Origin of the sequence: Rhizobium sp. HT1-10 (genome assembly GCF_049472505.1) — a bacterium.
Classification (GTDB): domain Bacteria; phylum Pseudomonadota; class Alphaproteobacteria; order Rhizobiales; family Rhizobiaceae; genus Rhizobium.
Map to the genome: position 1 here is coordinate 1 of NZ_JBCEBQ010000012.1, position 91,390 is coordinate 91,390.

A 91,390-nucleotide genomic window follows, 5' to 3' on the forward strand; every position below is an offset into this window, starting at 1 on the left:
TCTTCCATGACGGCAGGAAGATATCCTGCTGGGCGCGGTTGAAGCGATGGATCTCGTCGACGAAGAGCAAAGTCTGGCGACCGTCCATGCGGCGCATGCGCGCGGTCTCGAACATCTTCTTCAGATCGGCGACGCCGGAGAAAATCGCCGANCGGCCGCCTGCCGGCGACCGCCTCCGGGATGCGGGGCGCAAACAGGTCGTTGCTCATCGGAAGAATTGCCGGATGCGCTGACCATCGCGCTCGATTTCCACCCGCCAGATATCCGGATTGCTCGAGGCGACCGCCTCGAGATTCTGCGTATTGGTGATCACGGCGCCGTTGACCGAGATGATGACATCCTTCGGCGCGAAGCCGAGGCGGGCGGCGGGCGAGCCGTCCTTCAGCTTCTCCACGACGACGCCGGCGGCGGTATCGGTCGGCATATGGAGTTCGTCGGCAACCCTCGGCGAGAGATTGGCGACAGTGGCGCCGGCAAAGGGGTTGTTACCGGCAATCAGCTTTTCCTCGCGCGGCTTGGTCTCCGGCGCGCCGGCGAGCGTCATCGACGCCTGGCGCTCCTTGCCGTTGTCGAGCACCGTCAGCGAGACCGTCGCGCCGAGACCCGCCGTCGTCAGGCGGTAGCCGAGCGCATCGGGATGCTCGACCGGGACGCCGTTCAGCGCGGTGACCACCTCGCCCGCCTTGAGACCGGCCTTGCCGGCAGGTCCGCCGTCCACGACCTTGGTGATCAACGCGCCGCGCACCAGCTTCAGTCCCAGCGCGTCGGCGACTTCGGAGGTCACCGGCTCGAATGTCGCGCCGATATAGGGACGTTCAAAGCTCTTGTCGCCGCGATCGGCGGCATCGAGGAAGACGCGGACCAGATTGGCGGGGATGGCAAAGCCGATGCCATTCGAGCCGCCGCTCTGCGAGAAGATCGCCGTGTTGAGGCCGATCAACTGGCCTTTCATGTTCATCAGCGCGCCGCCGGAGTTGCCCGGGTTGATGGCGGCATCGGTCTGGATGAAGAAGCCGACCTCGTTCTTCACCTGGTTACGGGCAAGCGCCGAGACGATGCCGCTGGTCACCGTCTGGCCGATCCCAAAGGGATTGCCGATGGCAAGAACCAGATCCCCGACCTCGAGCGAATCGGAGTTGCCGATCGGCAGCACGGGAAGCTGTTCCTTGGTGTCGATGCGGAGCACGGCGAGGTCGACGCGCTCGTCCTTCAGCACCACCTTGCACGGAAACTCACGGCCGTCGGAAAGCGCGATCTTGATGTCATCGGCGCCCTCGATCACGTGGTTGTTGGTGATGATCGTGCCATTGGCCTCGACGATGACACCGGAGCCGAGCGAAGACTGCTTTTCGGTGCGGTTCGGCATGCGCTGGCCAAAGAACTGCTCGAAGAACGGATCGCCGGAAAACGGCGACTGCTGATGCACAAGGCGCTCGGCATAAACGTTGACGACCGAGCCGGCCGTCTGCTTGACCAGCGGCGCGAAGGACAGCTGCATTTCCATCTGGCTCTGCGGCAGGGCTTTGGCCGTCTCGGCCAAGACCGGCCCCGGAAGCGTAAGAAGAAGCGCGAGGATCGGGAGCGAGGCGCGTTTGAGCGAGGCTGGCATGCATGAACCCTTTGTGAAGTATCCGTGGGAGCAACGTTGTAGCGTCGAACGCTAGAAAGGAAAGAGGGCGCAATCATGGAAGATCAAGGCATCAGAGGGAATGCACCCGGCGGAGGTTGAACAAACCGGCTTCGAATGAATTATGGATGCACGAGGCGCGCTTCGCTAGCGATTCTCGTTTAAGGCGCCGCGCAAGCGGATCGTAACAAAGCTATGAAATTGGAGTCAAAAGATGGGTTACCTGCAACCGAAGACTGCTCGCCGTTCTGCCAGCTCGATGCTGGGACTGGCGCTTCTCGGCTTCGTGCCGCTGACGGCGCCCGTTGGCGCAGCCCATGCCGCCAGCTTCGATTGCGATAGCAAGACGCTGCTGCCGGATGAAAAGTTGATCTGCGACACCCGCTCGCTGAACGATGCCGACGTCAAGATGGCGACGACCTTCGAGTTGCTCACCGGTCTCATGGCGATGGGTTCGCGCGGCACCCTGCAGGACGAGCAGACTGCATGGCTGAAAAGACGCCAGGCCTGCGGCGCCGATGCGGCCTGCCTGAAGACGTCCTACGACGAACGCCAGAAGCAGCTGGAAACTTCGGCCAAGACGCTACCGAAACCGCTCTGACAGGGTCAGTCCCAAGCGAAGCCCTTGTCTTTCATGTAGATGTTGCTGACGCCCTTGCACCAGTCGATCTTGAAATCTTCGGCGCCATAGTTGTCCCAACTGACACGGAAGGGAACAACGCAACTGCCTTCGTTGCTGAACCAATCCATGTCGACTTTCTGGCCGGGTCTGATGCGACCGCGCAGCCAGTTGTCGCTCCAGCGTCCATTCTGGAAGGTGTAGAAACCGTTGATTGTGTAACCTTCAGCACGATTGTAAAGACGAAATGCATAGTTGCTCGCGGAAGCAACGTTAACCAGCGCCAGCATGAGAATAGTCGACAGAATAGTAGCACGTTTCATCTTCACCCCCGTGTTACGGATCAAATGGTTATGAATTCCTAACTGCTCTACCTAGAGTAAGGCAAGAAACTCGAAGTTGTCGGGAGGTCATAATCTTCGTCGATGCTATTCTTAGCTGTTGCTTGTAGCGTTTACACGAATGCAGGTACATACCGCGCACGCCCCTTTCCAATGCTCCAACCGCTGTAGACAGCGCCCAAAACGCCAAAAGGCGGCACGAATGCCGCCTTTTCGCTCGCGATAGCGAGAGCCGCCTATTCGGGCAGGATACGAACAGCACCCTTGTCGGCGCTGGAGGCAAATGCAGCGTAGGCCTTGAGCGCGGTGGTGACGTTGCGCTTGCGATGTTCCGCCGGCTTCCAGCCGATCTTGTCCTGCTCGGTCCGACGAGCGGCCAGTTCCGCGTCCGTGACCTTCAGGTTGATCGTGCGGTTCGGGATGTCGATCTCGATCAGGTCGCCTTCGCGCACCAGACCGATCGCGCCGCCATTGGCCGCTTCGGGTGAGGCATGGCCGATCGACAGGCCCGAGGTGCCGCCAGAAAAGCGGCCATCGGTGATCAGTGCACAGGCCTTGCCGAGGCCCTTCGACTTCAGGTAGCTCGTCGGATACAACATCTCCTGCATGCCGGGCCCGCCTTTCGGGCCTTCATAACGGATGACCACGACATCGCCGGCCTTCACCTCATTGCTGAGGATGGCCTTGACGGAAGAATCCTGGCTCTCGAAGACACGGGCCGGACCGCTGAACTTCAGGATCGATTCGTCGACACCGGCCGTCTTCACGATGCAGCCGTCGAGCGCGATGTTGCCGTAGAGAACCGCCAGACCGCCATCCTTGGAGAAGGGCTTTTCGACCGAACGGATGACACCGCTTTCGCTGTCGGTATCGAGATCGTCCCAGCGCGAAGACTGCGAGAAAGCGACCTGCGTGGGCACGCCACCCGGTGCCGCCTTGAAAAAGGTCCGCACAGTCTCGGAATTGGTGCGGGTGATATCCCAGCGGTTGATGGCATCGCCGAGCGTTGCCTCATGCACGGTCTTGCATTCGGTGTTGAGCAGCCCACCGCGCTCCAGTTCGCCGAGAATTCGCATGATGCCGCCGGCCCGGTGCACGTCTTCCATGTGCACGTCCTGCTTGGCAGGCGCCACCTTGGAGAGGCAGGGCACGCGACGCGACAGCCGGTCGATGTCGTCCAGGGTGAAATCCACGCCGCCTTCATAGGCAGCTGCCAGGATGTGCAGAACTGTGTTGGTCGAACCGCCCATGGCAATATCGAGCGTCATGGCGTTTTCGAAAGCTTCCTTGGTGGCGATGTTGCGCGGCAAGACGCCCTCGTCCTCCTGCTCATAGTAGCGGCGGGCGAGATCGACGATCAGGTGTCCGGCTTCGACGAACAGCCGCTTGCGGTCAGAATGTGTGGCAAGCGTGGAGCCATTTCCGGGCAAAGAAAGGCCCAGAGCCTCGGTCAGGCAGTTCATCGAATTGGCGGTAAACATGCCAGAGCAGGAGCCGCAGGTCGGACAGGCGGAACGCTCGATGACCTTGACGTCCTCGTCGGAATATTTCTCGTCGGCGGCGGCAACCATCGCGTCGACCAGATCGAGCGCGACGGTCTTTCCGTGCATGACCACCTTGCCGGCTTCCATCGGACCACCGGAGACGAAGACAACCGGAATGTTGAGCCGCATGGCGGCATTCAGCATGCCGGGCGTGATCTTGTCGCAGTTGGAGATGCAGACCATGGCGTCTGCGCAATGGGCGTTGACCATGTACTCGACGGAATCGGCGATGATCTCGCGCGAGGGCAGCGAATAGAGCATGCCGTCATGGCCCATGGCGATGCCGTCGTCGACGGCGATCGTGTTGAATTCCTTGGCGACGCCGCCGGCTGCCTCGATTTCGCGAGCCACCAGCTGGCCCAGATCCTTAAGGTGCACATGGCCCGGAACGAACTGCGTGAAGGAATTGACCACGGCAATGATGGGCTTGCCGAAATCGCTGTCCTTCATACCGGTGGCGCGCCATAGGCCGCGGGCACCGGCCATGTTGCGGCCGTGGGTGGTGGTTCTCGAACGGTAGGCTGGCATGGTGTTATCCTCGACGTCCTGCAGCTATGGAAAATGCCTGCGGCGGACCCATTCCGCCAGGGACGGGCAAATGCCCCTGCTTTTTGGAATTGTCCTAAATCAATCGCTGCGAGCTGTCACTATCAGGTAAGCCGAATCCGGTACGGCGCAAGGGCTAGAGCCAGCCGCGTCGCAAACCGCGAGGAACTTGGCGCGTAAAATGGCGAGGCACGAGGCCTGGTACGAGGATTGGACCGGCGTTCACGGTAGAACACAAAAATTTGCCTTCTTGGCCCGAAAATTCGTGATTTACTTGTAACTAAAAGGCGATCCGCTGCGTATGACGAGTAGCAACGCCTACATCAGAGCGAGGAATTCATCATGGCCGCTTACCAGCCCCCAAAGATCGCCAGTTCGGAGATCACGCCCCGGTCGATCTACCTCGGACGCCGCGCCTTCCTGACGGCTGCTGCCGGCGCCGGCCTGGCAATGACTGCCGGACAGAGCGCCATGGCGGAAGCACTGTCTGCGACGAAAACGGACTACAAGGTAGACGAAAAGCTGACGCCGCTGAAGGATGTCACGACCTACAACAACTTCTACGAATTCGGCCTCGACAAGGCCGACCCTGCCGCCAACTCGGGGCAATTCAAGCCCAGGCCCTGGACAATCAAGGTCGACGGCATGGTCGGCAAGCCACAGACCTTCGACATCGACGCGCTGATCAAGGCCTTTCCGCCGGAAGAGCGCGTTTACCGCATGCGCTGCGTCGAGGCCTGGTCGATGGTCATCCCCTGGGACGGTTTCCAGCTGTCGAAGCTGCTCGATATGGTCGAGCCGCTGGGTAGCGCCAAATACGTCGCTTTCGAGACCGTCGTCCGCCCCTCCGAAATGCCTGGGCAATCCGGCAGCTTCCAGTCGCTGAACTGGCCCTATGTCGAAGGCCTCAGGCTGGACGAGGCACGCAATCCTCTAACCCTGCTTGCCGTCGGCCTCTATGGCGAAACGCTGCCCAACCAGAACGGCGCCCCGATCCGCCTGGTGGTCCCTTGGAAATACGGCTTCAAGGGCATCAAGTCGATCGTTCGCATCACCCTGACCGACAAGCAGCCGGAGAATACCTGGAGGGTGGCCAATTCGGGCGAATACGGCTTCTACGCCAACGTCAACCCGGCCGTCGACCATCCCCGCTGGAGCCAGGCGACCGAACGGAGAATCGGCGAAGGTGGCTTCTTCTCCTCGAGCCGCCRCCCCACCCTGCCCTTCAACGGCTATGCCGATCAGGTGGCGAGCCTYTACACCGGCATGGATCTGAAGGCGAACTACTGATGGCAATGTCGYTGGCGCTGCCGAAACGCTTCCAGCCAGCTTCCGTCTGGCTGCTCTATATCGTGGGCCTCGCTCCCGCCGCCTATACCTTCTACCTCGGCGCCACWGGCAATCTYGGCGCCGATCCAACCAAGACATTCGAGCTTTTCCTSGGGCTGTGGGCCWTCCGCTTCCTGCTGCTGTCGCTCGCCATCACGCCTCTSCGCGACCTCGTCGGCTGGAACTGGCTGCGCTATCGCCGCGCCCTGGGGCTGCTCTGTTTCTACTATGTGCTGATGCATTTCYTGGTTTACGCCATCCTCGACCAGGCGCTGATGCTCGACGCCATCCTTGGCGACATCCTGAAGCGACCCTTCATCATGTTCGGCRTGGCAGGGCTGGTGATGCTGACCGCCCTCGCCGTCACCTCGAACMGRTACTCGATCCGYCAGATGGGCAAGAACTGGATCTGGCTGCAYCGKCTCGTCTACATCGTYGCCGCCTGCGSCGCCCTGCAYTTCGCCCTGTCGACCAAGGTGCTGTCGCTCGAGCAGTATATCTATATTGGGCTGCTGATCACGATGATCCTCTATCGCTCCTATCGGCCGATCATGATGCAGCGGCAGCGCGTTAAAAGGGGCGACGCAAAGTTAATGAATATACTCGCAAAAAAAAGCGATTCCGTATCTCGACCGACGGCTTAACCTGCTTTCGAGAGTTTACTTGCTATCCTTTTGCCCACATGAGCTCTCAACGAGGTTGGTCGTGGTAAAGGTTAATCCCTGCCAACTCGGGCTAAAATTCCTTGGTTGCGCTTGATGCAATCTGAATTGTTAGCCCCGCATGTCTCGAAAATGATTTTCCAAGCGAGATAACGGATGATGTGTAACGCAATTTAGATCAAGTATCGACGGATCCGAGGACGTCCAGTCTCACAGAATCTTGGTCACGAGTCGATAAAGGCCCGCACTTTGGGCGCAAGGCTCCTGCTTGATGGAAAAAGCACCGATATCGGAGGACCATCTGCGGCAAATGCTGGTAACACCTCGACGAGAGCGCCGGACTTAATGTGAGGTTCAGCCATATAAGTATGGAGCTGCAACAAGGCCTGCACCGGACAGTCCGGTGTCAACCATCGCATCGGACTATCGAAGCTCAAGGTTCCCTGCACAGAACGTTCAAACGGCTCCCCTGTCTCCGGTCGAGAAAAACGCCAGGGCGCAAATTCAGGGCCGTAGTGCGAAGCTCGTCTCGCGCACTTGTGGTTATCGAGGTCTTCGATGGTTGTCGGCTTTCCGTAAGCTGCGAGATATGAAGGGGAGGCGCACACGATGTATCGAACGGTTCAGACACACTTTGCGATCAATCGTTCGTCGCGCGGTTCTCCAATACGCACGACGGCGTCAATCGCAGCCGCAATCGGGTCGGTGACAGTGTCAGCGAAGGTCGCAGCGATGCTCAGTCGGGATAGATCGATGTGAGTTGCCCCAAGGCAGGAAAAATTTTGAGCGCTTCCAAGCGCCGTCGGCATTTCAATACGCAGGATGCCAATTGGACGAGCGGCCCGTACGCGCATGTCGTCTTCAGCCCCGATCGAGATCCGTCAAAATCGTGCTGAACCGCTCGAAAAAGAGCTTCCCATCTTCGATCATTGTAAGAGATCGCGTGGTCCGGTGAAAAAGCCGAAGTTGCAGCCGTTCCTCGAGCCTCGCGACGCTCTTGCTGACTGCTGATGGAGAAACATTTAGCAGGGCGGAAATAGGGCTAATTTTTCCACCGATCCTCGCTAGACGGCTCGAAGACGAGCCGTGATGAGGCTTTTTTACCGGCGTTTTTGGCTATTTTGTCGTAATCCGCCTTATTTCGGCAGATTCCGAGCGCGATTATGCCGTCTTCAGCAGCTTTGGAAGTCTCACCAGATTATAAGCGGTGGCTGTCAGGGTAAACATCCAGCCGTCGCGGTCCTTTCCGCGATGGCGGGTCTTGCGCATTCCGCCGCTGGTCTTGGTCCAGCCGAATACCTCTTCGATGCGTTTGCGGATGCGCTGACTGACGGCGTAGCCGGAGTAATGGGTGGTGCGACCGTAGATGGCAGAGCGTCGGTTCGTCGTGTTCTGGGCGATGTGTGGTGTCACTTTGATGTCCCGCAAGGCGGCGGCAAAGTCGGCCGTATCGTAAGCTTTGTCTGCAGCCAATGTGATTCGATGGCGCCCATCCATGCGGCCCAGCATATCCAGTCCTGCCTCGCGCTCCGCGGTTCCGGTCGCATGTGTCAGGGTGGCGTCTACCACTAGGCCGTTGCGGTTTCCATTGTGACGTCGCCCATATGGCAAAGCTTGGCCGCCTGACCACGGGCCTTCTTGTAAAGCCTGGCAGCCGGGTCGGTGGTCGAGGCGTGGGTTGCGTTGCTCCGCTTCTCACCGTGGAAATCGCGCTCGGGGTTGCGTCCCGTGGCCTTTGGCGGCTGTTTCCCTTCAGCGCCAGAGCCGCTGCCGTCAGTGTCGCCACCATCTGCGTCGTCCTTGGGCTTGAAGCTCTTCATGCTCGCCCAGGCTTCGATCAAGGTTCCGTCCACCGAGAAGTGCTCGTCTGACAAGAGAGCCTTAACCCGCGGCTGACGCAGCAAGGCGGCCAGGACCTTGGCTGCTATGTCGCCTGCCAAGAGACGCTCACGGTTCTTGGTGAACACGGTGACGTCCCAGATCGGCGCGTCCATCGACAAGCCGACGAACCAGCGGAATAGCAGATTATAGTCCATTTGCTCCACGAGCTGGCGCTCCGAGAGGATTGTGTAAAAGGCCTGCAACAGCAGGGCGCGCAGGAGCTTCTCCGGCGGGATCGAAGGGCGGCCGATCGCTGAATACATCGCCTCAAAATCCGGAGACAGAACTTCCAGCGCCTCGTCCACGATGGCACGGATCGCCCGCAGTGGATGGCCTGTCGGAACGCGGGCATCTCAGCTCACATAAGAAAACAGACCTGCCGTCTGGATATCACTGCCGCGCATGTCATGCTCCTGCCGACCAATCCCACAGGCATGGAATCACGGCAATACGCTCGGAGCAAGGGCCTTTTTCCGCACACTGTTAGATCTCGACCAGCAGCGGCAAAGCCGCCGAGCTCAGCGACACGCACAAGTGCGACAATACTCCCGAGACGATCCGATGCCAAATTACTCTCCTGGCCCCCTCCATTAGAGACTTACCGGAACGACTGCAAGGACTGTTGGACGTCTACTGCCTGGTGTCGTGCCATCATATCTTCAGCCGTATCGAATAGACGACAACAGGAGATGCAAATGAAAATCGACCTATCTGGAAAACGCGCAATCGTTAGCGGCTCGACCGCAGGCATTGGTCTGGCAATCGCGACAGGACTTGCTGCGGCGGGCGCTGAAGTGGTTGTCAATGGCCGCACGGAAGAGCGCGTACAAAAAGCTATCCAAACCATCCGACAGGCAGTCCCAACGGCGATCCTGTCTGGCGTTGCCTCTGACATGTCAACTGCTGAAGGCGCCGCCAAGCTGGTTGCGGCGGCACCGGAAGCCGACATCCTTGTCAACAGCGTTGGGGCCGCCCTGTTCAAGTCCTTTAATGATCTGACAGACGAGGACTGGCTCTTCATGTATCAGGTCAATGTCATGAGCGGCGTGCGGCTTACCAAGCATTATCTGCCGGGCATGACTGAACGGGGATGGGGGCGCGTCGTCTTTATCAGCAGCGAGTCTGCACTGAACCCGCCGAAGGAAATGATCGATTACGGCATGACGAAGGCCGCCCAGCTCGCGGTATCGCGTGGTGTCGCGGAACTGGCAGCCAAGTCCGGCGTCACGGTCAACTCTGTTCTGCCAGGACCGACACGGTCTGAAGGTTTTGGTAGTGTTCTGGAAGGTATTGCCCAGCAGACCGGCCAGTCAATCGAAGCGGTTGAAAAAAGCTTTCTCGAGCAGAACCGGCCGACGTCGCTTCTGGGCCGCTTTTCCACGACCGAAGAAATCGCCAACATGGTCGTTTACGTCTGCTCGCAGCAGGCCTCGGCAACAAATGGCTCGGCGTTGCGCGTCGACGGCGGCGTCGTTCGGTCAATCGCGTAAGTGTTTTGGCGGCTGGTATTTGCCAGCCGCCGGCTCCAACGGCGATCGCAAGACAGGACAAACAAGGAAATAGAAATGTCATCCAAACTGGAATTGACTCGGCGTAACTTCGTTGGGGTTGCCGCAACAGGGGCACTCGTCTCGCAGGCACTTCCCGCTAAAGCCAAAACAGGCGGCGCAGCAGCAGCCGCGATCAATGCGCCAGATAGAAAGACCGGTCCCTTCTGGCCGAACGGCGCTAGATTGGCGGTCAGCATTTCCCTGATGTTTGAGGGGACTGGTCAGCCCATTTCCGGGGCGGGCGGCGCGCTGCCTGAACCGATCAAGCCTGGCGTTCCGGATCACGCGACGAACGCGTTTTTCGCCTATGGCGTCAATGAGGGCATCCCACGCGCGTTAGATCTGTTCGACAAGCACGACATCAAAGTGACATCGTTTATGATCGGCAAAGCGATCGAACAGAACCCGGATCTTGCGCGCGAGATCGTCAGACGGGGTCACGAGGCAGGTGCACATGGCCCGACCTGGACCGCATCCTATGATCTGCCACAAGAGCAGGAAAAGGCATTTATCAAGGAATCGGTCGATACCATCAAGCGTATTACGGGAGAGCAGCCTGTCGGCTGGAACGCATATTTCATGCGCAATTCCATCCACATATCGGAAACTTTGCAAGATCTCGGCTTTCTATATAGCATCGATGAGCCAAGCCGGGACGAACCGTTTATCATCCCGGTACGCGGTCGGGACTTTGCCATGGTGCCATATACGCTGCATATGAACGACATGAACTTCCCGTTCCAAGGCTACGACCCCCACGCGCACGAGCAGGCCCTGCAAGACGAGTTCGACCAGCTTTATGAAGAAGGTGCAACCAGACGCCGACTGATGGTGATAGGTATGCACGACCGACTGAGCGGTCATGCAAATCGAATCCGCGCGCTTGATCGCTTCCTCACCTACGCAAAAAGCCACGACGATGTGTGGTTTGCGCGAAAGGACGAGATTGCACGGTGGGCCCTTGATCAACGTCAGTATACGCCAGTCGTGCACCGCGGCCCCCCATCTGAAACCGGCTTACCGTGAACCAATTTTTCCGGCCGGCGCATCTCAACCGATGCCGCCTGCCGGAATGCACCATCTTCAGCTCTTGAAACCAAATGTGCGCTTAACGTTAAACACCCACTTCAAACGGGTGCGGCGGGTCTACTATCCGGTGGTTGACAGTTTGAACTGATGGGGTTGTCTAATCGCAGCTAGGGCGTCAAGCGTAAAGTCGTTGAGGCGCTGCTGCCGGGTGCATGGTTGTCTTCGCGGTCGACATCGGTCGCCGCATGATGGAGCTCCGCGGGACGAGCCTTCAATGTGGACGACGCATTCAGCTGAGACAGCGATGCAACCCCATCAGTTCAGTCTGTCGCTATAACCGGCCTTATGGTCGGCTAACTCGCCATGATTTGGGTACAGACAACAATTGGGCATCCAGTAGGCTCTCTGAAGCCGGTAACCCCTTCCAACTCAGAGCACAGACGACTTGGGATAGTTCCTTGTCCAAATGGCTTACAGCCCGCAAAAAACGACGTCCATAGATATGCTTGCATATCCGCCAGCTTCTACGTTTGAGCTACAGTTGAAACAACTGGCGGAAAACCTGTGGACTGCCCCATACAATGCTTTTTAGACATTTGGCAGCGCACCGAAGCGCCAAGCGCGCCCTTGCTACGCGGAGAATCGCCATCTGCTTAGCTGACAAACTTGTACTTTCCGCGCTTATTGAACTGCTGACGGATGAAACCGAGGATAAGCCGTGACCATTACTGTACGTAAAGCCGAAACCCAAGACACCAAAATTTTATCCGTTCTAGCAACCGAAGTATGGCTAGACACGTATGCAAAAGACGGCATCCTAAAAGCCTATGCCGATCACTTGCTCACGCGTTACTCACCGGCTGCATTTCGAAGGTATTTGGAGTGTAGCGCCACCGAAGTGTTGGTTTCGTGCGACGCCGATTTGATACTTGGTTACGCCAAGCTCACAAGCGGCTCATCCAATGTGGAGCAACGGTTTGGGCCTGCTGAGGTCGCTACCCTCTACGTGCGTAGGCATCATGCACGCAGAGGGATAGGCGGAAGACTTTTATCAGAAGCTTTGCGGCTCGCGACTGAAGCCGGCCACAAGAGCGTCTATGTTAGTGTTTATAGAGAAAACCACGCTGCTCTTGCATTTTACCAAGCGTGGGGTTTCCGTGAGATCGGAACAAAAGTGGCTCAACTTTCCAACAGTGAAGTTGAACTATGCATTCTATCAGTATCCACTGACAGGACATGTAGATAAATTAACTCGTGACTAAATTTGTCCACACGGGACTGTTGCCCACCGAACAGGGGAGGAAGTCCCCGCCCGCGCACGGTAATCGGCGATATCTGAATGGCATTCTGCAAGCTCTTCGGGTCAGAGCCCTTCGGCAAGGCTGGCAAGAGGGCTTGCACCTTAATCCTCGAGATGAGGTTCCCGCCGCAAATTCCTGGATGGTTGGCGGTAAATGCCAGATCGTTCTAGTCGTCAATCTGGCTTGAGACACGGCGAGACGAAAAGCTTGCGGTTCAAAGCACCCTCGATTGTCTTGCTGGCAACCAGCAGCCATAGGCAAGCGAGGGCAATGACAAGAACCGCACCAAAGACTGCGACAGACGACATCGGCACCATGGTGGAAAGGCGAAGAGTGGCGACGGCAAACACGCCAAGTGGGAAGGTGTAGCCCCACCAACCAATGTTGAACGGCAGGCCCTCACGGAGGTAACGCAGGGTGACCATGATCGCAGTCGCCAGCCACCAAATGCCATAGCCCCACAGGAGGATCCCACCGAGAAAGCTCGCACCGCCAAATGCTGGAGCAACGCCGCCGAGACCGTTGGCCGACAGAACGGCGGGCCCATTCTGGCTCATGACGAAAAGGCCGAGTGCACCAGTTCCTATTGGTCCAAGCGCCAACCAGGTTGAGGCGGCCATGTTGACATGCGGAAGCTTGTGAACGGCCATGCGTAAGAAAAGGATCACAAGGACGCTCATAGCGAGTGGGACCGAGCAGGCCCATAGAACAAGGCTGGCCATCAGTACCGTTAATTGCGTTTGAACTTCAGCGATATGGGGCAAAAGCAGACCACCGCTGACGGCAGCCACTCTTGCGACGATTGGCAACAGCCAGACTGCGGTCATCTGGTCGATAGAGTGAGACTGTCTCGTGAACATCATGAAGGGGATTACGAGGCCGCAGGCGAGTGACAATACAACGTCGAGCCACCAAAGCGCTGATGCGATGAAGACCGCTGTTTCACCAACATGCGGAACGCCGTAGATCAGAAAGCCGTTGATGATCGTGGCCAGTCCCATCGGGATGCAGCCGAAGAACATAGAAACAAGCGAATGCGAGAACACCCGCCTTGCCTCGTGGAAGTAAAGCCCCCAGCGCGCGGCGTAGAGTGCCGTGCAAGTGGCAAAGAGAATTATGTTGAACAGCCAGAGCGCCTGCCCGAGCGCAAATAGCCATGGATGGCTGGGAAACTGTGCCAAAGCCACCGACAGGATGCCCGTCCCCATCGTTGTCGCAAACCAATTGGGTGTAAAGTTACGGACAACGCTGCCTTGTACGGGAACTGTGGGCAGCGTGAGAGGCTTCTTGAAGGCGATAATCCGTTGCATGGCGTTTCTCCAAATCGTTGAAGAGAGGAAATACGCTTACCTGCCACCCGTCCAACACATAGTTCAGGACGTTTCATTCGCTGTTTTCGATTGAACGAAATGAAGGCGGCAGCTTGAAAGTTGCATGGAGGCAGGCACGTCACCTGAAGTGCGAAGAGGGCTTGAGTTATCCCTCCAGCTGCGCTTCAAACGCATTGGCCGCCTTAGAGCGATAGCGTTCCTTGTGGCGTAGGAGAAGGAACGGGCGTGGCAGAGGTGGATAGCTCGCCTCGACCAGCAGTCCACTGGCAAGCTGGGTCTGGGCGGCACTCCGAGAGGTCAGTGTGGCTCCCATTCCCGCTTCGACAGCGCCCAGTACAGCTTCATTGCCGGGGAGGACGATTGCTACGTTTAATGTCCAAAGCTTCAACCTCTCTTTCGCGATCATCGCTTCAAAAGCAAGACGCGTGCCTGATCCTGGCTCACGCAGCACCCATTCCGCCTCAACGAAATCTGCCTTTCCGAGATTCCTTCTTCCGACCCAAGGATGGGTAGGTGAGACAACAATGATCATCTCGTCCGTGGCAATGGTGCGTGAAGACAAAGCAGGGCGATCGACCGCGCCCTCGACGACGCCAAGCTCAACCCGTCCGGCCTCAACAGCATCGGCAACGGCTTCCGTAGACATTGGCCGGAACGATTTATTCCAGGAGACGCCGATAATTTCTCAGACTGGATCCTGCAGACCGAACGAGGCGACCAGACCGAGCGCGACAAAGCCGAGGAAGATCTCAGTCAGGCTCCCGTACAGCAGGCAGGTTCGCGCACGGGCGGCATCCCTGCCGAACATCGGCACGAAGACGTATCTGTTGACGATGGCGAGGATCACCATCAGACCGACAGCCAGCATCTTGAGGAGAAGCTCCCGGTCGTATCTCGAAGAGAGGTCTGGCCAAATCCGCCCGTGAACGAGCCAGACGTTAATCAGTCCGCTGACGAGGACAAGTGCGACCGCGACGTGCCCTGCCAGGGAAAACCGCTTCAAGGATTCGATGGCAGGTGTCTGAAGATCGAGGACGGAAGACAAACGAAGGACAATGACGAATGGAACCAGCGCCCCAAGCCATGCCGTTCCCGACAGCACATGCACGATGTCTGTTGCCTGATGGCCCAACCCCGCGAGGCCCGAGCCTTCCGTGGCATGCCCGCTTAGCGCGAGTTCGCTAAGCATGAGACCGGTCACGGCGACTGATGTCCGGTAGGCCTTCAAGAGCGTCGACACGACGAGAGCAACGGCGGTGACTGCCTGGATAGCAAAGGCCTGCCCGACGTCCGTTTCAGCCATGAGGTGAAGCGTCTCCGGATCAAAGACGGAACTCCACGCGTCGGTTGCATTCGCCGCCGAGATCAGAAAGCCTGAGGCGGTCGTGAGGACTGCTACCACGACGCAACCGGACATCATGGGGTCGAGCCGTTGCACGAGCCTGCCAGCGAGCGGACCCCTGGCGACAAACGACGCGTAGCCCAGCCCGCCCCACAACAGCCCGAGCGAACTGTCGTGCAGGAAGCGGTTGGCAGCCATGGCGCTCTCCGGCGTCATGGCGCAACCGTGAAGTCAAACTTGCCGGCAGTCCTGTGTCCGTCTTTGGAAAGAACACGCCATTCCACGTGATAGAGGCCCGCCTTGAGGGGCTTGGGCACGGTCGCAGAGAGCTGCCGCCCGCGCTCGCCGCCGACCTGCGGATCGCCGACCGTGACTGGCGCGCCTGTACTATCGGTGACCGAGATCGCGGAAAACGAGGGTTCGAGAGCTTCAGACATGTCGACAGACAAGACCGAGGGCGACGACACGGTCGTGCCGGAAGCCGGCAGCGATGTTTCAAGATGAGCGTGAGCCCAGGCAGGTGCCGAGATACCGGCCGCGCAAGCGGTGGCGAGAAGCAGTTTTGTCAGACGAAATGTCATGTCCGCGTTCCTTGTCAGCGAATTCCAAGCGTTCTTCCGGTGTAGACATCACGCAGCCGCGTTTATTCCAGGGAAACTGAAAAGTTCTCTCGTGTAGATCGCTTAGTGAGCGGATGCGGCAAGGCAAATCGCCGGAAGGCCGTTCGAGACGATGAAGATATCCGCGAATTACTTTGGCTCGCATATAAAGGCGCTAAACGCGTCCCCACTGTCGGTGATTCACGCCCGTGCAGCATATAAAACCTAACTGCATTTTGAGCGTCAGCCGTCCGCTCTGGTCGAAATGCAACCATCTCGCCAACAACGCATTCCGAGCTCACTAATCTAAATCGGATCGCTAAAACCGCACACGCACTGCGGATAAATGCTCAGTCATGTACCTTTCCGCATCGTCGGCGTTTCGGCCAGAAATAGCTTCAACGATACGGATATGATCATAAAACGAGTGGTGCGACTGCGGCGGACCGCTTGGATCAGAGCGTGTTCTCGCCCAGGTGACGGCGCGCCGTATCACCGACAATTCGTCAAACAGATGTAGAAGTACCGTGTTGCCGGCAGCCGTTGCGATCATCCGGTGCAAGTTCGCATCGAGACCCTCGAACGCCCGCCAGGACATATCGGGTGTCCAGCTTTGTTGAGTTAACCGGCTCATTGCGTCGATCTGAGCGGTTGTCGCGTTTTTGGCCGCCATACCCGCAAGAGTTGGCTCCAGTTTGATGCGAGCTTCCATCACAGCCGAGATGTCAGTCTGTTTTGCTATTTCCAGAACGGTGTCGACGGAAGCGACAGGCCGTGGGCCCAAGAACGTTCCTTTACCGACGTGTCGCCAGACTTGTCCTGTACCCTCCAGAACATCCAACGCTTTTCTGATTTCCGGACGCGAGACTGCGAGCGTTTCCGCTAGGACACGTTCAGCTGGCAGCCGGCCGTCCTGGGTAAGGTCTGCATTAGCCAGATACCCTTGCAACAAGGTGACCACGGCCATTGTTTTTTCGTCTCTTGCCATATTCGTTTCGTATCAGATCGCCGACAAAAGTCGACACTTCCGGGTTGACCAGTCGCGAGCGATGTCGTAACCAATTTGCAAATTGGTTAAGACAGGAGTTATCAGTGCAGTTCGCTATTCAGCCCTCCCCTCAGCCGGTCGTCAAAGTCCTCGGCGAGCAAAGCTTTTTCCCGGTCCGACGTATCTGGTGTGTCGGCAGAAACTACGCCGCCCACGCCAGGGAAATGGGCCACGACCCCGATCGGGAACCACCGTTCCTTTTCGCCAAGCCCGCCGATGCCGTGAACGAAGGCGGTGTGCTGCCCTTTCCTCCGGAGACAACCGACCTTCATCATGAGGTCGAACTGGTCGTGGCAATAGGAACTGGCGGGAGGAACATTCCCGCTGAAACCGCACTTGACCACGTCTTTGGATACGCGGTCGGATTCGATATGACCCGTCGCGATCTGCAAAGCCAAGCAAAAGCAGCCGGTCGGCCCTGGGAGTTCGGCAAAGCTTTCGACCAGTCCTGTCCCATCAGCGAAATTGCCCCATCTTCGGCGATTGGTCATCCCTCGCAAGGGCAAATCGAAGCCACTGTGAACGGCAAGGTGCAGCAGACAGGCGATCTGTCTCAAATGATCTGGCAAGTCCCCGAGGCGATCGCATACCTCTCCCGCTTCGTCACAATTGCGCCAGGCGACCTGATCATGACGGGCACGCCTGCTGGCGTCAGCGCTGTGAGACCGGGGGATAATCTAACCGGCTCGTGCGAAGGCATCGGATCGATCTCGGTAATGTACGCTCCTGCGTAGACGGCGAAAAATGCCAACCTGACAGGTGGACACAGGCAATGACAACTACACCCTCGGCTCATCTAGATCGCGCCCGCTCAGCAAGCCCCAGAGCCGCAACGGAAAACTTTAAGCAGCCACTGATACTCGGCACCTCCCCGCCCGGCGGAGGCTTTATACCCTACGGCGACGCGGTTGCGACGACCATACACGAGTTTTCTCCAAGCCTAACCGTGATACCAAAATTTACGCGGGGTAGCTTGGAAAACATACCGCTTCTCGAAGATGGCTCCATCCAGCTTGGTCTGGTCGGCGGCGAGGCAGCATTTGAAGCACTGACTGGCATCGGTCGTACGCCCGCGAGCCTTCGAGTGATTTCTGCAATGTACTCATCGGCCGGAATGTTCGTGGTCCCTGGACGCTCGCGAGCGAACACTGTGTCGGACTTGATCGGCAAGCCGGTTATCTTCGGTGCGCCGGGATCGAGCCTTGGGGTTCAGGCTCGCTATATCTTGGACGGTATGGGCCTCGACCTCAACCGGGATTTCGAAGCAATCTTCATCGCTCGAGACGATGAAGCGAGAGCTATGTTGGACAACGATCAAGCAGCAGCATTGTGGGGCGGCGGGTTGGGTTGGCCCGCGTTTACCGACCTTGCCCAATCCCCCGGAGGTGCTCGCTTCCTTGTCCCGTCTTCTGAAGAAATAGAAGGGATTGTCCGAAAGCACACCTTCCTGAAACAAATGGAGGTCCCGGCAAATACCTACCATGGTCAGTCGGTTCCCATCATCTCAGTGGGCAGTTGGTCGGTGATACTCGCTCACGCCGACATGGATGAAGACTTGGCTTACCTGCTGGCTAACGCTTTACACGAAGGGGAACGCAGGATGGCGGAACTGGTGCCCTCGGGCTGTGAGACCACTTCACTGAACTCATTACTTGCGATCCCGTCGCCTGAATACCTCCACGCAGGCGTCGTTCGCTTCTTGAGTGATATCGAACTGATGTGAAGCCTAAAAAGCAAGGCATACAGCAGGTGCAGGCTGTGGTGGGCAGCCGTCGGCGGAAGAGAAGGGGCCGGTAAGATCAAAGACGCTGAGAAAGTGTCGTCATGACCGCACCTTCCGACGTCGGAGCAAACAAGCGTTTGGTTTGGTGTCATCAGTGCTTACACGCGGTGGGTAATCTGGCTGAACGGTCCGCCTTGAAACAAAGCAAACTCAGTATCCGCGATGATCGGCCGCTGCCTTGATCCGAACCACGAAAGGGCGAGCATTTCCGTCTACGCCGCTCAACTCCAGCGCGGCGGAGCCCCAATATAAATTTTAAGTGCTTCCGTAAAGGCCCTGATCTTGGCCGATGGCGCTTGCAGCGCACGGAGAAGGAAAATTCCGGATGGTCTCTGGTTCCACCCCTCGTCCGGCAGCACAACTCGGACAAGTTCAGCCGCCTGGACGGAAGGCCCAGAGACCCAGCTCGGCAGGAACGCTATCCCCATGCCGGCGATCGCAGCTCCATTCAACGCTTCGAAATCGTCGGACCGGAATACAACACGCTCGCTCGACCCCCCTATCGGGGAACCCAGAATAGCTGACCAACCAAGGAGATCGTTGCCATGTAGCTTATCAAGGACGCGATGGTGGCGAAGGGCGTCAGCGCTTTCCGGGACGCCATATTGCTCAAGATATGCTTGGCTCGCCACGACGATGCGATCGAGAGGTGCCAATTTCGTTGCGATTAGCGAGCTGTCCTGCAGGTCTCCCATTCTTACCACCAAATCAAGGCGCTCTGCGACTGGGTCGGCCAGACGCTCAGTTAGATCCAGCTCGACGTTCAAGTTCGGATACTGTTGTGCAAGCAATGCCACCACAGGGATGACGTACCGCTTTCCGAAAGTCGGGTAGCAGGCGATACGCAACGTACCGCCGATCACATTGTCAAAGGCAGCGACCTCGGCATGCGTGTCAGCCAGATCGTCGAGCAAGCGCTGGGCGCGCTCAAACAGGTGACGACCGGCGTCCGTCAGTGACAGTGCCCGTGTCGATCGCACCAGAAGAGAAACACCGAGATCCTGCTCGAGCGCATCGATCTGTCGAACAACGGTCGAAGGGGTGACAGCCCGCCGCCGAGATGCCGCTGAAAAGCTTCCGGTGCGGACGACGTCGACGTAAACTGCGAGATGTTCGGCGAAGCGTGGGTCTCTCATCTTTGCCTACGACGCAAAACCGTTTCGACCATTGAGATCGTTATCATTTGCAGGCATTCGGAGCACTTTCCTTCTCGTCAACAGGCGTTCGCCAACAAACAGAAGGAACACTACAATGGTCAAGGTCCTCGATACAATTCTTTCTCAATCTGCCTATTCTGCGGAGATCGACGTTCCACTCGAAAGGATCGACATTGCCGACTGGCTCTTCAATCTGCCCGAAGCTGAATACCTTCGTTGCTGCCCACCGGATCACGTCGCTGCCGGTGTCACATGGACCGATGACGGTCGTCGCATGTCTATCAATGTCGAGCAGATTGGCTCAGGCCTCGTCGTGCAGCACTACGTGGCCGAGATTGCCGAGCCCGCCTACTGCCGCATGAACTCTATCTCAGATGTGTTTACGGCCAATGGCCGCACCCAGGTCAATGTCGTCTGGGAATTAACCGCCGAGAAGATTGATGGTGGCCGCACTCGTTACACCAACAAGGTGACCGCACATCCGACGGATGCCTTCATGGCCTTCCTCGAAGACCATAGTGTCAAGTTTGAGGATGCAGCGGGAGCCCGTCAAGCCGCAGGCGGCGACCACAACAGGCGGGAGACACCGCTATTTGCTGCCAGTATCGCCCGCCGGGCGCTTTCGAAATAAGGATTTGCGGTAATGAAAGCGATCATATTCGACGACTTCGGAAGCGCGGATGTTCTGCGGGTTGCCGAAGCCCCTCTACCTGAGATTCGTCCTGGCGACCTTTTGATCAAAGTGATGGCGGCTGGTGTTAACCGCGCCGACCTGCTTCAGCGCGAAGGCGTCTATGGCTCACAAACTTACGGCGATAGTCCCATTCTTGGACTTGAAGCCGCTGGCGAAATCATTGCCGTGGGGGACGCCGCGGCCGGTTTTTCAGTCGGTGAACGTGTCATGGGCATCGTGGGCGGAGGTGCTTATGCCCAATTCGCCCGGCTTGACAGCGGAATGGCTGCAGCCATTCCGACCGGTCTGTCCTTCATCGAGGCTGCCGCGGTCATGGAAAGCTTCGTTACGGGCTGGGAGGCACTTGCACATCTCGGAGAAGTCGCAAAGGGCGAAACTGTTCTTATACAAGCCGCTGCAGGGGGCATCGGAACGGCGGCCGTCCAGCTTGCGAAAGCGGCGGGAGCAACCGTGCTGGCTACTGCATCCGCAGATAATATCGAATACGTCCGCTCTCTGGGCGCCAATGCTGTTTATGATTATAAGCGGATGGACTTTGAGGCGGAGGTCGTCGATGCGACGGCATCGCGAGGTGTAGATTTAATCATCGATTTCGTGGGCGGGTCCTACCTTTCCCGAAACATCCGCAGTCTTGCGCCCGGCGGTAGGCTTGTCCAGGTCGGCCTGCTGGCAGGTGACGACAATGCCATCATTCCTCTCGACATCATTCTTCACAACCACCTGCGGCTGATTGGAACTGTCATGAAATCCAGGTCACGGCCAGAGAAGAGAGCGATGATCCGCCGGTTCAGAGAGCAAGTACTTCCGAGGCTTGGCCACGTGCTAAAGCCGGTTATTGGCGCGGTATATCCGATCGCGGCGACATCGGACGCCCATCGTCGGATGGAGGCCGGCGGATTATTTGGGAAGGTCGTCCTAACCGGCTTTCATGAATGAGGGCGCATACGGAGCTGAGGACTTCTCTGATGCGGCAGAACTCATTGCGCCGCGAAACGTCATAGAGTGCGCGAAAAAAGGGCCGGAGACAGTGTCTCGCGGCCCAGGTTTTTTATCGACGAAGGAGGGAGGAGAACCACGTCGAGATAATGAGATTGGCAGGTCATGGTTAACAAACAGTAACCCCTCAACGTGCAAGAGTGAGCCGAGCAGCAAAGCTCATCGAGCCCGGTGCAATCTGTCTATCCCTTTAGAACTGAAACCTGCCTCTCGAAATCGCCCAGATCGAAATAATCACGCCAGATAGTGATCACCCCATTCTCAACTGTAACCGTACCCATGACCGGCAACGTGATCGTCCCGCCACTTTTATGGGAAAAAACATCGATGCGCTCGTTGAGAACAACGTTTCCCGATGCTGCAATGTTCGTGACAGTCCAATCTACCTTGAAGGCCGTTCCCACTCCAAAGTCCTGATGGAACTTCTGCACATTGTCTCGGCCCGTGATTTTGGGCAGCGGCATGTTGTCGTATAGGACGTCATCTCACAGCATCGCAAGGGAGTCCTCTATGCGATTGGCCGTCCAGTGGCCGAAGAAAGTGGTAGCGATGTCGACAGGACTTTTAAACATACCCGCTGGCCGGTATGCCACCGACGACGATCCTCGGGTGTTCGACCGGAGAGGTCCGTCTGCTAGACTACGAGCAAGGTTCTGCCTTCCTTCGAGGTGGCCGCCTTGAAAGGATCGGAACCTTCGACCACTCACGCATCGAAGCGCCTGTTCAACGAAAGCAACCGGTATTGGGGCGTAACGCTTATTTATGGAACTTTCATATAGTACCTGGCCAATTTTTTCGGACGTTTGCCGAGGGCTGTTTCCGCGCCGGTCAAAAGCGATCGCAACTCGGGCTCCCTGATCTGCAGGGCCGCGTCAAGCGGCGACAGCCACATTGTGCCGCGTTGCCCGCGTTCCGGAAACTCGACAGCAACATCCGAGACCTCGAGCAGATGCACCTGCACGACCGACAGCACCTTCGCACCCGTGTCAAGCGTCTTCAGGTAGGTATAATATCCGTAGGCCTTTTTCTTCGCCTTCCCTCTGATGCCCGCCTCCTCCCAGGCCTCGCGTTCGGCGACCTGATGCGGTTGCTTGTTCGACATGGCCCATCCCTTCGGAATGACCCAACGGCCACTGCCGCGCGTCGAGATCAGGAGAACCTCGATCTCTCCAGTCCCCGGCATACGCCGATAGCAGATGGCGGCGTATTGCTCGATATTCCGACCTTGGAAGAGCGTGCCTGCTTCATCAGCAAGTTTTCGCAAAAAGGTGCGTGGCTCCTTCTTAGGCATTGGCGTCCGCCCGATGCTGTTCCTCAGATCGCGTGATGCGGCTCACAAGGAGCTCGCCCTTGCCCTTAAGGACCGGGTAACCCGCAAACGCTCGCTGGATACCAGTCTGCACCATGCGCGTCCTCCAAAGCAGGAGCGCGATATGCCTGGCAAGAGCAAGGAGACCGAAAAGAAATGCCATTCTAGTCCTCTTCCGAGAAACCCAAACAGGGAACATCCAAAGGCTTTCCCAATTGGCTTTCTATAGCCGCCTATGGTTTCTGACCCGCAGAGACAAAGCAAGCGCCGTTGTCACAAAACTGTCATATATTCAGATTTATCTCGCTTACACAGATAGTTGACCGCGCTCGATCGTTTGCCCGCCCAGTTTTTTAAGGGAGCGCCTGGACCCACTAACCCGCTCGGACTGATCCCCTCCACACTAATTCGGCATGCAGTCGCTTTGATGTCTGATCGAGGTCGCCTGATGGCTCCGCCGACAGCCATTGGACGGCCTCGTTCGCAATGGCCGCCACTGGCTGCGCAAATGTGGTCAGCTCGTAGGAAGACCAGGACGCCTGTTCGATATCGTCGAAGCCAACAATACTGAGGCTCTCAGGGACCGAGATCGAAAACTGATGACGGGCAGCATCCATGAACCCGCAGGCCAAAAGATCCGTCGCGCAAAACACGGCGTCGGGACGTTCGCTTCTGGTGAGCAATCGTTGAGCCAGCACCTTGCCGGACTCATATCCGGTGGAACCGTAGCGTTCCACGGTGACATCCGACCCCTGCGCCTTCGCTGCGGCAACGAAACCCATCTCACGCGCCATCAGACTTGGCGTGCCCGCGTCGGAATTGGCAAATGCAAGCCGTCGGCATCCCGCCCGCAAGAATGCGGTCACGACCCTTTGAGCCGCTTCGGTATCATCGAGATTGATCCGCAATGGGCCGGGCTGGTCGTCGTCGCGATTGATCAGCACAAGCCTTTGCCCGCTGCGCAGACAGAGTTGGGCTATCGACTTGTCGGGTAGACCGGACATGATGATCGAAGCATCGGCTCGATAACGGATGGCCTGTTGCAGGGCGCGATCGACGCTGCCGTCCGATCGGTCCGTATTGACGAGCATGGCCACCTTGCCTGCCGACTGGAGCTGTAACGTAAGCTCTCGCAAAAGTGCCGACCGATAGGGTGTCGCGACATCGGAGACGATGAGGCAAACAATCCCGCTTTCGTTGCGCATCAGGCCGCGGGCCAGATGATTGACATGATAGCCGAGTTCTTCGGCAGCCTGGACCACCTTTTGACGGGTCGATGCCGACACGGACGCGCCAGGTGTAAAGGCCCTCGACACGGCCGAGCGCGACACCCCTGCCCGCTTGGCGACCTCATCCGCGCTGACGAAGAGTTTTTGAGACACGCGCCCGGCTCCCTGTGCTTTGCTCAGATCCATGCGCCTTTTTGCAAACCCGTGCAAGGAGCACCTTGTCGAACTCAGTGACATTTTTATGACAAACGTATTGACAGGCTTACCATTCGCAGGCAGCATTTGCACACGCTTGCAAAAAGCGACCGGCGTGGAGGCGTCGTCTTAACGGAGGAAACTATGCGATCCATCAAATTGGCCGCGGCATTGCTTGCCGCGAGTGTGTCCCTTTGCGCCTATTCGGCCCATGCGGCAGGCGACCTCAACATGATCTGCTCGGCCGACCCCGAGGTTTGCGACGTCATGAAGAGCCTGTTCGAGAAGCAGTCAGACATCAAGGTAAACATGGTCCGCCTCTCCGCAGGCGAGACCTATGCGAAAATCCGCGCCGAAGCCCGTAATCCGAAGACTGATATCTGGTGGGCGGGGACAGGCGATCCGCATCTTCAGGCCGCCGCCGAAGGTTTGACGCAGGAATACAAATCACCACTGTTCGATCAACTTCAGGATTGGGCCAAGAAGCAGGCAGAAACCTCCAAGTTCCGTACGGTCGGCGTTTACGCCGGGGCACTTGGCTGGGGTTACAATACGGAACTCTTGAAGAAGAAAGGCCTGAAGGAACCGAAATGCTGGGCCGATCTTCTCGATCCCTCCTACAAGGGTGAAATCCAGATCGCCAATCCAAACTCGTCGGGGACATCGTACAACACCCTTGCCACGGTCGTGCAGATCATGGGCGAGGAAAAGGCCTTCGACTATCTCACCAAGCTGAACGCCAACATTTCCCAGTACACGAAATCCGGCTCGGCTCCCGTCAAGTCTGCCGCACGCGGTGAAGCGACGATTGGCATCGTATTTATGCACGATGCGGTAGCCCAAACGGTCGAAGGCTTTCCAATCAAGACGGTCGCGCCCTGCGAGGGCACGGGTTACGAAATCGGCTCGATGTCAATCGTAAAGGGCGCGAGGAACCTGGAAAATGCCAAGAAGTGGTATGACTGGGCGCTGTCGGCAGAAGCTCAATCGCACATGAAGGACGGCAAGTCCTATCAACTTCCATCCAACAAGTCTGCCGAGGTGCCGAAGGAAGCGCCGAAGTTCGAGGACATCAAGCTCATCGATTACGACTTCGCCAAATATGGCGATCCGACTGTCCGCAAGGCCTTGCTCTCCCGCTGGGACAAGGAGATCGGCGCCAAGGCTAACTGAGCCCTAGGGCCGTTGGCTGCCTAGTTATCTTTGGCAGCCTTCACAAAAATTGAGCGGAGATAAACAGACATGGCACAAGCCAATCGCAGGCAGGATGTCGCCTTCATCGTCGGCCTTGTAGCCATGATCGTGTTGCCCTGGTACCGGATCGAGGGCGGTTTCTACAGTTTCGGATGGCTCTCGAGCTATCCGAAGGATCCGGCAACAGCCCCGGCGGCTCTGGAAATCTTCGAGTTCGGGCGTTGGTGGCTGCTGGTTGCGGCTGCCCCGCTTCTGGTGGCAGGCGCTTCGCGCTTCATTCGCGCGCCTGAGCGTCAAGGGCTCGTCCTTGCCTGGGCGGGTGCAATCGGCGTCGCCTATCTGATATTGCAGGGCCTTGCGATCAACTTCTCCGGCTGGAGCTGGTCCGTCAGCGAAACTCTGTTTGGCCCCATGTCGGACGGGCAGCCCTCCATGGGCGCCGGCGCCATAGTCACAGCAATCGTCTTTGTCCTGCTGTTTTCCTTCGGCCTTGCGAAACAGGGCGTGATGAAGGGCGATGCGTTTGTCATAGGCTCGATCACGATGTTGATCTTCCTTGTGGCCATCTTTGTGTTCTATCCAGTCGGCAGCATGTTCGTCGGGGCCTTCCAGTCGATCGACGGCTCATTCGATGCGACCGGCTTCATCACCAATATTCAGGATCCTTCGGTTTGGAGCCTACGTTGCATTGTTGGCGGCGACAGTTGCGGCGTTGCATGGCGGACGCTTAGCCTCGCGATCCTGACTGCGACGGGAGCAACCTTGCTTGGGCTCTGTTTTGCCCTCGTCGCCACTCGCACCCGATTTCCGTTTAAGAAGGGTCTGCGGCTGCTGACCATCCTGCCGATCATCACGCCGCCCTTCGTCATCGGTCTGGCACTGATCCTGTTGTTCGGACGCTCAGGTGTCGTCACTGAATGGGTGGGCAGCTTGACTGGAGCGGAACCCAGCCGTTGGCTGTACGGCCTGACAGGGATTTGGATCGCCCAGGTGCTATCCTTTACCCCGATTTCGTTTCTGGTACTGATTGGAGTCGTCGAAGGTGTGAGTCCTTCGATGGAAGAGGCCTCGCAAACACTGCGCGCCAATCGCTGGCGGACATTCTGGCGGGTGTCGCTGCCACTGATGACGCCAGGGCTGGCGAATGCATTCCTGATCGCATTCATCGAAAGCATGGCGGATTTCGGCAATCCAATGGTGCTAGGCGGGAGCCACGGCGTGTTGTCGGCGGAAATCTTTTTCGCTGTGGTCGGCTCGCAGAACGATCCGTCAAGAGCAGCCGTGCTTGCGATGATCCTTCTAATGTTCACGATGACAGCCTTCATCGCGCAGCGCTTCTGGCTTTCCGGCAAGAGCTTTGCCACCGTGACCGGTAAAGGTGATTCCGGTGCGCACATTGCCCTGCCGAAAGGCCTGTCGATCGCCGTCCACGCCCTGGTTATTCCGTGGATCGCATTCACGCTCGTCGTTTACGGTATGATCCTGTTCGGTGGCTTCGTGAAGACATGGGGGCTGGATAACAGTCTGACAATCGAACACTACATAAAAGCGTTCTCCATAGGCTTCCGCAATGATGGCGGACTGGAGTGGTCCGGGGTTGCCTGGAACTCATTCTGGACGACAATGGAAATTGCCCTGATCTCCGCACCGTTGACGGCCGCTGTCGGCCTGCTGACCGCTTACATCATCGTTCGCCAGCGGTTCGTCGGCCGGAACCTGTTCGAGTTCGCGCTGATGATGAGCTTTGCTATTCCGGGCACCGTCATCGGCATCAGCTACATCATGGCATTCAACCTGCCGCCGCTGGAAATGACAGGTACTGCGTTGATCCTCGTTGCCTGCTTCGTCTTCCGCAACATGCCGGTCGGCGTCCGCGGTGGCGTTGCAGCCATGAGCCAGCTCGACAAGAGCCTCGATGAGGCATCCCTGACGCTCGGTGCCAACAGCTTCCGGACGATCCGCAAGGTCATCCTGCCCCTTCTTCGCCCGGCCATCACAGCGGCACTCGTCTATTCCTTTGTGCGCGCTATCACATCGATCAGCGCCGTGATCTTCCTCGTCAGCGCCCAGTATAACATGTCAACCGCTTTCATTGTCGGCCTGGTGGAGAATGGCGAATACGGCGTTGCCATTGCCTATTCCTCAGCGCTGATCGTCGTGATGATCGCCGTCATCACGGGCTTCCAGTTCATCGTCGGTGAACGCCGTCTGCGGCGCGAGAACCGCGTTGCGATCGCCGCACCCGTCGCAATTGCATCCACTCCGATCGGTCAGGAGAACCCAGCATGAGCATGATCAAACCCGGTTCCGTTGTTTTCCAGAATGTCAGGAAGACCTTTGGCGCCTTCACCGCCATTCCGGACTTGTCGCTGACCATTGCGCCTGGGATGCTGGTAACACTCCTCGGCCCCTCTGGCTGCGGCAAGACGACAACATTGCGGATGCTCGCGGGTCTGGAGCATCCGTCCTCGGGCCGTATCCTGATTGCCGGCAAGGATGTGACGATGCTGCCCGCCAACGAGCGCGATGTCTCCATGGTTTTCCAGAGCTATGCCCTGTTTCCCCATATGACTTCGCTAGAAAATGTCGCCTATGGTCTGGAGTCTTCTGGGTTGAAGAAGAAGGAAGCGCGTGAACGGGCCGAAGAGGGGCTGAAGTTGGTCGGGCTTGGCGGCATGGGCAAGCGATTGCCAGCGGAACTCTCCGGCGGCCAGCAGCAGCGTGTCGCTGTCGCCCGCGCTCTCGTTCTGGAGCCACAGGTTCTGCTCCTCGACGAGCCTCTCTCCAATCTCGATGCGCGACTGCGCAGACGGGTGCGGACGGAAATTCGAGAGTTGCAGCAACGTCTGGGCTTTACGGCCGTCTATGTTACCCACGACCAGGATGAGGCGCTGGCCGTGTCGGACCAGATTATCGTCATGAAGGATGGCGAGATCGCCCAGCAGGGCGCACCGCGCGATCTCTACGAAACACCTGCCTCGGCCTTCATTGCCGATTTCATGGGGGAGGCGAATGTCGTTCCCTGTGATGTGATCGCAATCGAGCCTGGGCATGCCGTGATCAACGTCGAGGGTCTGCTCCACCGGATGCCGACCTTGAAGGCAGCCAAGGGCCCAGCCCAGCTCGCCGTCAGGCCGAACGCCATAACACTTTCGCCGGGCGCCTCGCCTAGCGGCTTCAACGGCCACATCATCCACGCAGCATATCTGGGTGATCACGTTGAATATGAAGTCAAGACGCGGTCGTCGACGCTGTTCGTCGTCGACAATGCGGTCGAAAGGCCTTTTCCGACTTCGACCGAGGTGACGATCGGCTTTAGAGAGCGGGGCATCGCCATCATCAGCGCATGAAGCGTGCCTCGCCATTTCAATTTCATGCTGTATCCAGACAAGGAAAAATCGCAATGACCTCCCAAACCGTCTCCGGCCTTGAAGGGCGCTTCGCTCTAGCCCAGACCGTTGCCAGTGAAGCAGGCAAGCTCGCGTTCGACTATTTCAACCGCCGCGAGACACTTGTAATCGAAACGAAGCGCGATCCTCAGGACGTCGTGTCGATCGCCGATCGGGAGGTCGAGGAGCTGATCCGCGCCCGTTTCGGCGAGGCATACGACACGGATGGCGTGTTGGGAGAGGAATACGGCCTGCAGGCTGGAACCTCCGGTTATACCTGGGTCGTCGATCCTATTGATGGGACCAGCCCTTTCGTCAACGGCATGCCAAGCTGGTGCGTTTCCATCGCCCTTCTTCATGACGGCATCCCGGTAGTCGGCGTAATTTACGCTCCCTGCTTCGACGAACTGTATGCGGGCTGCCTCGGGAGGGGTGCGACACTGAATGGCAAGTCGCTGTCGCTCGACGCAAGCCGCACCATACAGAATGCCGTGACAGGTTTTGGTGCCAACAGCCACGTAACGCCCGCCTCCGTGGGCAAGATCGTCGAAGGCATCCTCGAAGCGGGGGGCAATTTCATCCGCAACGGCTCCGGCGCGCTCATGCTTGCCTACGTCGCGGCGGGTCGCCTTGTCGGTTACTATGAGCCGTATATGCACGCCTGGGATTGCCTGGCGGGCTATTGCCTCGTGAAGGAAGCCGGCGGCTGGTACCACCCCTTCCCGACCGAAGGCGAGCGTCTGACCAGGGGCTCCCAGGTCCTCGCCGCAGCACCGGGCGCGATTGACGATCTCAAAAAGATTGCTGGCCTGTAGATCACGTCCAGGCTGATTGGAGCACGATGTTCAGGAGATACCGATGATGTTGCAATCTCGACCACCTCGAGACACGAACGAACTGCTCGTCTGCCTGACGAAGACAGGGCTTTTCCTCGTTTCGCGACATGTTCCGCAATGACCTGAGACGCATCGCGAAATACCGGCATGTTGGCGCAGGTGCCCGGGATGGGCTAGGAACGATAGCTGGCTTATAAATATCTCCCTCCATCTGGACGGAGGACCATGCTGCTCTAAGTCCCGTGAACGCGTTTGCATCCAGGGCGGACTGACTAGGATTTTGGAGAGCGTACGGCAGTTGCAATGGTGATCTGGGAGGGTCGCCATTGCATTTGATTAAAGATGACAGGGAGGAAACATGACCAACCGTTTCATTATGACATGCTCCATCGCGGCAATGGCGTCGATGGCAGGCGCCACGCACACCTTTGCAGCAACAGAACTTCAATGGTGGCATGCGATGTCGGGCGCCAACAACGAAGTGGTCGACAAGCTCGCCAAGGAATTCAACGAGAGCCAGGAGGATTTCAAGGTCGTCCCTGTCTTCAAGGGGACCTATCCCGAAGCATTGAACGCCGGTATCGCGGCGTTCCGCGCCAAGCAATCGCCAGCAATCCTGCAGGTCTTCGATGCGGGTAGCGGCGTCATGATGGGAGCCGAAGGAGCGATTATGCCGGCGGTCGACGTCTTGAAGAAGGCGGGCTACGAGTTCAACAAGGCGGATTACCTTCCGGGGATCGTCTCCTATTATTCGAAGCCGGACGGCACCATGCTGTCCTTCCCATACAACTCCTCCTCGCCAATCCTCTACTACAACAAGGACATCTTCAAAAAAGCCGGCCTGGATGCGGAGAACCCGCCAAAGACATGGACGCAGGTGTTTGATGCCGCAAAAAAGATCAAGTCGAGTGGCGCCGCGAATTGCGGGCTGACATCGACTTGGCTCACCTGGATTCAGACGGAAAACTATGCCGCCTGGAACAACGTGCCCTATAGCACGAATGAAAATGGTCTTGGCGGCACCGACGTGAAGCTAGAGTTCAACTCGGCGCCGTTTGTGCAGCATTTCCAGGCAATCGCCGATTTGGCGAAGGATGGAACGTTCCGTTATGGCGGCCGCACTTCAGAGGCCAAGCAACTCTTTACATCGGGCGAATGCGGGATCCTGACGGAGTCTTCTGGCGGCCTTGGTGATATCGTCAAGGCCGGCATTGCCTATGGCATTGGCCAGCTTCCCTATGACGAGGGAGACGGCCGTCCGCAAAACACCATTCCCGGCGGTGCGAGCCTGTGGGTCTTCGCAGGCAAGACCGATCAGGAATACAAAGGCATCGGCGAGTTTTTCCACTTCCTGTCGCAGACCAAGATCCAAGCCCGCCTGCACCAGGTCTCTGGCTACCTGCCGGTGACGATGGCTGCGTATGAGGAGACGAAGAAGTCCGGCTTCTACCAGAAGAACCCCGGCATGGAGACGCCGATCCTGCAGATGATGGGCAAACCGCCGACGGCAAACTCCAAGGGTGTGCGCCTCGTCAATCTGCCACAGGTCCGCGACATCATGAACGAGGAATTCGAGGCGATGCTTGCCGGCAAGGAGGATGCCAAAACTGCCCTCGACAAGGCCGTGGAACGTGGCAATGCGGCGATCGCCGAGGCAAACGGCAACTGACAACGCGAAGTCATGGTCCGCGTACTGTCGCGGACCACCCTCCCCTTCAGAGGAGATCGTCGTGCAGAACGTCGTCTTTCCCAACAAGATCCTGCCCTACGTCTTGGTCACGCCACAGATCGTCCTGACGGTGGTGTTTTTCTTTTGGCCGGCCAGCCAAGCACTGTATCAGTCGCTGCAGCGTGAAGACCCGTTCGGCATGAAGAGCGGGTTCGTCGGGCTCGCAAACTTCCGGCAGGTCCTCGGCGATCCGAGCTACCTTCATTCGCTACAGGTGACAGTCATCTTCAGCATCGCGACGGCGGCACTCTCCATGATCGCAGCCCTTGCACTGGCGACAGCAGCCGACAAGGTGGTACGAGGCAAGACCCTCTACCGGACACTGCTGATCTGGCCTTATGCCGTGGCGCCAGCCGTCGCCGGCATGCTCTGGCTGTTCATGTTCAATCCCGCCATGGGCACGTTCGCATACCTGCTTCGTCGCAACGGGTTCGCTTGGGATCCATTGCTGAATGGCAACCAGGCAATCTCGCTTGTCGTCGTGGCGGCCGCCTGGAAACAGATCAGCTACAACTTCCTGTTCTTTGTCGCGGGCCTCCAGGCTATCCCGAAATCCTTGCTTGAGGCCGCGGCCATCGACGGCTCGCGTGGCGCGCGGCGCTTCTGGACCATCGTGTTCCCGTTGCTGGCCCCGACGACCTTCTTCCTGCTGGTCGTCAACACAGTGTACGCGTTCTTCGACACGTTCGGCATCATCGATTCCGTCACCAAGGGTGGCCCTGCCAAGGCGACCGAGACTCTGGTCTACAAGGTCTACAATGATGGCTTCGTGAACCTCAACCTTGGCTCGTCCGCTGCCCAATCAGTGATCCTGATGGCAATCGTGATCGGGTTGACAGCTTTCCAATTCCGCTTCGTCGAACGGCGGGTGCACTATGCGTGAGGCCCGACTATGATCGAAAAGCGTCCCATCGCCAATCTGGTCGGGCATCTTATGCTGATCCTCGGCATCATCATCGTCGCGTTTCCGATCTATTACACGTTCGTCGCATCGACGATGACATCTGCGGAAATCCTGAAGCCTCCGATCTCGCTGCTGCCCGGCGGTCACTTCCTGGAAAACTACGGCGACGCCCTTTCGGGCGGCGTCGAGAAAGTGGTTGGCGTCAGCCTGGAGCGGATGCTCTGGAACACCATCGTCGTCTCGGTCGTGATTGCCGCCGGCAAGATCGTCATCTCATTCCTGTCGGCCTACGCTATTGTGTTCTTTCGCTTCCCGCTTCGCATGGTGTTCTTCTGGATGATCTTCATCACGTTGATGTTGCCGGTCGAGGTGCGCATCCTGCCGACCTATAAAGTGGTTGTCGATCTCGGGATGATCGACAGCTATGCCGGCCTTACCTTGCCGTTGATGGCGTCGGCCACTGCGACCTTCCTGTTTCGCCAGTTCTTCCTGACGATCCCCGGCGAACTCCTGGAGGCCGCGCGGATCGACAATGCCGGGCCGTTCCGCTTCATGCGGGATATTCTGCTTCCGCTATCGACCACCAACATCGCGGCCCTCTTCGTCATCCTGTTCATCTATGGCTGGACGCAGTACCTCTGGCCGCTGCTGGTCACAAACGACGCCCAGATGACGACGATCATCATCGGGCTACGAAAGATGGTCGATTTCACCGACGCATCGACACCGTGGAACCTGGTCATGGTGACCGCGATTCTGGCAATCATTCCCCCCATACTCGTCGTGGTGCTGATGCAGCGCTGGTTCGTCAAAGGGCTCGTGGAGACTGAGAAATAATGGCTGCAATCACCCTCAAGAATGTCCGCAAGACCTATGGCAAGACCATCGAGGTCATCTCCGGCGTTTCGCTGGAGATCGAGGACGGCGAATTCGTTGTTCTAGTCGGCCCGTCCGGCTGCGGGAAATCTACGCTGCTCCGAATGATTGCCGGCCTGGAGAGCATATCCTCCGGCGAGATCTCTATCGGCGGCCGTATCGTCAACGAACTCGAGCCCTCCGAGCGCGACATCGCCATGGTCTTTCAGAATTACGCGCTTTATCCGCATATGACGGTGCGCCAGAACCTCGCCTATGGCTTGAAAAACCGCAACATGCCGATGGCCGAAATCGAAAGCCGCATCCAGAAGGCCGCATCATCGCTGGAGATTGAGACTTTTCTCGAAAGGAAGCCGCGGCAGTTATCCGGCGGCCAGCGTCAACGTGTTGCAATGGGCCGGGCAATCGTGAGAGAGCCGGCCGCCTTCCTTTTCGACGAGCCGCTATCAAACCTGGACGCAAAGCTGCGCGTCCAGATGCGTGTCGAGATCAAGAGGCTGCAGTTCTCGCTAAAAACGACGAGTGTCTATGTCACGCATGACCAGATGGAAGCGATGACGCTGGCAGATCGGCTGGTCGTGCTCAACGCCGGCCGGATAGAGCAGGTGGGTTCGCCAATCGAGCTTTACGAGAAGCCTGCCACGACCTTCGTTGCGACCTTCATAGGCTCCCCATCCATGAACCTCTTGAATTGCATGCCGGGAAATCCGGACTTCCGTCTGGGGGATAGGCTCGCAGCCAAGCAAGTCACAACGATTGGCATCAGGCCGGAAGATTTCTTGGTGACCGATACTGAAGGCCAAGGTGCGTTTCGTGCGAAGGTTCGCGTCCTTGCGGTCGAGCTGGTCGGGGCGGAAAGCTACGTTCATGCAGTCTTGCCAGACCGTCAGGCAATCACGTTCCGTGTGCCAGGACGCTCCGCCATCAGGATCAACGATGAAGTCGTGATCGCGGCCCCGGAGACGGCCCTTCACTTCTTCGACCAACAGGGAAAGCGTTGCCAGACGTCATCCTGACGCAACGCATTTGTGACAAGCGCGAACGACATCAGCGTTGACTTGGAGGAGTTGCAGCGAAAAGAATGGCATCAAAATTCCTCCCAACTTTCCTTAACGGCTGCATTGCCGGAGAATGCCCTTGCCACCTTGCCGGCCAGACGTTTGACGGGTGAAGCGACCGGGCGATGTATAGGACCCGCCGCCATGGCTGCTGACGTCTGGCGCAAGGCGCTGCCAAGCCTGAACTGCGAAATCAGTTCCCGCAATCTGCCGCTTTCACCAGCAAGCGACGCGCCCGCAGCGCTTGTCTCCTCGACCATGGCGGCATTCTGCTGTGTCACCTGATCCATCTGGTTAACCGCAGTGTTGACTTCGGCAAGCCCGACGGATTGCTCCTTTGCCGATGTCGCGATCGAGTTCATGTGCTGGTTGACAGCGACGATATAGCCTTCGATGGTCCGGAGTGCTTCGCCCGTTTCGCTGACCAGCTTGACACCACTTTGGACCTCGATCGAGGAACTGCGGATCAATTCCTTGATTTCCTTTGCCGCCTTTGCCGATCGCTGCGCCAGTTCGCGCACTTCCTGTGCCACAACTGCAAAGCCCTTGCCTGCTTCGCCAGCCCGCGCGGCTTCCACCCCGGCATTGAGCGCCAGTAGGTTGGTCTGGAAAGCAATCTCATCGATGACGCCGATGATATTGGAGATCTCGTTGGACGATTGCTCGATCTTCTGCATGGCATCGACCGCGTTGGCGACCACCCTGCCGGACTGTGCGGCACTTTCGTTTGCCAGAACCGCGACATTGCGGGCTTCGTCCGCACGCTTCGACGAATTGGCAACGTTGACAGTAATCTGGTCGAGGGCCGCAGCCGTTTCCTCGAGCGAGGCGGCCTGTTGCTCCGTGCGCTTGGACAGATCGTCGGCGCTGGAACTGACTTCGCGGCTTCCATTGTCGATCGCACCGGTTGCTTCGGCCACGGCTCGCATCGTTTCGGCAAGTTGGCCGACAGCGGCGTTGAAGTCGGCACGCAGCGTTTCGAAATCGGCGGCAAAGGGCTCGACCAGCTGGAAGGTCAAGTCACCATCAGCCAGATGTTTTAGGCCTTCACCGAGGCCAGAGGTCGCCTGCGACATAGCCTCAGCGCGAATTCTATCTGCTGTGGCCTTATGCTCGCGTTCTTCTTCCGTTAGACCCCGCTGAGCTTCTGCTTCCTTCTCCAGCTCAATTTTAGCGACAGCGGCTTTGCGGAACACCTCCAGAGCACTCGCCATCTCACCGACTTCATCCCCACGGCCGAACCCTGGTATCGTCAGCGATGTATCGCCGGAAGCCAGCTTCGCCATTGTTGAGTTGATAGCAGTCAGCGGACGCACAAGCCCAAAATTGAGAACCACAAGGCTGACAGCCGCCACGATCAATAGCCCGACGGCACCTGCAACTGACAACATCTGCGCCGTTGCAGCTGCATCATTTGCAGCTTTCGTTCTTGTTCCCAAAAGGCCTACTTCGACGTCAGTGACTTCCTTAACCTTTGACGACACTCCGTCCATATATTGCTTACCAGAACCTTCCGCTGCGTGTTTGAATGCCTTGTCGCGCGTGGCCGGATCAGCAGCCCAGGTTAGTCTTGGCTTGGCGACATTGTCCAACCAGCCCTGCACGAACCCGTCCAGCTCATCAAGACGTTTTTGCTGAGGGGGATTGTCGGATGTTAGGCTGCGTACACCAGCCAGAGCGCTCCGATAATCTTTTTCCGCCGCCGCTCGCGACTGGAGATAGGAGTCGTTGGGATAGATCAGGTAAGCGCGAACATTACTTTCCTGCTGAGCGACGGCAATCGTCAAATCGTCCATCATGCCCAGCACTTTATAGGTATGTTCGGTGATATCAGCCGACGCCTGCTGCCGCGAGAGTGATGACGATCCGATAAAGGCAACAGCCAAACCGATTGCTATGAGAAAAGCTAGTGACAGCGCAATCTTCTTCAAGATCCGCATATTGTCGAAAAACGTCATGATGAGGCGGCCCTGGGTATTAGAGAATGATCAACATGGTACAGAGGACGCCAAATCATTTGGGCCGAGAGTTACGAGGTATCGCTACATTAGGTAATGGCTAAAGATTAAATATTATCATAATTTGTTGTGGGGGGTTGACCGTTAACGGCCGCAAGCGAAGACCAGTATGAGGTGAGCCACAGGCTGTCGAGATCACTTGCGCTTTTGATCAACAGGTGAGGATTGTCATACTTTTTGATTCCGCGGACGACGTTGATCAAGCTGGATGACGACGGCAGCGCTGTAACAAGAGCTACCCTGCAGTCTCAATTGTATAGTGCCTTGTTCATCGTACACTTTCGATAATTTTCTCCGAACACAGCTAACTTTTAACCCCCTGTTAAGCGACGCAATTCAGCGTAATAGGCGCGCAGGTTGGTCACTTTGATCGCCGCATGAAGCTGCATCCCTGATGTCAAAGATTTTGGCACCAATTGAAACAGATCCTTCGCGGATGGAAACGCCATCGCTTATAGGAAAATTGAAAGCGCGCCGTGAAGAGGCTGGAAGTGAAGGAAACAACGAGATCTGTAGCATCTTAATGGCATGGAGAAAAATTCTCTTAGCCGGGCTGGAAGTTCACATCAACCTACCCCCGGGTTGTGTACAGGTCACGTAAATATACCGATTGCAGACAGAAGAGCTGATCGTCCCCCCGGAGCTTCTCGGCCCTCCTCATCACGCGCACCGGTGAGCGCAGGCGTTACCGCGATTCATGATGAGTCCCGTTTGGCCGATCTGAAAAAACTGTGCAGTCAACATCATGATTTAAGCGGGGAGCAAACCCGTGCGCAAAAGGGCATCAACATGCGATCCACAATTAAACTGAAACTAAGCCTGGTCTTTAGCGTAATCGTATTTCTGACGTGCGTCATGGCAGGCATTTCGATTTACAATCTGTCGTCGCTGAACAATGACATCAGCTACATGGTCGCAGGCCCCGTAACCGACATCCATACGTCCAGCGATCTTTCTGATGCTGTCCTCAACTCCGTCCGGGCTGAGAAGGATGCGATCATCAATACCGATGCCGGGAAAATAGGCGGATATATCGACGAAATCGCCAAGCAGCGAGACGCGATAAAGAGTGCAGCTGCCCTTCTTGCCGCCTCCCCGGATCCTGACATCAAGGCGGAGATGGCGGAGTTCAACAGCCTCTATTCCAATTGGATCATGATTCAAGATCGTATCGCGGGTCTTGCCCGTCAGAATACGGCGGATTCTAACAACAAGGCCGGAGAGATCTCCATGGGCGAAGGGCGTGCGATCACGACCAAGCTGCTCGCCACCCTCCAGAAACTCAACGATACGGTTACCGGCAACGTGCACGAAACCGATGTGGCCACCAATGAACAGTATGCCCAGTCACGCAACTTGCTGCTCACCATCACGGCAGGCGTCGCTCTCATCTCTGCGGCCTTCGCGATTTGGATCCTGCTTAATATCTCTCGAGGCCTTAGCCGCGCTGTAACGCTCGCTGACGCCGTCGCCCTGGGTGACCTTAACCAAGAGATAGAGCACAAGAGCAATGATGAAATCCGCGATCTCGTCAACGCGCTGAAGAGAATGACCGACAATTTGCGGAAGACCGCCGCGATTTCGGAGCAGGTAGCCAAGGGTGACCTCTCCTTGATGCCGCAACCGCTATCCGACAAGGACGCACTTGGCATGGCAATGCGAACAATGGTGGAAAACCTTCGGGTCACCTCCAACGTCGCCAACCAGATCTCAAACGGCGACCTGACGATCCGGCCGAAGCCACTATCCGACAGGGATACGTTGGGGATGGCGCTCGAACAGATGGTAGAACGCCTGCGCACGGTCGTTGCGGACGCCGTCTCTGCGTCGGACAACGTTTCGGGGGGCAGTCAGGAACTCTCTTCGAGTTCCGAACAGGTATCGCAGGGCGCAACCGAGCAGGCCGCCTCTGCGGAAGAGGCATCCGCGGCAATGGAAGAGATGGCTGCCAATATCAAGCAGAACGCCGACAACGCCGCCCAGACCGAGAAGATTGCCCGCCAATCGGCCAAAGACGCCGAGGCTTCCGGCGAAGCAGTGACCCGCGCCGTCAGCGCCATGCGGACGATCGCCGAGAAGATTGGCATTGTCCAAGAAATCGCGCGCCAGACCGATCTGCTTGCCTTGAACGCAGCGGTCGAGGCCGCTCGAGCTGGCGAACATGGCAAGGGCTTCGCGGTTGTCGCTTCCGAAGTCCGTAAGTTGGCCGAGCGCAGCCAGTCGGCAGCTGCCGAAATTGGCGCGATGTCGAGCGACACAGTCAAGGCCGCAGCCGAAGCTGGTGAAATGCTCGGTCGCCTGGTGCCGGATATCCGCAAGACTGCGGAACTGGTCTCGGAAATCAGTGCTGCCTGCCGCGAGCAGGATATCGGCGCCTCGCAGATCAACGAAGCGATCCAGCAGCTCGACAAAGTGACCCAGCAGAATGCCGGCGCCTCCGAGCAAATGTCGGCGACCTCGGAAGAGCTGGCCGCTCAAGCAGAAGAGCTGCAGGCATCGATCTCTTTCTTCAAGCTTGATCAGGTTGAAGACCACGCCGCCTCCCGCCCAATACCGGCAAGTGTCCGGACCCATACGGCCCAGCGCGGGCGACTTGCGCCTCGAGGTGCCAAGGCAGGCAATCACTCCGTAGCCAGCCAACCGGCCCGCGCGAAGGGTTTCGCGCTCGACCTCGCAATGGGCGGACCCGACGCCGCCGATGACGACTTTCGCAATATCGCGTGATTTAAGAGGATGCGGCGCGGAGGCGTCGCATCCTCCGATACTGTGTTGAAGTTCTTTGGAAGAGCTATATCGGCCCCGGCGTTAGGGGATGAAAGTTTCGAGAGCAGTCGACGCGTTGTTTGAATACGTATTTGTAGAAGCTTCCGGATCGCCCGCGGCGCGGGTGAGTGGTGCGTCCGACCACCATGTGTAAAAATTCCTTAGGCATTGGGAAATTCTCAAATCTGTCATATCGGCTACGTAAAAGCCCAGGATTGAATGCCCGGAAAGAGCCGGTGCCGCCTCTGCATTTTAAACGGAATGAGACTGATGCCAGAGAAATCAGCAGTAATCATCGAAGGCGCAACCGTGGTTTTAGGCGATCGCCTGGAGGCTGCTTCCGTGCGGCTGGAAGACGGTCAGATCACGGCGATCGACGGCCCCCGAGACGGGGCCACGTTGGTCGATGGTCGTGGTCATCTTCTCGGACCGGCTTTTGTGGATGTCCATGGCGACGCGTTCGAGCGCCAGCTCATGCCCCGGCCCGGCACCATGCTTCCGGTGGAAGCCGCACTTTTCGAAACAGATCGCCAGCTTGCGTCGAACGGGATAGCCACTGCCTTTCACGCCCTGACGCTGAGTTGGGAGCCGGGCTTGCGCTCAGTAGAAAATGGTCGGTCGGTCGTTTCAGCGCTTGAGGCGTTGGCCCCGCGTCTAACAGTCGATAACCGCGTGCAGCTCCGCTGGGAGACCTTCTGCTTCGAGGCAATCGGCCTCATACGCGAATCGCTCTCGGGGCCGCGCCGACCGTCCATTGCTTTCAACGACCACACGTCGATGCTGATGCTTGATCCGTCCGTGCCGTTGCAGGAACGGCCGTTCGACCTTGATCCGGACTTTCCGGTCGTCGATACCTCGACGGCCGCCTTTGCCGACAAGATGGGTGAGCGCGCTAAGCGGGCGAAGATATCCGCGACGGATATGGTTAGCCTGGCGAAGAGCATGTGGGAGCGCCGACCACAGGTCCTGGCCGCCATCGAGGAAGTCGCTGCTCTCGGTAGGACTGCCGGCGCCCCGATGCTGTCCCATGACGACAGCCAGATCAAGACACGCGATTTCTATCGCGAGTGTGGTGCGCGGATCTGCGAGTTCCCGATGAATCGCCGGGTGGCAAGGGCGGCTCGCGAGGCTGGCGACTACATCGTCTTCGGCGCGCCGAACGCAACACGCGGCGGCAGCCACCTGGCGTCCATTGCGGCCGCCGACATGATCCGCGAAGGCCTGTGCGACATCCTCGCGTCTGACTACTATTATCCGGCGATGCTTCTGGGTCTGGCGCGGCTGAAGGCCGATGGGGTTGCGCAGTTGCACGAACTCTGGCCTCTTGTGGCCGGCAATCCCGCGCGGGCATCCGGGCTTCTCGATCGCGGAACGATCGAGGTGGGCAAGCAGGCCGATCTCATACTCGTCGATTGGCCGGATGGAGCGACGCCGGCGGTGCGCCGAACCTGGGTCGCTGGGCGGGAAGCGTACAGGGCGCTGGCCGCAACTCACTGAGCGAGTATCCGCCGGTCCCTACATTGAATGCAATTTCTAACGATACAATGGACTTGCGCTGATTGTATATCGTAACGCGCATTTATGGAACATCGCATATCAGGTGGCATTCCTAACGGGCAAACGGGTAGGCCGGATTGCCGACCACCGTCGCTCAAAAAGCGATGGCAGTGATAGAGCGGATCAGGTCGTCATGGCCCGTCATTGCACAGCGAATTCCATATCCCGTTAAGTCGCCGATGACGTTGCCCTCCAAACGAGTGAACGACATGAGGAATTTGACGTTTCTCATGCCGTCGCGTCGGGACAGTATCCGCTCAGCAATTGCGCCATAATCGGCGCCATCCTGTGGATTCAACTTAAAACGTAAAACGTCTCGTTAGGGATAGTGTCCGAGGCCTGCAGGCAACTAATTAGGAGCCATCGGAATTTAATTTTTCCAGCTTTTCGCTAGGATGGCATTTACATGCCCCAGTCTCTTATCAGCCTCAAAGATGACGAAATCCAGGCGGTATTGGCGGCTGTGACCGCGTTTTGTGACGAACGGGGTGACAGCGTTGACAGCGCGATGGGACGTCAGGCGATGACCATAGCCGTCAGCATCGTAACCGGCAACCGCACTATAGTCGACCTGCTCCCCGAACTTCGGCTCCTGCTTTCGAACCAAGAAAAGGAAAGCCATCCTACTCAAGAGGCCTCGGATTGACTTCGTCACTTCCGGCGAAGCGTCCACACCAGTTCGGAGCAAAAAGCCAATTTACGAAACACGATGCGAGGCAAGCGGCAGTCGCTTGCAAGTCATACATATCCCCGGACAGAATTAGTGAGTGCTCAATAGGCCGATATTTTAGCATTCGGCCAGTCCTCACCTGCTACTTTAACTCAAGACTGGGAGGAGCTTTAAGACCTTCTGGATATTTTACGTAAATCTATTCGCTGGTCTTACCCATTGATTCCTGGATTGGGTCGAAATGTACAACCCTGTTTCTGCCCGATGCTTTTGCCAAGTAAAGCGCTCGGTCGGAGGCAATAAACAGCGACTGGAATGTGTCATGGGAGCCCCGTTCCGCGATGCCGGCGGAAACCGTCACTCGCAATTGCGCAACATCGTCGCCCACTTTGGATGCTTCGATCATCTGGCGGCAGCGTTCGACCAGAGCAAGTCGTTGGGTCGGGGTGAGTTCGACGATCAAGGCCGCAAACTCTTCACCACCAATTCGAGCCACGATATGCTTCTCGCTCAGGGCCGCTGCAAGTTGCTTTGAGACCATTACGATGGCTCGATCGCCAACATCATGTCCGTAATTGTCATTGATAAGCTTGAACCGATCTATATCGAATAGCACGAGCGACGCATCTTGAGGTGCTCTTGAAACCTCGTCGACAAAGGCTCTTCGGTTCAATAATCCGGAAAGCATGTCCGTCCTGCTCAACCGCTCGAACATCGCACGAGAAATCGTCAGGCGATGGATGGCCAAGCCAATGACATAGACGACCGAGAAGGTCAGCACGGAAGCGACCACAGTCGAAATGACCAGGCCGACGACCGCCGCGGGCACCAATGCATAGGGCAGCAGCCCCAGGGCATTGAGTGAGACGTGGGCGGCTAAGTTCAGTATGTCCGCCACGATAGTGACCACGGTGGCCATTTTGGCAGCGAAACGCAAGACCTGGTCTTTATGTTCGAACCTATTGATCTCGCAGGCCTGTCTCACACGTTGGTCGATAGCTGATCGTATTGTCATGAACTTTGCCCTCCGCTTTTCCCAGCTTGGAAAAGTGCCGCGTACAAAGTTATCTCAAAAGACCTTGGAAATCTCTGAATCCTCATTGCGAACGGTTGGCCTAACAGCGCGACTACTTAAATCCGGGTGGAATTTGCATGTGAATTATAATTAAGTGGACAAATCAAGCCAAAAAGTAACCACGGTGGGCAAATTCAGGTCATTCGAGTTTAAGTTATGGGAGGTACACCATGCGAAAATATGCTGGTTTAGCAGTTTTAAGTTTTAGCCTAGCCACCGCGGCGATTGCAGCGGACGGGGCAAAGGCACCGGAAGTGTCGGTCAATCCGAACGAGCGAGCATGCTTAATGGTAAAAGCTGCAGAAATGGAGAAATTTGTTGGTGCTCCTGCCCGCATACGGGAAACCAGTCGCGGCCTTTGTTCTTGGGAGGGCGGCATATCGGGTGTTTATATGGAGGTCATGTATTTCAAGGGCGAAAGCCTTGGGGTCCCAGCAGGAGCGGAGCGGGCTTATTTCGAGCAGGGTATCGAAGTCATGAAGACGGAAAACAAGCCCGAGGAGATATTGAAAATTCCTGATTTGGGCGAAAGTGCCTGGGGATTGAAGACGGCTGAAAACGCTACGAATTTCTACGCGGTATACCTGTTTAAGAACAAGGACAGCATGACTATAATGTCCAACGGCGTAGGTTATGATTCAACCGTCAAGGTTGCACGGCTTGCGGCGTCGCGCATGTGACGTATGCGTTCATCCTCACAGGTGGCCGCACCCACGTTAAACGCAAGAACAAAAGACAAGTTATCTAAGCAGCGAATATTGGCGTCGGTATCAGGCCTCAGCATACGGCCGGATCGCGGTGAATTTCGCCCCTGAGATAGCTCCTCATCAGTTGCATTTTCACCCACCTCGATCCATCATGATTTCGGGCAGCCACCGCTTCCGCCGGATCAGCGATAGCCTCGCGCCTTCAGGTGGTCCTTCTTGCCGAAGGGGCCATTCCGGGCAAAAATCCGGACACGCGACCCTTGGCTTAAGCCGTTGAACGCGACTATCGCTTAACGATGGCACGATGGGCTGCATCTGCTACGCTTAAGGGATTGGAAGGATGCGTATTCCAGTCAAGCCGGCCACCGTTCCGAATTCCTTCCGGCCACGATTACGGCGTGAAGGTGGTCATCTGCAAGCTGAACTCTGGGTCTTCGCAATGAATGGATCGTGATTGTCTCTATCCGTCAAGCCTGGGTTGTTTCCACGGCGAATCACTGTGTTTCCTCAAGTTGATAGGTTCATGTCTGTATGCTGTATCACAGCTGATGACCCAGCAAGATTATCGCGGCATTCTCGGCGCGCCACGAAGGGCTTGAAGGTCCGTGAGTTGCCTGAGTGCCCGGCGGCAAAGCTCAGAGACCGCCGCCTTGCTAATGGCGGCTTGTCGCGGTCGCAAACAATACAGCGCGTATAGTTCGGGCATTGCTCATGTTACGCGGAACGTAGGGGGATCAAGGAGAGGGCGCGAAGATGGGAACAGCGTGAGTTTAGAATTCGACCTCGACTGGTCGATGTGGTTGCGGGGATCAAGAGCGAGTGATGGCAAAGCGGGGCTAAACCGGGAATAAGCAGGGGCTGTTGGGCTGCTTCTGACATTCTAGTGGCGACGGGCTCGCATGTCCGAAAGAACTGCTTGTCGCCACGATTAATACGTTATAACATTACATGTAATCCTGTAACGTTCATATTTTTGGAGACATCCCATGCCAACCAAACTTCCTGTCACAGTCCTTTCCGGATTTCTTGGCGCCGGCAAGACGACCGTTCTCAATCATATCCTCAACAATCGGGAGGGTCGGCGCGTAGCGGTGATCGTCAATGATATGAGCGAGGTTAACATTGATGCGGCGCTAGTTCGTGATGGTGGGGCAAATCTATCGCGCACGGACGAACAACTGGTTGAGATGACCAATGGATGCATCTGCTGCACATTGCGAGATGATCTCTTGAAGGAGGTCCGAAATCTCGCCGAACAGGGCCGCTTCGATTATCTGCTGATAGAGTCCTCGGGAATATCCGAACCGCTACCGGTCGCCACGACGTTCGATTTCCGGGGTGAAGATGGCCAGAGCCTCGCGGACGTTTCCGTGCTCGACACAATGGTAACTGTTGTCGATGCGGCGAACCTACTTGCCGATTACGGTTCTTCGGACTTCCTTGCCGATCGCGGCCAGACGGCTGGGGAAGACGATAATCGAACGCTGGTCGATCTTCTTGTCGAGCAGATCGAATTTGCCGATGTGGTCATCCTTAACAAGGTTGGGACAGCGTCAGCCGATCGGCTCGATGCTGCGCGTAAAATCATCGTCGGCCTTAACCCGGACGCAAGGTTGATCGAAACCGATTTCGGCCGTGTGGAACTTAGCGAAATCATGGGAATCGGTCGCTTCGATCTGACGAAGGCCGAACAGCACCCGCTCTGGTACAAGGAGTTGCATGGTTTCAAGGACCATATCCCCGAAACCGAGGAATATGGCATCCGCTCCTTCGTCTACCGGGCCAAACGGCCCTTCGAGCCCGCAAAATTTCAGGCATTTCTGAATAAGCCCTGGGGCGGCGTCGTGCGCGCAAAGGGTTTTTTCTGGCTTGCAACGCGACCCCATTGGGTTGGCGAGTTGAGCCAGGCAGGCGCAATGGTGCGTACCGGTAAGATGGGCCTCTGGTGGGCAGCCGTGCCCAACGAGCAATGGCCGAAGGACCGTCAATCCTGTGAAATAATCTCGTCGTTCCTCGATCCCGTTTGGGGCGATCGACGTCAGGAGTTGGTGTTTATCGGTTGCGATCCGATGGAGGAATCTAAGATTACGGCCGAGCTTGACGAATGTCTCGTGAAGGAGAAGGAATTTGCCCCAGACCGTTGGCGTGATCTTCCCGACCCCTTTGCCAGCTGGAGCCGCCAGGTGGCGTGAGGTCGAGCGATGATGACCTGCGGGTTCGGGCCTGCATAGAGACAAGGGGCCGTCGCAATGGCCCCTTGAAACCTTTGCAGCAGCGTCAGACGGGACTTTTGATTTCGACGTCGTCCAGGCCTTTGGCTTTGTAGATCACGAACGAGAGTATCCAGGCGAGAAGGAAGACGCCGATGATCACGAACCCGAGATTGTTGAAGTTATCGTTCAATCCGGCGACGATGTCCCAGAGGCCACCTTCCAACCCCAGCTTGTCACTGATCAATCCCAGGGCCTCGATGCCGCCGATGAGCACGGCTACGATGATCGAAACCAGTGTGATCGTCATGTTGTAGTAAAGTTTCCGCATCGGCTTGACGAAGGCCCAATCATAGGCGCCGAGCATCATGACGCCGTCAGTGGTGTCGATCAACGACATGCCGGCAGCAAACAGCACCGGGAAGACCATGATCGCCTCGACCGAAACGCCCTTGGCCACTTGTGTCGCTGACACGCCGAACATAGCGACCTCGGTCGCCGTATCGAAGCCAAGGCCGAATAAAAAACCAAGTGGAAACATATGCCAACTCTTGGTGACCAGCTTGAACATCGGGCGCAATATGCGCGCGAGAAAGCCTCGATTGTTAAGGAGAAGGTCAAGATCTTCCTCGACATAGGTGCCCCCTGCCCGCACGCGGCGGTAGCTCTGATAGATCGACACGAAGATCACGATGTTCATCGTAGCGATGATCAGCAAAAACAATGCCGAAATGCTCGTGCTGATCGTGCCGCCAATACCCTCGAGGCTCTGGAACCCACCAAGCAGCGAGGATGCCGCCACCACAGCTCCAGCAACCAGTACGACCACCGTCGAATGCCCGATTGCGAAAAAGAAGCCGACGGAAACCGGCCGCTGTTTCATTTGCATGAGCTTTCGGGTGACATTGTCAATGGCGGCTATATGGTCGGCATCAACGGCATGGCGAAGGCCGAGCCCGTAGATTACGAGTGCCACGCCGAGTAGCGCAGGCTCGTCCCAGAAGGCGACAAGCGCCCATAGCCAGGCTCCAAAATTTAGAACGGCAAGAACCGTATAGATCGTCACGAGACGTGCCTTGAGATCAGGCGTGCTTTCGTCGAAAAGTCTGGTGATATTGGTAAACATGGGAAGTCCTTTGTGTGACGTCTGCTGTCATGGCAAAGGTGACGGAAATCCGCCGCGTCGAGACACCCCGCCCCACGCTTATGCCAATGACGTCCGATGATGGCAGGTCTCCTGACTTGCGGGTCGTTGCCGAATCCGCCTTCCCAGTCCCCATGTGGACCAGTGGCATCTTGGATGAAGCTCGTCGCTTACAGTTGCGGGGACAGTCCCGGTTTTGGCCCCTGATGGGTAATCCGCACCGTGTTCCCTTTTGATCCCATACGGGAACCATCGCGGAGACTATTACGAATACGAGGTGGCCACGTCAATCAGTGCAGCGTGCTGCCGGCCGAAATTCGGTCGAGCTTGATGACTTGGCATTTCTGCTGCCATCCAGTAAAGGCGGTTTCACGAATTCAGAGCGTGCGCTATCGCGTACAAAGCGTTCGTGCTGGAATATTGCTCCACCGACAAGGTTGCCAGATGAAGCTCATCCTCAGCATCACCATTATGACTTTTGTGGCCGTGATCTGGGCTGGGGCATTAGCCGCGGCCGGTTTGTGGATTGCTCGCCTCATAACATAGAGCGTGCATGCGTTCAGGCCGTGGGAGCGTTTCCGCCCCTCTGGGATTGGTCATAAGATGGGAGGCGTCCCGCTCCGATACAGACCGAAAACCCTTTAAAACAGCGGCCCAGATGAGTTAAATGATGATCCAGCACGTCCTAAAGCAAGTCTTGCTGATCCTTATGTGGGATGGCACCGAGCGCGTGACGACATGTCAGCTCCAGACGCTTTGTATAGCTGAATGCCTAGATCTTCGCAGTCTAGAAGACTCGGTACTGTTCGAAGGTGCCGATGGACTTAGACGGATAGAGAACGCCTCTCGCGTATTCGCGACAAAGTTAGCAAGACCGGGCGGGAGGGCGAATGGCTGGTTAGCAAGTCGGGCTCTTTGACTGTAAACACGTCCAAACAGAAACTTTCCGGATTGCTGTAAATGCCAGGCAAGATCCACCTTTACGAAAATCGATGTTGATCTCAGATTGCATGGGCGATACGACGTCAGCGCGACCCGCAGCGCCTGATATTGGTGACAGAATTGAGTACCATTTGCGCTCACAGTTGGGATTTTGACGAGCATTTAAAGCTTAACGCTAGATCGAGCAAATGCAGGGCTCAGGAATTTCTAAAAATGCTTTGGACATCAATTATCGCGATCTTTTTGGGGCTATTTCTCTCTGTTCAAGCGGCGCCTTCTCACGCGCGCTCCAGTCATTATGTTAAAAACGGCACCGCAGTCGCGATCGGCCAAACATGGAACATCTTGATCCCTGTGCCAAATCCCAAGGGGAGTCTTGTGATTGTTGTTGGAGGCGATGGCATTCTCGATGTGTCAAAGGACGCAAGTTTCACCAGAAATGCCGATAACGTGTTGATCCGCAACCGCGATGCCTTCGCCAGTGAGGGCCTCAATGTGCTTCTGATAGACAAAGGAACGAACCTTGCCGAAGCTGTCGGGTTCATGGCCGAAAAAGGGCGGCCTGTGACCGTCGTCGCGACCAGTGCAGGAACGCCGCGAGCGGCAGAAGGGATAGCAATGGGAGCTCGTCCTGATAGGCTTATACTCGCGTCCGGTTTTCTAACGCCCATATCAGGGCCAGGAAAGTCCGTTTCGAGTATCCTAAACTCGACATCATTGTTGCCGCCAACATTGGTAATCTATCATCGGAATGATGCTTGCCGTTTCACGAGTCCGTTAGGTGTCGCTCCATTCTTGAAATGGGCAGGCAGGCGTGTGGAGGCTAGTTGGTTGGATGGTGGCACCGCGGGAAAGAACCCCTGTAAATACGACTCTCATCACGGCTTCGCGGGCCTAGATCGTGAATTTGTTTCACGAATTGCGAGGTTTGCGAGCGCGCGAGAATAACCGATTTCGCCACTCGCTCTTGGAAACGGCTGCCTCTCCGTTGGCATGAACGGATAGCTTCGGTTCACAGCTTCGGTATTTGCTGGCCCAAACCGGACCGCTGCAGAGAGTTGACACATCGAGCGACGGCTACGGTTCGTAAACTTTTAGGTCTTCAAAGGAATTGAACTTTCGACTCCTTTACCAAAAATTATTTTGCTTGGAGATTTCGCACGTCAGCTTATTTAGGCGGCTGCGGCGGGGCGGTTATTTGCCGGCTCTTCTACAGTGTGTTCCGATAGATTGCCGGCAGGTTCGGGATCCTACTCGTTCGGAATGCGCAAACGCTCGATTTCTTCGATCGCCGTTTTAACGACGACGGCCTGCCTGGTTTCTGAAGCGACAGCCTCATGGACCAGATTCGCCAGAACAATTCGAAATTCGTCTCGCAAGCCATTGTTCATTTTGCTTCATCAGCTTGATCGATTTGTCGGAAAGATCGATGGACACCGGCGCGTAATCGCTTGTGCGCTCCCAGCCGCCCACGTGTCTGTCGACCTCAGCCTTTTTCAGGCGCCCGCGAGGGGGACTAAACACGAAAGGCATCTTATGTCTGGTCTTGATTGTGTGGGACCAAACCCACCAACGCGCGCAAACGCCAGATGTATTCATTCCTCCATCGATCCAGCGGGCCCTGCGCCTGGCTAAGCTGCATGTCGAACACCATCAAGCGCCGAACGTGCGATGAAGTCCATTCGGTTTCGCTGCCGGAGACCCCGCCATAAAGCTGCAGCATCGATAGGCTGGATACACCACGAATAGACGAGGTCTCGTCACGCAGCACAATCCAGCCAGGTGCATCGCTTCCGCTGCCTGGCATCGCAAACCACACCGGACGTCCGCAGACCGTTATCGTCCATCGCCCATCAGGACTGGTCTCAGTCAGGTAGGGATTGTCACAGGCGAGGTGGCCTGCTGGTGCAAAGACAAGCATCAGCAGTGGGGAAGTGACCGCAATTATTGCCGCCAGGGATAAACGGCGTTTTAGTCCGTCAATGGCTGCGGCTGGGCGTGCGGGTCCCATATCATGCTCATCGTGAAATCGTTCGCGCCTTTCTACACTTTTCGACAACCAGTGCTACCTATCCCTTCGCGGCATGCGAAGTAGCACTGAACAATTGTCGTGGCACGAAGAAAGAATACCAACGCCTTCTACACCTTCATTATGAGAACAATATGATTACAAGGGAAGACAGCAATATGAGAAGAACTCTGACCGCCTACACACTGACCGCTTTAGTTGCCTTCGCTTCGGTAGCAGAAGCGCAAACGTCGCCCAGTCTTGCCGAACGGCGTGCGATCGCGGTTTTCGAAAAGGACAGTTTTCCAGCGCTACACAAGAGCGTTCAAACTGCCGCCGGCTTCGAGGTGCCGATCAAAGTGGATTGGAACAGCCTTGCCCTGCCAGGTGACGACAAATATTACGGGCAGGACGACTATCTGGTCAAAACGGTTTTCACACCGCTTGAAAACGCGATGAAAGACATTGCCCGGGACGAGATGGGCAAACAGGCTCTTCGCGAAAAGCTTCAGGCGATCAGCATCCATTACACGGAGGCCGGCAGCCCCGCTTCCGCCTACAAGGATCGCGTCAAGTTCGAAGCCGGCATCCTGGACGTCAATTTCCGGCCGTTCACCAATTCCGCAGATGTAGATGATCGGACGAAGGCGATTGTCGATGCGCTGGAAGCGGCTCTCTAAAAGAGCCGTCGGGTGATTTGATCACCGCGGATGAAAGCCTCCCGAGCCGGCGCCGGGCTTCGGAAGGCTTTTGCCAGATAACTGGGAGAGGGAGGACGTATGACCAACGCACAAGCATCCATCGAGACAGCCAAGCGCCGGATTTCGCCGGGCATGGTGCTGGCCTTCTGGCTGATCCTGCTGCCGCTGGCCCTCGCCGGGCTCGGAATCTGGCAGCTTGATCGGTCTGTCGATGCCAGCCGCTCAGTCCAAGCCAACGGACAGGAGATGGCCCGCGCACTCGATGAAATCCGTCCCGTTGCCGCCAAAACACCTGGCACGATAATACAGTTCGAGGGCGGGCGATCCTATCCGGCCTCGATGGCTGTTGCGGAGTTGGAAAATGCCGTCGGTGAGAACGATCTTCTCCGAACGGTCGCCAAAATCCGGCATCCGTTTGCCTATGTCACGATTGCCGGTGGAGCGCTTGCCTTTCTCGGTGGCGCGGTCGGTCTGCTCGGGTCCAGCCTCGCCGGCCTTTCGGCCCGCCGGTCGCGCGACCAGTTGGTGCGCAGCTTCACCTGGCTGAGGATCACGCTGCCGTTTTTCCTGGCGGCCGTGATGCTCGGACTTGGCTTTGCCGGTGTCGGCGCCACCGTGTTCGAAACAATGACGCTGCCATTCTGGGGCGACATCTCGGGAAATGCCGTTAAATTGGCCCTCGCCGGCATCATCCTCGCTGGTGTCGCGCTTTACTGCGCCGTCACAGCCGTCCGCGGACTGCGCCGCGTCTTCGCGCTGGTCGAGCCAGAGCCGATCGTCGAACGGGCTCGCGTTGTGACCGAGAAGGACGCGCCGGCGCTTTGGACTTTCGTCCGCAACCTGGCGGTACGCATGCAGGCCGGCGCGCCGGACACGATTGTCGTTGGCTTGACTAGCGGTTTCTATGTGACCGAGAGCCGCCTCCTGCTGCTTCCCGAAGAGCGATTGGTCGAAGGCCGGACCCTCTACATGCCCGCACCGTTCCTCGAGCTTCTGGACGCCGCCGAGATCGCGGCGATCGTCGGACACGAGCTTGCGCATTTTGCCGGCGACGATACGCGATACTCGCAGAGGTTCGTGCCGATCTATTCCAGTCTGCAGCGCTCGCTGGGTGCGCTCTATCGAGCCGACATCAACGGTGATTTCGGCATCGCTGCCGGCCTTCGCCTCGGTTACCACGCGCTGTCGCGCTTCGATACTGCCGTTGCCCACTGGAGCCGGCTGCGAGAGTTCGAAGCGGATCGGCATGGCAGCACCGTCAGCGGCCCGGCCGGCGCCGCATCCGCGCTCGTTCGCGTTCACATTGCCGATCCGGGCGTGCACTTCGTTCTGAGCGATGCCTTTCGGGGAAACGACGGACTGGGCCCTGATCTTGTTGCGGCCATCGCGACGCAGTCAGCGGAACAAGGCTTCGACGATCCAGCCACGCATCTGGAAGACCGCCAGGCGCACCCCACCGACAGCCACCCGCCGACGATCCAGCGCATTCAGGCGCTCGGCGTTGCTATTGATGACAAGCTCATAGCGCATGCGACGCGTTTGCCGGACGCAGGCGTTGCATCCTTCGGCAGACGTGCATTTTCCGACTGGGATCAGGTTTGCCGCGAACTGTCGGCGGACTTCCTGCTCAATGCCAGCGCCGTTCGCACGGAATATCGTGAAGAACTGAAGACGGCCGCCGCCGGGGTTACCGAGCCAGAACTGGTGGTACATGAAAATACCGGGCCAATGGCAGGCGCGATGCTGTTCATCATCGCGCTGTTTGGCCTGTTTATCGCTTGCACCTATCTCTTCCCCTATCAGATGGGTTTTGGCGGGAACGAGGGCTCCAAGGCTATATTGGCGGCAGTGCTCGGCGCCGGCATGCTCCTATGCCTTTCCGCCTTCGTCTTCTATCGCCGCCGCGCCGCGCGTCCGTTGATGGTATTGACCCCGGAAACGCTGCAATCGCCCTGGCTGAGTGAGCCGGTGCGGTGGGACGCTGTCATCGGCTACCGGGTCTACGCCTCCACCCGTTTTGCTCTTCATCTTTATCTTGGCGAAAACGAGCCGCTGCCCAACCGCACACGATTCTCGTTTTACAATAAGGTCAAGCAGAAGCGTCGGATGATCGAGCTGGACGCCATCGGTATTCGCGGCATGAAGCCCGACGCGTTTTCCGAACTCGTCGGCCGCTATCTCGCTGCTGCCCATGCACAACGCGCACTAGCGGATGAGGGCTTGGATGCTCCGCCGATCGCTTTATCCGCTGGCGTATAAGGTCGATCTATCACTGCCGCGAGGAGATACCAACTCGAAGGACATTTCTATTTCAGCTTGATGGATCATTGCGGAGGCGTTGAATCATGGACCGGCTGCTTCCTCTTCGAAATATCTGGCAAGCGCTGCTTGCGCCCATGGCAATTGTATTGGCGGCGGGTAGCAATATCCATCTGCCGGGTCTCGATCCGGAATTCATCGCACGCCAGGCCTCCGGCGATACCGGCCGCGCAATGGAGCGTCTTTCTATTCTGGCGCTAGGGCTGACGCCGATCTTGAACGGTTTGGCGATCGGTGAGATTTGCCGACTTATATCTCAATGGTGCCCGGCACCGGATAATGCCACGCGATCGACACCGCCCAGGACAACTATTTTGACGCGGATAGTTGTCCTGGCCGTTGCCGCCTTGCAGGCTCATGGTCTCGCACAAGGTCTGGCGGCTTCGGGTGCTTTGAACGCCGGCGCGGCGGCGGCCAAGCCGGTGATCGTCTTAACCCTCGTCGCAAGCACAGCTGTTCTCCTTTGGCTCAGCGAGCGTGTTGGAATTCCAGGCTTTCGTCATGGCCTGTGGCTTCTTTGGAGCGCAACCTTCCTTGCCGCCGGCCAAACCGGGAATCAAAGCGAAGGGTTAGATAATGATTAGAGTGAACAAAGTCCGACGAAACCACGCAAGTAATTAAATGGGTTCCGAGCCAGCTCTGTCCTGTCACTGCCCGTTAATCCTGAGGACGCGCAGATATTGCTCGAGAAGAAGGGCGCGATCTTTTGTTAAAGTCGTCTCTGCGTCGGATTGCATAGGGGCGTACATGGTTCCTTGCATAACGTTGAACAGCGCGCTCCGTGCTTGGGCCTCCTGATCTCGGTAAAGGATCCAGGTTCGCTGTGCTGCCTTAAGATCATTTGCGGTTCCGGCTGGAAGACTTTTGAGCAACCTAGAATAGGCGTAATTCATCCTTTGGTCGTAGGATTTCAGCGCCGCCATCTCGCACTCATCCTGGTCAGCCGTTGAGGCGTGGTCCGGATCATTCAGACATTTTGTCAACTCTTGCTCAGTCGCATCTGCCAGCGAACCCGCGAATGCAAGATCCTTGAGGCAAAACACCATTAAAGTTGAGAGCAAAATACAAACTGATTGTCTCATCTCCAACATTCGGCCCCCACAATTTATGGCTATTTTTCCAACTTGGAAAATCGTACGATTTTTGTAACGGTAATGCACAAATCAGATTACAGCGGTTCCGCCTAGGTAGCCTGGATCTTAAATGCTTGATTGACCACTCGTGCCACAAAGCAAACGCTGCACTCCGTTAGTCGCCATAAGATGGTCAAGGGCTCCGACAGAGGCGGCTCTGTTTGTCTGAATTGTGATTCGGCATACCGAAATGACCCTGTCTAAGTGAAAAATTACACGGGATTATCAAGTGTACCGGTATTGGGACCCCGCGCCGGTTACATTAGTTGAAATAGAAAGCGTAGGCCGCGAAATTCCCCTCAAAGATATTGGTAATCTGGTTCCACTCGCCGCTGCTCATGGCTTTGCCATCCTGCAGGTAGGGTAACGCAGCCGGTCCCGTTACCCAGAGCACCAGGTCGAAAGGCTGAGGCTCGGTGAAAATTCTTGCAAGGTTTATGCCCTTGTTGAAGCGCCAGTGCGGGACAAGGATCTTACCATCGAGGGCGGCTTCAAACTGCGAGAGCACTGCGAGCCATGCTTGAATGCGTTCAGGCGTGACGTCAAAGGACGGCAGAACCCCACTCTTTTGTTTTGGCCCCGGCAACCATTCATGATCGTCATCGGTTTCCTTGTCGATGAGTGTCCAGGTTTCCCGGTTGAGAACAATGACCTTCTTCAGGTGATCTCGGACTTCGCCCCACATTGCCGTGTCAGTAACCGGCCAGCGGATCGTGTGAATAAGCGTTACGAAGTCTGCGATGTCATCGGCCTGCGCCTTATTGACGCCGAGCATCGTCATGTCCTCCTCGCCTTTGCCGTTGGCCGCCGACAGTGTCGATACGGCCCGCGGGAAGATCACACCGAAACTCCCGTTCCAGCTCTCGGAAAAATCATGAGACAGCCACGCCTTGGCAGCAGCCATCAGCAAATTGTCGTAGCCTTGCAGCCATTTCGCATCGGCAGTGTCAAAACCGACGATGAAAGGCAGCGCCCCACCTTTCTCGTCCAATTTGGAAAAGGCCCGCCCAATGTGATCTTCCGGCCCGACCCTGCCGTCGCCATTCCAGTCAAATCGCGCAACGGAAAGGTCGATCTTCAATTTTGCCGGCTTCTCACCAAGGGCTGCAAGAGCTTTGTCGGCGGCATCCAGATCGGCAATGAAGGCTGCAAGAATCGCGCGAAACTGGTCGTATGTGATTGGCTCGGGACTGCCGTTTCGGGCAACGTCGCCCAAACCTCGACCAAAAAACATCTCATAGCCGTCGGATTTAGAGCCAAAGCCGTACCGGTAAAGCGATTGAGATAGCTTTTCGAATGCGCGGGCCGATTTCACCAAGCCAAGCCCCAACTGAGCGTCAGCATTGTTAGGAGCCGCAGCAGCTAAGGACAATATCTGCTCGTCTGCCTCAGCAAGGCGTCCATTGGCCAGATATTTTTGAACCAGCTCACTTACAGCACCGTCTGCGCGGGCTGGAGCGCATAGTTCTAAACACGAGAAACTCGCCACAATTACAATAAAGATAAGTTTTTTCACGACAATTTTCCGTTTTTGTGACCTCTGAAGGTTGTGTTGTATCAGACTGGACAATTATTGAATTGATCCAAAGCTACTCAAATTTCAATCGACATCTCTAGGAAGCCATTTCCGCACCGTCGGGAGTTGTTTCGAGATGCTGCCGCCAGCCGCAAACCTTCACGAATGCCTGCGAGGCCAGTAACGTGGGCTTCCACATCGTCGCTGGCGGAGAGTGTCGCCGGTAACCGGGCGCTCCGTCATTGTCTTTCCGAATGAAATCGCCCCGCTTTCAAAGCGGGGCGTCGGCAATCAGGGCTTGGTCTCGTCGGAGGGCGCTATCTCATCCGAGGGAGCCGCCTCATCCGAGGGAGCCGCGTCGTCCGAGGGCGCTGCCTCCTCAGTGACCGATGCGTCCGGCCCCTTGATTTGCTGACCGTTGACGCTGACCGAGCCGTCGCCGGCAACCGCCACATCCCAGCGCTGCGCGCCATCGGGATCGACCTTGGCAAAGCCCTTGATCATCATCAGTCCGAAGGACGCCTGGCTCAGATCCGGATTTGTCTTCGCCAGTGCCTGCACTGCCGCGATCGTATTGTCGTAGTCGCGCGCCACGATCGATGCGTTCAGCTTGTAGTCCTTCTGCGTATCCACGCGACCTACCAGCTCCCCTGATACCTCGACGTCATAGACGCTGGACTTGGCGCTGACCTTTGGAAAATCCACCGTCAGGATACCGCCCGGAAAAAGCTTCTCGGCAGCCTGTTTCCCCGCCTTCCTGCTGTCGCCGGTCGACTTGGTGAAATCCAGCTTCATGAACTCGTCGCCTAGGGCTGCGAAATCCATACCTGGGACGCCGAACTGGATGTCGAGCGCCTGCGGCAAGAAGGCGGTGTAACTGCCATCAACCAGCGCGCTTTCGAGCGTCAGGTCGGCAGCATCCATCGCCACGCCGATGCGCGTCGCGTTGCTCGGCCCATCGACCGTGAAGTGATAGCCGAAGGACTTGGCGCCGCCGCTGCCGACGGCGCTGGTGACGGCGAGATTGTTGAGCCTGATGGTTTCCTCGAGCGAGTTCAGCAGCGGAAAGGCTTTAACGAGCATTTCCTTGAACTTGACCTCGCTCTCCTTGGTGAGATGCTCCTGCTCGACGTGATCGAGCACGAACAGGACCATTTCCTTCAAGTCCTTGGCTGCAACGCCGTTGACCTTGGCGTTGAAATCCAAGCTGTCTGCCGAAATATGGATCGGCGGCATTTCCTTGCCACTCACCTGCTCTGCAAAGGTGCTGAGCTTGCCGTTGGTAGCAAAATCCAAGCGACCAGCAGCGGTGCTTTCTGCGGAGCTCAACTTGTAGATCATGTCGCCGAAGCTGGCATTGATCACCTCGGTATCGGTGGACGAGGTGAATTTCAGTTCCTTGGCGCTGAAATCGCCGGAGCGAAAATAGCTGATTGCCGGGTCGAAGACCGAGTTGAACACCATATCGGCAACCGAATAGGTGAAGTCCGAGCGTTTCTTGTCATGTCCGATGAAATGGCCGGTGACGTTGAGGTTGTTGTTGCCTTCGAGATCCCAGAGCCCGCCGTCCTGCGGTTTCGCGAACACTTTAAAGGGCGTCATACCCTTGATGTCAAAGTCATCTTTCTTGATCTTTGCCAGCAGTGTGGCGAAGTCATAGACGATCTCGTAGCGGGATCCAGCCGGGGTGACCGTAACAGGCGCACTCTTGGCGATGTCCTTGGGCAGCAGGTGATTGAGAGTGTCACGAATGTCGTTGGCGGCGTCCTGGCTGATTTCCGCCGCTGACGCCCCTGTAGTCAAAGCGATGATAATGGCGCTCGTCGTCGTGATAAGCATGTGACGCATCTCGATAAATCCCCTTGGCCGAAAAGGCGCGCATGAGGGATTGCCGTAGCTCCGATGTCAAGCCTGCGAAGCGTTTGATGCGGAAGCTTCTGAAAGGGGATAGCGTTGTTGACGTATGATCACTGGCGAGCTGCGATCCTACGGTGCGCCAAGCGGGTCGAAAATTCCCAACCGATCCGAATCCGAGAGCGGATCATGAAGCGCTTCAATTCAGCGCAACAGCTTCAGCATTTCGTTTCCTTCGATGAGCCTATCGCAAAACTCTTTGTTTTTCGCCATGACATTCCATTCGTCTACCATTGTGAACTACGAGCAACGGGCATGCAGATGTGTAGCGATATCTCTCATCTCAAGCAGCCTCATGCCGTGCTTCCTGCCATCCTTTGACCACAGGCTGATAAGTTTACAGTACCCTGTGCCGGATCGGCATCGGCGAATGTAATGGCAAGATCAGCGTCTTATTGGGACAGCAATCATATCCCTGGCGAACCGCGGCTGTGGGCGGTAAAGATGAACGATCACAACCGGATTTGGATCAGACATGCGCCTGCCTCTTGCTGCTTTGATTGTCTTCTCCTTCGGAACCGGTGTTGCGCATTCGGCTGAGGCGGTTACCTACGCCGGCTCGATCGGGTCTCTGCCAGTCATCCTTGAATTGACGTCGCCGGGTGCCAATGGTTTGCGGGCCGGACGCTATGCCTATCTTGCCAAAGGCGGTGACATCCCTTTGCATGGCATGAAGGTTATGGATCCTGGCGCCTTGCTACTTTCCGAAGAAAAGCCTTGTACCGAAAAGCTCTGCAAAACCGTCGAAGGTGACGTCATCGATGTTGCGCCTATCGCTGCTGAATGGACCTTGAAAACCGAAGGCAGCGGCGAGCGACTTTCGGGGACATGGCGGGACAAAGAGAGTGACAAGACGCTGCAGGTCAAGCTCGACAAGAAGGGCACGCGGACGATTTCCGATAGCGAACCAGACCTGCTCGCTGCTCTCGACCCAAGCTACGCGCTCACCGGGACCGACCAGCCGATGGTGCTGAGTAAAGACAGCTTGCCCTACGATTTCCTGAAGATGGATCGCCCTTTCAAACAAGGCGTCGCGACCAATCTTGGCGACAGAAGCTACCGCATGGATGAAGACACCCGAACCGGACTTTCTTATCCGGTTGTCCTTTCGATTGGAAAAGTCGATCCGGCACCGATCAACCGCTACCTGGCGCAACAGCGCCTTCAGCTTGCCTTGTCCGCCTTTTCCTGCATGGCAAGAGCCTATCTTGGCTTCGGCTGGTCGGGACTGGATGCGGAAGGTACCAGCGGATATGACGGCGGTGGATCTGTAACGGTTGAACATCTGACTTCGCGCCTGGTCGGTCTTGCAGAGGGTGGCAGCTATTGGTGCGGTGGCGCTCATCCTAGTAATTTCGGGGATCATCGTCTCGCCGATACGCGAACGGGCAAGGCACTCGTGCCGGAAACTCTGCTGCGCGGCTGGACCGCAACCAATGGAGACGGAACTGTGGTCGATCCTTCTACGGTCGCGGATCCCTCGTTGCTAAGCTTTGGTCCGAGCGAGAGCCTGATTCAGTTCATTACCAAGAACCGCGAAAAATTCGATACAGAGACGGAAAAAGAGTGTGGGTACGAAGACCTCATCCGTACCAATCTCGCTGTCTACTTCACCGCCGATGATCTCGTTTTCACCTTGCAGGGCCTGCCATACGCCATATTCGCCTGTACTGACGATCTCCTAACGGTTCCACTCAAAGATGCTCGTCCGCTTCTCACCGAGGCGGGTGCCGGATATTTCGAGGTCCTGGATCGCTAAAGTTCCGTCATGAGGGCGACCTGATCATGTTACGAGACAGCAATATTCAGACAGTGTGTGCAGAAACCTGACCTGGAAATCGCTGGGCTTTGAGATGAACCCGGCGGTCTTGATGAGACTCGAACCGGCGACCCACAATTCTAAAGGCTTAGTCGACCCAAGGATTGATAACTCTCACTCCGGCTGCCTCAAATGGGCTTGTATCTCGCGTTGCGACCGCGAGATGGTTTTCTGCTGCCGTAGCAGCAATGTATCCATCAGCCTTCCCGATCGCCTTTCCTGATGTTTGGGCGCTAGCCATCAGCTTCGCGTAGAATTGCGCGGTGCCTACGTTAAAAGGCAGAACGCGCCCGTCAAAGATGGGAAGAACTTCACCTTCAAGGCGATCGTGGAGAATTGTCTGACGCTTTCCTGAGGGCATTGAGGCAATCCCGAAACGAAGTTCGGCAATTGAAATCGCAGAGATGAATAGCGTCTCGATGGCCTGTGCATCCAGCCAAGTCAGCACAGCAGTATCAGGAGCCGGCTTCCAAGGCTCCGATACTACATTAGTGTCTAGCAAGATCATTCGAAAATCATCGGTTCTGCCGGGGTCCTGTCGCGCTGTTGTTGCAGCGCTTCGACGTCACTGTCTGACAGTTTGGCATCACGACCAATGGCCGCGAGCAATGATCCGAGTTTCACGCGTCCAGATGGACGAACAGCGGCTTCAAGAATGTCACGAATTTCGGCCTCGGTACTACGGCCGTGGTGAGTTGCTCTTGCGCGTAATGCCCGATGCGTTTCATCAGAGATGTTTCGAATGGTCACAGCCGCCACTGGTTCAATCCTATCTATATTTGTCTTGATATCAAAATAGTAGAAACGATAGCATTTTTCAAGTCGTTCTGGGAGAAAGAAACGGATCCTAGTAAGCGCTCTTCGCCTTGATAGGATTTGAACCGCTGACCTCATCAGTGAACGCAGGTTTCTTTAACAATATCAGGGTTGGAGCGTAAGGCCAATTTATAGAACCTAAATAGTTGGCTTAGTCTGCTCGATGACTGCTTGGCCGGCCTCAGGAGCAGAATTAATGAATCAAGTCCTTAGCAGGGCATGTGAAAGCCCGCTTCAGGAAATGCCCGCTTCAGTCATGCACGACCGAAGATTCTCGAGTTGCTGCGCATTCATGGCGCGCTTGGGGATCGGATTAAACATCGGACCGATTCGCATCAGCACAATCACATCGTCATTCTCCCGCCAACCCTTGATGTCACGCCAGGGTAATTTCTGGAACGCGTCCGTCTGGCTGAACGCGATGTGCATCTTGTCCCAATCTGCGGATGTGTCGAGCGCCGAATTGCTGGCTTGCCGGAAATATCGAAGCGATTGCCATGTCGAAATCCGAGGCAGTACGTAGTGCATTCCCAAAATTGCGCAGAGGGAGACGAAAAAGTTCGTGACGATGGCTACAACGAGCGTTTCGCGACCGGTGAGACCCGAAAATAGGCACATTCCGATCCAGATTAGCAGGAATGCGGCGATGTAAGCATATGGCTTGATCCGATAGCGCCACCACAATCTGTTGCCTGAAATGATATCTTCGTCCGTCAATCGGTAAGTAACCATCCGTCTTGTCCCCGTAGCGCTGCCAATTGAACTAAGCCATATGTTTCATATTTGGCCCCTGCTCCATTGAAAATATCCTTTGCAAACGGCAAGAGGATATACATCGGTTTCGATGGACCGCTGGAATGAGCGAGCGGAAGTGCAAAGGGGAAGCTAGCAAGTGCCCGCAGTGGTCTGCTATCGGATGTACATGGTCAGGATCGCTAGCAGCTCAGTCGCTCAACGTTCCCCTGTCCTGTGCCAGTTGCTGGTAGATCGCATCGCCCTGCTCGGGGAATGTTCCGTTTGCGAGGTGCTCGGCATATTCCTCGAGGTCGACGAAGACGTTGATCGTGCCGCCGCTGATGAAGACGATGCAGGGTTCGGTATCGGCATCCGACTTCCACCAGTAGAAGCATAGTCCGAGGCCCCGGCCGCCATCTTTCAACGCCAGCAGTGCCATTCTTCGCCAGTCGGAGGGATCTGATGGGGGCAGCGGCTTGTAGTCCTCGGCCTTCAGGTCGATCGATTCTTTCACGTCCGGGTTGGAGTAGAGTTCTTCCAGCTTGTTCGGATCAACGACATCCAATCCCGTCAGCCCTCCGTCCAAGTCAGGGCGAAGCTATAGAAATCGCGCATCTGTGGCGAAAGCGGCTTGCGAGACACCCAGTCGATCATCAGGATCATTTCCGGCGGCTGTCCCTGCGATACGGTTTGAAAAAAGCCAAATTCCTCGTTTTTCTCGTAGATCTTTTTCAGCAGGTCTAGCATCCGGTTTCCTTTGCAACAGTCGCAGAGTGTCAATCATGTGTGGCATTATCGGCTACCGACAAGATCATCCGCAATCCAGTCGACCATCTTCCATCTTGCATGGAGGGTCCGACGTAGGAAGTCCGACGAGCAGGCATGGTGCTTTAAGAGTCCCGCTCCTCCTCGAGCCGAGATATAGATCGTATCGCCCTGTTCTGGAAACGTGCCATTTGCGAGATATTCGACCAGTTCCTTCAGATCGGCATAAACTCCACGGTGCCTGAACCCGTCATGTCCGCCCTCGGACACGGCGAGAATTGCCGTCCGCTGCCAGTGGGAAGGTTCGGACGGCGGGATCAAGGCCACGTATTGTGACATCAATTCCAGCGACCGTTTCGTTCTTGAAATGCCTGCCTTTGAAGTTATCACAGAATGATCTGCCAGGCGCACAAGATTGCACGTATCTTGGAAAACCGGGAGAAAAATTCTTGAGTGCGAAAGCTTCGCGTCTGGGGTCGAGGGCCAATGGTCAAGCTTGGCGAGGCATCTCCGCTACTCCAATAGTTCGAATGGTAAGTATGGCTCGGCATCGATGCAACGCCTCCCTGTCGAGCCGTCGTCTTTGGCCACGCAGACCATATCCACCTAAACACCCTCGGATCCATCTCCTGTCGCGGACTGCTAGGCGAAACAGATTGGCTGTTTTCACGGCGTAACAACGCCTTCAGATCATACGTCTTAAAGCGATATTTGAATGTAAGATTGCTGCGTCATGGTTGTAACCTTAGATTCAGCATGTCTCAAGATTGTCGGTCCGATTAACGCCGCAGGCATCAAGCGATGATACGTCTATCGGAGAAAGGAGCGGCCATGTTGATAGAAGTGCAAAACAGTATTCTGAAGATGGTCGCCCAAGGCGACGATCTCGAGGCAACACTTGCGACGCTATGCTGCGAGTTGGAAACATTATTGCCAGGTACACGCACGTCAATATTGATTCTGGATTCGCATGGCTTGCTACACCCATGCGTGGCTCCGAATCTGCCGAAGGACTACTCAGCTGCGCTGGATGGCATTGCAATCGGCCCGTCCGCAGGCTCATGTGGAACAGCCGCCTATCTGCGGCGCGTTGTCGTGGTAGACGATATCGAAATCGATCCTCGATGGTCGGCTTTCAAAGATCTGGCTCAGGCTGCCGGCCTAAGAGCATGCTTCTCAAGCCCAATCTTTGGAAGCAAAGGACAAGTCCTTGCGACATTTGCTCTCTATTTCGATGAGGCGCGAAAGCCAACCGCTTTCGAACAGAGCGTCATTGAAGGATGCTTGCCGCTATGTATGATCGCCCTTGAGCGTCATGAACGGGTCCAGGAGCGGGAGCGTCTCGCATACACTGATGCGTTGACAGGCCTCACCAACCGCGCCAAGTACAACAAGGACCTCGAAAATGTTCCGAAGTCCGGATGGTCACTGTTGTTGATCGATATCGACAACCTCAAGAGCGTCAACGACACATTCGGTCACAACGCTGGCGACGATTTGATTGCGGCTGTGGCGGCTCGCATTGCCGGCTCGGCCGCCACGCTACGAGCCTATCGCATCGGCGGCGACGAATTTGCCGTCATCCTGGATGATGCGGCTATCGACCCCAAGGCGTTAGCCGAGCGTATTGGTAGCAACGTAAGTGTCCCAGCCGTGTGCGGCGAGCACACGGCGTTCCCGACTATCACGATCGGTATTGCGCACTGGAGAGTGGGCTTAAGCGTGGCTGAGGTTCGGCAGAACGCCGACATCGCTCTCTATCACGCCAAGGAAGAGAGCCGCGGCGGCGTGCTCATCTTTAACGATACCCTGACCACCGCGATTTCAAGGCGTTTGGAAGCCATCCACAAGGTGGCTGCCGCTCTCAAGGACAGCAGGATTGAAGCCTGGTATCAGCCGATCGTACGGATAGATACCGGAGACATCGTAGGCGTGGAAGCTCTTGCCCGCATGCGTACGATCGATGGCGCCATCGTGCCGGCCGCCGAATTTTTTGAAGCCACAAAGGATGCCCAGATCGCGGCATCGCTCACACGACGGATGATTGAGTGCATCGCTCGGGATGTCGGTGGATGGCTAAGGCTCGGCATACCGTTCCAGCATGTGGGCATCAACCTGTCTGCCGCAGACTTCTCCTGCACGGACTTACCGGAAAGCCTCGAGGTCGCGTTCAGACAGGAGGGGGTACCACTGCACCATGCTGTGCTGGAAGTGACGGAATCCGTCTATCTTGGTGATCGTGATCGACGTGTCGCGAAGAAGATCGCGGCCTTACGTGCCGCGGGGTTGCTTATTGCCCTCGACGACTTTGGCACTGGCTTTGCATCACTCACCCATCTCATCACCGTGCCTGTGGATATCATCAAGATCGATAAATCCTTCACCGATCTCTTAGGCCCTGACGACCCCGGGACGAGCATAGTCGAGGGTATCCTCCATATTGCCAAACGCCTTGGCATCAAGGTGGTCGTAGAGGGCATAGAGACTACTGAGCAAGCCGAGCTTCTGCTTGAGCGGGGCTGCGTCCTCGGTCAGGGCTACCTATACTCGAAGGCTCTACCAGCCGATCAGATCTGCACGCTTCTACGCGAACGCGGACAAGCACGGGACAGCGTTTCAGAGCTGAATGCTACCCTCCACCGCATGCGTGGCGGGCCAAGTCCCCTCCCTGGCCGAGACACAGCTTGATTAAGCGGTTTTCGCTCGCAAAGCGTCGCCCCACACCTCTGCCCGACCTGATCGGCCGCCTTGAATGGAATCGAACCCGCGACCTACTCCTCTGATAATCAACCGAAAGCGCTAGTATCACTCGATTTGCGCATGTGGGTTGGCACTAGAATCCTACGCCGCTCTTCACAAGCCCGATTGAAGAAAGCTGACGTTTAATACCTTACCAAGAGCTACAAAGAAGTCTAATTTTCTGCTCGGCTCATACCGCGACGCGACAGACTCACACTCAACCAGACTGCCGAAACAAGAAAATAGAATGCTCCGAAGCCCGCATAACCGACGACCGTGGAGATCGAAGGTTCCAGCGGCATGTGCGCTTGATACATGAAGACAGCGCCTGCTAATGCCGATTGGCCGCCACTTAGAACCATAGCCCACTGACCTCCGCCCGTTCTCCAACGCCGGAGGGCAGTGCCAAGCTGCAGCAACCCTGAAAAAATCGCCCATAGTCCAAAGGCACCCAGGACCCAGTTCATATTCATCGTCAAAGCGATGATCACGGCGATTGTCATTATCGAGCTTGCAGTGACATTGATCGCCTGGCTGCGGTTGACCGCCAAGCCACCGCTCCTGGCCGCATCAACAACGTTCGCGGCGGCATCCCAAGCCGGATAGGCGATCAACAGTGCGGCCGCTACCGCAAATGATTGCTGCCCGATGGTCAAGGCAGCCGTGACCCACAACACCGAGAACGCCGCACGCGTAAAGTAATACTGCTTGAGCCACTGCTCGTTGGCGCTCGCGCCAAGGGAGGTCTGATTGTTTGCCATTGTTCTTTTCCACTTTCTTGAATGATGAGATTTATTAAAGCGAGTCGGTCAGAAGAAACCGACCTGTTTGCCAAATGCGGTATTTTCGTCCCGCTCATATCGGCCAATTCGGTCGCTTTCGCCGGAGAGTTTCGCAGCTGGCTTTTCTGAGAACTCGACGTTCTGTGAGCTATCGTGCGACGGAATTACTAAATCAATGCCGTGGTCTCTCTCCAAGCGAATGAGCTCCTCAAATGCCTCGTCGATCTCCCCCTGCCGCTTTGCGACCCATCGGCCGTCTGGATCAGAGAGGATCGAGTTGGTTTGGCCGATCTCAACCGGTGGCGAAGAAGCGGTCGCTGTGATGGGCATTACTTTTTGAACTTGGCGTCTGCTCATGAGCTGTGATCCTGTGGTTTGCTGTTTGACTGCCTCAGATGCCGGCGTACCATTCGTACCCGCGGTCTTCCCAATAGCCGCCGTTCCCGCCCCACAGGCCGGCGAAACTATCCACAAGTTCGATGCGCATGATGTATTTGGCCTGTTTGTACCCCAGTTGCCGCTCGATCCTGAGACGCAAGGGGGCGCCGTGGCCGACGCTGAGGTCCTTGCCGTTCATCTGGTAGGCAAGGATGGTTTGCGGGTGAACCGCATCGAGGAGATCGATGCTCTCGTAATAGCGGCCGCTACCATCGAGTGTCTTTTCGAGTTCGTCGGCACAATGCAGCACGACGTAACGCGCCGTTGGCTTCAGCCCGGTCAGCCGCAACAGGCTTCCGAGCGGAACGCCCGTCCATTTGCCGATGGCGCTCCATCCCTCCACGCAGTCATGGCGGGTAATCTGGGTGCGGGACGGGAGCGCCTTCAGATCGACAAGCGAAAACATCTGAGGCCGATCAACAAGACCGTCGATCTTCAGTCGCCAATTTGCAAATTTGTCTTCCAACAGTTCCGCATATTCCTCGCTGTCGGGCGCGCTCGTTCCATTGACACGGAAAGAGGGAGAAATGTCCTTTTCGTCAAACTCACGGGCCAGAGCATCACGCCCCTGAAGCAGTCTCTGCGCCTTCAACGTCAGGTGCTCGGTTGAACGGAGGACATTGGCGACGTTTGCGTTTTGGTCGAGCAGGTCACATCCGGAAAGGGTCAAGGCGCTAGCGCCAAGTGTGCCGCCAATCAGAAAGCGGCGTCGAGTAAAGAGCTTGCTCATGATTTCGGGCCTTTTTCCTGGATCGCAAAGCGTCCGGTGATCATCGAGCGGAGGTTGTTCCAGGTCCCGGAAAGGATCACCATTGCCACATGCACGATAACGAAGATCACAAGCGCCGACGCTGTGATGAAATGAATCGTGCGCGCGGACTGGCGTCCGCCGAAAACATCGACAAGGGACGGCAGAGCGGCATCGACGCCCGGCGACATGGTCAGGCCGGTCAAAACCATCAGAGGCAGGAGGACGACAATGACCGCCAAATAGGTGAGCTTTTGAAGCGTGTTGTAATGCCTGGCCTCCTCCCCTTTGGGGAAGCGAAGACGAGCGTGGTCGAGAACCTCGCGGCCGAGATGGCGAGGCGAGAGTTCGTGCACCTTCGGCGCCAAGTCTCGCCTGAAATGTCCGCTCAGCAGGCTGAATCCCAGGTAGAGAATACCATTGATCACAAACAGCCAGGCGAAGAAGAAATGCCAGCGACGTCCAGCCGCGAGATCCTGGAACGAGGGAATTGTCGCCCAGGACGGAAAAGCGCGCGCAGTCGGCTCCCCATCAACATTGGAAACACCCAAGACGCCGGTTGTAGGGATTTGTAGCCCTGCGACACGCAAGAAGCCGCTTGGCGTGCCTGCATCATCGTCGGAGCCGATTGTCAGGACGGCGGGGTCGCCGTTCGCGCCATAATGACCCCAATAAAGCTCCGGGTGGGCATTGAAGATCTGCAGCCCGCTCAAAAGAAGGAAGCTCAGGCAAAGCACGTTTAGCCAGTGCGTAAGCCGAGTCACTATGGAGTGGCGGCGGATGAAGATCGTCCGAGGATATTGAACATTGTCATTGGAAGCGTTTGCGCTCATCTCAACGTCTTTCATCTGTGGCATTTTACCGCTGAAGATCAAGCAGCGTCGATCTGTAGTCGCTGGCCGAAGCAGTAAGGCGGCTGCTCCGGCCAGTGACGGCGTGGCTTACATGGGGGGAACCACGCCATTCTTGCCGACGACCACCTGGTGGGCGATCGGGCCTGTTGCAGCCTTTTCGACGGTAATGAAGACAACGGCGCCGGGAACGAGATCATCCTTGGTGGCTCCAGCGATGGTTACGACAGGTGTCCCATCCGGAATGGCGATCTTCTTTTCCTTGCCATGATAGGTCACGGTGACAGTCCGGCCGTCGACGGCCTTGACTGCATCCGCGACCGTCGCATTGGTCATGCTGCTGTCGGGCTTCAGATCCCAACCGTAGCTACCCTCGCCTGTGCCCTTCATTGCCGGCGGGAAAATGAGGACCTCAAGCGCTCCATCGCCGCCATCGGCTTTTGGCAAGGATGCGATACCCACGAAATCGCCCGGCTTGATGTCGGTGACCTTCGCATCCGCGACGCCAGCCACCTTCCAGTCGTCAGCAAGCGCGACATCGATTGTCTCGCCTTCGCGCGTCTTCACTTTGAGCGTTGAACCCTGGTAGTCAACGATGCTGCCGCGGACATGGATCGGTGCGGCTTTCTTATCTTCGGCAGATGCGGGTGTCGAAAGGACGGTTACAGAAAAGACGCTGGCCAGCCCGAAGGCCAAAGCGGGGAAAGCATTTTTCATTTTTATCTTCCTACTAGTTGGTAGTTTCGATGAACGCGATTTACCTGAGCGGCCTTGGCCACTCAGGATTAGTGAGAGACATTCGGCGTAAGGCGGTTGAGAGCAGGTGCAAGTATTGTCGAAAACACCTCCGGTTCCCCGTAGGCTCTCGCCGAGAGCATCGCCCCATATACCGTCGCCAGGAACGCTTCGGCTTCGACATGCGGTTCGCTCGTGAGATTGAGCGCCCCGCTTTTGTAGCCACGCTCCATGACCGTCGTCAGCCACGATGAAATGAAGCGAAAGAAATTCGTCACCTCGGTTGCGACTTCCGGCGGAAGGGATGGCAGTTCACTGGCAAGCAAAGCACACACACAATAGGGCCTGCTCGCATCCTCGATGCATTTGGCCCAGTGGTTCGCATAGACTTTAAGGACGTCTAATGCGTCTGGAACATTCTGTTCGAGAGTGACAACGCTCGCCTGCCCGTCTTCCCGGTAACGCTTGACCAGCTCACGCACCAGATCGACCTTGCTGGGGAAGTGGTGGTGGATGCTGGCCTTGCTTATGCCGACCACTTCCGAGATATCTGCATAGCTGAACCCGTTGTAACCCCCACTCATGATGAGGTTGCGCGCAGAGGCCAGGATTTCGTCGGAAGTGTTCGAAAGATTGCTCATGGAATCTGTCTACCTTCTAGTAGGCAGATCGTCAATAGCAAAAGTTCTTTTTCTTGCTAGCCGTCCGTGGAGACCGTAAGAGCTTTCCACGATGCGAGTTCCTGCTGCAAACGCTCGATCCGCGCGGTCACGTGGCTAAGGGCATCACTGCCAAGAAGCAGCTGCGGCGGAGGATTGTCCAACCCGATGAGAGTAAGCACAGCGGCGGCCAGTTTTTGAGGATCACCGAGCTGCTTGCCGCTTACGGCCTGACGTGCCTCGCGGATCGGATCGAACAGGCTGTCGTAATCCGCAATCGACCTGTCAGTGCGGACCATGGAACGCCCAGCCCAGTCCGTCCGGAATGAGCCAGGGCAAAGCGTTGTCACCCGAACTCCAAACGGCGCCATTTCCGAGCGCATGACCTCGGAAATGCCCTGAAGCGCAAACTTGCTGCCGCAGTAATATGCGATGCCGGGCATGGTGATCATACCGCCCATCGATGTGACGTTGACAATAAAGCCCCGGCGGCGCTCACGGAACCTCGGAAGAAATGCCTTGGCCACGGCGACGGCGCCGAACACGTTCACATCAAACTGACGTCGCATCTCTTCAAGTGGCGATTCCTCGAGCACTCCCTCGTGACCGTATCCCGCATTGTTGATCAGCACGTCGACTTGCCCGTGTTCGTCCTCGGCTTGCAGGACGACGTCAGGGATGCGGTCGAAATCGGTGACGTCGCAAAGAACCGGGTGCAGTTCCGGGAGGGTCTTTGCAAGCGCTTCGCGCGAGGTTTCGGAGCGGACGGTCCCGATGACGGTGTAACCGGCTTTGATTGCGGCAGTGGCGATCGCCAATCCGAAGCCCGAGTTCGCACCTGTTATGAAAAACGTTTTGCTCGACATTTCTGAAACTCCTTGATTAACCGTGGATGACAGATAATCTGAAGGCCAGCTGAACTCGATTGCGAATTCTCTAATTGGCTTGACTAATCCTATGAATACTGAAGAACGGGCCGTCGCACATGATCGGCTTGTCGTCCTAGCCGGGCAAGCGGCTCCTCTCCTCGGCTACAATCAGACCGGGATCAGTTGTGTCCGTATCCTGCGCACCGAAGCGGTACTCGATGACGTTCCGGTTCTCTATAAGCCGGGGGCAGTTTTCGTATTACAGGGAAGCAAATGCGGAATCCTGGAAGGCGACGTCTACCTCTATGACGAGGACCATTATCTCGCGGTCTCAGTACCCGTTCCATTCCGGATGACTTCAAAAGCAAGTCCACAGCGGCCATTGCTTGCCGTCTATCTGGAGTTCGACATGCAGATGGCGGCCGAGATTGCTCTGCAGATGGAGCAAATCGCAGGTCCTTCAGACGCCAAACCGAGAGGGCTCCTCTCGAGCAGAATGGGTCACGATATCGAAGACATCCTGCTTCGCCTGCTGACTGTACTCGGCAACCCGGTAGAAATCGCCGTGCTCGGGAGCTCCATCCTGCGTGAACTGCATTATCGGATCATGTCAGGGCCGCAGGGTGACACGGTGATCGCGGCCCTCCAGCGCAAAGGAACATCAGGAAAACTGGTCGAGAGCGTGACGTGGCTGCGGGAGAATTACGCTGCCGAAATTGCCGTCGCGGATCTGGCAAAAGAGGTGGGCATGAGCGTTCCGTCCTATCACGTCCATTTCAAGAACCTGACCGGCTCAAGTCCGATGCAATATTTAAAGGCGATGCGGCTCCATGAGGCGCGACTTATGATCGCCCGCCAGAGCGGGACCATTGCAGACGTAGCTGCGTCGGTCGGCTATGTGAGCCCTGCCCAATTCAGCCGCGATTTCAGAAGGCATTTTGGACGCACCGCGTCGGAAGAGGCGAAGTGGGTCCACCATTATCTTGGCCAGCAGGGCTGACCGATGCTCTGGCATACTCCCTCAAATTAATCGCCAGAGCCGCAGCGTGTCACTGCAATGCAGCTCGAAGGGCTGCTTGACAGTGAACCAGGGTCGTATCGAAGACGGGGACGCCGACATTGTCCTGATTCAACAGCATCCCTACCTCGGTACAACCAAGGATCAGACAATCACTGCCTTGATCAATTAGTCGCTGCGCAATCCGTTCATACGTCAATCGACTTTCCTCACGAACCACATCGCGACACAACTCGTCATAGATGATGCGGTGGGTTTCCGCTCGATCATCGGCGTCAGGAATTATTGGTGACAGTCCTCGGGCGGTCAGGCGCTCGGTGTAGAAATTCTGTTCCATCGTGAAAGCGGTTGCCATTAGCCCCGGCCTACGGAAACCGCTGTCCAGGATCGCTGTCGCAGTTGCATCTGCGATGTGAACGAACGGGATAGACACCCCGCCCAGGATCTTGTCCGCCACCTTGTGCATGGTATTCGTCGCCATGATGAGCAAGTCGGCACCTCCGCGCTCCAGAGCAATGGCTTTTTCGTTAAGGATGTTTGCCGCTGCGGCCCAATCAGACGATGCCTGTAATTTCCCGATCTCATCGAAGTCGACAGACCTGATCAGAAGCTCAGGAGAATGAAGTCCTCCAAGGCTCTCGCGTGTCAGCCTGCAGAGTTCCCGATAATAAATCTGGGTCGAGGCTGCGGACATTCCGCCAAGTATACCGATTGTCTTCAAATGCTTTCTCCATATTCACATGTTTCCATTCTCTTGCGGCCAGGCCAGTCGAACCAACACCCTGTCATCAGGAAAACCCGACGACAGCGTGTGGAATGTAGTTGATCTCAAGAGCTTGTATTTCAGCGTCGGTAAGCCTGACTGAAAGCGCGGCGACAGCGTCGTCCAAGTGCTGCAACTTGGTTGCGCCGATGATGGGTGCGGTGATCTCGGATTTAGACAGAACCCATGCCAGCGCAATCTGTGCTCTGGGCACTTCCCTCTCCTGCGCAATCTTGGCAACCGCCTCCGCCACGCGTCTGTCGGCGTCCTCGGTGGTTCGGGTGTAAAGGCCCTTTCCGATCTCGTCGGTTTCGGAGCGATCGCTTTGCGCGCTCCAATCGCGGGTTAGCCGGCCACGTGCGAGCGGGCTCCACGGGATGACGCCAATACCCTCGGCTTTGCAAAGCGGGAGCATCTCTCTCTCCTCTTCACGATACAACAGGTTCAGGTGGTTTTGCATGGAGACGAACCGAGACCATCCGTTCGCCTGCGAGACAGCGAGCATTTTCGAGAACTGCCACGCATACATCGACGACGCACCGATGTAGCGGGCTTTGCCCGCCTTGACGACGTCATGCAGCGCTTCCAGAGTCTCCTCGATAGGTGTCTGATGGTCGAACCGATGGATTTGATAGAGATCGACATAGTCAGTCCCCAAACGTTTTAGGCTGGCATCGATCTCGGAAAGAATGGCTTTTCGCGACAGACCTGCCCCATTTGGTCCGGGCTTCATCCGACCATTGACCTTTGTGGCGATGACCACATCGTCTCTCGTCGAGTACTCTCTTACAGCGCGGCCGAGGATTTCTTCGCTCGTTCCATCCGAGTAGACGTTGGCGGTATCGAAGAAGTTGAAGCCCAATTCGATCGCTTTGCGGATAAAGGGGCGGCTTTGTTCTTCCGTTAGCGTCCAGGGGTGGCTTCCACGATCGGGCTCGCCATAGCTCATGCACCCAAGGCAGAGCCGGGAAAGCTCAAGGCCCGTATTTCCAAGGCGTGTATATTCCATGTCTATCTCCAATTTTCGCAAAGAGAACCCGCCTAGCCGATCGGCAGTTCCCGCCTTGCTTAATGTTCAAGCGCTTATGCCGCCATCGACGAGGATGCCCGAGCCGGTGATGTAGCCAGCGCCCGGGCCTGCAAGGAATGCAACGGCCTCTGCGACCTCTCGGGTCCGACCGTATCGGGCAATAGACAGACTCGGCAAGATCGCAGGTGCCAGAGCGCCATCGGCAGGGTTCATATCGGTGTCGATCGGGCCAGGCCGGACCAGATTGACGGTAATTTCCCGCGGACCCAGTTCGCGCGCTAGACCACGTGTAAAACTTTCCAGAGCGGACTTGGTCGCTGCATAGACCGCAATTCCTGCGAAAGGCACAGCCAGGCCTGCATTGCTGCCAGTACTGATGATGCGGCCTCCGTCCGGGATGTGCTTCAGCGCTGCCTGAGTGATCAGAAAGACGCCGCGCACATTAACGTTCAACTGAAGATCGATCTCGTCAAGTGGCTGTGTGGAGAAATCACCTGCAAACAGGACGCCGGCATTGTTGACCAGGATGTCGAGGCCGCCGAGGTCAGCGACAGTTCGCTCAACCGCGGCTTTAGCAGCGTCTGGGCTCGCGGCATCAGCTTGAATGGCAATGGCTTTGCGGCCCATCACTCGGATCTCCGCAGCGATAGCTTCGGCTTTCTCGGCCGACGTTTCATAGGTGATCGCAACGTCGGCACCATCTTCGGCCAGTTTTAACGCGATGGCTGCACCGATACCGCGTGCCGCACCGGTCACGAGAGCTCGCCTTCCCGCAAGCGGAGGAGTGGGAATGTTGTTCATGGAATTTTACCTCAAAATATTGCATGTTGATCGGCCGAGAAATGGATTGTCCGAGGGTGGCCGACTGGGATTGGGAATGGTCAAACCTTCAAAGGAAGAGCGGATGGCTCAACGTTCGCACTCATCGGTGGACTTCTTTGTCCGATGGCAGGCCAGCGGAAAGCCAACCTGCAATGAGGAGACAAAGACCAATCGCGACGGCTGCGATGCTGTAGGCATGGCCGATGGATCTCTCATCGGATGCTGGACCCAGGATTGAGAAAAACAATCCGCCGATAAGCGCTGTCGCCAAAGCGCCGCCTATCTGAAGCATCGAATTGACCAGGCCTGAAGCCAAACCTGACCGCGCCGGGTCAACCCGCTGAACGACAGTCTTCACCAGGTTTGGGAGCGCAATTCCCTGACCGGCGCCGACAAAGAACAGGGCAACGAATAGGAACTCTGGTGCCCCGAAAGAGATCAGGGCCGCGGTCCCGAACAATCCAGCCGCTTCTAGGGTCATGCCTGCGGCGGCAGAATACCTACCGAAGACGCGCAGGATGCTCCCGCTCGCGATTGGTCCTAAAACGAACCCGAGGGCCGCGGGAAGGATTGCAACTCCTGCCTCGAAAGGCGTACGGCCAAGGCCGCCCTGCTGATAGACCGAAAATGTCAGCCAGAAAGCCGCAAAGGCATAGAAGAACAGGGCTGAGAGCAGCCCGCGCTTCAGTCCAGGAACCTGGAGCAGTCGAGGTTCGACAATCGGATCTCCCCCCGCGGCCCCTACCTTTATTTCGTAGCGCCAAAATAACAGGAGAAGTGGCAGGGAAGCCGATAGCATCAAGATCGACCAGATCGGCCACCCTTGTTCACGGCCCTCAATGAGCGGCGAGATCAGGGCAAACAACGCAACTGCGATCAGGGTCGCTCCACCCATATCCAGCTTCCTCGCATGCTCCGATCGGGTCTCGCGCAACATGACCAGCGCGGCTGGCGCGGCTATTGCGATCACGGGAAGGTTGATAAGGAAAATGGCTCTCCAACCGAGGCCAAAGACATCCAGTGCAATCAGCGCCCCACCGAGAAACAGGCCAGCCATTGATGCCAACCCAAATGTCAGGGCATAAAAGCTGAGTGCCTTCGACTTTTCGTGATCGGGAAAAATCGCATTGATCGACGCCAAGGCTTGCGGTGCCATGATTGCTGCCGCAACCCCCTGGAGGATACGACCGGTGATCAGGACCGAAGGGGACCAGGCGAAGCCGCACAACGAAGAGGCGGCGGCAAATCCGACCATTCCAGCCAGAAAGACGTTTCGTCGACCATAAAGGTCGCCAAGCCTGCCACCGGTGATCAGCATGACTGCGTAAGTGGTGGCATAGCCTGAAATAATCAGCTGCATCGTCGAGGCGGAGGCCTGAAAGTCCTGCCGGATCGAGGGCAGCGCCACGTTGACGATGAAGAAATCCAGCGGTGGTAGAAAAGCCCCGGTCAACAAGATGGCCAGCGCAGTCCACCTGCGCGGATCGAGACCGTCCTTGGCATCATGGGATTGTATCAACTTTTTCTCCATATCGAGAAGCGAAACCGCTGAAGCGGGGTTGCAAAATGCGTGAATTCGGAACTAAATGGTTCCTAATTGAAGTCAGTCGAGTGGCTTTAGCGCGAAGTCAACCATCGCCCTGGTGTCGTCGCGATCCGCTCCTGTTTTCCCTAGAACTCTCATTCCTTGGATCTGACACACGAGGAACCTCGCCAGAGTTCGCTCGTCCAGCCCAGGATCAATCTCACCGAGGGCTTGGGCCCTTATGATGGCGGCCGCATAAAGATCCTGCAGTCGCCGGAACAGTCGTGCAATTCGAGCGGAAACCTCTTCGTCCTCGGGAAGCATTTCGACGGCCGACAATACGACAAAGCAACCGCGCAGGCCCTCTTTACCTGACGAATCCTCAACCTGCCGCGAAAAGGCTTCTCGAATTGCGGCTTTTGGCGACGGGTTGGCATGCAGGATTTCGCCAAGCTTACGAGTGGCATCTTCGATGTAGATATCCAGCGCGCGGAGATAGACGCCCCGCTTGTCCACGAACGCCTTGTAAAAACTACCTTTCGATAGTTCCATGCCTTCGAGCAGATCGGGCAAAGACGCATCGTGATATCCACGGTCCCAGAACACGCCCATTGCCTTTCGAACTGCGTCGTCAAGCTCGAACTCACGAGGGCGTCCAACGGACCGGGATGTCTGACTGCGTTTAACCATGGAAATAATATGGAACCATTCGGTTTCTATTGCAAGTCATATTTTCTGGGATTAGATAATCGCTCGTGATTTCGTGGCGGAGCCCTTCTCAACATGGACCGTCTATTCAACAAGCGAGGTTCAGACCAATGGATCGAGAAATCATTATTCCAGAGGAAATGCGCGAAATCGTCGCCCGTGCAGGATACGCCCCGGCGGTAAAGGTTGGCGATACGATCTACGTCGTCGGGCAAGTCGGCCGCACGAGGGACTTGCAGGTGATTAAGGACCCGCGAGAACAATTCAGGGCCATGTGGGAAAACCTCCGCATCGTCCTTGAGGCCGCAGACTGCACCTTCGACGACGTCGTGGAGATGACGAGCTATCATGTGGAGATGTCGAAGCACATGGATATTTTCCGGATGGCAAAGAACGAAGTCTTTCCAAAAGGAACCTACGCATGGACGCGCATCGGCGTATCCGAACTGGCACATCCTGGCTTGCTTGCGGAGGTAAAGTGCGTCGCGGTGAAGCGATAGCGGTTAGATTAACACCGATCGACGAGAGATACCGCGATGGGACGAGGTCCCAAAAATCTTGAGAGAAATCAAAATTCGTCCGCCAATCAACTAATTGGTGCCGTCACTAATCCTCCGTTTCAAAGCTTGAAAGCTATCCGATTGGCAGCAATCCAGCATCTCTGTAGCTCTGAATCATCGCATCAAAGAGCAAAATGTCAGCCCGACTGCGAGCAAGGAGGTGCGCTCCCGCAAATGCTGCGAAGACCGCCCGCGCCTTAGCATCGCTTATATTCTGATCAGCCATGCGATTTTGCTTGTCGGTCATCGTTGCAAGCTCGTTTGGCAGGTTATTAACTCGGCATCTGGCTTGACTAAAGCGACTGTCTTGTCCCGACCAGGGAAGACCGTGTAGCCTATTGCATCTGAAATCATCGGCAAAAGAGCGCCCGCATCTGAGGTGTGTCACATGGCAGAAATCATCGCCGTAAGACCAGAAGACAGTTTCGAATACTGGCACCATGTCACGTGCCGACAGTTTTCACGGACAGAATGCACAACGGCGGCTGATGATGACTTTCGGGCCCGGGTTTCGATCCGGAACTTCGGAGAGCTCTTCCTCGACGACATCTGGTCCGTCTCGAAGAGCATGGAGCCGGTTCAGGTCGAACGACGCCGTAGGGATATCCGGGGCGACCAACAGGACTGCTTCATGTTCTGGCTGATGCTCGGCGGATCGGCTGAATTACATCAGAATGGTCACTCCACGATGCTTCGCACGGGCGAAATGGTCCTGCAGGATCAGGCCCGGCCGTTCACCTTGCGCTTCGGCCAGAAATCCCATGCGATCATGGTCACTATTCCACGCCCCCTGCTTGAGGCCCGTTTGCACGGGGTCGAACGCATGGCTGCGCATAAGATTTCCCGTAGTGCACGCATGGCTCCGATGGCCAGTGCTATGGTGCTGCAGATGTTTGATCTGGCGGCGAAGCCCGTATCTACAAATGATCGGCGTATCGGCGCCTCTGCACTCGACATTTTGACGGCAACCCTGGACACCGAGATCGGCCAGGCATCGCTATCAACCCGATCCGAGAGGCGCCTCGACGAAGTCAAAGACTACATGCTGGCAAACTTGGGTAACTGCGAACTGGACGTCGACGCGATTGCGCGCGACAAGTCCATAACGCCCCGAACGCTCTACCGGCTGTTCTCCCGTTACGCGACAACCCCGATCCAATGGCTCTGGGATCAGCGGCTCGATGCCGCATACAAACTGCTCTCCGACGGAAGTGCGGCACGTGTCACCGATGTTGCTCTGCTTTGCGGGTTCAAGGACCTATCGCATTTCAGCAAGGCCTTTCGCGCTCGGTTCGGCAAATCTCCGTCATTTATGCGCGACGCGCGTGGTGAACGGGATATGTAAACGCCATCGACCTGCCGCCAAATTGGCAGGCAAGGACAAATCGTCTCCTTAAATTGTCACCTGCGGCAAAGCGGACCGGTCGTCTTGGGCCTAGTCTGACTTGGATCGCGTTCTGTCAGGCCCCAAGGGCAATGGCCGCAGATCGCCACACGCCACATGACGACCAAGGAGACCATCATGGCAATGCAGATCGACCAATTCGACCCCGAAACGACGGCCGTTATCGTCATCGACATGCAGAACGATTTCGTCGCAATCGGCGCCCCCATGGAAACCCCGATGGGTCGTGAGTTCCTGCCAGCGCTCGCCAAGCTCCTGGGTCATGCGCGCAAGACTGGAATGACGGTGATCTACACGACCCATGCACACCGGGCGAACGGTTGTGACATGGGCCCCTTTGCCGAGATCTATCCGCCGATCGCAGATCGCGTCGGCTTGATAGACAATACACCCGGGATCGAGATTTACCCCGATGTTGCGCCACAGGGCGAAGAAGTCGTTATCAAAAAACACCGCTATAGTGCCTTCTTTGGAACCGACCTCGACATCATCCTGCGTACCAAGGGAATCAAGACCGTCGTCGTGACAGGTGTGACCACCGAGAACTGCTGCCACGCCACTGCCCATGATGCCATGTTCAACGGCTACAAGGTGGGCTTCATTTCGGATGCAACGGGCACCTACGACTATCCCGATGTCGGCTTTGGCCCGATCCCCGCAAAGGAGGTGCATCGCGTCACGCTCGGCGTGCTCGCCGTCTCAACTGCGCATGTCATGAGCACTGACGAAATGATCGCAAAATCGACCAAAGCCTGAGTTGGGAAGAGAAGAATGCAGATGAACAATGAAACCCTGAGCGCTGCGCAGACCGCGCGGCTTGTTAAATCCGGCGAAATGTCCGCGCTTGAGGTGACCGATGCGGCCATTGAACGGATCGAGCAAAAGAACCCGCATTTGAACGCGGTGATATTCAAGGACTATGACGGCGCGCGGCAGAAGGCCCGGGAGCTGGATGCCCGGATCGCCCGGAAGGAGACCATCGGAGCGATGGCTGGGGTGCCGACGCTGATGAAAGACCTGTTTGACTTCAAGCCCGGTTGGCCGTCCACGATGGGAGGCGTGCCAGCTCTCAAGAATTTTGTCCCGAATTTCTGGAGCACCTACCCTAAACGGATCGAGGCAGCAGATGCCATCCTGATTGGCAAGACCAATGCCCCGGTGCTGGGGTTCAACGCTACAACCGACAACTGGCTCTTTGGCGCAACGCGCAATCCCTTCGACCTTGCGCGTAATCCCGGTGGCTCATCAGGCGGCAGCGCAGCCGCCGTAGCCGCAGGACTTGTTCCTGTGGCCGGTGGCTCTGACGCTGGCGGCTCCATTCGGATTCCCGCGTCTTGGTCCGGTGTAGCGGGCTTTCAGGGATCCCAGGGTCGCGTCCCCATGGTGATCCGGCCTGATGCCTTCTCCGGAACGTCGCCCTTTATTTACGAGGGGCCGATCGCCCGCACCGTGGAAGATCTTGCCTTGGCGATGTCCGTCCTTTCAGGACATGAGCCCAGCGATCCGTTCAGTAACCCGCAGGAGATCGACTTCCTGTCCGCCGCTCAAGCGACCTCCCTCGAAGGGATGCGCATCGGCTACACGCCCGATTTCGGCACCTATCCGGTGGAAAGCGGCGTCACCACGGTGACGGATTCAGCGGTGCAAGCCTTTGCGGATGCCGGAGCCGAACTTGTAGCACTCGACATCAAGCTGCCTTTCAGCCACCAGGCATTGACCGACATGTGGTGCCGGCTTATCTGCGCCGGTTCCTTCGGGATCATCCAGGGTCTGAAGACTGGCGGCATAGACCTCTTGAAGGATCATAGTGAGCAGGTTCCCGAGGCACTGAAGTACTGGATGGACATGGCCAGCAAGCAGTCTCTCATGGAAATGCAGGCTGATCAGGTCATGCGGACCGCCGTCTATGATACCTTTGCCCAAGCCTTTGCATCCGTCGACCTGATCGTCTCACCGACCACGACTGCACTACCGGTTCTGAATCGTGAGGCTGGAATGACAACCGGCCCTTCTTCGATCAACGGTGTCGAGATCAATCCGCTGATTGGATGGTGCCCGACCTACCTTACCAACCTGATCGGCCATCCGGCCGCGTCCGTTCCGGCGGGGTTGTCCGGCGGCCTTCCAGTAGGCCTGCATATCATGGGCCGGAGATACGCCGATTTGGATGTCACGCGCGCGGCGGCCTGCTTCGAGCGGGTGCGCCCGTGGGCCGAGCATTACATGTCGCTTTGACGACCATCAGATTTCCTGGAGCCTTCTGATCTCATTCGCCCGGGCTTTTAAGCCCGGGCGTTGCCCTGTCTTTTACGCAGACGAACACGACAAGACGCGCAAAATACGCATTGCCGTCCTAGATCACGGAAGGACGTGAGATAGTCCAGAGCAGCGGTTTACGCTCTTGAAAGGCATCGAACTCGAGATCAGCGCCACAAAAGGACTGAAGGGATTGCAAGTGCTATGACTTGTTATGCGAACGGCGTACTGTAGCGCGACGTAACTGCTCGATATGTGAGGAATAAAAATGGCCGAAAATGCTGGTGTGATAGCTGTGGACCACACGGGATTCTCGGTCGCCTCGTTGGAGGAGGCGATCCAGTTCTGGACTGAGGCGATGGGTTTCGACCTTGTTCGCCAAGGAGAGATGGGTGGAGAGTTCCTACGGGAGGCCACGGGGGTTGACGATCCGCGCTGCCGAATGGCGCTGGTGACTGCTCCAAATGGCTACCCTATCGAGCTTCTCGAGTATTCGACAGGCCTTAGGTTGGGCCAGACACCTCGTAGCGCGGGTGCGATCGGCGCTGCTCATATCGCCTTCACTGTTACAGATATCCGCACCGCAATCGCGCGGGTTGAGAGGGCGGGGTGGGCAGTGAAGGGCTCGCCGCAGCCGATACCAGCCGGACCCAGATGCGGAACAATGGTCGCATATATCTCTGGCCCGGATGGTATCACCATAGAGCTGATGCAGCCGCCCGTTCAACAATCTCTCGTCGTGTGACGCCTCTTCGGTACGGAAAAGCTGAACCTTGTGTAGGTTTTACGTTCCGTTGCCACTACCCCCTACGCCCACTGGGTCTTTTTCCCGGAAAGATCCATCCTGGCGAAGGATACCATCAATAGGGTCGTTGCGTTTAAAGCGACTATTACGGTTCGTCGGCATCTGGCTGGCGAACTTGTTTTTTCTCAGTGTTTCCTCATCCGCGATCAGAGTAACGATCTCGGAAGAAGGCATTATACACGCCTTGAAAGTAGTCGAACCGTCGGCTGCGCCGTTGGGTACGCGATATTCTCATCACACATCGACCAAGCGCCGTTCCCGATTCCTTTGTGAAAATTCGCGCGGCCCTCGAAATTACTCAAGGACTTCGAGCAATTTCAATTGGATAAGACTTTCAACACTGGCGACGATTGCTTCTTCACTTGTGCGTGGCTTCCACCCGAGCCTCTGCCTCGCCTTGTCACTGCTGGAGCGTCTATGGCTCGCGCTAGGTGAGGAAGAGGCGCCACGACTAGGAACTCTGGCGGCAAATTCTGGAAAGCGCTCGCGCAATATGGTGGCAACCGCCAACAGAGATACTGGCTCGCCGCTCACGGCAATAAAGCGCTTGCCCGCCGCGTACGGATCAATCATGGCCCGCAGRTGCAGGTCGGCSACGTCGCGCACATCGACCACACCRAACCAYATRTCCGGCAACTCAGGTGGRAASGCYCCGTCCAGCAGTCCYTTGAYGATCTGAATTGAYGTCGAAAGCTGAGGGCCGAGCACGGGTCCGAATATTCCGGTTGGGTTGACGACACTCAGYTCGGGYGTTCCACTGTCCYTSACGAARTCCCATGCAGCRCGCTCCGCGATGGCYTTCGACAGGATGTATGGCTGGTTTGGYSCATCGAYCGGCGTCCAGTCTTCCTCRGTAAAGACATGGCTYGKTGCTTCCGGGCCGTACCCAACRGCGGCAAAGGAKGATGTGAGRACAACGCGCCTSRCGCCGGCACGACTGGCYGCGCGAAGAACACGCAACGTTCCGTCACGCGCCGGCACRATCAGGTCRTTCGGATCGTCYGGCTGGGCTGAYGGAAACGGMGATGCMGTGTGCAGAACATAGTCGCAGCYCGCGACAGCGKCRCTCCARCCTTCGTCATTCYCCAGATCMGCTTCAWAAAATGCGACCTCKTGCTTCGGATCGACACCGGYTGCCGCGAGCATGGCGCGGACTTCKCCTGCTTTGTCGAGACTGCGCAGCGTCGTGCGAACCTCATGCCCCGCRGCGAGCGCCGYYACGATGCAATGGCTGCCAAGGAAMCCTGAACCACCCGTWATAAGAATCTTGCYCATATGAWTTTCCATACCTTCACTTGTCCTTGCGACCAGTCATTGCGAAGCATATGAAAATTGGCAAGTAGGATGAATTTCCAGAGGTAGTATGAAAAACCAGACCATAGAGCCGCGGATATATGGCGAAGATTGCGATGGCTGCACGGGACCTGAGCCGATCGACGTSATGCGCTTYCAGCGRGCGATCCGGGCGATCACCGGTAAGTGGAAGATCGAGATCGTCTGTAGCCTRGTTGCTGGSCCGATGCGTTTCGGCGAACTGCGYCGWGCGCTKCCGGGTATCACTCAGCATATGCTGACCGAGCARCTTCGCGACCTCGAKCGCAACGGCATTGTCATTCGCACCGCKTACGCSGAGATACCKCCACGGGTSGAATATGCGCTTTCGCAGGCCGGTATCGACCTCATGCCGACCTTTGCGACCTTGCGGGACTGGGCCTTGCGWTAYGARRASCAGTTGGCGGGYTAGCWACGCAGATRCACCGCGTCACGTGCGTTTACTGAGGGCRTCRCGCGGAAAGCCGGCAGCGAGATGGTCGATGAGCGCCCGGACGGCAGGTGACAGGCCGCGTCTCGTCGTAAACAYCAGATGCACGATACCCTGTARCCCACCCCAAGCTGGCAACACGCGCACAAGCTTTCCAGCCTCCAGCGCMTCGCGRCAGACATGATCSGGCARSAGCGCWAYACCYAGGCCATTGATTGCAGCATCGCGCACGGTTGCCATGTCCTCGCATCCCATGCGCGGCTGGACCCGAACGAYATGCTTGCGCCCAYCCTCCGCTTCCAGGTGCCATTCGARATCGTCCGACGCATGGTCAGTTGAYARTGCCGGGAAGKTGTTCAGATGCTCGATGCTGGCCACCTGACTGGCAAGTTGAGGACTGGCAACCAGAATGCGGATCGAGGCTCCCARCGACCGCATGGTCAGGGCTGCATCCGAGGTRAGRCTGGYGCGGACGCGAAGYGCGAGATCAATGCGTTCYTCGATCAGRTCCACSGMCCKGTCGGTTGCCAYCAGYTGGAGYCGSACTTTCGGAAAGCGTAACAGGAARGATGACATCARTKYCGAAATGGGCGCRACCATCCCKGTTGGGCAACTGAARCGGATGCGGCCATGCGGTTCMGCTTGCGCCTGCGCGACCAGCGCTTCCGCCTGTTCGGCTTCCGCAAGTATTGCTCTGCATCGCTCGTAAAATGCCTGGCCAGTGTCAGTCACCCGGAAACGGCGGCTCGACCGCTCGATCAATCGCAAGCCCAGCCGCTCCTCGAGGCCGGCGATCCTTCGGCTGAGTTTGGACTTCGGCTCACGCAGCGCCCGACCTGCGGCGGCAAAGCCGCCATGAGCGACGACCTCGGCGAAATAGACGTAATCGTTCAGATCAATCCGCATTCAGCGTTCCTCCTGTGGAACGGTACGTGTCAAACTCGCTGACTACAAGCCTCATCGTTCATCTTACATATTCGAAAGCAACGGCGCTTCGCCGGTTTTGAAGGAGAAAGACAATGACGAACAGGTTCAACAACAAGGTCGTGGTGGTTACGGGTGGATCCAGCGGTATCGGTCTCGCAGCGGCGAAAGCCTTTGCAGCCGAGGGTGCTTCGGTGTTTATCACCGGCCGCCGACAGGAAGCATTGGATTCAGCCGTGAAGCAGATCGGCGGCCGGGTCACTGCGGTGCGGGGCGACATGGCTGATCTCGCCGATATCGACCGGCTTTACGACGCCGTCCAGCAAAAGCATGCGCAGATCGACGTGCTGTTCGCCAATGCCGGCGGCGGCGAAATGGTCGCGCTCGGTGCGATCACCGAGGAAAATTATCAGCGTACGTTCGACACCAACGTCAAAGGCGTCCTGTTCACGGTGCAGAAGGCGCTGCCGCTGTTGAAGGACGCTGCCTCTGTGATCCTGACGAGTTCTACCACCAGCATTTCCGGCACGCCGGCTTTTAGCGTCTATTCGGCGACCAAGGCCGCGGTGCGCAACTTCGCCCGCAATTGGATTCTCGACCTGAAGGATCGCCACATCCGCGTCAACGCGATCAGCCCTGGCGTTACCGATACAGCCGGTTTGGACGAACTGTTTGGTGGGGGCAATCAGGCCCAGGGCACCAGAGACTATCTGGCGAGTCTGATCCCCGCAGGCCGCGTCGGTCGCCCCGAAGAGATCGCCCATGTCGTGCTGTTCCTGGCTTCCGATGAGGCGAGCTTCATCAACGGCATCGAACTCTTCGTCGATGGAGGTCAGGCCCAGATCTGAAGTCCCATGTGTCGCCAGAAACCTCGGCACAATACCGTGCCGAGGTCGGCGGCCTCTCACGGAAAGATGTCATGATACAGTCTAACGAATCCGCAGAGCGTATCCGCGAGTTGCTTGACCGGAACCTCCAGGAGGTCTTCGGCGAAGGCGACAACGACCGGCGGCGTGCCGCGATCGGCGAACTCTGGGCAGAGGACGGCGTCCTATACGTTCCTCCCGGTGCAATCATCGGCCACGATGCGATTGACAAGTTCGCTGGCGACCTAAGAGCCACGCATCCGCACTATGTCTATGCGCCGCACGGCAATCCGCAGGTGCTCCACAACGCCGGACGGTTGGCTTGGGGTTCGGGGCCGCGCGGTGAGCCGCCGGAATATACGGGCTGGGACGTGATCACCGTCCGCGATGGCAAGATCACGGCACTTTACGTCTTCCTCGACGAGACCTCGGATGAGTTTCGCCGGGCCAGCGGTAAAACCGCGAGTTGAGTTTCTCTTCTGAGCCGGCAGGCATACCGGGCAACGACTGCTGAGCGAGCGCGATCCTGTATGGGGGACTGATGGGGTTCAGGTTGCATAGCGTCACCCGCTATCGGCGCGGCTTTGGCAGCACCTTTGGCTCGCTACTGGAACAAGTATAGCGCTTGCGGCTATTCTCGGCATGGCCGGATACTTCGCCGGGGTCGTCCGGGCCCCGATGACAGCCTTCGTTACCATTCTGGAAATGACCGGCGATCACCAGGCCGTCATCCCGATCATGGACGTCTCGATGCTTGGATATGTCACGTCACGCGTCCTGTCGCGAGAACCGCTCTATCATGGCCTGTCACGCAATTTCATCGCTGCAGCTGTGGATGCCAGGCGCTCAAATAGCATTCGACAGCGAATCAGGTGAGCGACCCGTAGGCGCATCATCCGGGCGACAGTAAATAGCGCCACTCCCGGACGGCTTTGATGAATTGCAAGCTTGTCTGCTAATCCTTTTCACGCAGGCCTCTCTGAGTGATCAAGTGGCACCGTGCAAGATCTGCACCATTGAAATTACTGAGTCATCATCTCTTTGATCGACCGAACCACGACATCTGGATTGTATGGCTTCGACATGAAGCGCGCCCGCGCCGGGAGGCTGTCAACACCGACTGCACGATGACCGGACGTTACGATGATCGCAATGGGCGGCCATCTGTCCCGAACCGAGGCTGCAAGCTTGAGGCCATCTACCCCGCCGGGCATGTCGATGTCCGTAAACATCACTTCTATGCGCGGATTGGCTATTAGTAACTCGATTGCAACAACTGAATTCTCGGCTTCGAACACTTCGAAACCCGAATCTTCGAGTTCATCGACAATGCCCATTCGAACGAGGGCCTCGTCTTCGACAACCAAGACGGCGGTTCGTTGAGCAATCATGACTTAAATTTTCTGGTTGGCCGGATCCCGCTGAATGGAGGACAAAGCGAGACATTTTCGCGTCGAGCTAGCCAAGTTTGGCTGTTAGTGTGCATACAACGCCTCCAGACGGGTAAATGATCCGTACGTCGCCTGAGAAATCTGCAGCAAGCACGCGGGAGATAAGACGTGACCCGAAACCCTTGGTCTTCGGCTCGGACACGGCCGGTCCTCCGCTCTCCTGCCAGACGAAATTGAGATCCTGTCGTCCGTCTGATGCCTTCGCCAGATGCCAGGATATTCTGACGCGGCCGGCGTCGTTTGAAAGTGCGCCATATTTGGTGGCGTTAGTGGCAAGCTCATGCAAAGTGAGTGCCATCGATAAGCTCTGCTTCGGCGTCATCTCGAAGTGCGAGCCATCGATATCGAAACGTCCGTCAGATCCGCCATGGGGCGCGAGTGCCGCTCGTAGCGTGTCATGGATTCCAGCGCTTTGAAACGTCGTAGCCATCAACATATTCTGGGCCTGCGCCAGAACGTGCAGACGCGCATTAAATGTCTCTCGCCGCTCAGCAATATCTTCTCCGCGCAATGTTTGCGTGGCGATTGCACTGACCATCGCCAGGAGGTTCTTGATCCGGTGCTGCAGTTCGCCGCTTACCAGCTGCTGGTGCGCCTCGTCATCCTTGCGGTCGGTGACATCCCGCACTGTGCCCACGAATTTCGTTGCGCCGTCGGCTGTAACAGTTTTCGCTCTGGCATGAATCCAGCGGCACTGCCACTTGGATCAAGAGCCTGCAGCGCTGACTCGGCAAGAGCCAGCCGATCATCGGGATGAACGCGGGATGTGAAATTGTCGAAAGTCGCCTCTTCATCAGCCAAACGATGGAGCAACGTCCTTGCCCGTTCGTCCTCCTTGATATCAATGAAATGGCCATCGACCACAGTGCATTCCCAAACGCCCATTCCTGCCGCGTCAAGCGCAAGCTCGAGCTGAAGATCCTTTCGGCGAAGCGCGAGTTCGACATTTTTCAAGTCTGTGACGTCGCTCCCCTCCACAAATATCCCTGTGACAACACCATCCGCGCTGAAGATAGGCTGATAGACAAAGTTGAGGAATGCCTCTTCATGAGGGGCGTCTGGGGAACGCTGGATCGCAAAGCTGACACTGCGACCAATGAACGGCTCTCCCGTCACATAAACCTCGTCCAACAGTTCAAAGAAGCCTTGCCCTTCGACATCCGGGAAAGCTTGGCGAACCGGTACGCCAATCAGGTCACGATGCCCAACAAGCTGAAGATAGGCCTTGTTGGTAATCTTGAAAACGTGCTCCGGCCCTTCCAGCACACACATGAAGCTCGGCGCATCGAGCAGCATCCGCCTCAACGTGTCGGCTTCCGCTTTGGCTGCTTGCTGTTCGGCAGCAAGCAGTTCTGCAACCTTTGCCCGTGCGGAATGACCCTCGCTGATATCACGAGAAATCGAGAGGAGCTGGGTGGGCCTGCCTCCACTATCGACAAGCGGCAGCACTCGGACATCCCAGTATCGATCGTTACCCCGCGCGGTCTTGGCAGAGCCTGTGAAGCGGGCCGGACGCCCTGAGGCAGCGATTGAGACGGCATTGCGGGCGGCTAAGTTGCGCTCGTCCGCCCAGAAATCAGGCCACGGGCAGCCCTTCAAAGAAGCGAAGTCATCGACCTCCATCACGCGCTTGCCGCCTTCGGACATAAAAAGAATATGTCCTTCAAGGTCGAGGATCTTGATGCAATCATCTGAGGCGGAAAGCACTGCTTCCAACAGCGCCACCGGGTTCACACGCTCGGTTGCGAGGGCGTCGGCCAGTGTTTCAACAGGCCTGTCATTGTTGTTGAAACTGGACATAGACGAGCACGGCCTTCGAGGAGAAACTCACGCGATCTCGGTAGCAGATGCAGTTGCACAAAGACAGGCCGCTGGGTTGGTTGGACTGCTTACATGGCTCAACTGAGAATCAGGCTAGCCATTTGCAGCTCAACCTGCTGATCGACACATCAAATCTTCAACGCATTGACAACAACCTTGTACGCTGGCGAGTTCTGCCGTCTGCTGAGATAGAATAGGTAAGCATGGACGGCTGCCGGCATCGAACGCCTTGAACCGTATCGAACCGGCGACCCCTTTATTCGCGGGACTATGTGACAAACTCCCGGAACACCTGTTTGGAGGGCCGACCGCTTCACGCGGCGGAAATCGGCGATGGTGCGGAAGTCAGGCTTCAGATGCCGCAGAAGCCAGATGACCTCGATATTGCGGTGGGTCTCCGCCTCCAGTCGCCGACTGGACCGCACCCGGTTGATGTAGCCGTACACGTAGAGCTTCAAAAGATCGGCCGGATCATAGCCAGGACGGCCGGTCTCCTTCGCGGCCACCCTTGCTCCTCAGTTGGAGGCGGCTCGCTGGGCCTCCTCGGCTCGCAATCTGAAGAGATGGCACCCACGTCCGCCGACGAATGCTCATGCCGGTCTGGCAAGTATTGCACAGGCCCGAGGGGTTGACACTTTTGCACCACCGATAGCGGCGGCAAGAGCTACTTGCGAAAATGACGACGCCAGTTGGACCGGTAGAGTACAAGCTAGCGGCCACACTCAGTCGTCGACGTCGTCCTCGTCGTCGGGTGCTGAATCAGACTTGGCAAGCGTCTGCAGCAGCGACAGCACAGCGGTCCGCTGCTTCCGCGGTATGGCGTCGAGCAATTGGCCTCCCTTCATCGAAGCCTGAGACTGCCGAGCGCGAGAGGGAAGTGGGGCGGCGTCGGCGCTCGAGCCGAGGCTGACATCTTCGGTGCCCTCGAATAGGTCGCCAATATCGCAACCAAGCGCTCGGCACACCATCACCATTCGGCTCGCGCTGATCCTGTTCGCTCCCTTCTCATATTTCTGTACCTGCTGAAATGTTATGCCGAGACGTTCGGCCAATGCTTCCTGCGATACGCGACTGCCAAGGCGGAGCGATCGAATGTTGGAGTCAACTTGGAGGTCGATGGCGTGAGGGCTATTGTTCATAAAAATCTCTGCTTTGCGTTGGGAGAACATAGTTGCCTACTACGCTCGCACGGCATCATTACGATGCCGTCGCGTGTTGATAGTGTCCATTTTGCCTAATGAAAGGAAATAGAACCGGCTCGTCCTAAAAGCTTGGTCTGCTGAGACGCTACCGCTCTATGGGATCCAACGGCATGCGAAGGTCAAGGATGCTAACGCTGGGTACTGGCGGGCTGCCACAGCGCGAGCAACTGAGAAAGTCGCATACATAAAGTAACATTAATCTGAATTGACGAGATTTCACGGACTGGCGAGGATTAACTGTAACGTTGGGAGAGCGGAATGCCGTGGACCGTCCAAGCTTACATGGATACCGGAGCGTCGGACCAGTTCGAGACCTTCGAAGAGGCAATAGAAAAGGCCGCGGCACTCAGAGACGAAGGGATTATGATCCACTTCCATGCTCCGGCAGAGGCCACCGACGAACAGCTTCAGGCTTTTGTCGATCTTTTCGGTCCTGAAGCTCCCTCAGTCAAGCGTTGAATGTTTTATGCTCGGGGGCGGGGCCGGCAGAATAGAGGGATTCAGATTGGATGGCGTTGATTTGTCTGTAAGTTGCAGATCCCTGTCAAAAGGCTTTGTATGGCCCGTACATTCGTTCGAGAAAGTCCATGCTCGACTGTACGTTGCATTCAAGCCTGTCGGTCGCACATTTCGCAGAATAGTTTTCGCTGTAAATTATGCAGCCGAAAGCAATGAAAAGAAAAACACACACAGCAGCCACCATCCACTTTTGCTCGTTGGTTAGTTTTGCCATTTGTTTCTCCATCTGACGAGATTTTGTGGCGGAAGCTCGCGGAGACGCCAGTGCTATATTTTGATAGTGCCTGGGGTCCATTCTTCCCTTGAGTTTGCCTGCTTCAACCGATTCTAATTGATACGGCTAGTCAACCTCGTGCCCCACCTTTGTGGCCTGCGGCTTCCCTCAATCGGATCTGACCGGATAAAAAAGCTCAGGAAACTCCTTGAACAACTTGCTGCATCTCTCTTCGGTCCGGAAAACTTTGTATGCCTCCCTGCGGACCTTCGTGACCACTGGGTCATTGGGGTCGGCGTTGTCTAGAATTTCCCTCCCCATGGCGGTGAGTTCGTGATGGAGATCGCAGTCGCCACCCATCGCATCGATTGGACCGAGCTTATACATCTCGTCTGCGGTCAGTAACCTCAAAGGCTGTGTTTGCCCGAGCTGCGGTCACCAAAGGTCGCAACCAGGCCGGATACGACCACGGCAACACTCAGTATTTACCAAATTGTCAGCTTCTAACGGTAGTGTTTTTACAAGCGTACCCGCGCCGATATGCAACAGGCCATCAACTGGATTGTAACCATCATGTCCTTCCTTCAAAATGCGAAGATCCGAACCAAAATATTGTCAGTTCTGATTCCAATCTGCGTTATCGCCGCCGGCAGCATGTTGATGATGTCACGCAATTTCCAAAAAGCCGACGACAACTATTCAGACCTCATTTCGCAAGACGAAGTGGCGACGCTTGCCATGTCTCGAGCAAGCCAAAGTGTCGCAGCCCTCAACTACAATGCTTATCAGATCCTCGCATATAGCTTGAAGGATCCTGAGATGGCGGGTCTAAATGATAACTACACTCAGAATAAAAAGTCCTTGTTTGAATTCTTCGCCGCAGCAAAAGAGCATGCACAGGAGGATGCACTGACCGTGGATCCTCTAGTCGATGCAGCAAAAGAAATTGTTGTTATTACCGACGAGGCTGTGAAGGCCGGTCTGGCCGACGACAACGATCGAGCAAAGTTGCTGCTGAGGCAGGCAGACCTGAAGGTCAAGGATGAGATTTTGAATGTTCGTAGCTGGATCGATCTCAAAAACAAGAGTGTCGAAGACCAAAGCGATGCGCTATCTGCCGTGACAGTAGACACTATCTTCTACACGTTGGTGACGCTCGGCCTCGTTTTTGCGGCCGCGCTTGCTGCAGGGCTAGTTATTTCATCACGCGGCATTACCACACCAATTGTCAAACTAAAGAGCCGCATGGAAGGCCTGGCTCTTGGCGAGACGGAAGAGCCTATTGCTGGGCTGGAGCGACGTGATGAAGTCGGGCAGATGGCTGCAGCTGTTGCCGTTTTTCGTGACAACGCTATCGAGCGCATCCGCCTTGAAAAAGAGGCGCTATCCAACCGAACCCTGTCGGAACAGGAGCGCGCAGAGCGAGAAGCGCAGAAAGCGCATGATGCCGAAGCTACTCGCCTGGCGGTCGACAGTTTGGGAACGGGATTGAGCGAGCTTTCCAGCGGAAACATGTCTTATCGCATCGAGACTGCTTTCGTTTCGCATCTAGACGGGCTGCGGGAGAACTTCAACGGCTCGATGGACAAGCTTCAGCACACGCTACGAGCCGTTGCCGAAAATGCTCAGGCAATCGATGCCGGGGCCAATGAGATCCGCGCGGCGGCCGATGATCTGTCTAAGCGTACCGAGCAGCAGGCAGCTTCCGTGGAGCAGACTGCCGCCGCATTGGAAGAAATCACGACAACGGTGAAAGACTCTACAAAACGCGCTGAAGATGCGGGGCAGCTGGTCGGACGGGCGAAATTGGGGGCCTTGAAGTCGGGCGAGGTCATGCGCGACGCGGTTGCCGCCATGCAAGGCATCGAAAAGTCCTCTAGTGAGATTTCCAACATCATCGGCGTTATCGACGAAATCGCCTTCCAAACCAACCTTCTGGCGCTCAATGCGGGTGTGGAAGCCGCGCGAGCTGGTGAGGCAGGTAAAGGCTTTGCGGTAGTTGCGCAGGAAGTGCGCGAGTTGGCACAGCGCTCCGCCCAAGCCGCCAAAGAAATTAAGGCGCTGATCTCAACATCTGGATCTCAGGTCAAGAATGGTGTCGAGCTCGTGGGGCGGACCGGACAATCGCTTGAGCAGATTGTTAAAGAGGTCGAGGAAATAGACCAGAACGTCCGTGCTATTGTAGAAGCGGCACGCGAACAGTCGACCGGACTTGCTGAAATCAACACCGCCGTCAATACGATCGACCAAGGCACTCAGCAGAATGCGGCGATGGTTGAGCAGTCGACGGCCGCCAGCTACAGCCTCACCAAGGAGGTGGCTGCGCTGAACGGTCTGCTCGGCCAGTTCAACCTGAGAACCAGCTCAAGTGGGTTCGCATCAAATGCATCGCCAACTGCTATGGGCACTATCCGGCCAGCTCCTCGCCTTGCATCAGCTAACTCTCCGGGTCGCGCAGATCAGGTAAGGCCCGGCCATATGGGAGCGGCGCCAGGTGCATCCCCGGCCCGATCCCTGCGCTCGAAGCTCGCCGGCGCCTTTTCTGGCGGCTCTCAGGCAGTAGCGGCAGCCAAGGAGGGCTGGGAGGAGTTCTAGTATCCGCTCAAAAGATAGGCGGAGGGGTGTTGCTGATGGGATCGCCTAGCCACCACGGAGATGGCTAGGCCACTCATAGAACTATCACGGAAAAGGTGGGAATGAGATCTGGAGATAGAAATTTTTCCGAGCGTGCCGCTTTGCTGGATCATTTAAAAAATGAAAACCGGCTGCGCGTCTTGGAAGAGTTGCGCAAGGGTGAAGTAAAGGTCACCGAGTTAGTGCGAACGCTCAAGATGTCCCAATCCATGAGAGCGGCGGTGCAAAAGTCGGCCACGGTAGCGGCGTGATAATCACGTCGTAGGGGCGGAGTAAAATCCGGCCACCTATCTTCCTTCTGCATTGAACGCAGGAGGGACAAGGGGATCTACACCGTGGAATTGTATCTCAAAGTTCGCCTGGCTGTTTCGGAA

The 91,390-nt window shown here is 56.8% G+C and carries 85 protein-coding genes, 6 pseudogenes and 1 riboswitch; of the genes and pseudogenes, 43 read left to right on the forward strand and 48 right to left on the reverse strand.

What is annotated here, in order from left to right; translation table 11 throughout:
- Window positions 1–151 (reverse strand): annotated as a pseudogene (locus VH564_RS22550) (replication-associated recombination protein A); the annotation flags it as partial.
- Between the two features lie 54 nt (window positions 152–205).
- The gene (locus VH564_RS22555) at window positions 206–1,609 is read right to left on the reverse strand and encodes a DegQ family serine endoprotease (protein ID WP_423342102.1); all 1,404 of its coding nucleotides are present in this window, start codon (window positions 1,607–1,609) and stop codon (window positions 206–208) included.
- A gap of 277 nt (window positions 1,610–1,886) precedes the next feature.
- Between VH564_RS22555 and VH564_RS22560 the strand changes: the two genes are divergently transcribed.
- On the forward strand, window positions 1,887–2,228 hold the full coding sequence (locus VH564_RS22560) for a lysozyme inhibitor LprI family protein (RefSeq protein ID WP_423342173.1): 342 nt from the start codon (window positions 1,887–1,889) through the stop codon (window positions 2,226–2,228).
- 5 nt (window positions 2,229–2,233) lie between these two features.
- Here VH564_RS22560 and VH564_RS22565 read toward each other — a convergent pair whose 3' ends face one another.
- Window positions 2,234–2,569, reverse strand: coding sequence for a hypothetical protein (locus VH564_RS22565; RefSeq protein ID WP_423342103.1), 336 nt, complete (start codon window positions 2,567–2,569; stop codon window positions 2,234–2,236).
- 254 nt (window positions 2,570–2,823) lie between these two features.
- Complete coding sequence (gene ilvD / locus VH564_RS22570) at window positions 2,824–4,659, reverse strand: dihydroxy-acid dehydratase (RefSeq protein WP_423342104.1); 1,836 nt, start codon at window positions 4,657–4,659, stop codon at window positions 2,824–2,826.
- Window positions 4,660–5,019: 360 nt separating this feature from the next.
- Between ilvD and msrP the strand changes: the two genes are divergently transcribed.
- The gene (gene msrP / locus VH564_RS22575) at window positions 5,020–5,967 is read left to right on the forward strand and encodes a protein-methionine-sulfoxide reductase catalytic subunit MsrP (protein WP_423342105.1); all 948 of its coding nucleotides are present in this window, start codon (window positions 5,020–5,022) and stop codon (window positions 5,965–5,967) included.
- Window positions 5,964–6,650, forward strand: a complete 687-nt coding sequence (msrQ, locus tag VH564_RS22580; protein ID WP_423342174.1) for a protein-methionine-sulfoxide reductase heme-binding subunit MsrQ — start codon at window positions 5,964–5,966, stop codon at window positions 6,648–6,650. The genes msrP and msrQ overlap by 4 nt, the downstream gene beginning before the upstream one ends.
- A 242-nt stretch (window positions 6,651–6,892) precedes the next feature.
- On the opposite strand, the gene VH564_RS22585 is transcribed toward msrQ, so the two are convergent.
- The 3 genes and pseudogenes from VH564_RS22585 to VH564_RS22595 form a co-directional block, all read right to left on the reverse strand.
- The gene (locus tag VH564_RS22585; RefSeq protein WP_423342106.1) at window positions 6,893–7,276 is read right to left on the reverse strand and encodes a LysR substrate-binding domain-containing protein; all 384 of its coding nucleotides are present in this window, start codon (window positions 7,274–7,276) and stop codon (window positions 6,893–6,895) included.
- A 253-nt stretch (window positions 7,277–7,529) separates the two neighbouring features.
- On the reverse strand, window positions 7,530–7,727 hold the full coding sequence (locus VH564_RS22590; RefSeq protein WP_423342175.1) for a LysR family transcriptional regulator: 198 nt from the start codon (window positions 7,725–7,727) through the stop codon (window positions 7,530–7,532).
- Between the two features lie 102 nt (window positions 7,728–7,829).
- Window positions 7,830–8,953 (reverse strand): annotated as a pseudogene (locus VH564_RS22595) (IS5 family transposase).
- 291 nt (window positions 8,954–9,244) lie between these two features.
- On the opposite strand from VH564_RS22595, the gene VH564_RS22600 reads away from it, so the two are divergent.
- The 3 genes from VH564_RS22600 (at window position 9,245) to VH564_RS22610 (ending at window position 12,374) form a co-directional block, all read left to right on the forward strand.
- A complete protein-coding gene (locus tag VH564_RS22600; RefSeq protein WP_423342107.1) occupies window positions 9,245–10,039 on the forward strand; it encodes an SDR family NAD(P)-dependent oxidoreductase in 795 nt (264 codons plus the stop codon).
- A 75-nt stretch (window positions 10,040–10,114) separates the two neighbouring features.
- A complete protein-coding gene (locus VH564_RS22605; protein ID WP_423342108.1) occupies window positions 10,115–11,125 on the forward strand; it encodes a polysaccharide deacetylase family protein in 1,011 nt (336 codons plus the stop codon).
- Between the two features lie 721 nt (window positions 11,126–11,846).
- Window positions 11,847–12,374 carry a GNAT family N-acetyltransferase gene (locus VH564_RS22610; RefSeq protein ID WP_423342109.1) on the forward strand — a complete coding sequence of 176 codons (528 nt, stop codon included), beginning with the start codon at window positions 11,847–11,849 and terminating at the stop codon, window positions 12,372–12,374.
- 228 nt (window positions 12,375–12,602) lie between these two features.
- Here the strand turns inward: VH564_RS22610 and VH564_RS22615 are convergent, their stop codons facing one another.
- From VH564_RS22615 to VH564_RS22635, 5 genes are all read right to left on the reverse strand, one after another.
- The gene (locus VH564_RS22615; RefSeq protein WP_423342110.1) at window positions 12,603–13,739 is read right to left on the reverse strand and encodes a TDT family transporter; all 1,137 of its coding nucleotides are present in this window, start codon (window positions 13,737–13,739) and stop codon (window positions 12,603–12,605) included.
- A gap of 166 nt (window positions 13,740–13,905) precedes the next feature.
- Window positions 13,906–14,406, reverse strand: coding sequence for a LysR substrate-binding domain-containing protein (locus tag VH564_RS22620; protein WP_423342111.1), 501 nt, complete (start codon window positions 14,404–14,406; stop codon window positions 13,906–13,908).
- A 39-nt stretch (window positions 14,407–14,445) separates the two neighbouring features.
- A complete protein-coding gene (gene copD, locus VH564_RS22625) occupies window positions 14,446–15,300 on the reverse strand; it encodes a copper homeostasis membrane protein CopD (RefSeq protein WP_423342112.1) in 855 nt (284 codons plus the stop codon).
- A gap of 14 nt (window positions 15,301–15,314) precedes the next feature.
- On the reverse strand, window positions 15,315–15,683 hold the full coding sequence (gene copC, locus VH564_RS22630; RefSeq protein ID WP_423342113.1) for a copper homeostasis periplasmic binding protein CopC: 369 nt from the start codon (window positions 15,681–15,683) through the stop codon (window positions 15,315–15,317).
- 337 nt (window positions 15,684–16,020) lie between these two features.
- Window positions 16,021–16,689, reverse strand: coding sequence for a FadR/GntR family transcriptional regulator (locus VH564_RS22635; protein WP_423342114.1), 669 nt, complete (start codon window positions 16,687–16,689; stop codon window positions 16,021–16,023).
- 104 nt (window positions 16,690–16,793) lie between these two features.
- Between VH564_RS22635 and VH564_RS22640 the strand changes: the two genes are divergently transcribed.
- Together VH564_RS22640 and VH564_RS22645 are read left to right on the forward strand one after the other, a co-directional pair.
- Window positions 16,794–17,483, forward strand: coding sequence for a fumarylacetoacetate hydrolase family protein (locus VH564_RS22640; RefSeq protein WP_423342115.1), 690 nt, complete (start codon window positions 16,794–16,796; stop codon window positions 17,481–17,483).
- Window positions 17,484–17,521: 38 nt separating this feature from the next.
- Complete coding sequence (locus VH564_RS22645) at window positions 17,522–18,472, forward strand: TAXI family TRAP transporter solute-binding subunit (protein WP_423342116.1); 951 nt, start codon at window positions 17,522–17,524, stop codon at window positions 18,470–18,472.
- A 281-nt stretch (window positions 18,473–18,753) separates the two neighbouring features.
- On the opposite strand, the gene VH564_RS22650 is transcribed toward VH564_RS22645, so the two are convergent.
- Window positions 18,754–19,668 carry a LysR family transcriptional regulator gene (locus VH564_RS22650; RefSeq protein WP_423342117.1) on the reverse strand — a complete coding sequence of 305 codons (915 nt, stop codon included), beginning with the start codon at window positions 19,666–19,668 and terminating at the stop codon, window positions 18,754–18,756.
- 115 nt (window positions 19,669–19,783) lie between these two features.
- On the opposite strand from VH564_RS22650, the gene VH564_RS22655 reads away from it, so the two are divergent.
- Together VH564_RS22655 and VH564_RS22660 are read left to right on the forward strand one after the other, a co-directional pair.
- Window positions 19,784–20,320 (forward strand): hypothetical protein, encoded by a 537-nt coding sequence (locus tag VH564_RS22655; RefSeq protein WP_423342118.1) that lies wholly within the window; start codon window positions 19,784–19,786, stop codon window positions 20,318–20,320.
- 12 nt (window positions 20,321–20,332) lie between these two features.
- Window positions 20,333–21,319, forward strand: a complete 987-nt coding sequence (locus tag VH564_RS22660; RefSeq protein ID WP_423342119.1) for an NAD(P)H-quinone oxidoreductase — start codon at window positions 20,333–20,335, stop codon at window positions 21,317–21,319.
- Between the two features lie 242 nt (window positions 21,320–21,561).
- On the opposite strand, the pseudogene VH564_RS22665 reads toward VH564_RS22660, so the two are convergent.
- The 3 genes and pseudogenes from VH564_RS22665 to VH564_RS22675 all read right to left on the reverse strand — a co-directional run.
- Window positions 21,562–21,846 (reverse strand): annotated as a pseudogene (locus tag VH564_RS22665) (limonene-1,2-epoxide hydrolase family protein); the annotation flags it as partial.
- A gap of 293 nt (window positions 21,847–22,139) precedes the next feature.
- Entirely contained in the window at window positions 22,140–22,670 is a 531-nt protein-coding gene (locus VH564_RS22670) for an NUDIX hydrolase (protein WP_423342120.1), read from the reverse strand.
- Window positions 22,671–23,062: 392 nt separating this feature from the next.
- Complete coding sequence (locus VH564_RS22675; RefSeq protein WP_423342176.1) at window positions 23,063–24,070, reverse strand: LacI family DNA-binding transcriptional regulator; 1,008 nt, start codon at window positions 24,068–24,070, stop codon at window positions 23,063–23,065.
- 186 nt (window positions 24,071–24,256) lie between these two features.
- On the opposite strand from VH564_RS22675, the gene VH564_RS22680 reads away from it, so the two are divergent.
- The 8 genes from VH564_RS22680 (at window position 24,257) to VH564_RS22715 (ending at window position 34,056) form a co-directional block, all read left to right on the forward strand.
- A complete protein-coding gene (locus VH564_RS22680; protein ID WP_423342121.1) occupies window positions 24,257–25,285 on the forward strand; it encodes an ABC transporter substrate-binding protein in 1,029 nt (342 codons plus the stop codon).
- 69 nt (window positions 25,286–25,354) lie between these two features.
- Window positions 25,355–27,595 carry an ABC transporter permease gene (locus VH564_RS22685; protein ID WP_423342122.1) on the forward strand — a complete coding sequence of 747 codons (2,241 nt, stop codon included), beginning with the start codon at window positions 25,355–25,357 and terminating at the stop codon, window positions 27,593–27,595.
- Window positions 27,592–28,656 (forward strand): ABC transporter ATP-binding protein, encoded by a 1,065-nt coding sequence (locus VH564_RS22690; RefSeq protein WP_423342123.1) that lies wholly within the window; start codon window positions 27,592–27,594, stop codon window positions 28,654–28,656. Before VH564_RS22685 ends, VH564_RS22690 begins: the two co-directional genes overlap by 4 nt.
- Window positions 28,657–28,709: 53 nt before the next feature.
- Window positions 28,710–29,510, forward strand: coding sequence for an inositol monophosphatase family protein (locus tag VH564_RS22695; RefSeq protein ID WP_423342124.1), 801 nt, complete (start codon window positions 28,710–28,712; stop codon window positions 29,508–29,510).
- A 397-nt stretch (window positions 29,511–29,907) separates the two neighbouring features.
- Entirely contained in the window at window positions 29,908–31,200 is a 1,293-nt protein-coding gene (ugpB, locus tag VH564_RS22700) for a sn-glycerol-3-phosphate ABC transporter substrate-binding protein UgpB (RefSeq protein WP_423342177.1), read from the forward strand.
- Window positions 31,201–31,261: 61 nt separating this feature from the next.
- Entirely contained in the window at window positions 31,262–32,143 is an 882-nt protein-coding gene (gene ugpA, locus VH564_RS22705) for a sn-glycerol-3-phosphate ABC transporter permease UgpA (RefSeq protein WP_423342125.1), read from the forward strand.
- A gap of 9 nt (window positions 32,144–32,152) precedes the next feature.
- Window positions 32,153–33,001, forward strand: a complete 849-nt coding sequence (gene ugpE / locus VH564_RS22710; protein ID WP_423342126.1) for a sn-glycerol-3-phosphate ABC transporter permease UgpE — start codon at window positions 32,153–32,155, stop codon at window positions 32,999–33,001.
- Window positions 33,001–34,056: a sn-glycerol-3-phosphate import ATP-binding protein UgpC gene (locus VH564_RS22715; RefSeq protein WP_423342127.1), complete on the forward strand. Its 1,056-nt coding sequence runs from the start codon at window positions 33,001–33,003 to the stop codon at window positions 34,054–34,056. The genes ugpE and VH564_RS22715 overlap by 1 nt, the downstream gene beginning before the upstream one ends.
- A 71-nt stretch (window positions 34,057–34,127) precedes the next feature.
- Here VH564_RS22715 and VH564_RS22720 read toward each other — a convergent pair whose 3' ends face one another.
- On the reverse strand, window positions 34,128–36,056 hold the full coding sequence (locus VH564_RS22720; protein WP_423342128.1) for a methyl-accepting chemotaxis protein: 1,929 nt from the start codon (window positions 36,054–36,056) through the stop codon (window positions 34,128–34,130).
- A gap of 849 nt (window positions 36,057–36,905) precedes the next feature.
- On the opposite strand from VH564_RS22720, the gene VH564_RS22725 reads away from it, so the two are divergent.
- The 3 genes from VH564_RS22725 to VH564_RS22735 all read left to right on the forward strand — a co-directional run bounded on the left by VH564_RS22725 (window position 36,906) and on the right by VH564_RS22735 (window position 41,082).
- Window positions 36,906–38,840 (forward strand): HAMP domain-containing methyl-accepting chemotaxis protein, encoded by a 1,935-nt coding sequence (locus tag VH564_RS22725; RefSeq protein WP_423342178.1) that lies wholly within the window; start codon window positions 36,906–36,908, stop codon window positions 38,838–38,840.
- 309 nt (window positions 38,841–39,149) lie between these two features.
- On the forward strand, window positions 39,150–40,376 hold the full coding sequence (locus VH564_RS22730; RefSeq protein WP_423342129.1) for an alpha-D-ribose 1-methylphosphonate 5-triphosphate diphosphatase: 1,227 nt from the start codon (window positions 39,150–39,152) through the stop codon (window positions 40,374–40,376).
- A gap of 466 nt (window positions 40,377–40,842) precedes the next feature.
- Window positions 40,843–41,082: a hypothetical protein gene (locus tag VH564_RS22735; protein ID WP_423342130.1), complete on the forward strand. Its 240-nt coding sequence runs from the start codon at window positions 40,843–40,845 to the stop codon at window positions 41,080–41,082.
- Between the two features lie 223 nt (window positions 41,083–41,305).
- On the opposite strand, the gene VH564_RS22740 is transcribed toward VH564_RS22735, so the two are convergent.
- Window positions 41,306–42,121 carry a GGDEF domain-containing protein gene (locus VH564_RS22740; RefSeq protein ID WP_423342131.1) on the reverse strand — a complete coding sequence of 272 codons (816 nt, stop codon included), beginning with the start codon at window positions 42,119–42,121 and terminating at the stop codon, window positions 41,306–41,308.
- 230 nt (window positions 42,122–42,351) lie between these two features.
- On the opposite strand from VH564_RS22740, the gene VH564_RS22745 reads away from it, so the two are divergent.
- Entirely contained in the window at window positions 42,352–42,861 is a 510-nt protein-coding gene (locus tag VH564_RS22745) for a hypothetical protein (protein ID WP_423342132.1), read from the forward strand.
- Between the two features lie 179 nt (window positions 42,862–43,040).
- Here the strand turns inward: VH564_RS22745 and VH564_RS22750 are convergent.
- Window positions 43,041–43,154 (reverse strand): annotated as a pseudogene (locus VH564_RS22750) (3'-5' exonuclease); the annotation flags it as partial.
- Window positions 43,155–43,874: 720 nt separating this feature from the next.
- Here VH564_RS22750 and zigA point away from each other — a divergent pair.
- Window positions 43,875–45,080, forward strand: coding sequence for a zinc metallochaperone GTPase ZigA (gene zigA, locus VH564_RS22755; protein WP_423342133.1), 1,206 nt, complete (start codon window positions 43,875–43,877; stop codon window positions 45,078–45,080).
- A gap of 85 nt (window positions 45,081–45,165) precedes the next feature.
- Here the strand turns inward: zigA and VH564_RS22760 are convergent, their stop codons facing one another.
- A complete protein-coding gene (locus VH564_RS22760; protein WP_423342134.1) occupies window positions 45,166–46,224 on the reverse strand; it encodes a HoxN/HupN/NixA family nickel/cobalt transporter in 1,059 nt (352 codons plus the stop codon).
- A gap of 84 nt (window positions 46,225–46,308) precedes the next feature.
- A riboswitch (cobalamin riboswitch) is annotated at window positions 46,309–46,511 on the reverse strand.
- Window positions 46,512–47,397: 886 nt separating this feature from the next.
- Between VH564_RS22760 and VH564_RS22765 the strand changes: the two genes are divergently transcribed.
- A complete protein-coding gene (locus VH564_RS22765; protein ID WP_423342135.1) occupies window positions 47,398–48,132 on the forward strand; it encodes an alpha/beta hydrolase in 735 nt (244 codons plus the stop codon).
- Window positions 48,133–48,718: 586 nt separating this feature from the next.
- Here VH564_RS22765 and VH564_RS22770 read toward each other — a convergent pair.
- Entirely contained in the window at window positions 48,719–49,195 is a 477-nt protein-coding gene (locus tag VH564_RS22770) for a hypothetical protein (RefSeq protein ID WP_423342136.1), read from the reverse strand.
- Here VH564_RS22770 and VH564_RS22775 point away from each other — a divergent pair.
- From VH564_RS22775 to VH564_RS22785, 3 genes are all read left to right on the forward strand, one after another.
- Window positions 49,183–49,872, forward strand: a complete 690-nt coding sequence (locus VH564_RS22775) for a hypothetical protein (protein ID WP_423342137.1) — start codon at window positions 49,183–49,185, stop codon at window positions 49,870–49,872. The genes VH564_RS22770 and VH564_RS22775 overlap by 13 nt on opposite strands.
- 99 nt (window positions 49,873–49,971) lie before the next feature.
- Complete coding sequence (locus VH564_RS22780) at window positions 49,972–52,152, forward strand: M48 family metallopeptidase (RefSeq protein WP_423342138.1); 2,181 nt, start codon at window positions 49,972–49,974, stop codon at window positions 52,150–52,152.
- A gap of 86 nt (window positions 52,153–52,238) precedes the next feature.
- Window positions 52,239–52,796 (forward strand): hypothetical protein, encoded by a 558-nt coding sequence (locus VH564_RS22785; RefSeq protein ID WP_423342139.1) that lies wholly within the window; start codon window positions 52,239–52,241, stop codon window positions 52,794–52,796.
- 63 nt (window positions 52,797–52,859) lie between these two features.
- On the opposite strand, the gene VH564_RS22790 is transcribed toward VH564_RS22785, so the two are convergent.
- The 3 genes from VH564_RS22790 to VH564_RS22800 all read right to left on the reverse strand — a co-directional run bounded on the left by VH564_RS22790 (window position 52,860) and on the right by VH564_RS22800 (window position 56,709).
- Window positions 52,860–53,303 (reverse strand): lysozyme inhibitor LprI family protein, encoded by a 444-nt coding sequence (locus VH564_RS22790; protein ID WP_423342140.1) that lies wholly within the window; start codon window positions 53,301–53,303, stop codon window positions 52,860–52,862.
- A gap of 304 nt (window positions 53,304–53,607) precedes the next feature.
- Window positions 53,608–54,861 (reverse strand): hypothetical protein, encoded by a 1,254-nt coding sequence (locus tag VH564_RS22795; RefSeq protein ID WP_423342141.1) that lies wholly within the window; start codon window positions 54,859–54,861, stop codon window positions 53,608–53,610.
- Between the two features lie 291 nt (window positions 54,862–55,152).
- Complete coding sequence (locus VH564_RS22800; RefSeq protein ID WP_423342142.1) at window positions 55,153–56,709, reverse strand: hypothetical protein; 1,557 nt, start codon at window positions 56,707–56,709, stop codon at window positions 55,153–55,155.
- Between the two features lie 195 nt (window positions 56,710–56,904).
- Between VH564_RS22800 and VH564_RS22805 the strand changes: the two genes are divergently transcribed.
- Both VH564_RS22805 and VH564_RS22810 read left to right on the forward strand, forming a co-directional pair.
- Window positions 56,905–57,096 (forward strand): hypothetical protein, encoded by a 192-nt coding sequence (locus VH564_RS22805; protein ID WP_423342143.1) that lies wholly within the window; start codon window positions 56,905–56,907, stop codon window positions 57,094–57,096.
- 154 nt (window positions 57,097–57,250) lie between these two features.
- Window positions 57,251–58,534, forward strand: coding sequence for a hypothetical protein (locus VH564_RS22810; RefSeq protein WP_423342144.1), 1,284 nt, complete (start codon window positions 57,251–57,253; stop codon window positions 58,532–58,534).
- A 148-nt stretch (window positions 58,535–58,682) separates the two neighbouring features.
- Here the strand turns inward: VH564_RS22810 and VH564_RS22815 are convergent, their stop codons facing one another.
- The 5 genes from VH564_RS22815 to VH564_RS22835 form a co-directional block, all read right to left on the reverse strand.
- On the reverse strand, window positions 58,683–59,102 hold the full coding sequence (locus VH564_RS22815) for a type II toxin-antitoxin system VapC family toxin (RefSeq protein ID WP_423342145.1): 420 nt from the start codon (window positions 59,100–59,102) through the stop codon (window positions 58,683–58,685).
- Window positions 59,099–59,353, reverse strand: a complete 255-nt coding sequence (locus tag VH564_RS22820) for a FitA-like ribbon-helix-helix domain-containing protein (protein WP_111215819.1) — start codon at window positions 59,351–59,353, stop codon at window positions 59,099–59,101. Before VH564_RS22820 ends, VH564_RS22815 begins: the two co-directional genes overlap by 4 nt.
- 291 nt (window positions 59,354–59,644) lie before the next feature.
- Window positions 59,645–60,142: a YcxB family protein gene (locus tag VH564_RS22825; RefSeq protein WP_111219312.1), complete on the reverse strand. Its 498-nt coding sequence runs from the start codon at window positions 60,140–60,142 to the stop codon at window positions 59,645–59,647.
- Between the two features lie 211 nt (window positions 60,143–60,353).
- A complete protein-coding gene (locus VH564_RS22830) occupies window positions 60,354–60,710 on the reverse strand; it encodes a hypothetical protein (RefSeq protein ID WP_111219310.1) in 357 nt (118 codons plus the stop codon).
- A gap of 5 nt (window positions 60,711–60,715) precedes the next feature.
- Window positions 60,716–60,892 carry a hypothetical protein gene (locus VH564_RS22835; RefSeq protein ID WP_423342146.1) on the reverse strand — a complete coding sequence of 59 codons (177 nt, stop codon included), beginning with the start codon at window positions 60,890–60,892 and terminating at the stop codon, window positions 60,716–60,718.
- A gap of 849 nt (window positions 60,893–61,741) precedes the next feature.
- Here VH564_RS22835 and VH564_RS22840 point away from each other — a divergent pair.
- Window positions 61,742–63,598, forward strand: a complete 1,857-nt coding sequence (locus VH564_RS22840; protein ID WP_423342147.1) for a sensor domain-containing phosphodiesterase — start codon at window positions 61,742–61,744, stop codon at window positions 63,596–63,598.
- Window positions 63,599–63,822: 224 nt separating this feature from the next.
- Here VH564_RS22840 and VH564_RS22845 read toward each other — a convergent pair whose 3' ends face one another.
- The 7 genes from VH564_RS22845 to VH564_RS22875 form a co-directional block, all read right to left on the reverse strand.
- Window positions 63,823–64,410: a DUF308 domain-containing protein gene (locus tag VH564_RS22845; protein WP_423342148.1), complete on the reverse strand. Its 588-nt coding sequence runs from the start codon at window positions 64,408–64,410 to the stop codon at window positions 63,823–63,825.
- 48 nt (window positions 64,411–64,458) lie between these two features.
- Window positions 64,459–64,788, reverse strand: coding sequence for a hypothetical protein (locus VH564_RS22850; RefSeq protein WP_423342149.1), 330 nt, complete (start codon window positions 64,786–64,788; stop codon window positions 64,459–64,461).
- A 34-nt stretch (window positions 64,789–64,822) separates the two neighbouring features.
- Entirely contained in the window at window positions 64,823–65,599 is a 777-nt protein-coding gene (locus VH564_RS22855) for a molybdopterin-binding protein (protein ID WP_423342150.1), read from the reverse strand.
- Window positions 65,596–66,450, reverse strand: a complete 855-nt coding sequence (locus VH564_RS22860; RefSeq protein WP_423342179.1) for a cytochrome b/b6 domain-containing protein — start codon at window positions 66,448–66,450, stop codon at window positions 65,596–65,598. The genes VH564_RS22855 and VH564_RS22860 overlap by 4 nt, the downstream gene beginning before the upstream one ends.
- A 108-nt stretch (window positions 66,451–66,558) precedes the next feature.
- Window positions 66,559–67,185 carry a hypothetical protein gene (locus VH564_RS22865; protein WP_423342151.1) on the reverse strand — a complete coding sequence of 209 codons (627 nt, stop codon included), beginning with the start codon at window positions 67,183–67,185 and terminating at the stop codon, window positions 66,559–66,561.
- Between the two features lie 68 nt (window positions 67,186–67,253).
- A complete protein-coding gene (locus VH564_RS22870) occupies window positions 67,254–67,844 on the reverse strand; it encodes a TetR/AcrR family transcriptional regulator (RefSeq protein ID WP_423342152.1) in 591 nt (196 codons plus the stop codon).
- A 56-nt stretch (window positions 67,845–67,900) separates the two neighbouring features.
- On the reverse strand, window positions 67,901–68,728 hold the full coding sequence (locus VH564_RS22875; RefSeq protein WP_423342153.1) for an oxidoreductase: 828 nt from the start codon (window positions 68,726–68,728) through the stop codon (window positions 67,901–67,903).
- A 91-nt stretch (window positions 68,729–68,819) separates the two neighbouring features.
- On the opposite strand from VH564_RS22875, the gene VH564_RS22880 reads away from it, so the two are divergent.
- Window positions 68,820–69,731, forward strand: a complete 912-nt coding sequence (locus VH564_RS22880) for an AraC family transcriptional regulator N-terminal domain-containing protein (protein WP_423342154.1) — start codon at window positions 68,820–68,822, stop codon at window positions 69,729–69,731.
- A 49-nt stretch (window positions 69,732–69,780) separates the two neighbouring features.
- Here the strand turns inward: VH564_RS22880 and VH564_RS22885 are convergent, their stop codons facing one another.
- The 5 genes from VH564_RS22885 to VH564_RS22905 all read right to left on the reverse strand — a co-directional run bounded on the left by VH564_RS22885 (window position 69,781) and on the right by VH564_RS22905 (window position 74,501).
- Window positions 69,781–70,470 carry an aspartate/glutamate racemase family protein gene (locus VH564_RS22885; RefSeq protein WP_423342155.1) on the reverse strand — a complete coding sequence of 230 codons (690 nt, stop codon included), beginning with the start codon at window positions 70,468–70,470 and terminating at the stop codon, window positions 69,781–69,783.
- 67 nt (window positions 70,471–70,537) lie between these two features.
- Window positions 70,538–71,521, reverse strand: a complete 984-nt coding sequence (locus tag VH564_RS22890) for an aldo/keto reductase (protein WP_423342156.1) — start codon at window positions 71,519–71,521, stop codon at window positions 70,538–70,540.
- A gap of 66 nt (window positions 71,522–71,587) precedes the next feature.
- Window positions 71,588–72,343 carry an SDR family oxidoreductase gene (locus VH564_RS22895; RefSeq protein WP_423342157.1) on the reverse strand — a complete coding sequence of 252 codons (756 nt, stop codon included), beginning with the start codon at window positions 72,341–72,343 and terminating at the stop codon, window positions 71,588–71,590.
- A gap of 121 nt (window positions 72,344–72,464) precedes the next feature.
- Window positions 72,465–73,883: an MFS transporter gene (locus tag VH564_RS22900; protein ID WP_423342158.1), complete on the reverse strand. Its 1,419-nt coding sequence runs from the start codon at window positions 73,881–73,883 to the stop codon at window positions 72,465–72,467.
- Between the two features lie 84 nt (window positions 73,884–73,967).
- Window positions 73,968–74,501 carry a TetR/AcrR family transcriptional regulator gene (locus tag VH564_RS22905; RefSeq protein ID WP_421407483.1) on the reverse strand — a complete coding sequence of 178 codons (534 nt, stop codon included), beginning with the start codon at window positions 74,499–74,501 and terminating at the stop codon, window positions 73,968–73,970.
- A 206-nt stretch (window positions 74,502–74,707) separates the two neighbouring features.
- Between VH564_RS22905 and VH564_RS22910 the strand changes: the two genes are divergently transcribed.
- The 5 genes from VH564_RS22910 (at window position 74,708) to VH564_RS22930 (ending at window position 79,563) form a co-directional block, all read left to right on the forward strand.
- Window positions 74,708–75,097: a RidA family protein gene (locus tag VH564_RS22910; protein WP_421407481.1), complete on the forward strand. Its 390-nt coding sequence runs from the start codon at window positions 74,708–74,710 to the stop codon at window positions 75,095–75,097.
- Window positions 75,098–75,545: 448 nt separating this feature from the next.
- Window positions 75,546–76,502, forward strand: coding sequence for a helix-turn-helix domain-containing protein (locus VH564_RS22915; RefSeq protein WP_421407478.1), 957 nt, complete (start codon window positions 75,546–75,548; stop codon window positions 76,500–76,502).
- 177 nt (window positions 76,503–76,679) lie between these two features.
- Entirely contained in the window at window positions 76,680–77,318 is a 639-nt protein-coding gene (locus tag VH564_RS22920; protein ID WP_423342159.1) for a cysteine hydrolase family protein, read from the forward strand.
- Window positions 77,319–77,339: 21 nt separating this feature from the next.
- The gene (locus tag VH564_RS22925) at window positions 77,340–78,797 is read left to right on the forward strand and encodes an amidase (protein ID WP_423342160.1); all 1,458 of its coding nucleotides are present in this window, start codon (window positions 77,340–77,342) and stop codon (window positions 78,795–78,797) included.
- 289 nt (window positions 78,798–79,086) lie between these two features.
- Window positions 79,087–79,563, forward strand: a complete 477-nt coding sequence (locus tag VH564_RS22930; RefSeq protein WP_423342161.1) for a VOC family protein — start codon at window positions 79,087–79,089, stop codon at window positions 79,561–79,563.
- Window positions 79,564–79,917: 354 nt separating this feature from the next.
- On the opposite strand, the gene VH564_RS22935 is transcribed toward VH564_RS22930, so the two are convergent.
- Window positions 79,918–80,910, reverse strand: a complete 993-nt coding sequence (locus tag VH564_RS22935; RefSeq protein WP_423342162.1) for an SDR family oxidoreductase — start codon at window positions 80,908–80,910, stop codon at window positions 79,918–79,920.
- Between the two features lie 154 nt (window positions 80,911–81,064).
- Between VH564_RS22935 and VH564_RS22940 the strand changes: the two genes are divergently transcribed.
- Window positions 81,065–81,367, forward strand: coding sequence for a winged helix-turn-helix transcriptional regulator (locus VH564_RS22940; RefSeq protein WP_423342163.1), 303 nt, complete (start codon window positions 81,065–81,067; stop codon window positions 81,365–81,367).
- An 18-nt stretch (window positions 81,368–81,385) separates the two neighbouring features.
- On the opposite strand, the gene VH564_RS22945 is transcribed toward VH564_RS22940, so the two are convergent.
- Entirely contained in the window at window positions 81,386–82,291 is a 906-nt protein-coding gene (locus tag VH564_RS22945; protein WP_423342164.1) for a LysR substrate-binding domain-containing protein, read from the reverse strand.
- Between the two features lie 113 nt (window positions 82,292–82,404).
- Here VH564_RS22945 and VH564_RS22950 point away from each other — a divergent pair, with 113 nt between their 5' ends.
- From VH564_RS22950 to VH564_RS22960, 3 genes and pseudogenes are all read left to right on the forward strand, one after another.
- On the forward strand, window positions 82,405–83,157 hold the full coding sequence (locus VH564_RS22950) for an SDR family NAD(P)-dependent oxidoreductase (protein ID WP_423342165.1): 753 nt from the start codon (window positions 82,405–82,407) through the stop codon (window positions 83,155–83,157).
- A gap of 71 nt (window positions 83,158–83,228) precedes the next feature.
- The gene (locus VH564_RS22955; RefSeq protein WP_423342166.1) at window positions 83,229–83,645 is read left to right on the forward strand and encodes a nuclear transport factor 2 family protein; all 417 of its coding nucleotides are present in this window, start codon (window positions 83,229–83,231) and stop codon (window positions 83,643–83,645) included.
- Window positions 83,646–83,755: 110 nt separating this feature from the next.
- A pseudogene (locus VH564_RS22960) lies at window positions 83,756–84,051 on the forward strand (chloride channel protein); the annotation flags it as partial.
- Between the two features lie 146 nt (window positions 84,052–84,197).
- On the opposite strand, the gene VH564_RS22965 reads toward VH564_RS22960, so the two are convergent.
- From VH564_RS22965 to VH564_RS22985, 5 genes and pseudogenes are all read right to left on the reverse strand, one after another.
- Entirely contained in the window at window positions 84,198–84,566 is a 369-nt protein-coding gene (locus tag VH564_RS22965) for a response regulator (RefSeq protein ID WP_423342167.1), read from the reverse strand.
- Window positions 84,567–84,633: 67 nt separating this feature from the next.
- Window positions 84,634–85,254 (reverse strand): sensor histidine kinase, encoded by a 621-nt coding sequence (locus tag VH564_RS22970; protein ID WP_423342168.1) that lies wholly within the window; start codon window positions 85,252–85,254, stop codon window positions 84,634–84,636.
- Window positions 85,203–86,426: a PAS domain-containing protein gene (locus VH564_RS22975; protein ID WP_423342169.1), complete on the reverse strand. Its 1,224-nt coding sequence runs from the start codon at window positions 86,424–86,426 to the stop codon at window positions 85,203–85,205. Before VH564_RS22975 ends, VH564_RS22970 begins: the two co-directional genes overlap by 52 nt.
- Before the next feature lie 317 nt (window positions 86,427–86,743).
- Window positions 86,744–86,944 (reverse strand): annotated as a pseudogene (locus VH564_RS22980) (transposase); the annotation flags it as partial.
- A gap of 225 nt (window positions 86,945–87,169) precedes the next feature.
- Window positions 87,170–87,616: a helix-turn-helix domain-containing protein gene (locus VH564_RS22985; protein ID WP_423342170.1), complete on the reverse strand. Its 447-nt coding sequence runs from the start codon at window positions 87,614–87,616 to the stop codon at window positions 87,170–87,172.
- 291 nt (window positions 87,617–87,907) lie between these two features.
- Here VH564_RS22985 and VH564_RS22990 point away from each other — a divergent pair, with 291 nt between their 5' ends.
- The 3 genes from VH564_RS22990 to VH564_RS23000 all read left to right on the forward strand — a co-directional run bounded on the left by VH564_RS22990 (window position 87,908) and on the right by VH564_RS23000 (window position 91,267).
- Window positions 87,908–88,108 carry a hypothetical protein gene (locus VH564_RS22990; protein WP_423342171.1) on the forward strand — a complete coding sequence of 67 codons (201 nt, stop codon included), beginning with the start codon at window positions 87,908–87,910 and terminating at the stop codon, window positions 88,106–88,108.
- A gap of 847 nt (window positions 88,109–88,955) precedes the next feature.
- Window positions 88,956–90,977 (forward strand): methyl-accepting chemotaxis protein, encoded by a 2,022-nt coding sequence (locus VH564_RS22995; protein WP_423342180.1) that lies wholly within the window; start codon window positions 88,956–88,958, stop codon window positions 90,975–90,977.
- Between the two features lie 101 nt (window positions 90,978–91,078).
- A complete protein-coding gene (locus tag VH564_RS23000) occupies window positions 91,079–91,267 on the forward strand; it encodes an ArsR family transcriptional regulator (protein ID WP_423342172.1) in 189 nt (62 codons plus the stop codon).
- Window positions 91,268–91,390 lie beyond the last annotated feature (123 nt).

What these genes read in the sequence shown, in the direction of transcription:
- VH564_RS22555 (WP_423342102.1), bottom strand. Translation starts at nt 1,609, where the DNA reads ATGCCAGCCTCGCTCAAACGCGCCTCGCTCCCGATCCTCGCGCTTCTT.
- VH564_RS22560 (WP_423342173.1), top strand. Translation starts at nt 1,887, where the DNA reads ATGCTGGGACTGGCGCTTCTCGGCTTCGTGCCGCTGACGGCGCCCGTT.
- VH564_RS22565 (WP_423342103.1), bottom strand. Translation starts at nt 2,569, where the DNA reads ATGAAACGTGCTACTATTCTGTCGACTATTCTCATGCTGGCGCTGGTT.
- ilvD (WP_423342104.1), bottom strand. Translation starts at nt 4,659, where the DNA reads ATGCCAGCCTACCGTTCGAGAACCACCACCCACGGCCGCAACATGGCC.
- VH564_RS22600 (WP_423342107.1), top strand. Translation starts at nt 9,245, where the DNA reads ATGAAAATCGACCTATCTGGAAAACGCGCAATCGTTAGCGGCTCGACC.
- VH564_RS22605 (WP_423342108.1), top strand. Translation starts at nt 10,115, where the DNA reads ATGTCATCCAAACTGGAATTGACTCGGCGTAACTTCGTTGGGGTTGCC.
- VH564_RS22615 (WP_423342110.1), bottom strand. Translation starts at nt 13,739, where the DNA reads ATGCAACGGATTATCGCCTTCAAGAAGCCTCTCACGCTGCCCACAGTT.
- VH564_RS22620 (WP_423342111.1), bottom strand. Translation starts at nt 14,406, where the DNA reads ATGTCTACGGAAGCCGTTGCCGATGCTGTTGAGGCCGGACGGGTTGAG.
- copD (WP_423342112.1), bottom strand. Translation starts at nt 15,300, where the DNA reads ATGGCTGCCAACCGCTTCCTGCACGACAGTTCGCTCGGGCTGTTGTGG.
- copC (WP_423342113.1), bottom strand. Translation starts at nt 15,683, where the DNA reads ATGACATTTCGTCTGACAAAACTGCTTCTCGCCACCGCTTGCGCGGCC.
- VH564_RS22635 (WP_423342114.1), bottom strand. Translation starts at nt 16,689, where the DNA reads ATGGCAAGAGACGAAAAAACAATGGCCGTGGTCACCTTGTTGCAAGGG.
- VH564_RS22645 (WP_423342116.1), top strand. Translation starts at nt 17,522, where the DNA reads ATGACAACTACACCCTCGGCTCATCTAGATCGCGCCCGCTCAGCAAGC.
- VH564_RS22650 (WP_423342117.1), bottom strand. Translation starts at nt 19,668, where the DNA reads ATGAGAGACCCACGCTTCGCCGAACATCTCGCAGTTTACGTCGACGTC.
- VH564_RS22655 (WP_423342118.1), top strand. Translation starts at nt 19,784, where the DNA reads ATGGTCAAGGTCCTCGATACAATTCTTTCTCAATCTGCCTATTCTGCG.
- VH564_RS22660 (WP_423342119.1), top strand. Translation starts at nt 20,333, where the DNA reads ATGAAAGCGATCATATTCGACGACTTCGGAAGCGCGGATGTTCTGCGG.
- VH564_RS22670 (WP_423342120.1), bottom strand. Translation starts at nt 22,670, where the DNA reads ATGCCTAAGAAGGAGCCACGCACCTTTTTGCGAAAACTTGCTGATGAA.
- VH564_RS22680 (WP_423342121.1), top strand. Translation starts at nt 24,257, where the DNA reads ATGCGATCCATCAAATTGGCCGCGGCATTGCTTGCCGCGAGTGTGTCC.
- VH564_RS22685 (WP_423342122.1), top strand. Translation starts at nt 25,355, where the DNA reads ATGGCACAAGCCAATCGCAGGCAGGATGTCGCCTTCATCGTCGGCCTT.
- VH564_RS22690 (WP_423342123.1), top strand. Translation starts at nt 27,592, where the DNA reads ATGAGCATGATCAAACCCGGTTCCGTTGTTTTCCAGAATGTCAGGAAG.
- VH564_RS22695 (WP_423342124.1), top strand. Translation starts at nt 28,710, where the DNA reads ATGACCTCCCAAACCGTCTCCGGCCTTGAAGGGCGCTTCGCTCTAGCC.
- ugpB (WP_423342177.1), top strand. Translation starts at nt 29,908, where the DNA reads ATGACATGCTCCATCGCGGCAATGGCGTCGATGGCAGGCGCCACGCAC.
- ugpE (WP_423342126.1), top strand. Translation starts at nt 32,153, where the DNA reads ATGATCGAAAAGCGTCCCATCGCCAATCTGGTCGGGCATCTTATGCTG.
- VH564_RS22715 (WP_423342127.1), top strand. Translation starts at nt 33,001, where the DNA reads ATGGCTGCAATCACCCTCAAGAATGTCCGCAAGACCTATGGCAAGACC.
- VH564_RS22720 (WP_423342128.1), bottom strand. Translation starts at nt 36,056, where the DNA reads ATGACGTTTTTCGACAATATGCGGATCTTGAAGAAGATTGCGCTGTCA.
- VH564_RS22725 (WP_423342178.1), top strand. Translation starts at nt 36,906, where the DNA reads ATGCGATCCACAATTAAACTGAAACTAAGCCTGGTCTTTAGCGTAATC.
- VH564_RS22730 (WP_423342129.1), top strand. Translation starts at nt 39,150, where the DNA reads ATGCCAGAGAAATCAGCAGTAATCATCGAAGGCGCAACCGTGGTTTTA.
- VH564_RS22735 (WP_423342130.1), top strand. Translation starts at nt 40,843, where the DNA reads ATGCCCCAGTCTCTTATCAGCCTCAAAGATGACGAAATCCAGGCGGTA.
- VH564_RS22740 (WP_423342131.1), bottom strand. Translation starts at nt 42,121, where the DNA reads ATGACAATACGATCAGCTATCGACCAACGTGTGAGACAGGCCTGCGAG.
- VH564_RS22745 (WP_423342132.1), top strand. Translation starts at nt 42,352, where the DNA reads ATGCGAAAATATGCTGGTTTAGCAGTTTTAAGTTTTAGCCTAGCCACC.
- zigA (WP_423342133.1), top strand. Translation starts at nt 43,875, where the DNA reads ATGCCAACCAAACTTCCTGTCACAGTCCTTTCCGGATTTCTTGGCGCC.
- VH564_RS22760 (WP_423342134.1), bottom strand. Translation starts at nt 46,224, where the DNA reads ATGTTTACCAATATCACCAGACTTTTCGACGAAAGCACGCCTGATCTC.
- VH564_RS22765 (WP_423342135.1), top strand. Translation starts at nt 47,398, where the DNA reads ATGCTTTGGACATCAATTATCGCGATCTTTTTGGGGCTATTTCTCTCT.
- VH564_RS22770 (WP_423342136.1), bottom strand. Translation starts at nt 49,195, where the DNA reads ATGGGACCCGCACGCCCAGCCGCAGCCATTGACGGACTAAAACGCCGT.
- VH564_RS22780 (WP_423342138.1), top strand. Translation starts at nt 49,972, where the DNA reads ATGACCAACGCACAAGCATCCATCGAGACAGCCAAGCGCCGGATTTCG.
- VH564_RS22785 (WP_423342139.1), top strand. Translation starts at nt 52,239, where the DNA reads ATGGACCGGCTGCTTCCTCTTCGAAATATCTGGCAAGCGCTGCTTGCG.
- VH564_RS22790 (WP_423342140.1), bottom strand. Translation starts at nt 53,303, where the DNA reads ATGTTGGAGATGAGACAATCAGTTTGTATTTTGCTCTCAACTTTAATG.
- VH564_RS22800 (WP_423342142.1), bottom strand. Translation starts at nt 56,709, where the DNA reads ATGCGTCACATGCTTATCACGACGACGAGCGCCATTATCATCGCTTTG.
- VH564_RS22805 (WP_423342143.1), top strand. Translation starts at nt 56,905, where the DNA reads ATGAAGCGCTTCAATTCAGCGCAACAGCTTCAGCATTTCGTTTCCTTC.
- VH564_RS22810 (WP_423342144.1), top strand. Translation starts at nt 57,251, where the DNA reads ATGCGCCTGCCTCTTGCTGCTTTGATTGTCTTCTCCTTCGGAACCGGT.
- VH564_RS22815 (WP_423342145.1), bottom strand. Translation starts at nt 59,102, where the DNA reads ATGATCTTGCTAGACACTAATGTAGTATCGGAGCCTTGGAAGCCGGCT.
- VH564_RS22825 (WP_111219312.1), bottom strand. Translation starts at nt 60,142, where the DNA reads ATGGTTACTTACCGATTGACGGACGAAGATATCATTTCAGGCAACAGA.
- VH564_RS22835 (WP_423342146.1), bottom strand. Translation starts at nt 60,892, where the DNA reads ATGCTAGACCTGCTGAAAAAGATCTACGAGAAAAACGAGGAATTTGGC.
- VH564_RS22840 (WP_423342147.1), top strand. Translation starts at nt 61,742, where the DNA reads ATGTTGATAGAAGTGCAAAACAGTATTCTGAAGATGGTCGCCCAAGGC.
- VH564_RS22845 (WP_423342148.1), bottom strand. Translation starts at nt 64,410, where the DNA reads ATGGCAAACAATCAGACCTCCCTTGGCGCGAGCGCCAACGAGCAGTGG.
- VH564_RS22850 (WP_423342149.1), bottom strand. Translation starts at nt 64,788, where the DNA reads ATGAGCAGACGCCAAGTTCAAAAAGTAATGCCCATCACAGCGACCGCT.
- VH564_RS22855 (WP_423342150.1), bottom strand. Translation starts at nt 65,599, where the DNA reads ATGAGCAAGCTCTTTACTCGACGCCGCTTTCTGATTGGCGGCACACTT.
- VH564_RS22860 (WP_423342179.1), bottom strand. Translation starts at nt 66,450, where the DNA reads ATGAGCGCAAACGCTTCCAATGACAATGTTCAATATCCTCGGACGATC.
- VH564_RS22865 (WP_423342151.1), bottom strand. Translation starts at nt 67,185, where the DNA reads ATGAAAAATGCTTTCCCCGCTTTGGCCTTCGGGCTGGCCAGCGTCTTT.
- VH564_RS22870 (WP_423342152.1), bottom strand. Translation starts at nt 67,844, where the DNA reads ATGAGCAATCTTTCGAACACTTCCGACGAAATCCTGGCCTCTGCGCGC.
- VH564_RS22875 (WP_423342153.1), bottom strand. Translation starts at nt 68,728, where the DNA reads ATGTCGAGCAAAACGTTTTTCATAACAGGTGCGAACTCGGGCTTCGGA.
- VH564_RS22880 (WP_423342154.1), top strand. Translation starts at nt 68,820, where the DNA reads ATGAATACTGAAGAACGGGCCGTCGCACATGATCGGCTTGTCGTCCTA.
- VH564_RS22890 (WP_423342156.1), bottom strand. Translation starts at nt 71,521, where the DNA reads ATGGAATATACACGCCTTGGAAATACGGGCCTTGAGCTTTCCCGGCTC.
- VH564_RS22895 (WP_423342157.1), bottom strand. Translation starts at nt 72,343, where the DNA reads ATGAACAACATTCCCACTCCTCCGCTTGCGGGAAGGCGAGCTCTCGTG.
- VH564_RS22905 (WP_421407483.1), bottom strand. Translation starts at nt 74,501, where the DNA reads ATGGGCGTGTTCTGGGACCGTGGATATCACGATGCGTCTTTGCCCGAT.
- VH564_RS22910 (WP_421407481.1), top strand. Translation starts at nt 74,708, where the DNA reads ATGGATCGAGAAATCATTATTCCAGAGGAAATGCGCGAAATCGTCGCC.
- VH564_RS22915 (WP_421407478.1), top strand. Translation starts at nt 75,546, where the DNA reads ATGGCAGAAATCATCGCCGTAAGACCAGAAGACAGTTTCGAATACTGG.
- VH564_RS22920 (WP_423342159.1), top strand. Translation starts at nt 76,680, where the DNA reads ATGGCAATGCAGATCGACCAATTCGACCCCGAAACGACGGCCGTTATC.
- VH564_RS22925 (WP_423342160.1), top strand. Translation starts at nt 77,340, where the DNA reads ATGAACAATGAAACCCTGAGCGCTGCGCAGACCGCGCGGCTTGTTAAA.
- VH564_RS22930 (WP_423342161.1), top strand. Translation starts at nt 79,087, where the DNA reads ATGGCCGAAAATGCTGGTGTGATAGCTGTGGACCACACGGGATTCTCG.
- VH564_RS22950 (WP_423342165.1), top strand. Translation starts at nt 82,405, where the DNA reads ATGACGAACAGGTTCAACAACAAGGTCGTGGTGGTTACGGGTGGATCC.
- VH564_RS22955 (WP_423342166.1), top strand. Translation starts at nt 83,229, where the DNA reads ATGATACAGTCTAACGAATCCGCAGAGCGTATCCGCGAGTTGCTTGAC.
- VH564_RS22965 (WP_423342167.1), bottom strand. Translation starts at nt 84,566, where the DNA reads ATGATTGCTCAACGAACCGCCGTCTTGGTTGTCGAAGACGAGGCCCTC.
- VH564_RS22975 (WP_423342169.1), bottom strand. Translation starts at nt 86,426, where the DNA reads ATGTCCAGTTTCAACAACAATGACAGGCCTGTTGAAACACTGGCCGAC.
- VH564_RS22985 (WP_423342170.1), bottom strand. Translation starts at nt 87,616, where the DNA reads ATGTTCTCCCAACGCAAAGCAGAGATTTTTATGAACAATAGCCCTCAC.
- VH564_RS22990 (WP_423342171.1), top strand. Translation starts at nt 87,908, where the DNA reads ATGCCGTGGACCGTCCAAGCTTACATGGATACCGGAGCGTCGGACCAG.
- VH564_RS22995 (WP_423342180.1), top strand. Translation starts at nt 88,956, where the DNA reads ATGTCCTTCCTTCAAAATGCGAAGATCCGAACCAAAATATTGTCAGTT.
- VH564_RS23000 (WP_423342172.1), top strand. Translation starts at nt 91,079, where the DNA reads ATGAGATCTGGAGATAGAAATTTTTCCGAGCGTGCCGCTTTGCTGGAT.